Source organism: Rhizobium halophilum, assembly GCF_021648825.1.
Lineage (GTDB): Bacteria > Pseudomonadota > Alphaproteobacteria > Rhizobiales > Rhizobiaceae > Neorhizobium > Neorhizobium halophilum.
Genome location: NZ_JAKJHS010000005.1, coordinates 115344 through 230174 on the forward strand (window position 1 = coordinate 115344; position 114831 = coordinate 230174).

General features: G+C 59.4%; 105 protein-coding genes, 1 tRNA gene and 1 pseudogene (2 of these 107 running past the window's edge). 68 read left to right on the forward strand and 39 right to left on the reverse strand.

Annotated elements, in window-relative coordinates; genetic code table 11:
- From LXM96_RS11835 to LXM96_RS11995, 33 genes are all read left to right on the forward strand, one after another.
- Positions 1–478: the 3' portion of a MotE family protein gene (locus LXM96_RS11835; protein WP_239998908.1), read on the forward strand. It extends 20 nt beyond the left edge of the window; 478 of the gene's 498 nt are visible here — the last part of the coding sequence; its start codon lies off the left edge, out of view; it ends in the stop codon at positions 476–478.
- Entirely contained in the window at positions 475–1194 is a 720-nt protein-coding gene (gene flgH / locus LXM96_RS11840) for a flagellar basal body L-ring protein FlgH (protein ID WP_239998704.1), read from the forward strand. Before LXM96_RS11835 ends, flgH begins: the two co-directional genes overlap by 4 nt.
- Before the next feature lie 30 nt (positions 1195–1224).
- Positions 1225–1731 (forward strand): flagellar basal body-associated FliL family protein, encoded by a 507-nt coding sequence (locus LXM96_RS11845; protein WP_239998705.1) that lies wholly within the window; start codon positions 1225–1227, stop codon positions 1729–1731.
- 104 nt (positions 1732–1835) lie between these two features.
- On the forward strand, positions 1836–2573 hold the full coding sequence (fliP, locus tag LXM96_RS11850) for a flagellar type III secretion system pore protein FliP (RefSeq protein ID WP_239998706.1): 738 nt from the start codon (positions 1836–1838) through the stop codon (positions 2571–2573).
- Positions 2574–2804: 231 nt separating this feature from the next.
- Positions 2805–4358 carry a flagellin N-terminal helical domain-containing protein gene (locus LXM96_RS11855; RefSeq protein WP_239998707.1) on the forward strand — a complete coding sequence of 518 codons (1554 nt, stop codon included), beginning with the start codon at positions 2805–2807 and terminating at the stop codon, positions 4356–4358.
- A gap of 293 nt (positions 4359–4651) precedes the next feature.
- Positions 4652–6211, forward strand: coding sequence for a flagellin N-terminal helical domain-containing protein (locus LXM96_RS11860; RefSeq protein WP_239998708.1), 1560 nt, complete (start codon positions 4652–4654; stop codon positions 6209–6211).
- A 250-nt stretch (positions 6212–6461) separates the two neighbouring features.
- Positions 6462–8027, forward strand: a complete 1566-nt coding sequence (locus LXM96_RS11865; RefSeq protein ID WP_239998709.1) for a flagellin — start codon at positions 6462–6464, stop codon at positions 8025–8027.
- Between the two features lie 295 nt (positions 8028–8322).
- The gene (locus LXM96_RS11870; protein ID WP_239998710.1) at positions 8323–9609 is read left to right on the forward strand and encodes a flagellin N-terminal helical domain-containing protein; all 1287 of its coding nucleotides are present in this window, start codon (positions 8323–8325) and stop codon (positions 9607–9609) included.
- A gap of 175 nt (positions 9610–9784) precedes the next feature.
- Positions 9785–10429 carry a hypothetical protein gene (locus LXM96_RS11875; protein WP_239998711.1) on the forward strand — a complete coding sequence of 215 codons (645 nt, stop codon included), beginning with the start codon at positions 9785–9787 and terminating at the stop codon, positions 10427–10429.
- Complete coding sequence (locus tag LXM96_RS11880) at positions 10426–11679, forward strand: MotB family protein (RefSeq protein WP_239998712.1); 1254 nt, start codon at positions 10426–10428, stop codon at positions 11677–11679. The genes LXM96_RS11875 and LXM96_RS11880 overlap by 4 nt, the downstream gene beginning before the upstream one ends.
- Positions 11680–11687: 8 nt before the next feature.
- Complete coding sequence (motC, locus tag LXM96_RS11885; RefSeq protein WP_394801948.1) at positions 11688–12968, forward strand: chemotaxis protein MotC; 1281 nt, start codon at positions 11688–11690, stop codon at positions 12966–12968.
- Complete coding sequence (locus tag LXM96_RS11890; RefSeq protein WP_239998714.1) at positions 12965–14338, forward strand: flagellar hook-length control protein FliK; 1374 nt, start codon at positions 12965–12967, stop codon at positions 14336–14338. The genes motC and LXM96_RS11890 overlap by 4 nt, the downstream gene beginning before the upstream one ends.
- The gene (locus LXM96_RS11895) at positions 14262–14849 is read left to right on the forward strand and encodes a transglycosylase SLT domain-containing protein (protein WP_239998909.1); all 588 of its coding nucleotides are present in this window, start codon (positions 14262–14264) and stop codon (positions 14847–14849) included. Before LXM96_RS11890 ends, LXM96_RS11895 begins: the two co-directional genes overlap by 77 nt.
- A 275-nt stretch (positions 14850–15124) precedes the next feature.
- Positions 15125–15796, forward strand: a complete 672-nt coding sequence (locus LXM96_RS11900; RefSeq protein WP_239998715.1) for a response regulator transcription factor — start codon at positions 15125–15127, stop codon at positions 15794–15796.
- A gap of 103 nt (positions 15797–15899) precedes the next feature.
- Entirely contained in the window at positions 15900–17114 is a 1215-nt protein-coding gene (locus tag LXM96_RS11905; protein ID WP_239998716.1) for a flagellar hook protein FlgE, read from the forward strand.
- A 28-nt stretch (positions 17115–17142) separates the two neighbouring features.
- The gene (gene flgK, locus LXM96_RS11910) at positions 17143–18636 is read left to right on the forward strand and encodes a flagellar hook-associated protein FlgK (protein WP_239998717.1); all 1494 of its coding nucleotides are present in this window, start codon (positions 17143–17145) and stop codon (positions 18634–18636) included.
- A gap of 3 nt (positions 18637–18639) precedes the next feature.
- Positions 18640–19734 carry a flagellar hook-associated family protein gene (locus LXM96_RS11915; protein ID WP_239998718.1) on the forward strand — a complete coding sequence of 365 codons (1095 nt, stop codon included), beginning with the start codon at positions 18640–18642 and terminating at the stop codon, positions 19732–19734.
- A 33-nt stretch (positions 19735–19767) separates the two neighbouring features.
- A complete protein-coding gene (flaF, locus tag LXM96_RS11920) occupies positions 19768–20115 on the forward strand; it encodes a flagellar biosynthesis regulator FlaF (protein WP_239998719.1) in 348 nt (115 codons plus the stop codon).
- Complete coding sequence (flbT, locus tag LXM96_RS11925) at positions 20112–20561, forward strand: flagellar biosynthesis repressor FlbT (RefSeq protein WP_239998720.1); 450 nt, start codon at positions 20112–20114, stop codon at positions 20559–20561. Before flaF ends, flbT begins: the two co-directional genes overlap by 4 nt.
- On the forward strand, positions 20552–21058 hold the full coding sequence (gene flgD / locus LXM96_RS11930; protein ID WP_239998721.1) for a flagellar hook assembly protein FlgD: 507 nt from the start codon (positions 20552–20554) through the stop codon (positions 21056–21058). Before flbT ends, flgD begins: the two co-directional genes overlap by 10 nt.
- 41 nt (positions 21059–21099) lie before the next feature.
- Complete coding sequence (gene fliQ, locus LXM96_RS11935; RefSeq protein WP_239998722.1) at positions 21100–21366, forward strand: flagellar biosynthesis protein FliQ; 267 nt, start codon at positions 21100–21102, stop codon at positions 21364–21366.
- A 95-nt stretch (positions 21367–21461) separates the two neighbouring features.
- A complete protein-coding gene (gene flhA, locus LXM96_RS11940) occupies positions 21462–23549 on the forward strand; it encodes a flagellar biosynthesis protein FlhA (protein ID WP_239998723.1) in 2088 nt (695 codons plus the stop codon).
- Between the two features lie 26 nt (positions 23550–23575).
- Complete coding sequence (gene fliR, locus LXM96_RS11945) at positions 23576–24328, forward strand: flagellar biosynthetic protein FliR (RefSeq protein WP_239998724.1); 753 nt, start codon at positions 23576–23578, stop codon at positions 24326–24328.
- 7 nt (positions 24329–24335) lie between these two features.
- Positions 24336–24749 carry a hypothetical protein gene (locus tag LXM96_RS11950; RefSeq protein WP_239998725.1) on the forward strand — a complete coding sequence of 138 codons (414 nt, stop codon included), beginning with the start codon at positions 24336–24338 and terminating at the stop codon, positions 24747–24749.
- A 123-nt stretch (positions 24750–24872) separates the two neighbouring features.
- Positions 24873–25421 (forward strand): rod-binding protein, encoded by a 549-nt coding sequence (locus tag LXM96_RS11955; protein WP_239998726.1) that lies wholly within the window; start codon positions 24873–24875, stop codon positions 25419–25421.
- 33 nt (positions 25422–25454) lie between these two features.
- Complete coding sequence (locus LXM96_RS11960) at positions 25455–25820, forward strand: hypothetical protein (protein WP_239998727.1); 366 nt, start codon at positions 25455–25457, stop codon at positions 25818–25820.
- Positions 25820–26359 (forward strand): hypothetical protein, encoded by a 540-nt coding sequence (locus tag LXM96_RS11965; protein ID WP_239998728.1) that lies wholly within the window; start codon positions 25820–25822, stop codon positions 26357–26359. The genes LXM96_RS11960 and LXM96_RS11965 overlap by 1 nt, the downstream gene beginning before the upstream one ends.
- Positions 26360–26497: 138 nt before the next feature.
- Positions 26498–27397 (forward strand): bifunctional methylenetetrahydrofolate dehydrogenase/methenyltetrahydrofolate cyclohydrolase FolD, encoded by a 900-nt coding sequence (folD, locus tag LXM96_RS11970; protein ID WP_239998729.1) that lies wholly within the window; start codon positions 26498–26500, stop codon positions 27395–27397.
- A gap of 167 nt (positions 27398–27564) precedes the next feature.
- Complete coding sequence (locus LXM96_RS11975) at positions 27565–28926, forward strand: ABC transporter substrate-binding protein (protein ID WP_239998730.1); 1362 nt, start codon at positions 27565–27567, stop codon at positions 28924–28926.
- 86 nt (positions 28927–29012) lie between these two features.
- The gene (locus tag LXM96_RS11980; RefSeq protein WP_239998731.1) at positions 29013–30026 is read left to right on the forward strand and encodes a carbohydrate ABC transporter permease; all 1014 of its coding nucleotides are present in this window, start codon (positions 29013–29015) and stop codon (positions 30024–30026) included.
- A gap of 10 nt (positions 30027–30036) precedes the next feature.
- Positions 30037–31191, forward strand: a complete 1155-nt coding sequence (locus tag LXM96_RS11985) for a carbohydrate ABC transporter permease (protein WP_239998910.1) — start codon at positions 30037–30039, stop codon at positions 31189–31191.
- 125 nt (positions 31192–31316) lie between these two features.
- On the forward strand, positions 31317–32405 hold the full coding sequence (locus tag LXM96_RS11990) for an ABC transporter ATP-binding protein (protein ID WP_239998732.1): 1089 nt from the start codon (positions 31317–31319) through the stop codon (positions 32403–32405).
- Between the two features lie 153 nt (positions 32406–32558).
- Positions 32559–32915 carry a hypothetical protein gene (locus LXM96_RS11995; RefSeq protein WP_239998911.1) on the forward strand — a complete coding sequence of 119 codons (357 nt, stop codon included), beginning with the start codon at positions 32559–32561 and terminating at the stop codon, positions 32913–32915.
- Between the two features lie 51 nt (positions 32916–32966).
- On the opposite strand, the gene edd is transcribed toward LXM96_RS11995, so the two are convergent.
- From edd to LXM96_RS12020, 5 genes are all read right to left on the reverse strand, one after another.
- Positions 32967–34784, reverse strand: coding sequence for a phosphogluconate dehydratase (gene edd / locus LXM96_RS12000; RefSeq protein WP_239998733.1), 1818 nt, complete (start codon positions 34782–34784; stop codon positions 32967–32969).
- A gap of 82 nt (positions 34785–34866) precedes the next feature.
- Positions 34867–35568 carry a 6-phosphogluconolactonase gene (pgl, locus tag LXM96_RS12005; RefSeq protein ID WP_239998912.1) on the reverse strand — a complete coding sequence of 234 codons (702 nt, stop codon included), beginning with the start codon at positions 35566–35568 and terminating at the stop codon, positions 34867–34869.
- 1 nt (position 35569) lies between these two features.
- Positions 35570–37042, reverse strand: coding sequence for a glucose-6-phosphate dehydrogenase (gene zwf / locus LXM96_RS12010; protein WP_239998734.1), 1473 nt, complete (start codon positions 37040–37042; stop codon positions 35570–35572).
- 86 nt (positions 37043–37128) lie between these two features.
- Positions 37129–38418 (reverse strand): NAD(P)/FAD-dependent oxidoreductase, encoded by a 1290-nt coding sequence (locus LXM96_RS12015; protein ID WP_239998735.1) that lies wholly within the window; start codon positions 38416–38418, stop codon positions 37129–37131.
- Positions 38419–38428: 10 nt separating this feature from the next.
- Entirely contained in the window at positions 38429–39877 is a 1449-nt protein-coding gene (locus LXM96_RS12020; RefSeq protein ID WP_239998736.1) for a glutamine synthetase family protein, read from the reverse strand.
- A 173-nt stretch (positions 39878–40050) separates the two neighbouring features.
- Between LXM96_RS12020 and LXM96_RS12025 the strand changes: the two genes are divergently transcribed.
- Positions 40051–41187, forward strand: a complete 1137-nt coding sequence (locus tag LXM96_RS12025; protein WP_239998913.1) for a BaiN/RdsA family NAD(P)/FAD-dependent oxidoreductase — start codon at positions 40051–40053, stop codon at positions 41185–41187.
- A 137-nt stretch (positions 41188–41324) separates the two neighbouring features.
- Complete coding sequence (locus LXM96_RS21600) at positions 41325–41459, forward strand: hypothetical protein (protein WP_262913618.1); 135 nt, start codon at positions 41325–41327, stop codon at positions 41457–41459.
- A 213-nt stretch (positions 41460–41672) separates the two neighbouring features.
- Here the strand turns inward: LXM96_RS21600 and LXM96_RS12030 are convergent, their stop codons facing one another.
- Positions 41673–41909: an SMc00767 family acetate metabolism repressor gene (locus tag LXM96_RS12030; RefSeq protein WP_239998737.1), complete on the reverse strand. Its 237-nt coding sequence runs from the start codon at positions 41907–41909 to the stop codon at positions 41673–41675.
- A 59-nt stretch (positions 41910–41968) separates the two neighbouring features.
- The gene (gene aceA, locus LXM96_RS12035) at positions 41969–43258 is read right to left on the reverse strand and encodes an isocitrate lyase (protein ID WP_239998738.1); all 1290 of its coding nucleotides are present in this window, start codon (positions 43256–43258) and stop codon (positions 41969–41971) included.
- 220 nt (positions 43259–43478) lie between these two features.
- Here aceA and LXM96_RS12040 point away from each other — a divergent pair, with 220 nt between their 5' ends.
- The 5 genes from LXM96_RS12040 (at position 43479) to LXM96_RS12060 (ending at position 49087) form a co-directional block, all read left to right on the forward strand.
- A complete protein-coding gene (locus LXM96_RS12040) occupies positions 43479–44897 on the forward strand; it encodes a helix-turn-helix domain-containing protein (RefSeq protein WP_239998739.1) in 1419 nt (472 codons plus the stop codon).
- Between the two features lie 114 nt (positions 44898–45011).
- Positions 45012–46109, forward strand: coding sequence for a polyamine ABC transporter substrate-binding protein (locus tag LXM96_RS12045; RefSeq protein ID WP_239998740.1), 1098 nt, complete (start codon positions 45012–45014; stop codon positions 46107–46109).
- Positions 46110–46184: 75 nt separating this feature from the next.
- A complete protein-coding gene (locus LXM96_RS12050; protein WP_239998741.1) occupies positions 46185–47342 on the forward strand; it encodes an ABC transporter ATP-binding protein in 1158 nt (385 codons plus the stop codon).
- 14 nt (positions 47343–47356) lie between these two features.
- A complete protein-coding gene (locus LXM96_RS12055; protein ID WP_239998742.1) occupies positions 47357–48265 on the forward strand; it encodes an ABC transporter permease subunit in 909 nt (302 codons plus the stop codon).
- Positions 48266–48268: 3 nt separating this feature from the next.
- Complete coding sequence (locus LXM96_RS12060) at positions 48269–49087, forward strand: ABC transporter permease (RefSeq protein ID WP_239998743.1); 819 nt, start codon at positions 48269–48271, stop codon at positions 49085–49087.
- A 115-nt stretch (positions 49088–49202) separates the two neighbouring features.
- Here the strand turns inward: LXM96_RS12060 and LXM96_RS12065 are convergent, their stop codons facing one another.
- Positions 49203–50957, reverse strand: a complete 1755-nt coding sequence (locus LXM96_RS12065; protein WP_239998744.1) for an AsmA family protein — start codon at positions 50955–50957, stop codon at positions 49203–49205.
- Positions 50958–51252: 295 nt separating this feature from the next.
- Between LXM96_RS12065 and LXM96_RS12070 the strand changes: the two genes are divergently transcribed.
- The gene (locus tag LXM96_RS12070; protein WP_394801949.1) at positions 51253–53136 is read left to right on the forward strand and encodes an acetoacetate--CoA ligase; all 1884 of its coding nucleotides are present in this window, start codon (positions 51253–51255) and stop codon (positions 53134–53136) included.
- A 55-nt stretch (positions 53137–53191) separates the two neighbouring features.
- Here the strand turns inward: LXM96_RS12070 and LXM96_RS12075 are convergent, their stop codons facing one another.
- Together LXM96_RS12075 and LXM96_RS12080 are read right to left on the reverse strand one after the other, a co-directional pair.
- Positions 53192–54796: an ABC transporter permease gene (locus LXM96_RS12075; protein ID WP_394801950.1), complete on the reverse strand. Its 1605-nt coding sequence runs from the start codon at positions 54794–54796 to the stop codon at positions 53192–53194.
- A gap of 103 nt (positions 54797–54899) precedes the next feature.
- A complete protein-coding gene (locus LXM96_RS12080; protein WP_239998746.1) occupies positions 54900–58514 on the reverse strand; it encodes a sensor histidine kinase in 3615 nt (1204 codons plus the stop codon).
- Between the two features lie 208 nt (positions 58515–58722).
- Here LXM96_RS12080 and LXM96_RS12085 point away from each other — a divergent pair, with 208 nt between their 5' ends.
- From LXM96_RS12085 to LXM96_RS12095, 3 genes are all read left to right on the forward strand, one after another.
- Complete coding sequence (locus tag LXM96_RS12085) at positions 58723–59172, forward strand: phasin family protein (RefSeq protein WP_317208248.1); 450 nt, start codon at positions 58723–58725, stop codon at positions 59170–59172.
- 120 nt (positions 59173–59292) lie between these two features.
- A tRNA-His gene (locus LXM96_RS12090) sits at positions 59293–59369 on the forward strand.
- 164 nt (positions 59370–59533) lie between these two features.
- Entirely contained in the window at positions 59534–59779 is a 246-nt protein-coding gene (locus tag LXM96_RS12095) for a helix-turn-helix domain-containing protein (protein ID WP_239998748.1), read from the forward strand.
- Positions 59780–59797: 18 nt separating this feature from the next.
- On the opposite strand, the gene LXM96_RS12100 is transcribed toward LXM96_RS12095, so the two are convergent.
- Complete coding sequence (locus LXM96_RS12100) at positions 59798–60679, reverse strand: LysR family transcriptional regulator (RefSeq protein WP_239998749.1); 882 nt, start codon at positions 60677–60679, stop codon at positions 59798–59800.
- A 107-nt stretch (positions 60680–60786) separates the two neighbouring features.
- Between LXM96_RS12100 and LXM96_RS12105 the strand changes: the two genes are divergently transcribed.
- Positions 60787–62283: a CoA-acylating methylmalonate-semialdehyde dehydrogenase gene (locus LXM96_RS12105; RefSeq protein WP_239998750.1), complete on the forward strand. Its 1497-nt coding sequence runs from the start codon at positions 60787–60789 to the stop codon at positions 62281–62283.
- 298 nt (positions 62284–62581) lie between these two features.
- Here the strand turns inward: LXM96_RS12105 and LXM96_RS12110 are convergent, their stop codons facing one another.
- On the reverse strand, positions 62582–63628 hold the full coding sequence (locus LXM96_RS12110; RefSeq protein WP_239998751.1) for a Fe(3+) ABC transporter substrate-binding protein: 1047 nt from the start codon (positions 63626–63628) through the stop codon (positions 62582–62584).
- A 171-nt stretch (positions 63629–63799) separates the two neighbouring features.
- On the opposite strand from LXM96_RS12110, the gene rirA reads away from it, so the two are divergent.
- The 4 genes from rirA (at position 63800) to LXM96_RS12130 (ending at position 66833) form a co-directional block, all read left to right on the forward strand.
- Entirely contained in the window at positions 63800–64273 is a 474-nt protein-coding gene (rirA, locus tag LXM96_RS12115; protein WP_239998752.1) for an iron-responsive transcriptional regulator RirA, read from the forward strand.
- A 118-nt stretch (positions 64274–64391) separates the two neighbouring features.
- A complete protein-coding gene (locus LXM96_RS12120; RefSeq protein WP_239998753.1) occupies positions 64392–65423 on the forward strand; it encodes an AbrB family transcriptional regulator in 1032 nt (343 codons plus the stop codon).
- A gap of 88 nt (positions 65424–65511) precedes the next feature.
- Entirely contained in the window at positions 65512–66036 is a 525-nt protein-coding gene (locus LXM96_RS12125; protein WP_239998754.1) for a gluconokinase, read from the forward strand.
- A gap of 152 nt (positions 66037–66188) precedes the next feature.
- On the forward strand, positions 66189–66833 hold the full coding sequence (locus LXM96_RS12130) for a TetR/AcrR family transcriptional regulator (protein WP_239998755.1): 645 nt from the start codon (positions 66189–66191) through the stop codon (positions 66831–66833).
- A gap of 18 nt (positions 66834–66851) precedes the next feature.
- Here LXM96_RS12130 and LXM96_RS12135 read toward each other — a convergent pair whose 3' ends face one another.
- From LXM96_RS12135 to LXM96_RS12145, 3 genes are all read right to left on the reverse strand, one after another.
- The gene (locus LXM96_RS12135) at positions 66852–68150 is read right to left on the reverse strand and encodes an NAD(P)/FAD-dependent oxidoreductase (protein WP_239998756.1); all 1299 of its coding nucleotides are present in this window, start codon (positions 68148–68150) and stop codon (positions 66852–66854) included.
- A gap of 1 nt (position 68151) precedes the next feature.
- Positions 68152–69510 carry a glutamine synthetase family protein gene (locus tag LXM96_RS12140; protein WP_239998757.1) on the reverse strand — a complete coding sequence of 453 codons (1359 nt, stop codon included), beginning with the start codon at positions 69508–69510 and terminating at the stop codon, positions 68152–68154.
- A 176-nt stretch (positions 69511–69686) separates the two neighbouring features.
- Positions 69687–70934 (reverse strand): NAD(P)/FAD-dependent oxidoreductase, encoded by a 1248-nt coding sequence (locus LXM96_RS12145; RefSeq protein ID WP_239998758.1) that lies wholly within the window; start codon positions 70932–70934, stop codon positions 69687–69689.
- A 177-nt stretch (positions 70935–71111) separates the two neighbouring features.
- Between LXM96_RS12145 and LXM96_RS12150 the strand changes: the two genes are divergently transcribed.
- Complete coding sequence (locus LXM96_RS12150; protein ID WP_239998759.1) at positions 71112–72539, forward strand: phosphomannomutase; 1428 nt, start codon at positions 71112–71114, stop codon at positions 72537–72539.
- A 59-nt stretch (positions 72540–72598) separates the two neighbouring features.
- Positions 72599–72733 (forward strand): hypothetical protein, encoded by a 135-nt coding sequence (locus LXM96_RS21605; RefSeq protein WP_262913619.1) that lies wholly within the window; start codon positions 72599–72601, stop codon positions 72731–72733.
- An 18-nt stretch (positions 72734–72751) separates the two neighbouring features.
- Here the strand turns inward: LXM96_RS21605 and LXM96_RS12155 are convergent, their stop codons facing one another.
- The 4 genes from LXM96_RS12155 to LXM96_RS12170 all read right to left on the reverse strand — a co-directional run bounded on the left by LXM96_RS12155 (position 72752) and on the right by LXM96_RS12170 (position 74357).
- Positions 72752–72916 (reverse strand): hypothetical protein, encoded by a 165-nt coding sequence (locus LXM96_RS12155; RefSeq protein ID WP_239998760.1) that lies wholly within the window; start codon positions 72914–72916, stop codon positions 72752–72754.
- On the reverse strand, positions 72916–73086 hold the full coding sequence (locus LXM96_RS12160; RefSeq protein WP_239998761.1) for a hypothetical protein: 171 nt from the start codon (positions 73084–73086) through the stop codon (positions 72916–72918). Before LXM96_RS12160 ends, LXM96_RS12155 begins: the two co-directional genes overlap by 1 nt.
- A 36-nt stretch (positions 73087–73122) precedes the next feature.
- The gene (locus LXM96_RS12165) at positions 73123–74001 is read right to left on the reverse strand and encodes an MBL fold metallo-hydrolase (RefSeq protein WP_239998763.1); all 879 of its coding nucleotides are present in this window, start codon (positions 73999–74001) and stop codon (positions 73123–73125) included.
- A gap of 74 nt (positions 74002–74075) precedes the next feature.
- On the reverse strand, positions 74076–74357 hold the full coding sequence (locus LXM96_RS12170) for a hypothetical protein (protein ID WP_239998764.1): 282 nt from the start codon (positions 74355–74357) through the stop codon (positions 74076–74078).
- Here LXM96_RS12170 and malQ point away from each other — a divergent pair.
- Positions 74350–76263 carry a 4-alpha-glucanotransferase gene (gene malQ / locus LXM96_RS12175; protein WP_239998765.1) on the forward strand — a complete coding sequence of 638 codons (1914 nt, stop codon included), beginning with the start codon at positions 74350–74352 and terminating at the stop codon, positions 76261–76263. The genes LXM96_RS12170 and malQ overlap by 8 nt on opposite strands.
- Here malQ and LXM96_RS12180 read toward each other — a convergent pair.
- The 3 genes from LXM96_RS12180 to LXM96_RS12190 are packed head-to-tail and all read right to left on the reverse strand — an operon-like array spanning position 76253 to position 81009.
- On the reverse strand, positions 76253–77425 hold the full coding sequence (locus LXM96_RS12180) for an osmoprotectant NAGGN system M42 family peptidase (RefSeq protein WP_239998766.1): 1173 nt from the start codon (positions 77423–77425) through the stop codon (positions 76253–76255). The two genes, malQ and LXM96_RS12180, sit on opposite strands and share 11 nt — an antisense overlap.
- Before the next feature lie 3 nt (positions 77426–77428).
- Complete coding sequence (gene ngg, locus LXM96_RS12185; RefSeq protein ID WP_239998767.1) at positions 77429–79228, reverse strand: N-acetylglutaminylglutamine synthetase; 1800 nt, start codon at positions 79226–79228, stop codon at positions 77429–77431.
- A 5-nt stretch (positions 79229–79233) separates the two neighbouring features.
- A complete protein-coding gene (locus tag LXM96_RS12190; protein ID WP_239998768.1) occupies positions 79234–81009 on the reverse strand; it encodes an N-acetylglutaminylglutamine amidotransferase in 1776 nt (591 codons plus the stop codon).
- Between the two features lie 86 nt (positions 81010–81095).
- Between LXM96_RS12190 and LXM96_RS12195 the strand changes: the two genes are divergently transcribed.
- The 3 genes from LXM96_RS12195 to LXM96_RS12205 all read left to right on the forward strand — a co-directional run bounded on the left by LXM96_RS12195 (position 81096) and on the right by LXM96_RS12205 (position 82619).
- Positions 81096–81599 (forward strand): MarR family winged helix-turn-helix transcriptional regulator, encoded by a 504-nt coding sequence (locus LXM96_RS12195; protein ID WP_239998769.1) that lies wholly within the window; start codon positions 81096–81098, stop codon positions 81597–81599.
- A gap of 150 nt (positions 81600–81749) precedes the next feature.
- Entirely contained in the window at positions 81750–81974 is a 225-nt protein-coding gene (locus LXM96_RS12200; protein WP_239998770.1) for a hypothetical protein, read from the forward strand.
- A 369-nt stretch (positions 81975–82343) separates the two neighbouring features.
- Positions 82344–82619 (forward strand): hypothetical protein, encoded by a 276-nt coding sequence (locus LXM96_RS12205; protein WP_239998771.1) that lies wholly within the window; start codon positions 82344–82346, stop codon positions 82617–82619.
- 147 nt (positions 82620–82766) lie between these two features.
- Here the strand turns inward: LXM96_RS12205 and LXM96_RS12210 are convergent, their stop codons facing one another.
- From LXM96_RS12210 to LXM96_RS12255, 10 genes are all read right to left on the reverse strand, one after another.
- Entirely contained in the window at positions 82767–83045 is a 279-nt protein-coding gene (locus tag LXM96_RS12210) for a DUF982 domain-containing protein (RefSeq protein ID WP_239998773.1), read from the reverse strand.
- An 87-nt stretch (positions 83046–83132) separates the two neighbouring features.
- Positions 83133–83294, reverse strand: coding sequence for a hypothetical protein (locus tag LXM96_RS12215; protein ID WP_239998775.1), 162 nt, complete (start codon positions 83292–83294; stop codon positions 83133–83135).
- A gap of 173 nt (positions 83295–83467) precedes the next feature.
- Positions 83468–84775, reverse strand: a complete 1308-nt coding sequence (locus tag LXM96_RS12220; RefSeq protein ID WP_239998777.1) for a solute carrier family 23 protein — start codon at positions 84773–84775, stop codon at positions 83468–83470.
- Between the two features lie 295 nt (positions 84776–85070).
- On the reverse strand, positions 85071–86840 hold the full coding sequence (locus LXM96_RS12225; protein WP_239998778.1) for an ABC transporter ATP-binding protein: 1770 nt from the start codon (positions 86838–86840) through the stop codon (positions 85071–85073).
- Positions 86837–87796 (reverse strand): acetamidase/formamidase family protein, encoded by a 960-nt coding sequence (locus tag LXM96_RS12230; protein ID WP_239998780.1) that lies wholly within the window; start codon positions 87794–87796, stop codon positions 86837–86839. Before LXM96_RS12230 ends, LXM96_RS12225 begins: the two co-directional genes overlap by 4 nt.
- Before the next feature lie 8 nt (positions 87797–87804).
- Positions 87805–89415 (reverse strand): ABC transporter substrate-binding protein, encoded by a 1611-nt coding sequence (locus LXM96_RS12235; RefSeq protein ID WP_239998782.1) that lies wholly within the window; start codon positions 89413–89415, stop codon positions 87805–87807.
- Between the two features lie 27 nt (positions 89416–89442).
- On the reverse strand, positions 89443–90363 hold the full coding sequence (locus tag LXM96_RS12240; protein ID WP_239998784.1) for an ABC transporter permease: 921 nt from the start codon (positions 90361–90363) through the stop codon (positions 89443–89445).
- A complete protein-coding gene (locus tag LXM96_RS12245; protein WP_239998785.1) occupies positions 90363–91262 on the reverse strand; it encodes an ABC transporter permease in 900 nt (299 codons plus the stop codon). The genes LXM96_RS12240 and LXM96_RS12245 overlap by 1 nt, the downstream gene beginning before the upstream one ends.
- A complete protein-coding gene (locus LXM96_RS12250) occupies positions 91237–91848 on the reverse strand; it encodes an ANTAR domain-containing response regulator (protein ID WP_239998788.1) in 612 nt (203 codons plus the stop codon). Before LXM96_RS12250 ends, LXM96_RS12245 begins: the two co-directional genes overlap by 26 nt.
- The gene (locus LXM96_RS12255) at positions 91845–92921 is read right to left on the reverse strand and encodes a transporter substrate-binding protein (RefSeq protein ID WP_262913620.1); all 1077 of its coding nucleotides are present in this window, start codon (positions 92919–92921) and stop codon (positions 91845–91847) included. The genes LXM96_RS12250 and LXM96_RS12255 overlap by 4 nt, the downstream gene beginning before the upstream one ends.
- A gap of 489 nt (positions 92922–93410) precedes the next feature.
- On the opposite strand from LXM96_RS12255, the gene LXM96_RS12260 reads away from it, so the two are divergent.
- Complete coding sequence (locus LXM96_RS12260; RefSeq protein WP_239998793.1) at positions 93411–94661, forward strand: mechanosensitive ion channel domain-containing protein; 1251 nt, start codon at positions 93411–93413, stop codon at positions 94659–94661.
- A gap of 53 nt (positions 94662–94714) precedes the next feature.
- Here the strand turns inward: LXM96_RS12260 and LXM96_RS12265 are convergent, their stop codons facing one another.
- The 3 genes from LXM96_RS12265 to LXM96_RS12275 form a co-directional block, all read right to left on the reverse strand.
- The gene (locus LXM96_RS12265) at positions 94715–95581 is read right to left on the reverse strand and encodes a D-amino-acid transaminase (RefSeq protein ID WP_239998794.1); all 867 of its coding nucleotides are present in this window, start codon (positions 95579–95581) and stop codon (positions 94715–94717) included.
- A gap of 172 nt (positions 95582–95753) precedes the next feature.
- Positions 95754–96782 (reverse strand): fatty acid desaturase, encoded by a 1029-nt coding sequence (locus LXM96_RS12270; protein ID WP_239998795.1) that lies wholly within the window; start codon positions 96780–96782, stop codon positions 95754–95756.
- 787 nt (positions 96783–97569) lie between these two features.
- On the reverse strand, positions 97570–98652 hold the full coding sequence (locus LXM96_RS12275) for an extracellular catalytic domain type 1 short-chain-length polyhydroxyalkanoate depolymerase (protein ID WP_239998797.1): 1083 nt from the start codon (positions 98650–98652) through the stop codon (positions 97570–97572).
- 211 nt (positions 98653–98863) lie between these two features.
- Between LXM96_RS12275 and LXM96_RS12280 the strand changes: the two genes are divergently transcribed.
- The 3 genes from LXM96_RS12280 to LXM96_RS12290 are packed head-to-tail and all read left to right on the forward strand — an operon-like array spanning position 98864 to position 101575.
- Positions 98864–99727 carry a D-amino-acid transaminase gene (locus LXM96_RS12280; RefSeq protein ID WP_239998799.1) on the forward strand — a complete coding sequence of 288 codons (864 nt, stop codon included), beginning with the start codon at positions 98864–98866 and terminating at the stop codon, positions 99725–99727.
- Positions 99728–99740: 13 nt separating this feature from the next.
- On the forward strand, positions 99741–100778 hold the full coding sequence (locus tag LXM96_RS12285) for a DmpA family aminopeptidase (RefSeq protein WP_239998915.1): 1038 nt from the start codon (positions 99741–99743) through the stop codon (positions 100776–100778).
- On the forward strand, positions 100775–101575 hold the full coding sequence (locus tag LXM96_RS12290) for a M55 family metallopeptidase (protein ID WP_239998801.1): 801 nt from the start codon (positions 100775–100777) through the stop codon (positions 101573–101575). The genes LXM96_RS12285 and LXM96_RS12290 overlap by 4 nt, the downstream gene beginning before the upstream one ends.
- On the opposite strand, the gene LXM96_RS12295 is transcribed toward LXM96_RS12290, so the two are convergent.
- Entirely contained in the window at positions 101558–102517 is a 960-nt protein-coding gene (locus LXM96_RS12295) for a LysR family transcriptional regulator (protein ID WP_239998802.1), read from the reverse strand. The two genes, LXM96_RS12290 and LXM96_RS12295, sit on opposite strands and share 18 nt — an antisense overlap.
- A gap of 177 nt (positions 102518–102694) precedes the next feature.
- Here LXM96_RS12295 and LXM96_RS12300 point away from each other — a divergent pair, with 177 nt between their 5' ends.
- The 6 genes from LXM96_RS12300 (at position 102695) to LXM96_RS12325 (ending at position 109675) form a co-directional block, all read left to right on the forward strand.
- Positions 102695–104320 carry an amidohydrolase gene (locus tag LXM96_RS12300; protein WP_239998804.1) on the forward strand — a complete coding sequence of 542 codons (1626 nt, stop codon included), beginning with the start codon at positions 102695–102697 and terminating at the stop codon, positions 104318–104320.
- A 51-nt stretch (positions 104321–104371) separates the two neighbouring features.
- On the forward strand, positions 104372–105964 hold the full coding sequence (locus tag LXM96_RS12305) for an ABC transporter substrate-binding protein (RefSeq protein WP_239998805.1): 1593 nt from the start codon (positions 104372–104374) through the stop codon (positions 105962–105964).
- A gap of 81 nt (positions 105965–106045) precedes the next feature.
- Entirely contained in the window at positions 106046–106981 is a 936-nt protein-coding gene (locus tag LXM96_RS12310) for an ABC transporter permease (RefSeq protein WP_239998806.1), read from the forward strand.
- A gap of 5 nt (positions 106982–106986) precedes the next feature.
- Positions 106987–107808 (forward strand): ABC transporter permease, encoded by an 822-nt coding sequence (locus tag LXM96_RS12315; protein ID WP_239998807.1) that lies wholly within the window; start codon positions 106987–106989, stop codon positions 107806–107808.
- The gene (locus LXM96_RS12320) at positions 107805–108716 is read left to right on the forward strand and encodes an ABC transporter ATP-binding protein (RefSeq protein WP_239998809.1); all 912 of its coding nucleotides are present in this window, start codon (positions 107805–107807) and stop codon (positions 108714–108716) included. Before LXM96_RS12315 ends, LXM96_RS12320 begins: the two co-directional genes overlap by 4 nt.
- Positions 108713–109675 (forward strand): ABC transporter ATP-binding protein, encoded by a 963-nt coding sequence (locus LXM96_RS12325; RefSeq protein WP_239998812.1) that lies wholly within the window; start codon positions 108713–108715, stop codon positions 109673–109675. Before LXM96_RS12320 ends, LXM96_RS12325 begins: the two co-directional genes overlap by 4 nt.
- Positions 109676–109719: 44 nt before the next feature.
- Here LXM96_RS12325 and LXM96_RS12330 read toward each other — a convergent pair whose 3' ends face one another.
- Positions 109720–110151, reverse strand: a complete 432-nt coding sequence (locus LXM96_RS12330; protein ID WP_239998817.1) for an Lrp/AsnC family transcriptional regulator — start codon at positions 110149–110151, stop codon at positions 109720–109722.
- 124 nt (positions 110152–110275) lie between these two features.
- Here LXM96_RS12330 and LXM96_RS12335 point away from each other — a divergent pair, with 124 nt between their 5' ends.
- Positions 110276–111421: a saccharopine dehydrogenase family protein gene (locus LXM96_RS12335; RefSeq protein WP_239998819.1), complete on the forward strand. Its 1146-nt coding sequence runs from the start codon at positions 110276–110278 to the stop codon at positions 111419–111421.
- 294 nt (positions 111422–111715) lie between these two features.
- On the opposite strand, the pseudogene LXM96_RS12340 reads toward LXM96_RS12335, so the two are convergent.
- Positions 111716–111952, reverse strand: a pseudogene (locus tag LXM96_RS12340) (helix-turn-helix domain-containing protein); the annotation flags it as partial.
- On the opposite strand from LXM96_RS12340, the gene hemN reads away from it, so the two are divergent.
- Both hemN and LXM96_RS12350 read left to right on the forward strand, forming a co-directional pair.
- Positions 111947–113227, forward strand: coding sequence for an oxygen-independent coproporphyrinogen III oxidase (hemN, locus tag LXM96_RS12345; protein WP_394801951.1), 1281 nt, complete (start codon positions 111947–111949; stop codon positions 113225–113227). The pseudogene LXM96_RS12340 and the gene hemN overlap by 6 nt on opposite strands.
- A 56-nt stretch (positions 113228–113283) precedes the next feature.
- Complete coding sequence (locus LXM96_RS12350) at positions 113284–113961, forward strand: NnrU family protein (RefSeq protein WP_239998917.1); 678 nt, start codon at positions 113284–113286, stop codon at positions 113959–113961.
- 410 nt (positions 113962–114371) lie between these two features.
- Here LXM96_RS12350 and LXM96_RS12355 read toward each other — a convergent pair whose 3' ends face one another.
- Positions 114372–114831, reverse strand: partial view of an AraC family transcriptional regulator gene (locus LXM96_RS12355; RefSeq protein ID WP_239998823.1) — the end only. It continues 488 nt past the right edge of the window; the window shows 460 of its 948 coding nt (coding positions 489–948); its start codon lies beyond the right edge, outside the window — the gene reads right to left on this strand; it ends in the stop codon at positions 114372–114374.

The following is a 114831-nucleotide window of genomic DNA, read 5'->3' on the forward strand; positions in this document are numbered from 1 at the left end:
GCTGGCTGCCGTGGTCATGCTCGTACCTCAGGTAGGCGCGCAGGAGCCCGCGTCTGTTTCGGCAGCCTCACCGGAAAGCGAGATCCAGCAATTCTGCACCAATATTGCAGATGCGGCACGCGATCAGCGTTACCTGCTGCAGAAGCAGGAACTGGAAAAGCTGCAGGCGGATGTGGACGAGCGCATCGCGGTTCTGGAAGGCCGGAAGACCGAATACCAGGACTGGCTCCAGCGCCGAAACGACTTCCTGCAACGCGCGGAGGCCGGTCTCGTGGATATTTTCAAGACCATGAAGGCGGACGCAGCCGCTCCTCAGCTGGAAGAAATGAACCTAGAGATTGCCGCAGCCATCATCATGAAGCTGCCGGCCCGTCAATCGGGGCTCGTTCTCAGTGAAATGGACCCCCAGAAGGCGGGCATGATCGCCACGATCATCGCAAGCGCTTCCGATCCCAATACTTCGAAAGAACCAACATGACGAAGCGCCTCACCACCCTTGCGGCCGTTCTCCTGCTGACGGGATGCCAGAGCCAGACGATCAAGGAAATCGGCAATGCGCCGTCGATGAGCCCGATCGGCAGCGGTCTGCAGTATGCTTCCGCGCCACAGATGGCGTCCTACCCGAAGCAGCCGCGCCAACTCTCCAATGGATACTCGCTGTGGAGTGACTCGCAGGCCGCCCTGTTCAAGGATGCGCGCGCCTTGAATGTCGGCGATATCCTGACCGTCGACATTCGCATCAACGACCAGGCGTCTTTCGACAACGAGACGGAGCGTAGCCGCACCAACGGCACCAATCTGCAGTGGGGTGCGCAAGTCTCCAACTTCCTCGGCTTCAGCACGGATACCGGTACCAGCGGCGATCTCGGTACCGACTCCAGCTCCAGTTCGCAAGGGAAGGGATCAACGGAGCGCTCCGAGAAGCTGAAGCTGCTCGTCGCGGCGGTGGTGACCGGTATCCTTGAAAACGGCAACCTGTTGATCAGCGGATCGCAGGAAGTGCGGGTCAACCACGAGATCCGTATCCTGAACGTCGCCGGTATCGTCCGGCCTCAGGACGTCGACGCCTACAATACGATCTCCTATGAGCGCATCGCGGAAGCGCGCATATCCTACGGCGGACGTGGCCGTCTGACAGAGGTACAGCAGCCGCCGATCGGGCAGCAGGTCGTAGACCTCTACTCCCCCTTCTGATCGCTCCTGAAGATCGAGGCAGGATAAGCAATGGACGAAACTCAAGGCGCCGAGGGCGGGTCGAAAAAGAAGTCGCCGTTGATGCTTATTGCAGGCGTTGCCGCGTTGACTCTGATCGGCGGCGGAGGCGGCTGGTTCTTGGGAAGCATGATCGCGCCGGCTACACCGTTGGACGAGCATGCGACACCCGCTGGACACGCGAGCACGGACGAAGAAGGCAAAAGCGAGGGAATTCCGAAGATCTCCACCGAGGCCAACGGCGTTGTTCTCCTCGATCCGATCACGACGAACCTCGCCTATCCTTCGGAAAATTGGGTCCGGCTCGAAGTGGCACTGGCGTTCAAAGGACCGGCAGAGCTCTCCCTTGCTGAGGAGATCCATCAGGATATCCTTGCCTACATGCGCACGGTCTCGTTGCAGCAGATCGAGGGACCGCGCGGCTTCCAGTATCTGAGAGACGATATCCAGGAGCGTGTGAACATGCGCGCGCAAGGCAAGGTGTCGAGTGTGATGTTCCGTACCATGGTGATCGAGTAACCTGCATCCAAGCCTGCGGATAACAGGGGATGGTCTGCCGCCGCTGTTGACCGCCACCTGCAAGGGTGAGATCGAAGGTCGATGTCCAGAACCTTCGTGTCCGCATGATTCGGCTGATCTTCCTTTTTATTGCGGTCCTTGCGACCCCCGAACTGGCATTCGCACAGCAATCGCCGGCGGATCTCTTGAATCTTCCCGTCGACGGTTCCGCTGCAGCGTGGATCATCCGAACCTTCGGCCTGCTCACAGTTCTCTCGGTTGCGCCGGGCATCCTGATCATGGTGACGAGCTTTCCGCGCTTCGTTATCGCCTTTTCCATTCTCCGCTCGGGCATGGGCCTTGGAACAGCGCCTTCCAATCTTGTGCTCATTTCCATGGCCCTGTTCATGACGTTCTACGTCATGGCCCCGACCTTCGATCGCGCCTGGAACGAGGGGGTGGAGCCGCTGTTGGCCAACCAGATTGAAGAAGCGGAGGCGGTACAGCGTATTGCCGAACCCTTCCGCGCGTTCATGAGCGTCAATACGCGCGACAAGGACCTCGCGCTCTTCGTCGATCTCGCCCGCGAGCGGGGGCAGAGCGTCGGCACGGCGGAGGCCATCGATTACCGCGTGCTGATCCCGGCCTTCATGCTGTCGGAAATCCGTCGCGGGTTCGAGATCGGCTTCCTGATCATCCTGCCGTTCCTTGTGATCGACATGGTCGTCGCCGCCATCACCATGGCGATGGGCATGATGATGCTGCCGCCGACCTCGATCTCGCTGCCGTTCAAGATCCTGTTCTTCGTCCTGATCGACGGCTGGAACCTGCTCGTCGGCAGCCTTGTGCGATCGTTCAGCTGACCCCTCAGAAGGCCACCTTTAAACCTTCATTTACCATAGCTGGAGCGCTTGGAATCGCGTTCCTCGATTTAAAGAACTTGGCAAGAATTGGCGTGCGAGTTTGCCTCACACGACGGGTTTGGTAGCCAAAGATGCGGCACCGAGTGGCATGACGCCGGGCTGTCGTGACCGGAGGGGAAACCCAACCGGTATGTCCCCCACCTAGTATTTTGTCAAAGGGACAAGCAAGTTATGACGAGCATTCTCACCAACACTGCCGCTATGTCGGCTCTCTCGACCCTGCGTTCAATCAGCGGGCAGATGGACGAAACCCAGGCCCGCGTTTCCTCGGGTCTTCGCGTCGGCGGCGCATCGGACAACGCAGCCTACTGGTCCATCGCAACGACGATGCGTTCGGACAACATGGCTCTTTCCTCCGTCCAGGACGCCCTCGGCCTCGGCGCTGCCAAGGTTGATACCGCCTACGCCGGTATGAACTCCGCCATCGAAGTCGTAAAGGAAATCAAGGCCAAGCTCGTTGCCGCCACCGAAGACGGCGTCGACAAGGCGAAGATCCAGGAAGAAATCACTCAGCTCCAGGATCAGCTGAAGGGCATTTCTCAATCGGCTTCCTTCTCGGGCCAAAACTGGCTGCAGGCTGACCTGTCCGGCGGCACTGTGACCAAGGACGTGGTTGCCTCCTTCGTTCGCAACGACAGCGGCCTCGTCTCTGTCAAGAAGGTCGGCTATGACCTCAGCAGCAGCACCGTTCTGTTCGACACGGCTGCAGCTGACAAGGCCGGCATCCTGGACAAGAACGCGACCTCGGGCACGGCTTCGGCCAACCTGACGGAAGTCAAGATCGTCAAGGAAGTCATCTCCACGAAGACAGCTGACGACCTGATCGCTGAAGGCGCGACCTATAACGCCACAGGCATGAACATCGACGGTGCCGGCACGGACTACATGGCCACCTTCACCGTTGGTGGTGAGACCTACATCCGTAAGTACGACAACACGGGCGCTATTCAGACCGACGCCAACGGCAAGGAACTCTGGGCTCGCGTCGTTGCACTGGATGCTGTTGCCGACGCGGATCTGATCGCCAAGTCTGAAACGGCATACCAGACGACGGGTGCCACCTTCACCGACGGCGCCGACACCTACTACTATGCTGAAGACCAGGTAACCGAGACGAAGAAGGTAACCGGACTGACCAAGGACGCCATCCTCAGCGTCACCGGTGCTTCGGTCAGCGGTCGTGTTGCTGACGTTGCTGGCGAAACCTACATTCAGCTTGAAGAAGGCAAGGACCTGTGGGTCAAGGCTGATGTTGGTAACGCAACGGACGAACTGGTTGGCATCTCGATCAACGGCGTGAACTATGACGTCGATGAAGCCAACACGACGCTGCCTGCTGCTCTGCAGGGTGCTGATCTCGGCTTCTCGGTCTCCGATTTCGATCTGGCAGACCTTGACACGATCGGGACGGCACTTGGTGCCGCTGCCGGTCAGGAAGAAGCTGTCGCACTCGACTTCATGATCCAATACGTCGATACCGCACTCAACAACATGACGAGTGCTGCGGCGAACCTGGGTTCGATTTCGATGCGCATCGACCTCCAGTCGGAGTTCGTCTCCAAGCTCAGCGAATCGATCGATGCAGGCGTTGGCCGCCTGGTCGACGCTGACCTGAACGAAGAATCGACTCGCCTCAAGGCTCTGCAGACGCAGCAACAGCTGGCCATTCAGTCGCTGTCGATCGCCAACTCTGCATCGCAGAACGTCCTGTCGCTCTTCCGTTAAGATCGACCCATCGAGACTGAAAAGCCGCACCTGGCAGCAGGTGCGGCTTTATCTTTTTTTAAGCTTCGCCTGCTACGCGCGCGCACACGCGGAAGCTGCATACTAAAAGTTCATGGCTGCCGTTTTTTCGTGGGCTGCTTAGCGCTTCATTAACCAAACCAGCATTAGCTAGCGTCATCGAGACGGTGAGTTAACCTTGAATATTAACAGGTTAGCAAGCATGAAGCTGTGCGCCGTTACCGGTGAGACCGGAATGTCCCTTCTTTATCAGCCATTCAAGGGGCACTACACGTATGACTAGCATTCTGACAAACACTGCGGCCATGTCCGCTCTCCAGACCCTGCGTTCGATCGGGTCCAGCATGGAAGAAACCCAAGCCCGCGTTTCCTCGGGTCTCCGCGTTGGCGGCGCATCGGACAACGCAGCCTACTGGTCCATCGCAACGACGATGCGTTCGGACAACATGGCTCTGTCGGCCGTCCAGGACGCTCTCGGCCTCGGCGCCGCGAAGGTTGATACCGCCTATGCCGGTATGGAATCGGCCATCGAAGTTGTGAAGGAAATCAAGGCCAAGCTCGTTGCCGCCACCGAAGATGGCGTCGACAAGGCAAAGGTCCAGGAAGAAATCACTCAGCTCCAGGATCAGCTGAAGGGTATTACACAGTCCGCCTCCTTCTCCGGCGAAAACTGGCTGCAGGCAGATCTGTCCGGCGGCGCGATCACCAAGGATGTCGTCGCTTCTTTCGTTCGCAACGACAGCGGCCTCGTCTCCGTCAAGAAGGTGAACTACACCCTCGACGGCACGACCGTGCTCTTCGATAGCGCCGCAGCTGACAAGGCAGGCATCCTTGATAAGGTTGCTACGAACGGCACGTCTACGGCTGCGCTAACCGAAGTCAAGGTCATCAAGGAAGTCATCTCCACGAAGACAGCTGACGACCTGATCGCTGAAGGCGCGACCTATAACGCCACAGGCATGAACATCGACGGTGCCGGCACGGACTACATGGCCACCTTCACCGTTGGTGGTGAGACCTACATCCGTAAGTACGACAACACGGGCGCTATTCAGACCGACGCCAACGGCAAGGAACTCTGGGCTCGCGTCGTTGCACTGGATGCTGTTGCCGACGCGGATCTGATCGCCAAGTCTGAAACGGCATACCAGACGACGGGTGCCACCTTCACCGACGGCGCCGACACCTACTACTATGCTGAAGACCAGGTAACCGTGACTGCGAATGTCACTGGCCTGACCAAGGATGCTATCCTCAGCGTCACCGGTGCATCGGTCAGTGGCCGTGTCGCAACGGTAGGTACCGACACCTACATTCAGCTGGAAGAAGGCAAGGATGTCTGGGTCAAGGCGAACCTTGGCAACGCGACGGATGACCTTGTTGGCCTCGACATCAACGGCGTGAACTACGACGTCGATGAAGCCAACGTAACGCTGCCTGCCGCTCTGCAGGGTGCTGACCTTGGCTTCTCGGTCTCTGACCTTGACATCACCAATCTTGCTGCTGCCGGCGCACTTCTGAACCCCACGGGCACGGCCGCAGAACAGGAAGCCGCTGCTCTCGACTTCATGATCCAGTACGTCGACGATGCTCTGGAACTGATGACCAGTTCGGCTGCCGACCTCGGCTCGATCGCGATGCGCATCGACCTCCAGTCGGAGTTCGTCTCCAAGCTCAGCGAATCGATCGACTCCGGCATCGGCCGCCTGGTTGACGCCGACCTGAACGAAGAGTCGACCCGCCTGAAGGCTCTTCAGACGCAGCAGCAGCTGGCCATCCAGTCGCTGTCGATCGCCAACTCCTCGTCGGAAGTCATCCTCTCGCTCTTCCGCTAAGAGTAGATCCACTCTCACGTATGAAGGCCGCCGGGCAACCGGCGGCCTTTTTCGTGTTTCGGCACGATCTTCACTTTTTCTTAGGACGGATTAATCCTGTTTAACCTTTGTTAACCAATCCTGCCTTAACTGGGCCCATCGAAACGATGGGTTAACCAAGACGAAGAACTGGTTAACGGCATTAAGCCAAATCATCGTACCCGGCGCATCCGGGATGTCCCTCATCTAGCCAATTCAGGGGCAACTACAAATGACCAGCATTCTCACCAACGTCGCCGCAATGGCCGCGCTCCAGACCCTTCGCGGCATCGACTCGCAGATGGAAGACACTCAGGCACGGGTGTCGTCCGGACTTCGCGTCGGAACCGCATCCGACAACGCCGCATATTGGTCCATCGCCACGACCATGCGGTCCGACAACCTTGCACTTTCAACTGTACAGGATGCGCTCGGACTTGGCGCCGCCAAGGTGGACACGGCCTACTCGGCCATGGAAACCGTTGTCGAAGTGATGAAGGAGATCAAGGCAAAGCTTGTCGCCGCCACGGAAGACGGTGTCGACAAATCCAAGATACAGGAGGAGATCAGCCAGCTTCAGGATCAGCTGAAGAGCATCTCGGAATCGGCATCCTTCTCCGGTGAGAACTGGCTGCAGTCAGACCTGACCAACGGCCCCGTCGTCAAGAGTGTCGTCGGTTCCTTCGTACGGTCGGAAGACGGCAGCGTCTCCGTGAAGAAAGTCAACTACACACTCGACAGTTCGACGGTCCTTTTTGACCAAGGGACCCAGATGGGACTGCTCGACCGGGAAGCGGTCACAGGGGCGGATACGGTTTCTCTCGCTGATGTACCGGTAGCCATCTCCAAGGTCTCAACGGCGACGATCACGGACCTTACCGCGGCCGGTGGAACGCTCGGCACGACGGCGATCACCGCTCCAGTAGCCGATAACGTCGAGTCGTTTACGACCACGGGGGGCGACCTCTACGTGCGCTACTACAGCGACACTGGCGTGATCCAGCTAGACGACAACGGCAACGAACTTTGGGCCCGGGTAGTAGCGACGAACGTTGTTCCGGCAGATCTGGGCGCTGCACATCACGCAACGGGCGCGGACATGGCGAACGGCGCCAACGTGTTCTACTATCAGGAGGACATTGCCAACAAGACCGTCTCGGTCACCGCGCTGAGTGGCGCGGACGTGATAAGCCTCAACGCCTCCGGGCTGAACTACAACATCAGCGGCCGCGTTGCCACGGAAGTCTTGGATCCGACAAACGTATGGATCCAGTTGGATCCGACCACGGATGTGTGGGTCAATGCGACCACCGTAGCTCCGGCACCGACGGATCTAAGCGAGCCAACGGCGGAAGGCATCCTGATCGGCGGCGTGCCGTACTACATCAATGAGACCAATCAGACACTACCAGCCGAACTGGTGGGGGCATCTCTTGGCTTCTCCGTCAGCACCCTCGATATTACCGATCTCGATGCCGTCGCCGCGCAAATGGGAGGCATGTCTACGGAAGCCGATGCTTTGGACTTCATGGTGCAGTATCTCGACACTCAGCTTGAAGCCATTGTCAGCGCCACGTCGGCTCTCGGTTCCATCGCCATGCGGATCGGCATGCAGGAGGACTTCATTTCCAAGCTCACCGACTCCATCGACTCCGGTATCGGCCGTCTGGTCGACGCCGACATGAACGAGGAGTCGACGAGATTGAAGGCGCTGCAGACCCAGCAGCAGTTGGCCATACAGTCGCTGTCCATCGCCAACACCGCTTCCGAAAACATCCTGACTCTCTTCCGCCAGTAAGCGGAGCCCGGCTAGGGGCATCTTCGTCCCGCCCTGCGGATTGAAAGTCACGATGGAAGACCGCGCTCCACCCGGAGCGCGGTTTTTGCGTTCGCAGTACGCAACAGAACCCCCTTCACATCGCCGGGACCTCGGTTCCACCTGCTCGGCGCAAGCCTCGGCTGATACTGCCTGTTAACTCTTTCTTAACGAAGGGCAGACCGCCTCCCATGATGGGAGCAACAGGCGGAAAAGCATCATGCCCTTTGCCGGCCTTTTTCGAGGCATCGCGCATTTCTGGCAGGGGCACGATTCAATGACCAGCATTCTCACCAACGTCGCGGCCATGGCGGCACTCCAGACGCTGCGGCAGATTGATCGCGACATGGAAACGACGCAGGCACGCGTGTCCTCGGGCCTGCGGGTTGAGACGGCTGAGGACAACGCCGCCTACTGGTCCATTGCGACGACAATGCGCTCCGATAACAGCACGCTTTCCACCGTCCAGGACGCTTTGGGTCTGGGGGCGGCCAAGGTGGACACTGCCTATGAGGCGATGGAAAGTGCCATCGCGACGGTCCAGGAGATCAAATCGAAGATTGTGGCGGCCTATGGCGTCGGTGCCGACCGCGCGAAGATCCAGGAAGAGATTACCCAGCTTCAGGAGCAACTGCACAGCATCTCGGAATCGGCAAGTTTCTCCGGCGAGAACTGGATCCAGGGAAAGATCAGTGACGGTGGCGATCCAGCCACGCTCACCGCGCAAGTGAAGGAAGTGGTATCTGCATTTACGCGTGGTCCGTCAGGTGAAGTTGCGGTCACGACCGTAGACTACATCATGGACTCCACCACCGTGCTCTTCGATACCAGTGGTGGCAAGCTTGGGATCCTCGACCAGGATCTGGTCTATCTCGGACCCAGCGAGACAGTGGTCACCGCAACCATTGACGATGGGACGACCGTAACAACATCCGAGTATCCCGTTGCCTTCCTGACCGACAAGCAGATAGCCGACCTGGGGATAGCAGATGCCGACCCTTCAGCGAATGTGTTCTCTGACGGAACGACGTCCTACATGAGGGTCGCTCCCGACACCTGGGCTCAACTGACGACAACCGACCCGGCCTCAGCCGTTCCAGCAACAACGGCTTCGGTTCATAGCTATGGCGGCGATACCTTCTTCTTCGCCTTCACCGTCGCGGACGACCTTACGTCGAGAAGGATTGGTCCATCCGTTGTCACACTGGACATCACCAAACTGGCCGAGATGGGCGTCACGTTCAATGGCAAGGTACCAGGCTCCATTGCCAAGGATGAAGATGTCCTGGATGTCATGACGAGCTTCATCGATCGCCAACTGCTGGCCATGACCAGTGCCGCATCTAGCCTCGGCTCGATTCAGAGCCGCATCGATCTTCAAGAAAACTTCGTCGCTTCGCTCATCGACGTGATTGACAAGGGTATTGGCCGCTTGGTGGACGCTGAGATGAACGAGGAATCCACCCGCCTCAAGGCGCTGCAGACGCAGCAGCAGCTTGGCATTCAGTCCTTGTCTATCGCCAATACCAACGCGGAAAACATTCTCACGCTGTTTCGTCAGTAATCCGCTCCGGCGACGAAAGAGCCGCCGCGGGGGCCATCTTCACCTTCGCGCAAGTTTGATCGCCTACCGTGTTAGCCATTCCCCGGAGTGCGTGCGGCACGTAAGGGGCGGAGGCTGCCCGCTGGTTGAAGTGGCGGTCTTTCGCGTGGACGAACATTGATGACCAGGAAAAGCGATGACCGCCTCAATTGCCCGCTATCTGAAGGACTTTGGCGAGCCGACGCCGCTCCCGCTCGTCCTCGCCGATGATAAAGGCGATCCCGGCTTTGGCGAGAGCTTCCCCAGCTTGGAGGCAATCGAAGTTCCCGTCGATCTTGAGGAGGAGCGTGCAGAGGCCCGTGCTGAGGGTTATGACGCAGGCCTCACGGAGGCGCGACGAATTTGGGCAGAGGAAAAGGAGGCGGTGCTTAAAGCACATGCCGACGAGATCTCTGCTATCCGGGAGAAATACGAGGTCGAGATTGCTTCCCTCGTCGAGAGAAAGCTAGGAGAAGCAGCCGTCCTTATAGCCGAAGCGGTCAGCAATCAGACAGCGCAGGTATTGGCGCCGGTTGTGGAGGACGCACTGGTCTCCAAGGCCGTCGATGATCTCGCGGACTTATTGCGAACTGCGATCATCGAGGGCGACGCGGGGGCAGTGATCATCCGTGGCCCCGCGAGCCTCTTCCGGAAACTGAGCTCGAGCCTATCCCAAGAGCACGCAACTGTGCTTCGTCACGTTGAAGCGGTTGACTTGGATATCACGGCTGAGTTCGGGGACGCTGCTCTAGTCACTCGCCTCTCCGCCTGGAGCGCGCGCCTCAAGGAGGTGCTGGCGTGAGCGAAGGCGAAAACCACCACCACGGCAAAAACGAGATCATCATCGTCAAGCGCCATCGTGGTGATCACGACGGCGCTCATGGTGGCGCCTGGAAGATCGCCTATGCGGACTTCATGACCGCCATGATGGCTTTCTTTCTTGTGATGTGGCTGGTCAATGCTGCCAACGAAGAGACCAAGGCTTCGATGGCCAGCTACTTCAATCCGATCAAGCTGTCTGACGAAACGCCTGCGCAAAAAGGTATCGAAAAACCCGTAGATCAGGCGGAGGGTGAGGAGCAGAGGGAACGGTCGCAAGTGAAGGCCGATCAGGACACCGTCGGCTCGGCGGCAGCAACTGGCGAAGATCTCACCTCGACCTCGGGCGACGAGACCAACTATTCCGAGGCCGACTACTTCGAAAACCCCTATTCGGTCCTCGCCGAGATCGCACAGGAAGTCGGCCAGCAGGCGAACGTCAGCGCAAAGGGCGAGGGTGGCGCGGCCGATTCAGGTCCCTCAACGGGTGCAGATGGTGGAGAGGCTTACCGCGACCCGTTTGATCCGGACTTCTGGACGAAGCAGGTACAGGCAACAAGCGCGGAGGATCAGCGAGAGGTCGAGCGTGTTCAAGCTGCCGAGTTACAGTTGGAAGCAGACGAGCAGGCAGCCGCGATCGCCGCGCCGCAACCGCGCGATGATACCTCCTTGCCCGTAGCTCCAGCTGACGCTGCCAAAGCAGGGAAAGCGGCCGAGAACTTCCCCGACGCCACGTCTGCGAATCCAAGCATTGATCTTGAGAAAGCGGAGGATGTGGCAGAAGAGCTTCGCAAGCAGATAGCCTCAAAGATCCAGGGAGTGGCCGGGAAGCTCGCAGAGGGGTTGGTCGTGACGCCGGCCGAGGGGGGGCTGCTCGTAACGATTTCCGATCAAGCAACGGATCCGATGTTCAATGTGGGCTCCGCAGTTCCCCGGCGCGAGATGGTGCTGGCCATGGAACGAATTGGCCAGGTTCTGAAGGATCGAAAAGGCAGCGTTCTCATCCGCGGCCATACCGACGGACGGCAGTTCAAGGGAACCGAGAACGACAACTGGCGTCTTTCCATGTCACGAGCGCACAGCGCCTATTACATGTTGGTGCGCGGCGGGCTTGCAGAATCACGTGTGAAGCAGGTGTCTGGTTATGCCGACCGGCGTTTGCAGGTCGTTGATGATCCCTTGGCGGCCGCGAACCGACGGATCGAAATCCTCGTGCAGGCGGATGAGGGATGAGAACGGTTCTGGCGGATCTGCGAACGCTCCTTGTCTCAACCGCTGCTTTGGGACTCGCCCTTTTTTCTGCAGGGGGTCTTGCGGCGCAAGAGGATGCAGCTCTTGAACCTTACGTAATGCTGCGTTCACTGCAATTCGTCCAGGACACGGTCGTGGCCGGCGATCATTCCGCCGCCGAGATGCAGCGCTTCATGTTGAGCAAGATCGATCAGCGCCTGCGCTCCGCATCCCTTGCCGTTTACGACGATCCCCGTAACGTCGATGCTGCGCTGATATACGCCATGAGCGGCGGCAATCCGGAAACCCTTGAGTACCTAGTAGGCAGGGACATCGCAGGAAATTTCGACACCCGCGTCGCCGATGCCCTCCGAAAGTACCTGGCGGGAAAGGGTACGCTGATCGCTACGTCTTTGGGAGACATGGCAAAGGAGTATCGGGATCAGCGAATAGGCCCTTATCTCGCCCTGGTCAGCGGGAACGTCACGCTTCCGAAAGATCCAAAAGACGCGCTGTCCTTCTATGATATGGCAAGATTGTCTGCTCCCGGCACGATAGTGGAAGAGGCAGCCCTCAGGCGCTCGGTCGCCATTGCCGCCGACGCCGACATGGTCGACAAGGGCTTGGCCTATGCGCGCCAATACGCGCGACGGTTCGTCCATTCCCCTTATGCAAGCCAGTTCGCCGACTTCTTCGTGCAGTTGGTGGTCGAACACTATCCTCAGGTGAGCGAGGAAGACCTCGATGGTACGCTGGAGTTCGTGGACCTGGACCGTCGGAAAGAAGTCTTTCTCAGGATTGCCAGAAGTGCAGCGCTGAAGGGAGTGGGCGAACTCGCACGCTTGGCCTCGGCAAAGGCAGCATCGCTGTCTGGGCTGGAGAATGAACCGCCGGAGGCGATGGTGACGCTCTACAGCGGGCTCGCGAATATTCCGACACCTAACGTGGCTGCCGTCGCAGATGGGCTATTGGCGATTCCAGACGATCAGTTGTCTCCGCGGGATCAGGCGCTACGCCGAGCGGCACGGGTCGTGGCTGAAGAGGTGATACGTAGACCCGCGGGCGAAAGCCTGGGGCAAGTTGAAGCGGTCACAATTCCAGTAGCACCAGACGCGGTCACACCTTCCGTGTCGTCCGAGAATGACCTCTCCGGATCTGCTCAGGCCGCATCTATCGTCCCTGCGAGCAGTGCTGTTGAACTGGATCCCGAATTCAAAACCTTCGTCGAGACCGGACGCTCGAAACTGAGTGCTGTCGATGATCTTCTGGAGGAAGAAGGTGTGAGACCATGACGCTTGAGGTTCTTGCGAAGCCAGCCCCGAAAGAGGCGCCGTCGAAGCCTGGTGGACGGGCCGCGGCTCGATCCGAGGCTCAGTCTGAGGGGGAGGCGTTCTCCAGCGCACTGTCGAAGGCCAAGCGTGGAGTGACGTCCGGCGATACCGTCGGCAGAGCTGACCGTTCCACCTCACCTGCCCCCGCAGAGGACGCCGAACGTGCTGTGAAAGATGGAGCTCGCTTGCCCGGCTCACGTCTGAAGAGTGGGGAGGATCCTCTTGTGAAGGAAGAGGACCCTGAAACAGGCGGGGCTGCACACACGACTCCTTCGCCTGAAAAAAGCATAACGCATCGCCGCGCGTCGGCCATTGAACCATCCACTGACGAGGTGCAGAGGCCGGTGATTGCGGCTGCCACGGAAGAAACGCCCGAGGGAGGAGAAGAGGAAGCGGCTGCCCCTCAGAATGCTGCCGAGTTGCTGACCATCCTGGTGACCCCTTCTGCCGCGGTTGCTACGGGCGCCGGAGCTCGGGCGGCCAATCCGGCTGAAGGCCGCAAAGCCTCAGATCCTGCCCCCGAGCGTGCTGCGAAATCAATCTCTGGCGCCGACATCCCGAAGGCGTCCGCCGACGCTATTGATATGCCGAGTTCCGAAGGCCCGGACAACAGCGTCGACCGGAGCTTTCGCTTCATCAACGCGAAAAGCGGCGCTGTGAACTCCGAGCTGACCACGGCGGCTCAATCTCAAGATCTTCGTGCTCCGGACACTAAAGCTGCCATGCCGCAAGCGGAGAACGTGATCGTGCTCGATTCTCGCCGCTTCATAGGCTTTCAGACTGGCGCCAACAGCGCTTCCTTGATGGCAGCCATGGTGGGTGACCAGGCTTGGACGGCCGCCATGCAAGCCGACGCGAGCCTTTCCAACATTGCCACCCAAAGCAGCTCAGGCTCAGTCGTCCACATGCTGAAGCTGCAGATGACGCCTCACGATCTTGGCACAGTGACGGCTACGCTTAAGATGAACGGCGAGCAGTTGCACGTTCAGCTTACGGTGGAGACACGGGCGGCTCATCGGCAACTAAGCGAAGACAGTAGTGGCATGCTGGACGCGCTACGGTCACAGGGATTCACGGTTGATCAGGTCACCATCAGCATTGCCCCCTCCGCGGAATCAGATCCGCAGAAAGGGCAGCAGGGGGCGCAATCGGGCCAGCAACAGGCGATGGGACATGGCGAGCGCGAAGGCACCAACCGCAACCAGACTGGCGAGCGGTCTGTCGGCGTAGCTGATGACAGGAATGGCGACGATGATGCAGCTTTGGACAACGCGCCGGCAGTGGGTGCTGGCGGCGCTGGCAGCACTGGTGATGGGCAGCTCTACCTCTGAGGGTATGGCCTCGCCTGGGGCCTGTGAGCAGGAGATACAGGCGGCTGCGGCCAAATATGGTGTACCTGAAGGGATACTTTATTCTGTTGGGCTTACCGAAACCGGCCGTAAAGGCAGCCTCTACCCCTTCGCGATGAATGTCGAAGGCAAGGCCTATTACCCCCCGTCGCGCTCGCAAGCGCTCGCCGAGTTCGACGCTGCGAAGCGCGAAGGGCGCAAACTGATCGACGTGGGCTGCATGCAGATCAACCACTACTTTCACGGGGAGCATTTCTCTTCGCCCGCCGAGATGTTTGAGCCTAGGCGCAACGTGGAGTACGCGGCGAAGTTCCTTAGCAACCTACACGCGCGGCATGAAACGTGGACAATGGCTGTGGCGCGCTATCATGCTGGGCCTAACAACGACCCCGCGCAGCAGAAATACGTGTGCCGAGTGATCCGAAATCTGGTCGCAACCGGCTACGGAAACTGGACGCCAAGCGCCCAGCAATTTTGCCAGAACAGCAACTAAAGGTAGCATTCAGAGCCTACAAGACTCGCAGGCGTTTTGCGGCGGCTTTGCGGCCGGAATCAGGCATGGCAACTGTGCGGTGGAGGGCTGTTAATATTATCCACTGGAAAATTGTGCCTTAAGTTCACGTCGCATACTAGATGTAGTGCAAATCGTGGGCGCGTGGTTAATCAACTATTAATTTGTTTGGTTAACTTCCTACAGCTTGTGCCCGATTCCACCGATTCGTACCCATAGCTCCATCGAAACACCACAACTGATTCGGAGGCGGACGGATGATCGTAGTGGTTGATGAGCGTGAGCTCGTTAAGAATGGCTATACCTCCCTTTTTGGCCGAGAGGGCATCCCTTCGACGGGGTTTGATCCCGCGGAATTCTCGGAATGGGTCAATACGGCCGCAGACGGCGACATCAGTGCTGTTGAAGCCTTCCTGATCGGTCAGGGAGACTGCATGCTGGAGCTGCCGCGGACCATCCGCGACCGCTCGCAGGCCCCCGTGATCGCGGTCAGCGATCAGCCATCGTTGGATGCTACGCTCGCGCTTTTTGACAGCGGTGTGGACGACGTCGTGCGCAAGCCCGTCCACCCTCGCGAAATTCTCGCAAGGGCAGCCGCAATTCGGCGCCGACTGAAGGCGATTGCGAATTACACGGACGTTGGCCAGATCCGAGTTTTTTCCGACGGCCGCGATCCGGAGATTGCCGGCGACGTGTTCCCGCTGCCGCGCCGTGAACGTCGTATCCTGGAGTACTTGGTTGCCAATCGCGGCCGACGCGTATCCAAGACCCAGATCTTCAACGCGATCTACGGCATCTTCGACGAGGAAGTCGAAGAGAACGTGGTCGAGAGCCACATCAGCAAGCTGCGCAAGAAGCTGCGCAAGAAGCTCGGCTTTGATCCGGTCGATTCGAAGCGCTTCCTCGGCTACTGCATCGACTGGAGCTGAAGCTCTTCGATTTCCGCTCCTCCCTCAAGAAGCGGAAATCAGCCAGCCTCACGCAAGGCCCGCCACCTAGTCTCCCGGTACATAACTACAACGAGGATTTGCTATGAGCCTCTACGGAACCATGAGAACCGGCGTGTCCGGCATGAACGCCCAGGCAAACCGCCTGAGCACGGTGGGCGACAATATCGCCAATGCCTCCACCGCAGGCTACAAAAAGGCTTCGACGCAGTTTTCGTCGCTAGTCTTGCCGTCCGGGCAGGGGTCATACAACTCGGGCGGCGTCAACACCGCCGTTCGCTACTCAATTTCAGATCAAGGAACATTCAGCTACACCACGTCAGATACGGACCTTGCGATCAGCGGCCGAGGGTTCTTTATCGTCAACGGCTCCGATGGGGTTAACTACCTTACACGCGCCGGATCATTCCAGCAGCTCTCAGATGGTAGTCTCGTCAATTCAGCCGGTTTCAAGCTGATGGGCTACCCGTATAGTTCAACCGCCGATCCGACGATCGTCATCAATGGCTTTGAAGGCTTGAGTGAGATCAATCTGAAGAGCGGGGCGATGAGCACGACCCCTTCCTCTGCCGGTTACATTACCGCGAACCTCCCGGCAAATGAGGTCGTGGGATATACTAAGCCCACGTCACTCATTGCATATGATAGCCAAGGGAATAGCCGCAAGCTCGACTTCACCTACGAGAAGACCGCGGACAACACGTGGACCGTGTCAGCCTCTTACACCGATCCGGTGAGCGGAACGTCCCAGTCAGCGCTTGCGACGACCACGCTGGTGTTTGACGCAGCGGGTAAGCTGACTACCCCTGCTGGTGGCCTTGTGACCACAAGCGCCCTTACCATCGCAGGCGCAGAGCTCAACGCAATCGAAATCGACATCGCTGGAATGACGCAGCTGGGAAGTCCCTTCTCGTCAACGGGCGACATCAATGGCAGTGGCGCAAGCGCAGTTATCGGCTACGAAATCAGTAGCGATGGCATAGTAGCGCTTAAATATGAAAGTGGGGATCTTGTACCAAAGTTCAGGATTTCCATGGCTGACGTTCAGAGCCCTGATAAGCTGAAGCCGCTAGCAGGCAATGTTTACACCCAGAGCAACGACTCCGGCGTCATCGTCATGGGTTATGCCGGCAACGGCAGCTACGGCACCATCCTTTCGGGTGCGCTTGAGGACTCCAATGTCGACATCGCCGAAGAGCTGACCTCAATGATCGAGTCGCAGCGCAACTACACCGCCAACTCCAAGGTCTTTCAGACCGGTTCCGAACTTATGGAAGTTCTCGTCAACCTGAAAAGGTAACGGGTATTAGTTCCCAGAGGCAGTCAATATGACCCTTTCGTCAGCACTTTCTACGGCACAATCCATCCTCAGCAATACCGGTGTCCAGACCGGCGTCGTGTCGAAGAACATCTCCAACGCTCAGAGCCCCAACTACGTGCGGCGTTCGGCGGTGTTGACGACAGGTGGCAACGGGGCTCAGGTCGTCGCAATCAACCGTTCGCAGAACCAAGCGCTGCAGCGACAAACGATCGAGACGTCATCAATCTATAGCGGTCAGGCAGTTCTGTTGGCCGGCCTGCAGGAAATGAAGTCGTTGATGGGAGGGAACGACTACGAAACGTCTCCCTCCAACCTGATCGCGAACCTGCGCAACAGCCTTCAAACGTGGGCCAGCAAGCCCGGTGAGACAACGCTCGGGGCCACCGTTGTTTCGACCGCCCAAGATGTCGCCAATGGTCTGAATACTGCCTCTAGCGAGCTTCAGGCGATTCGCAAGCGTGCCGACGATGAGATCGCACAGAACGTCGATACGCTGAACCAACTTCTGTCGCAGTTCGAGACAGCCAACAACAAGGTGAAGCAGGAGGTGGCGGTCGGAGGCAATCCGAACGATGCCCTCGATGAGCGCGACACGCTGTTGAAACAGATCTCCGAGATCGTTGGCGTGACTTCGGTGGTGCGCGAAAACCAGGACATCGCGCTCTACACCTCTGAAGGAACGGTGCTGTTTGAGACCCTTGCTCGCACCGTAACCTTCACGCCCACAGTGGCTTATGGAGCCGCGACGGTTGGCAACGGTGTTTACATTGATGGGGTGGCCGTCAAAGCAGGGATAGGATCGGATACCAGCGCCAAAGGATCCTTGCAGGCCCTTCTTCAGATCCGCGATGAAGTTGCGCCGCTGTTCCAGAGCCAGCTCGATGAAGTCGCACGCGGGTTGATCGTGGCCTTTGCAGAGAGCGACCAGACCGTTGTTCCGCCTGCGGCACCTATCCTCGCTCCAGGACTGTTCACGTGGACTCCCTCGCCGGCGCCGGTTCCTCCTGCGCTCACCCCGATGCCTGCTGACGGGGTGGTGCAGCCTGGATTGGCCAGCCTCATCAAAGTCAACGCGGCCGTTATTCCGCCATCGGGCCAGCCCGAGCGGATTCGGGATGGGGGCATCAACGGTGCTGATTTCGTCCAGAATGCGACGGGTGCTAAGGGCTACTCCGAACTCCTCAACAAGCTCGACCAAGCCTTCGACACGAAGATCACCTTCGATGCGGAGACGGAAATCGGAGGGTCTCTTTCCCTTCAGGCCTTTGCTGCCGACTCCATGGGCTGGTTGGAGATGCGCCGGAGCACAGCAACCTCGGCAGGTGAAAACAAGCTGGCGATGCTCAGCCGGGCGACGGATGCCTATTCAAGCGAGACCGGCGTGAGCTTGGACGAAGAGCTCGCCCTGTTGCTCGACATCGAGCAGTCTTACAAGGCGGCAGCGAAGCTCATGTCGACGGTCGACACGATGATGCAGGCCCTGCTGGATGCAGCGAGATAAACGATGAAAACATCTTTCATTTCATCATTAAGTGTCCAGACGACAATGCGCTATGCCGTGGCGAAGGCGCAGAAGGACATGGTCGCGGCCCAGCAGGAGGTGACGACCGGTCGACATGCGGATGTGGGCGTCGCGCTTGGTGCGACGACGGCTCGGAGCCTGGACCTGACGCGTGACGTGCTGCGCATCAAGTCCATGCTGACCACCAACTCGCTGGCAACGCAGCGGCTTGAATCCTCGGAAGAAGCGCTTTCGAAGATGTCGGACCGGAGCCAGGATGTCATGAACGCGCTCATCACGCTCGGCGACAGCAAAGACGCGACGATGATTTCGACCTTCCAGACATCCATTCAAACGGCCTTGGAGACCGTTGTCGGCTTTGCAAATACCTCAGTGAATGGGGAGTACCTCTTCGCCGGCATCAACTCCGATGTGAAGCCTCTCGAAGATGTTTCGGAAGCCGATTCTGCTGCTCGCCAGGCGCTCGATCGCGAGCTCGACATCTTCCTCGCCGCACAGGTTCCGCCTGTCACCAAGGATCAGATGACCACGGCGCAAAGCGCTGCCTTCCTTACGAAGATGGAGAACATCTTCGCTGGGACCGAAGCGTTGACGCCAGTTCCCCCTGCGGTGGCCGGAGCGGACTTCTGGTCCACGTTTGTTTCCAACGCATCAGACACCAGCATGAAAAGCCGGGTCAGCCAGTCTGAAGTCCTCGACACATCTACGAGCGCGAACACGAAGGGGATGCGTGACTTCATGTTCACTGCCTTCGTTTCGGAGATGTTCATCAACACAGCGACTTCGGACGAAGGGCGTAGGGAAGCTGCAGCCAGAGCGATGAGTTACGTCGGCACGGCGAAGCTCGGGATCGATCAGGAGCGCACGAGGCTGGGTCTTTCGGCTGAGCGCGTCAAGAAGGCTGACGAGACGCTCCAGGCGCAGAAGAACATCATTGAGACTCACCTCAACGACCTTGAGTCCGTCGATGCCTACGAGGCTTCGACAAGGGTGAAGGGCCTCGAGGCTCTCATAGAGACGGCCTACACGCTTACATCCCGCCTGCAGCAGCTGAGCCTAGTTAACTTCCTTCGCTGAAGAAGGACGTTCGTGAAAATGAAGGATACATGAATGTACCAGTTTTCATACGCCGAGATCATGGAAGATGGCGTCGCTGACGCCAAGGACCGTGAGCGGCAGGCGCTGGATAGATCGATCGAACTGCTGACGAACGCCAGGAATGAGGGCGGCTACTCTCGATCGACGATCGAGGCAGTCTATTACACGCGGCGGGTATGGGTCAGCTTCATCGAAGATCTGAAGCAGCCAGAAAACGAGCTTGGCGCAGAGCTGCGCGCAAACCTCATCTCGATCGCCATCTGGGTTCTGAAGGAGTGCGAGCGGATCAGGAAGCGGCAGTCCAACAATTTCCAGGGCATCATCGACGTCACCACCATCATCAGGGATGGACTTAAATGAAAAGTACGTTGCGCATCTCGCTGAAGTCCGGCGAGCGAATCTTTATCAACGGCGCAGTGCTGCGCGTCGACCGCAAGGTGGCACTCGAGTTTCTCAACGACGTGACGTTCCTGCTCGAGAACCATGTTCTGCAGCCGGAGGATGCGACGACGCCGCTCCGCCAGCTCTATTTCATAGCGCAGATGATGCTGATCAATCCGGAAGGGAAGGATCAATCTCTGGCGCTCTTCCGCAAGTCGGTGAGCATGCTGCTCAACTGCTTCCAGAACGAGGAGATCCTCGCGGAGCTGAAGCGGATCGATGGCATGGTTGCCTCCGGAAGAGCCTTCGATGCGCTTAAGGCCATCCGCGGGCTGTACCCGACCGAGGATCGAATCCTGAACAATCAGGAGATGACGCCGGCGACGATCGAGCAGATCCGCAAGGAGATCGCTCCATGGCGGTAGATCCCGTATCCACCGCGGCCTCCAATCCGTGGGCGAACGCTGCTGCCACCACCAAGGACGCAGATAAGGCCGGGCTGAACTATGACAGCTTCCTGCGACTCCTTATCGCTCAGATGAAGAATCAGGATCCGACCGATCCGATGGATGCCAGCGAGCAGATGTCACAGCTGGCTTCGTTTTCTCAGGTCGAGCAGACGATCCAGACCAATTCACACCTGCGCAGCATGCTGCAGGCTGAGGCGCTGACGCGAGCCGGCGATCTTGTCGGCAAGTATGTCCAGAGCGCCGACGACAAAGTCATGGGCAAGATCAAGGAAGTCGAGGTCTATTCGGATGGCGTCATCGCTATCACGGACAAGAACGAGAAGGTCCTGCTGCAGGCTGGTGTTGTGATCTCCGACACGGAAATCACCGCAAAAACGCCGGCTAAGGATACGACGGCGGGCGACGCCGCCGGTGGCTCGACGGAAGACTCTTCCGGCGGTACAAACACCTGAACATTACCAAGGTCCGAATGATTCGGACCGGAGCAGGCGACATGAACGAAGCCGACGCCCTGGATATTATGCAGGCGGCGATCTGGACCATCCTCGTGGCATCAGGTCCCGCCGTCCTCACCGCCATGGTCGTGGGCGTGGGTATCGCCCTTCTGCAGGCACTGACGCAGGTGCAGGAAATGACCCTCACCTTCGTCCCCAAGATCGTCGCCATCATGGTGGCGATCGGGGTGACGGCGCCCTTCATCGGCGCGCAGATCAATCTCTTCGCAACACTGGTTTTTTCCAGGGTGCAGTCGGGCTTCTAGCCGCCCGGAGCCCACCCTCGCGCAAGCTTGCCGTTCTATGCAGGGGGTGAAATGGCAGATTTGTCTGCCCCATCTCATGAAGAGACGGATGTACCATGGCGCAACCACCTGCACTCGTATTACCCAAGGTCGCCCCTAACGGGCGGGACATCGGCTTTGCCGCCGGTATCATCGCCATCCTGTGCGTCCTGTTCCTGCCGATCCCGACTTTCCTGATCGACATGGGGCTGGCCTTCTCGATCGCCTTCTCCGTGCTGATCCTGATGGTGTCGCTGTGGATCCAGCGGCCACTCGACTTTTCGTCGTTCCCGACGATCCTGCTGATCTCGACGATGGTCAGGCTGTCACTCAACATCGCGACGACGCGCGTTATCCTGTCCAATGGTAACGAGGGACACGACGCCGCCGGCGGCGTCATTGCAGGGTTTGCAAGCCTCGTCATGTCCGGTGACTTCGTCATCGGCGTGATCGTCTTCATGATTCTTGTGACGGTCAACTTCATCGTTATCACGAAGGGTGCCACGCGTATTGCCGAAGTCGGCGCTCGCTTTACCCTCGATGCCATCCCTGGCAAGCAGATGTCGATCGACGCTGATCTGTCAGCCGGCATGATCGACGAGAAAGAGGCGCAGCGCCGCCGCTCCGAACTTGAGCAGGAAAGCTCCTTCTTCGGCGCCATGGACGGTGCTTCGAAATTCGTTCGTGGCGATGCCATCGCAGGCTTGATCATCACCGCGATCAATATCTTTGGTGGCATCATCATTGGCTACTTCCGCTACGGTATGGAAATCGGCGAAGCCGCAGATGTCTTCGTCAAGCTCTCGGTCGGCGATGGCATTGTTTCGCAGGTGCCCGCACTGGTCGTCTCGCTTGCAGCTGGTCTCCTCGTCTCCCGCGGGGGATCCACAGGTTCCACCGACAAGGCTGTATTGGACCAGCTTAGCGGTTATCCCCGTGCGCTGTTCATGTCGGCAGGGCTAATGGCCGTACTGGCCCTCGTCCCGGGCCTGCCGCTGCTGCCCTTCCTTGCCCTCGGTACGGTCATGGGTTTCGGTGCCTGGATCATTCCGCGTCGGCTAGAGGCCGAGAACCAGGTGCGCCGCGAGGACGAGGAAAAGAAGGTCGTCCAGACCAAGGAAGCGGAGAAGGACTCCGTCAAGAGTGCGCTTCGGACGGCGGAGATCGAGTTGGCGCTTGGGAAGCAGGTTTCAACCCGTCTGCTTGGAGCACATCAGGAACTTGCCTTCCGCGTCGGAAAAATGCGCAAGAAATTCGCGTCACAGTACGGCTTCGTCGTTCCCGAGATCAAGGTGACGGACGACATCATGATCCAGGAGAAATCCTATCAGATCCGCGTCCATGGTACGACGATCGCATCCAATACGCTGCGTGTGGGCGACGTGCTCGTCGTCACGGGGGCAGGGCGCAAGCCGAGCATCCCTGGCGACGAGATACGGGAGCCGGCTTTCGGCATGCCGGCGGTGTCGATCCTTGAGACTTTCGCTGAGGACCTGAAGCGTGAGGGCTTCCATCCGATCGACAACGTCTCTGTCGTCCTGACGCATCTGTCGGAGGTCATCCGCAACAACCTGCCGCAGTTGCTGTCCTACAAGGACGTCAAGATCCTCATCGACCGGCTGGATCCAGAATATAAGAAGCTGGCGGACGAGATTTGCTCCTCGCACATGTCCTATTCCGGCCTGCAGGCCGTGCTCAAGCTGCTGCTCGCCGAGCGCGTCTCTATTCGCAACCTGCACCTCATCCTCGAAGCGGTCGCTGAGCTTGCGCCACATGTCCGCAAGACGGAGCAGATTGTGGAGCACGTGCGAATCCGCATGTCGCAGCAGCTTTGCGGCGACCTCGCCGACAATGGGGTGCTGCGCGTGCTTCGTCTCGGCACCAAGTGGGACATGATCTTCCACCAGGCGCTCAAACGCGACGCAAAGGGTGAAGTCGTCGAGTTTGACATCGACCCGCGCAGCCTTGAAGAGTTCAGTGAGCAGGCAACGAAAGTTATCCGTGAATTCATGGACAAGGGACTGCCCTTCGTTCTTGTAACCTCGCCCGAAACCCGCTCCTATGTCCGCATGATCATCGAGCGGTTGTTTGCCACGCTTCCAGTCCTTTCCCACGTGGAGCTTGCCAAGGGTCTCGAGATCAAAATTTTGGGCGCCATCTCGTGATGACCGACCCGTAAGGGATCGTGCTGATGCTTCTCGACCCGCAAGGGACTATTCTCGCGCTGTTCCTAGCGTTCTGCCGCATGGGGGGGTGCATCATGGTGCTGCCCGGTTTCGGCAGTGCGCGAGTACCAACAAACGTGCGGCTGCTGGTAGCGGTGGCCGTTTCCATTGCGGTCTTGCCGCTGCTTTGGGACGTGATCTACCCACGCGCCTCGTCGCCTGGTCCGCTCTATGTCGGATTGGTCTTCAGCGAGACGGCCATCGGCGTTGTTTATGGCCTGATTGCGCGCCTTTATACGCTCGGAATGCAGTATGCTGGGGCGATCCTGACCATGTCGGTGGGGTTCAGCGCGCCGGGCGGCATGGACGTTCTGGAGGATACGTCCGAGAACCAGCTCACCAACCTGCTGAGCTTCAGCGCTCTCCTGATGCTGTTTATGCTCGATTTCCATCATGTGGTTTTCCGCGCGCTGGTCGAGTCATATGCTGCGACACCACTGGGCGACGTTATCGACTCGCAGAAGATGTTGATCACGTTGACCGATACGCTGCGAGCAACGACAGATCTCATGCTGCGTCTCGCTAGCCCCTTCTTGATCTATGGACTGATGTTCAATGTCGGCATCGGCCTCATCAACAAGCTTGCACCGCAGATTCCGGTCTTCTTCATCTCGACCCCCTTCCTGATTGCAGGGGGGATGTTCCTTCTTTATCTGTCGATTGCCGCATTTATTCGTCAGTTTGCTGACGGGTTTGCGACTGTCTTCCTGTCCTTCTGAGGTTGCCATGGCGGAGCAGGCCCGCTCTCAAAAATTAAAGCGTCTTGTGGCTGTTCAGCGCCATTTGGAGCAGATGGCGGAAAGCGAGCTGGCTGCGACGGCACGCCACCGCGCCGAGGTTGCGCAGTCAATGGAGGTGGTGATCGATGCCATTGGATCCATGGAGCCCGTGCATCGGCAGTTCTCGCAGCATTATGCCGAGCGGTTCGGGCGGTTGACGCTCAAGGAGCAACAACTCGAAAGCGTGCAGCAGATCCAGGAGAACAAGGTGCTCAAGGAGCGCACAAAGGCGGAGCGCCTGGAAGAGCACATGAAGGAGGCGCGGGATCTTGAAGATCGCGAAGCCGCCGACGAGGCGATTTATGATCTTCTCGAAATCACATTCTCCGCGCCAGCCTCCAGCAAGCTTCAGAGGTCATAGTCTTATCCACGGTATGACCGCTGCTCGTAGAGCGAAGGCGGAAATACGCATCAGATCAAGATGTTGTTGTGGCGCTGCAGCCAGTTTGGCTGCCGTGCTGCCTCCATTGCGAAAGGAACTGACGTGGCGATCTCACCTCCAAGTGACCTTGTCCTTGACGTGATAAGGGCGGCAGACCCTGCAGATGTGCAGGCTGCTCAGGCCAAACTGAAGGCGAACAAGGCGGCTTTCGCTGCCACCAGCCTGGCTGAGGCAGGCGCAGGATTTGGTGCCGCGGTCGACATCATCTCGCAGCCTGCAACCAAGGCAGGCCTGGCCAATGCGGTGGAGGGCCAGCAGACGGCGGGGATGCCGGACGAGTATCGTAAGTTCGAGGCTAGCATTCTGCAGAACTTCATCGGCTCTATGCTGCCGAGTGACAGCGAACAGGTATACGGCAAAGGCTCTGCCGGTGAGTTCTGGAAGAGCATGATGGCTGAGCAGATCGCCGAGAGCATGTCCAAGACAGGCGGCATTGGAATTGCCGAACAGATGTACTCGCAGGCACTCGCGAGAAGCGAAGGCAAGGTTGTGAACGCGACGACCGATGAGCAGGATCGCAGCCAGGCGATGAGGCTTATCACTGATTTTGAACGACAGGTTCTGGGCCTCTCGGCCGCCAAGGAAAGCTGAGGCCTGACAATGAACAGCACTGGGACAGGAAGCATGGAAGTCTTATCAAACGATCATCGCATCAAGACGGTGCTTGGTCGGCTTGAGATGATCGTTGACAATGAGAACCAGCGGATCGGTAGCGACCCGCAGTTCGATCTTAAGGTATCGAACGCGCACAAGAGTCGTTGCCTCTACGAGCTCACGATGCTGTTTCGCACCACCGACCCCCAGGAGCTGGCGGTCACGCACATCGACCAGATGCACACGCTGAAAGACAAGCTGGCGCTGAACGCACGGCGCGTGGAGGCGCACCTGCATGCGGTGCGTGCGGTGGCAGACCTTCTAAAGAACGCCGCCCGTGAAGCTGACGGCGACGGGACGTACACTCAGGAACAATTCCTCTACAGCGAGAACTGATGCTGAAGCTTCTGCTCACCGGCCTCTGGGTCTGCCTTGTCACGCTTGGCGCCGTATACATGTCCGTCCAGTGGTCGGCGCCGCCGCCGCCGGTCGACGAGGACGCGGCGCGCAAGGAAGCGCTTCAACTCGTCCGCGGAGAATCTCTGACCATACCTGTGATCTCCGACGGCGTGATCACAGGCTATTTCCTTGGTCGGTTCTCCTTCATGATGGACAAGGAGAAGATCAAGGGCGTCGATCTTCCGATGACGGAGTTTACAACGGACCAGTTGTATACGTTGCTGGTGGGCGACGAGATGATAGACCTGGGCAATCCAGGAGCCTTCGAGTTGGAAACCTTCCGAACCCGTCTCAAGGACGATCTCAACCGTCGGCTCGGTGAGGGGATGGTTGCCGAGGTGCTGGTGGAACAGCTGGACTTCCTCTCAAAGGAGGATATCCGGACGAATGTCGCCCGCGAGGGGAAGCGACCGGTTGCCGCAACAAAAATCGTGCAGGGCGTTGCCGTCGAAGAGGCGGCGCCAGCCGCACACTGAACGCTCATCGCGTTCCCCGCCAATCCTATTCCAGAAAACAGGCTTGAACTTGTCCGCAGAGCAACGGTAAGGCATGTCCGGGCGGGGCTGTCTCTGGCAATCTCGCCTGACCTTTGATCTGGATGAGGGGATATAGGCGTGGCGGACATCATCGACGGAAAGCTGGCCGCAGGATCGGTTATCGATACGGTCACCAAAGCCGCAAAGACGCTGGCGCAGGAAACCGGGTTGAGACCGGGTCTCGCGGTGGTTATCGTTGGCGACGATCCCGCCAGTCACTCGTACGTGAACTCTAAAAGCAAGATGGCGGAGCAATGCGGCTTCAATTCCGTTCAGCATAGCCTGCCGGAGACCACGACCCAGGAAGAGCTGGAGCGGCTTGTGGCGACGTTGAACGCCGACCCCGCGGTGCACGGGATTCTTGTACAACTACCTTTGCCGCGTCATCTGAAATCGGAGCCGGTCATCCAGTCGATTGTGCCGGAAAAGGATGTCGATGGACTGAGCGTTGTCAACGCAGGCAAGCTCGCCACCGGCGACCTTGCCTCAGGTCTCATTTCCTGCACTCCAGCAGGTGCGCTGATCCTCATCAACAAGATCCATGGCACTGATCTTTCCGGCTTGAATGCCGTCGTCATCGGCCGCTCCAATCTCTTCGGAAAGCCCATGGCGCTGCTCCTCTTGTCGGCAAATGCGACGGTTACCATGGCTCATTCGCGCAGCAAGGATCTCGCCGGAATCTGCCGCGGCGCCGACATTTTGGTCGCCGCTGTCGGACGGCCGCACATGGTGAAACGGGAATGGGTGAAGCCGGGGGCGACGGTAATAGATGTCGGCATCAATAGGGTCCCTGCGCCGGAGAAAGGGGAGGGGAAAACGAAAATCACCGGTGACGTCGCCTTTGAGGAGTGTGCGCAAGTGGCCGGGGCGATCACACCCGTTCCCGGAGGGGTCGGACCCATGACCATTGCAATGTTGATGGCGAACACCGTAGTTGCAGCTCACCGGGCCCTGGGGCGTCCTACTCCCACGTTCTAAGGGGGCAATTGGAGTCGTTGCCTCGGTATATTTTGAGCCTCTGATCGACACAGACCTCGTACGGTGAGGTCTTGACCTTCGCTCAACAAGGAACACCTTACTTCACATCAGGTGGGGGAAGTCACTGCTGTTGCGGGCTTCTCTAACGAGATGTGGGAGGTTTCGACATGAGAAGAACATTCTGGGGATGCGTTGGCGTTACAGCTCTGATCGCAGGAAGTGTCTCTGCGCAGCAATTGAAGTTCGAGCCGGGCGAGGAAGCACGCTTCAATTGGCAAAGCTTCGAGGAATTCAAAGCGGCCCATGGAGATCTTGAGGGACAAAGCCTGACACTGTTTGGCCCTTGGCGTGGTGAAGATGAAATCCTCTTCAACAGCGTTCTTGCGTATTTCAACGCGGCAACTGGCGTCGACGGTCGCTACTCATCTTCGGAGAATTATGAGCAGCAGATCGTCATCGATACGCAGGCAGGGTCTCCGCCGAATATCGCGATCATTCCTCAACCCGGACTTCTCGCCGATCTTGCCTCAAAGGGATTTTTGACGCCTCTCGGGGAAGAGAATGCAGAGTGGGTAAAGGAAAACTACGGTGCCGGCGAAAGCTGGGTCGGCTACGGGACCTATGAGGGCCAGGACGGCAGCGAGCACTTCTACGCCTTTCCCTACAAGGCGGACCTCAAGTCGCTCGTTTGGTATGTGCCGGAAAACTTCGAGGAAGCCGGCTACGAGATCCCGAAGACGATGGAGGAGCTGATCCAGCTCAGCGATCAGATCGTGGAAGATGGCGGCACCCCCTGGTGCATAGGTCTTGGCTCAGGCGGCGCGACCGGTTGGCCTGCCACGGACTGGGTGGAGGACATGATGCTACGCACTCAGTCACCGGACAACTACGACAAGTGGGTTTCCAATGAGATCAAGTTCGATGACCCGGCTGTCGTCGGCGCGATCGAAGAATTCGGTAAATTCGCAAAGAATGACGACTATGTCAGCGGCGGGGTAGCAGCAGTAACCTCCACCGACTTCCGGGACAGCCCAAAGGGGCTCTTCGACATTCCGCCGAAGTGCTATCTCCACCACCAGGCATCCTTCATTCCCTCATTCTTTCCCGAGGGGACGGAGGTTGGTGCGGATGCGGACTTCTTCTACATGCCCACTTACGCATCCAAGCCTGAACTCGGTACGCCGGTGCTGGGTGCAGGAACGTTGGTGGCCATTACAAAGGATTCACCCGCAGCACAGGCATTCATAGAGTTCCTGAAGACGCCGATTGCTCATGAAGTCTGGATGGCTCAAGCTGCCTTTCTTACGCCCTACAAGGGCGTGAACGTCGATGCCTATGCCAATGATCCGCTGAAGCGTCAGGGTGAAATCCTCACCACAGCCACTACCTTCCGTTTCGACGCATCCGACCTCATGCCCGGCAAGATCGGTGCCGGAGCCTTCTGGACCGGCATGATTGATTATGTCGGCGGCAAAGAAGCCGAGGCTGTCGCGGCCGATATCCAGCGCGCATGGGATGGCTTGAACTGAACAATTCGCGGGCCGTCGGTGCTGGCGGCCCGTTTGCGTTCAAGCAACAAAAGCAGAAACGGGTGCGGGGCTGAGGAGGGGACCACATGGCATCGCAGATGATATCGGCCATCGGCGTGGTGGTCGCTGGCGTATTCGCCTGTGCGTTGTACTACTGGTTGTCGGACAAGCTCCTCCAGGTCATTTTCCCTGTTTCGGACAGCAACATACAGGTGGCATCTCGCAACCTTAACCGAAGGAGCCTGGTTCGTCCGTGGCTATTCCTCGGTCCGGCACTGATGCTGCTTGGGGTTTATCTTATTTACCCAGTCATCGCGACCTTCATCCTGTCCTTCTACGACAGGTCGGGGGCGAATTTTGTCGGCCTCGCCAACTATCGCTGGGCGTTCTACGACGCCGGGTTCCGGCAATCCATCTTCAACAATCTCCTTTGGCTCGCGGTCGTGCCGGCAGTCTGCACCTTCTTCGGCCTTGTCATCGCGGTACTGACCGACAGGATCTGGTGGGGCAATATCGCAAAGAGCCTGATCTTCATGCCGATGGCCATCTCCTTCGTCGGCGCCTCCGTGATCTGGAAATTCATCTACGAGTATCGAGGCGGCAACGAGACCCAGATCGGCCTCCTCAACGCGATCGTCCAGTTCTTCGGCGGCGATCCGCAGGTCTGGATTGCGCTACCGTTCTGGAACAACTTCTTTCTCATGGTGATCCTGATCTGGATTCAGACGGGATTTGCCATGGTCATCCTGTCTGCGGCATTGCGCGGGATACCTGAGGAGACGATCGAGGCGGCCGTCATCGACGGCGCGAACGGGTGGCAGATCTTCTGGAAGATCATGGTGCCGCAGATCTGGGGAACGATCGCCGTAGTGTGGACGACGATCACGATCCTGGTGCTGAAGGTCTTCGACATCGTGCTGACGATGACGAACGGCCAGTGGGACACGATGGTCCTTGCCAATTTAATGTTCGACTGGATGTTCCGTGGCGGGGGAGATTCGGGACGGAGCGCGGTGATAGCGCTCGTGCTCATGGCTGCTGTCACTCCGATCATGATCTGGAACATCCGTCAGGCAAATCGTGAAACGGAAGGCCACTGACATGGCATCGATGGCAATGGGAATCCGCCGTGTAGGCCTGCCACGCCTCCTTCTCCACCTTTCCGTTCTGCTGATCGTCATCCTCTGGCTTGTCCCGACAGCCGGTATCCTCATCACCTCGATCCGTGACAGGGACCAGATTACCACCTCGGGGTGGTGGACCGCGTTCTCAAGCTCTACGCAGACGCAGGCGGCTCGTCTGGGCGCTCCGTCTGCAGCCCAGCAACAGGGCTCAAACTACGTCATATCCGGAAACGTGTTCGAAGACGGCGTGGAAGGCAAAGTCCGCGAGTTCGGCATACGGATTGCCGATCCAAGGGAGTTTGAGGCGGGGGAGACGGCGGATCTCGGCGAGGGGGAGACGCTCGTCATCAACGAGGACGGGACCTACATCCATAGCAAGACAGGTCCCTTCGACGGGGAGCGAGGGCGACGGGTTTACTTGGCCGTTGCCACACCGCCCGTTTTCACGACCGAAAACTACGAATCCGTCCTGACATCGCAGGGCATTGGGCAAGCTTTTGTCAATTCCCTGACTGTCGCAGTTCCGTCCACGATCATCCCCATTCTCATTTCTGCGTTCGCCGCCTATGCGCTTTCGTGGATGGAGTTTCCTGGACGTGCGCTCCTCATCGCGCTGGTTGTGGGGCTGATCGTTGTGCCGCTGCAAATGTCGCTGATTCCCCTTCTTCGTCTCTACAATGAGGTCGGCTCTCTGTTGGGTGTGCCGTCTCGAAGTTTTGTGGGTATCTGGCTGGCCCACGCAGCATTCGGGATGCCGCTCGCGATCTACCTGCTGCGCAACTACATCGCGGGCTTGCCAAAGGAGATTATTGAGTCCGCCCGCGTGGATGGCGCTAGTGACTTTGAGATCTTCATGAAAATCGTTCTTCCCCTGTCCTTCCCGGCGCTGGCATCGTTTGCCATTTTCCAGTTTCTCTGGACGTGGAATGACCTCTTGGTCGCCATGGTCTTCCTTGGCACGAGCCGCGACCAAGTAGTTCTGACGGGCGCTCTGAACGCCCTGCTTGGTTCGATGGGAGGAAACTGGGAGATACTGGCAGCATCCGCGTTCATCACGATCATCGTCCCGGTTCTCGTGTTCTTTGCGCTCCAGCGATATCTGGTGCGGGGTCTGCTGGCAGGCTCCGTAAAAGGAGGATGAGCAAGATCGCCATCTGAAACACAGATCTGTTGGAGCCGCAGGACGTGATTTTAGGAGACGTCGTGTAGGATTGTGGGCAGGCAAGTTCTTTCCGTTGCAGGCTACGAAAACAAGAGGGGGGTTGCATGACCGGCGTCGTCTTGAAGGACATCCGGAAGGCCTATGGGCAAATCAAGGTAATCCACGGCATCGACCTGGAAATCCAGCAGGGAGAATTCGTCGTCTTCGTGGGCCCCTCGGGCTGTGGGAAGTCCACCTTGCTGCGTATGATCGCGGGGCTTGAGACGATCACTGGCGGTGAGTTGTTCATCGACAACCAACTCGTCAATGAGGTGCCCCCATCCAAGCGTGGAATCGCGATGGTCTTTCAATCCTACGCGCTTTACCCGCACATGACCGTATACGACAATATGGCCTTCGGGATGCGGATAGCACGTGAAAGCAAGACCGAAATCGACCGACGCGTGCGCGCGGCGGCGGATATCCTGCAGCTGGCGCCTTATCTCGATCGACTACCCAAGGCCCTGTCGGGTGGCCAGCGGCAGCGTGTAGCCATCGGGCGGGCCATTTGCCGAGACCCCAAGGTTTTTCTTTTCGACGAGCCGCTGTCAAATCTCGACGCCGCCTTGCGGGTCGCTACGCGCATCGAGATTGCCAAGCTGAAGGAGTCGATGCCGGATACCACGATGATCTACGTGACCCACGACCAGGTGGAGGCGATGACCCTTGCGGACCGGATCGTCGTACTCTCCGCGGGCCGGATCGAACAGGTGGGACCACCGCTCGCACTCTACGAGCGGCCGCAGAACCTGTTTGTGGCGCGCTTCATCGGATCTCCCGCGATGAACATCATTCCGTCGCGGATAACGCAGACAGGAGACACAACGACCGTCACGCTGCCCGACGGCAAGGCGGTGAAACTGCCTGTAGCGACCCATGCGCCCGAGATGGGCAAAGCAGCGAGCTTCGGGGTGCGACCCGAGGACCTTTCCGTTGTCGAAGGCGATGACTTCCTGTTCGAAGGCAAGGTCGCAATAGTGGAAGCGCTGGGTGAGGTCACCTTACTGTACCTCGAGCCGATCGGGGACCATGAGCCGATCATCGCCAAGATGCCCGGGATCTTCGCTGCCAGAAAGGGAGATACGATCCGCTTGGATGCGGCGCAGGACAAACTTCATCTGTTCGATGCTGACGGCAGGACCTACCGAACCTAAAGGATGCGGAGGTCATTCCCGGACGACGTTGGCTTTGTCCGAAAACCCTTCGTTAAGCTTGAACGGCTAGCGTTCTTTCGCTTGATAAGGAGATAGGTCGTGGGCATCCACAGCGGCGGCAAGAACCACTTTCTGAACAAGGAACAGTCATTCATGTACGACCGTGAGCCACGGTTTCGAATGGAAGACACGATGAATGCCGCTCGCATCGAATATACCGAAAAGGGCGTGATGAACATGGCTTCGCGGCGCTGCGACGTGCTGCGAATCTCGATGAGCGGAGCAGTTCTCGGCTTACTCACCCAATACAAGCTGCCGGAGCAGTTCTACCTCGATATCCCCGATGCGCGGATCACGAAGGTAGGATGCTTGCTGATGAAGACTTACTCCAACAACACGATCGAGGTGCGCTTCCTCAAGCTTCTGACGCAGAAGGAGCTGGATAGGATCTTTGTGTTCAGCACCCACCCTGCGCATCGCGACAGGGTTCTGGATATCCGCTCCTGGTAGACGAATAAACCGTATCAGGCAAAACGGCGGCTTCCGTGGCGTCCGCCCTGTTCAGGCAAAGACGCTGGCTCCCAGGTCGGCCGGACCGGCATTGCGCCGGAAGACCGAGAACAACTCGCGGCCCATCCCGAACTCATTGCCTGCCAGTTCCGCCTTCGCAGGTTCGCGAGCCGCGAACTCTTCGGCATCGACCAGCACTTCCAGCGTACCCTGTGCCGCATCCAAGCGGATGATGTCGCCATCGAGGATGCGGGCGATGGATCCACCATCGGACGCCTCGGGTGTTACATGGATGGCTGCGGGCACCTTGCCGGACGCGCCGGACATGCGACCATCCGTAAGGAGCGCGACCTTATAGCCACGGTCCTGTAGGACTCCGAGTGGTGGCGTCAGTCGATGCAGTTCTGGCATTCCGTTCGCTTTTGGTCCTTGGAAGCGGACGACGGCGACGAAATCCCTATTGAGTTCGCCCCGCTTGAAGGCGTCCTGTAGTTCCTGCTGGTCATTGAACACGAGGGCCGGGGCTTCAACGACATGCCGCTCCGCCTTGACCGCGGAAATCTTGATCACAGCCTTACCGATATTGCCTGTTAGCATCTTCAAGCCGCCGTTCGACTGGAAGGGCTCCTCGATCCTCGCGAGAACCTTCGGGTCGCCACTCTCTTCCTGCACCGGATCCCGAACCACGATGCCATCCATGCCGAGCTTCGCTTCGACCGTATAGGCGTCAAGGCCGTGACCGACAACAGTCCGGACGTCGTCGTGCAATAGCCCACCCTTCAACAACTGCTTGATCAGGAATCCCATGCCGCCGGCGGCATGAAAATGGTTCACGTCGGCAAGTCCGTTCGGATAGACCCGGGCGATCAGCGGTACGACATCCGAGAGTTCGGATATGTCTTGCCAGGTCAGCTGAATGCCTGCCGCACGGGCCATGGCGACCAGATGTAGCGTATGGTTGGTCGACCCGCCTGTTGCGTGCAGGCCGACGACGCCATTGACGATCGAGCGCTCGTCAATCATCTCACCGGCCGGTGTGAATTCATTCCCCAAGGCAGTGATCGCGAGAGCGCGTTTTGCCGCTTCCTTTGTCAGCGCATCCCGCAGCGGTGTGCCCGGATTGACGAAGGAGGCCCCGGGCAGGTGGAATCCCATGATCTCCATCAGCATCTGGTTGGAATTTGCGGTGCCGTAGAAGGTACAGGTTCCCGGGCCATGATAGGACTTTGATTCAGCCTCCAGCAGTTCATCGCGGCCAACCTTGCCTTCGGCATAAAGCTGGCGGATGCGTGACTTCTCGTCGTTCGGCAAGCCGGACGTCATGGGGCCCGCCGGGATGAACACGGACGGTAGATGGCCGAAGGAGAGGGCGGCAATGACCAAGCCTGGGACAATCTTGTCGCAGATTCCCAAAAAGACGGCCGCATCGAACATGTTGTGCGACAGCCCGATTCCCGCTGCCATCGCGATAGCATCCCGGGAGAAGAGCGAAAGCTCCATCCCTGGTTGGCCCTGGGTCACGCCGTCACACATCGCCGGCACTCCACCGGCCACTTGCGCAACACCGCCGACTTCCCGCGCCGCCTCGCGGATGATCGGCGGGAAGGTTTCATAGGGCTGGTGTGCCGAGAGCATGTCGTTATATGCGGTGATGATTCCTAGGTTGGGAACCACGTCACCAGCGAGATCACTCTTGTCCCTGGGAGAGCAGGCGGCAAAGCCATGGGCGAGGTTGCCGCAAGAAAGGACTGCACGATGCGGCCCCCGCGAGGCTGCTGCCCGGACTCGCTCGAGATAGGCCTCGCGGTGAGGCTTTGAGCGCTCCACGATACGTGCTGTGATTGCTTCTATGCTGGAGTGAGCAGCCATGGCCATATCCTTTGTTCAGGAGCATGTCGCTTTGACGTGGCAGACGCCCCGCCGGGTGCTCCGCAAGATTTGCTTCAGATCTTCACGGGGCCCAGTAGATACCTACCGGTGAAGCGGCCCGGTTGAGTACTGCGCGTATAGGCATCTCGTTTTCGTCGGTGCCGGACTGCGCCTTCTTCAGAACGTCCTTTTTTGCCTCACCCTCGATGTGGAGCACGAGCAGGTTTGCGTCGCTCAGGCTCGAGAAGGAGAAGGTGAGGCGCAGTTCATCGGCCCCAGGTGCTTCCATTGAGATGACACAGCGCGGCGCGGACGGATCGAGCGCTTCCGCGAGATGATTTCCGCCCGGAAAAAATGATGCCGTATGTCCGTCGCCCCCCATCCCCAGAATGACGACGTCGAAGGGTCTGGAAACGTCTTCGGTCTCCTGCGTCGCACGCGCTGCGGCCTCCTCGACATCGGGGCAATCATGGAAGAGAGGTATGAAGCGGGCAGCCCGTGCTTGATGTTGCAGGAGGTTGTCACGAACGAGGGCATGATTTGAACGCGGATCGTTGACCGGCACGAAGCGCTCGTCCACCAAGGTCACGGTGACTCTATTCCAGGCGATATCGCGGGTGGACAGGGCCTGGAAGAACTTCTTCGGCGTCGACCCTCCAGACACTGCAATGCTGGCCCGGCCCTTTGCCTCGATGGCCGCAGCTAGCCGATGCGACACCTGGTCTGCAAGCTTCTCCGCCAGCGTGGACGCATCCGCAAATTCGTGCATTGAGAGTTCAACCATATCACGATTCATGCCACGTCCGCCCGTCGCGTTCGATCAGTGCTATAGCCTGACTAGGACCCCAGGTTCCTGCTGTGTAGCCTTGAACAGCCTGGCCGGTTGCTTCCCAGCCGGAAAGGATGGGGTCGATCCACTGCCAAGCGGCCTCGACCTCGTCGCGGCGCATGAAGAGGGTCTGATTGGAGCGGATGGTGTCCATCAAAAGGCGCTCATAGGCGTCGGGATGGCGCACTGAGAACGCTTCAGCAAAGCTCATGTCGAGCGAGACACACCGCAACCGCATGCCGCCTGGGCCGGGGTCCTTGATCATCAGAGACTGCTTCACGCCCTCGTCGGGCTGCAGGCGAATGATCAACTGGTTTGCGTTGACGCGGCCGGCAGCGCTGTCGAAGATGCTGTGAGGGATCGGCTTGAAGGTGATGACGATCTCCGACACGCGATCGGCAAGCCGCTTGCCGGTGCGGATGTAGAAGGGCACGCCCGCCCACCGCCAGTTGCCGATCTCGGCCTTGATCGCGACGAAGGTCTCCGTATTGGAGACGCCGCCTTCCAACTCTTCAAGATAGCCTTTGACCGGGCCGCCTGAGGATGCGCCGGCACGGTACTGCCCCCGAACGGTCAACTGCTCGACATTGGCTTCCGTAATCGGCTTCAATGCGCGAAGCACCTTGAGCTTCTCGTCGCGCACTGCTTCGGCGCTCAACGAGGAGGGGACTTCCATCGCAACGAGACAGAGCAACTGGAGTATGTGATTTTGCACCATGTCGCGTAGCGCGCCAGCAGTGTCATAGTATCCCGCTCGGCCCTCTAGACCGACCGATTCCGCGACCGTGATCTGCACATGGTCGATATGCTCAGCGTTCCAAAGCGGCTCGTAGAGTGCATTGGCGAAGCGGAGCGCCATCAGGTTCTGCACCGTCTCCTTTCCGAGATAGTGGTCGATGCGGAAGATCTGGTCTTCAGGGAAGACCCTGCCGATCGTGTCGTTCAACTGCAAAGCCGATGCGAGGTCTCGTCCGATCGGCTTTTCGACGACGATGCGTGTCTGTTCGGTAATGAGCTTGTGGTCGCGGATCTTTTCGGAGATGGCGCCAAAGATCGAGGGGGCGACCGCCAGGTAGAAGGCACGAACGCTCTCCTCGCGCTCGTCCAGCAGCGTTTTCAGTTCACCCCATCCCTGATCCGACTTGGCATCGACCGCCACATAGAAGAGCCGCTTGCAGAATGTCTCGACCTCATCTTCCTTGTACTCACCGCGCTTGAGGTGCTTCTTCAAGGCCTCGCGGGCAAAGCTGCGATAGTCGTCGTTCGAAAGCGGGCTTCGTGAAGCGCCGATGATCCGCGTCGGTTCAAGGAATTGACCCTCGATCTGACGGTGATAGAGCGCAGGAAGAAGCTTTCGTTCTGCAAGGTCGCCCGAGCCGCCGAAGACGACGCAATCAAAGGGATCGACCGGTATTATCTGGCTGCTCATGGGGCTACTCGTTCAAATCGGCATTCACCGCTCTAGTAATCTAATCGATTTAATTATTCTACCCCTCAAGTCAGTTTTTGCCGGGGCTAAAGCCTGTCGCGAAGTGCAAACCAGGTCAGGGCGAGAAACAGCAACGGGTTTCGCAAACGTTGCCCGCCGGGGAAGCGCGGAACGTCCAGTGCCTCGAGGAGGTCAAGTCCATTGGGCGCGCCGGAAATACGATCCGCATACATCTTGCCACAGAAGTTGGACAACATCACACCGTGTCCGGAATACCCGCCAATCGAGGTCACGCCGGACAAAACCTCGCGCACGAAAGGCTGTCGAGGTAGCGTGATCCCAACATTGCCGCCCCAGGCATGGGTAATTTGGATGTCCTTCAGCGCCGGGTAGGTTTCAACGATCTGCTTTCGGATATAATCGGCAGTATCAGCGGGGTTTTTGGAGGAGTAGACTTCGCGGCCGCCAAACAGCAGTCGGTTGTCCTTCGACTTGCGGAAATAGCGCACAACGAACCGGGAGTCCGCGACAGCTTCTCCACCCGACAGCACATCGGGATGATCGTCCAGTGGCTCCGTCGCCGCAATAAAAGAACCAATCGGCATGATATGAGCCGCCGTTACCGGCTCCAGATCTTCGACGTAGCCATTGGTCGCGAGCAATACGCGATCGGCCGTGATCGTACCTGTTGCAGTGAGGAGCTCTATCCTGTTGCCCTGACGCTGCACGCGCGCGACCTTTGTCATCTCATACAGTTGCGCGCCTGCGGAACCGGCTGCACGAGCCAGTCCTACAAGAAGCTTCAACGGATTGATATGGCCTGTACCGGCGTCACGTACGCCGCAGTAATAGCGGGTTGAGCCGAGTCTCTCCGCAGTCTCCGCCCTGTCCATGAAGGAGAGGTGGGGATAGTCGTAGCGGTCGGCCGCGATCTCGGCATTGGCCCTGTAGTCCCGTTCCAGTCCTCGCTTGTGAGCCACGTTTATCTGGCCCGGCATGTAGTCCATGTCGATGCCGTGCTCGTCTGCGAAATCGAGTAGGTAGCGTTTGGCTCCTTCTGCCATCTCGAAAAGTGCCTTGGAGCGCTCGAAGCCGACCTGCTTTTCGAGTTCCTCCGGCCAAGCCCGCTGCCCAGTACCGAACTGCCCGCCGTTGCGGCCCGAAGCACCGTCGCCCAACCGATGAGCTTCAAGCAAGGCTACAGAGGTGCCACGTATGGCTAGATGGTAGGCCGCCTGCAGCCCCGTGAAGCCGCCGCCGACGATTGCAACGTCCACAGCCTTGGATTCACTGAGCGTCGGATAGGTGGGGCGATCCATCGAGGCTTCCTGATACCAAGAAATACCCGGAGCGATGGGGCTCTGCCACGGCGTCATGTCGCCCTCCTCAGACGTTGAGCAGCAGGAATTCACGTTCCCAGGGGCTGATCACCTGCATGAAGGTTTCGAACTCGCCGCGTTTTACGCCTGCATAAAGGCCGATGAACTCCTTGCCGAAGACCTCTGCCAGTGCCGGCTCCGCCTCCAGTTCCGAAACGGCCTCGAGCAGGCCTCTCGGCAGGTCGATCGTGCCTTCATTGGCAGTATGTTCCGTCGGCGGCTCCGGCTCCAGTCCCTTGGTTATGCCCAGCAGGCCGCAGCCGAGAGAGGCGGCAAGAGCGAGATAGGGATTGGCGTCCGAGCTCGGTAGCCGGTTCTCTACGCGACGCGCCGCCGCGTCCGAGACGGGAACCCTAAAGGCGGTCGTACGGTTGTCGTAGCCCCACGCATTGTTCACGGGAGCCGCCATGTCGGGCGTCAGACGACGATAGGAATTGACGTAAGGGGCCATCATCACGAGTGCCTTCGGCACGTAGTTTTGCATCCCGCCGATGAAGTGAAAGAACTCTTGAGACGGGCTCCCATCCTCATTCGAGAAGATATTGCGCCCGGTCTCGACGTCAATTACGGACTGGTGGATGTGCATCGCCGAACCCGCCTGTCCCTGCATCGGCTTCGCCATGAAAGTGGCATAGATGCCATGCTTCAGCGCCGCCTCCCGGATCGTCCGCTTGAACATGAAGACCTGATCGGCCAGTTCGATCGGATCACCGTGGCGCAGGTTGATCTCAAGTTGCGCAGGTCCCTCCTCGTGGATCAGGGTGTCAATCTCAAGGCCCTGCTTCTCCGAGAAGTGATAGATGTCGTCAATCAGTTCATCGAACTCGTTTATACCTGCAATCGAATAGCCCTGGCCACCCAGGATTGCCCGTCCAGACCGGCCCCGCGGTGGATGCAGCGGATAGTCCGGATCGTCATTCTTGGCCACGAGGTAGAACTCGATCTCTGGTGCTACGACAGGTCGCCACCCCCGCTCCCGGTAGAGCTCCACAACGTTCTTCAGCACGGCTCGAGGGGTATAGGGAACGCTCTCTCCACTCGTGCCGACGACATCGCAGATCACTTGCGCAGTGGGATCCGTTTCCCAAGGCACGACGGAAATGGTGGACAGATCAGGAACCAGCTTGAGGTCGCTGTCGCGCGGCTCGTAGCGAAAGCTCCCCGTCTCGTCCGGATATTCTCCGGAGATGGTATGCCGGTAGAGGGCGGAGGGGAGCGCGAGTGACGTGTTGGATGTGAATTTGGAAGACGGCATCATCTTGCCGCGGGGCACGCCGGCAAGATCCGGGGTGATGCATTCGATGTCCTCGATACCGCGAGTCCTCAGCCAGAGCGCCGCTTCCCGCCAGTCCCCTACGCCGCGAAGCGACGTCAGTGCCGGCTGCACGGGCGTATTGCCCGTCGACTTGAGGACTGCGCCTTGGGTCGAGGTGGAAGTGGTTTCTTTACGTGCCATGGGTCACCGGGGCGAGGTTGATCGAAGGCCGCATCATAGCCGCAGATCGTCAGTTGGCGAGAGGTCACCATTGACTTTGCGGAGATGATCTAAAACAGCAGGTCGACAAAAGAAGGAGCCTTCGCTTGGCCAGGAAGTTCGACGCGGTGATCTTGGGTGCGGGCGCTGCCGGCATGATGTGCGCGATCCGGGCAGGGAGCCGCGGTAAGAAAGTGCTGCTGCTGGATCATGCCAAAGCCCCCGGCGAAAAGATCCGGATCTCTGGTGGGGGACGCTGCAACTTCACCAACATTGATGCCGGGCCGAACAACTACCTCTCGCGCAACACCCATTTCGCAAAAAGCGCCTTGGCACGCTATACGCCCCGCCAGTTTCTTGATCTTGTGGAGCGTCACCGGATCCCTTGGCACGAGAAGACGCTGGGACAGCTCTTCTGCGACAACAGCGCCAAGGACATCATTCATATGCTGCTCGCGGAGATGCAGGCTGCGGACGTCGTGATGGAGCTGCAGCAGGAAGTCGCGGCGGTAGAAAGCATGTCGGCCGGCTTCCGCATTCGTCTTAAGGCCGGTGGCGAAGTCGAGGCGGGGGCACTTGTCATCGCGACAGGGGGAAAGTCCATTCCGAAGATGGGCGCCACCGGCCTCGCCTACCGTGTGGCGGACCAGTTTGGGCTCAATGTCGTTGAGACGCGACCGGGCCTGGTGCCGCTGACCTTGGACCCGCCAACCCTGGAGCGGCTCTCACCCTTGTCCGGTATCAGCGTTCCAGCCGAAGTACGTCACGGCAAGACGAGTTTCCGCGAGGCCGTTCTCTTTACTCATCGTGGACTGAGCGGACCGGCTATTCTTCAGATCTCCTCCTACTGGCGGGAGGGCAGTGCGATTGAGTTGAAGATCGGACCGGACATCGATTTTCTCGCGCTCTTGAAGGCGGCACGAAAGCATAACGGCAAGCAGGCGCCACAGACAGTGCTGGGGGAGGTGCTGCCGAAGCGACTGGCTCAGTTCCTGACGGAAAGCTCAACCGTCGGCGGCCAACTGGCGGACTTGTCCGACAAGGCTCTCGACGCGCTTCGCCAGACCGTCCAGGCGTGGTCGCTCACTCCGGCAGGGTCTGAGGGATATCGGACGGCGGAAGTCACAATCGGTGGCGTCGACACGAGCGAACTGGATTCGCGAACAATGGCCGCAAGACGCGTTCCTGGCCTCTACTTCATCGGCGAATGTGTCGACGTAACCGGCTGGCTGGGCGGCTACAATTTCCAGTGGGCCTGGGCCTCAGGGCATGTTTGCGGGGATGCGGTATAGGGGCGAGCGATTCAGGCGTTGTTAAGGGAAGGTGGGTGATCCTGCCTTATTGCCAGCCTATTTGCGCTGTTCAATGGCTGACATGCTCCCGCCGCGACATCGTAGGGAGCAAAACGACCGACATTGGGGATAGTCTCATGCAGAAAGCCCGCCGTGCTCAAGCCGTCGCTGTCGCTCAGGCCAAGGAGAGGGCATCGACGATGCGCCTGCGCCTCCTTGCCGTGAGCATTTGCGCAATTGCGGCTCTTCTTGCACTTCCTGCCGTCTTCTGAATCTAGCCTGTCGAGCGTTCTTTCGCCGGGAGTTGTATCGCGACGATACGGCGCCTCGTGCAGGTGCGTGAAACGCAGGTCTATGTAATTCAACAAAGGTTTCCTGCCGAACGAAACGGCGCACTCGCTGACAGTCGGAAACTCCGCTATATGCCGGAAACGGCGGCCTAATGCCGCCGTTCCGTTCTTGATTCTCGTGACTGGCACGGACGTCTACTGAGCCTGCGTCACGACCACCGGGATCAGCAGGTCTCCCCAGTTCCCGCCTCCGCCATGATGGCGGGCTGAGCGAACGAGCTCGACTGAGACACCGGCCTCCACCGCCTTCATCACCGACTGGTTGAGCCTATGCAGGTCATTGGCAAGCACCCGGATTGCCGCCTGCTGGTCGGAAGACATTGCAGAGGACTGTTCCTCGGCGCGTTCCTTGACTCGGGTCTGGACATTCATGGCATTTCTCCTCTTGTTTCCGGGGTTCTTGACGTCTCTCTCAGGGAAGAGGCGCATCATCACTCGGCGGCTGGTCGGAACTGCTCCGTTTCCGTCGATTCTTTCATTGCAGTGGTCGATGACATCCCGCCGGTGATCGCTAGGGAGACCGCGTCGAAATAACCGGTGCCGACCTCACGCTGGTGCTTGGTCGCGGTGTAGCCGTTGACCTCAGACGCGAATTCCGCTTCCTGCAGCTCCGAATAGGCCGCCATCTGGCGATCCTTGTAGCTGCGGGCGAGCTCGAACATTCCGTAGTTCAACTGGTGGAAGCCAGCGAGCGTGATGAACTGGAACTTGTAGCCCATTGCACCCAGCTCCTTCTGGAACTTGGCGATCGTCGCGTCGTCGAGGTTCTTCTTCCAGTTGAACGACGGCGAGCAGTTATAGGCGAGCTTCTTGCCCGGATGAGCCTTGTGAACGGCTTCAGCGAAGCGGCGCGCCTGCTCCAGATCCGGCTTGCCCGTCTCCATCCAGATCATGTCGCAGTGCGGAGCATAGGCGATCGCCCGGGCGATACAGGGCTCGATGCCGTTCTTGACCTGATAGAAGCCTTCTGCCGTACGGCCCGCATCGTAGTCGACGAAGGGACGGTCGCGCTCGTCGATGTCCGAAGTGAGAAGCTTGGCAGCTTCCGCGTCGGTCCGGGCGATGATCAAGGTGGGAACGCCCATGACGTCGGCTGCGAGGCGTGCGGCGTTCAGGTTGCGGATGTGGGCTGCCGTCGGAATCAGGACTTTGCCGCCGAGATGGCCGCACTTCTTCTCCGACGCGAGCTGATCCTCAAAGTGAACGCCCGCAGCGCCGGCCTCGATGAATGCCTTCATGATCTCAAAGGCATTCAACGGTCCGCCAAAGCCGGCTTCCGCGTCTGCAACGATGGGTGCGAACCAGGTGTCGACGGAAAGACCCTTTCCTTCAGCGGTCTCGATCTGGTCTGCGCGCTGGAGGGTACGGTTGATACGCTTTGCGAGCTCCGGCGCCGCGTTCGCAGGGTAAAGCGACTGGTCCGGGTACATTGCGGAGGCTGTGTTGGCGTCCGCAGCGACCTGCCATCCGGAAAGATAGATCGCCTTCAGGCCTGCACGGACCATCTGCATGGCTTGGTTGCCGGACAGGGCGCCCAACGCGTTGACGAAGGGCTCCTCGTTGATGAGCTTCCAAAGCCGAGTCGCGCCCATTTCGGCCAGCGAGTGCTTGATCTCGACCGAGCCGCGCAGGCGCTTGACGTCTTCTGCGGTGTAGGGTCGCTCGATGCCGTCGTAGCGCCCCTTCGGTGCGTTGGGGATCAAGTTGTAAAAATCTGTCATTTAATGCCCTCCTTAGCATTCTAAGTTATCCGGAGAGGCGAGACCGTGTCGCCCCTGCTTGTCACTGGATTTACAGCTTTGAACGCTTAAACGCGACAGAATGCATCGTTTCCGGTCCAAGAAACGGGTTACAATGTCTGAGGATTTGACTTCCGACAATGTGAAGATGTAAATCTTGTAAAGCCTTAGTGGCGACTAGATCTTGTAAAGAAGGTGACAAATGGCGGAACGCAAGATCTTTGCTGGTGCGAGAGTGCGGCGGGTCCGCATGAGCATGGGCCTGACGCAGTCGGCCATGGCGGACGGACTCGGCATCTCACCGTCGTACCTAAATCTCATTGAGCGCAACCAGCGCCCGCTGACCGTTCAGTTGCTGCTCAAGCTGTCGGCCGCCTACAAGGTCGACCTCGACATGCTTCAGGGTGAGGGCAATGGCCTTGCCGCCCAACTGCGAGAGGTTTTCTCTGAGCCGCTCCTTTCCGGCGAAATACCCGGCGACCAGGAAATTATCGAGGTTGCGGAGGCTGCACCGAACGCTGCACTCGGCGTAGTCAAGCTTTACCGCGCCTATCGCGAGCAGGCTGCCCGGCTGACCGACCTAGCAGATATGCTCGCCCAGGAGGGGCACCAGACATCGGTCGCCGGAGCAAGGCTCCCGATGGACGAGGTTCGGGAGCAACTGGAGCGTCGCCAGAATTTCTTCGCGGGCATTGAGGATGCGGCGGAACAGTTCGTTGAGCGGCTGGGCGCGAGCGAAGACGTTGCATCCGGCCTGAGGTCTTGGCTGAAGGCCGAACACGGCATCGCCGTACGAACTCTGCCCGTGCACGCCATGCCCAATCTGCGTCGCCGCTACGACCGGCACACGATGCGGCTCTTCCTGTCGGAGCGGATGTCTCCCTTCGACCGCACACGGGAACTCGCCATGGAAGTCGCGCTCCTGGCTTTGGGCAAGGAGATCTCTATCGAACTCGACGCACTCTCGCTTTCAACGGGTGAGGCACGGCGTATCGCCCGCTTCGAACTTGCTCGTTACGCCGCGCATGCGTTGATGATGCCCTACGGCCCCTTTCTGACTGCCTCACAGCGCGTGCAGTACGACATCGATGTCCTGAGGTCCCGGTTCAACGTCTCGTTTGAGCAGGTCGCGAACCGGCTGACGAGCCTGGCGCGGCCAGGAGCTGCCGGAATCCCGTGGTTTCTTCTCGAGCTTGACCACGCGGGCAACGCGATCCGCCGGGCGGGTGCCCAGGGATATCCGAAGGCAGCGTTCGGTGGGCAGTGTCCGAAGCTCGGAATCCACTCTGCCTTCGCGCAGCCGGGACAGGTCCTGGCGGAAGCTGTGGAAATGCCGGATGGAAGCACATTCCTCACCGTCTCGCGAACGGTGGAAGCCCCGCAAGCAGCCTTTGGGGAGCGGCTGAGGCGCACGGCGATCTTGCTCGGCTGCGAACTGCCTCTGGCAGCCGACACGGTCTACGGACCTGCTGTGGCAGCGGCGTCAGCGAGAGTGCTGGCGGGGGCGGCCTGCCGTCTATGCGAGCGGCAGGGTTGTCTGGCGCGCGCCGAGCCGCCGCTCACCCGGCCCCTCGGGCTCGACGAAATGGTTGCTGGGTTGAGCGCCTTCGACTTCCAGTGACGGTCTTGTTGCACTGCCGATTTTTGGCTTGTGGTGCCCGCCTTTCCTTCTTAGTCTCACGCCAGGGAACAGAGGCGCCTCATGGGGCCAAAAGGAACTGGAACAGGAGAGACTATGAAGAACAAATTGCTCCACCTACCTGCTTTCGCTGTCAGTGCGCTTCTCGCCGCGACTGCCGCCACGGCCCAGGAACGCGTCGTCCACGTCTACAACTGGTCGGATTACATTGACGAGTCTGTGCTTGAAGACTTCACGAAGGAAACCGGCATCAAGGTCGTCTATGATGTCTTTGATTCCAACGAGATCGTCGAGACGAAACTACTGGCCGGTGGGTCGGGCTATGATGTGGTGGTGCCGACCGGACCCTTCCTGGCGCGCCAGATCCAGGCTGGCGTGTTCCAGAAGCTCGACAAGTCAAAACTGCCGAACCTCTCCAACATGTGGCCGCAGATCACCGAGCGGTTGGCAAAGTACGACCCCGGCAACGAGTATGCCGTCAACTACATGTGGGGCACCACCGGCATCGGCTATAACGTCGATAAGGTGAAGGCTGCGCTGGGCGACGTCCCTGTCGATAGCTGGGACGTTCTCTTCAAGCCTGAGAACGCGGAGAAGCTTGCCTCCTGCGGCATCAACATCCTAGACGCCTCTGACGAAACCTTCGCAATCGGGATGAACTACGTCGGCAAGGATCCGGACAGCAAGGAAACCGCGGACCTCGAAGCAGGCGCCGAGGTCTACATGAACATCCGGCCGCACGTGAAGAGCTTCAACTCTTCGGCCTACATTGACGAACTTGCCAATGGTGACACCTGCATTTCCATGGGCTGGTCGGGCGATGTGCTGCAGGCCAAGGCTCGCGCGGAGGAGGCGGGTAACGGCGTGAACGTCGAATACGTGATCCCGAAGGAAGGCACCTACATGTGGTTCGACAATCTGGCGATCCCGGCTGACGCCAAGAATGTCGACGAGGCTCATGAGTTCATCAACTACCTGATGAAGCCCGAGGTGATCGCCAAGGCGTCCAACTACGTCCAGTATGCCAACGGTAACCTAGCCTCGCAGGAGTTCCTCGACAAGGAGGTGCTGGAGAACCCAGCCGTCTATCCTCCGCAGGAAACCGTCTCCAAGCTCTTCACCATCTCCCCCTATGGGCCGCGCGAACAGCGCGTGCTGAACCGGCTCTGGACGCAGATCAAGACCGGTACCTGAGCAGTATAGGAGGGGCAGGGTGATCCTGCCCCTTTCTTCTTGTCGCGGTGATAGAAAGCTCAATTTGGGGGCGGCATGGCCAAATCTCTGGGACCCGTAAAGCGCAAGTTCGAACCTTGGAACGATCCCACCGCACAACCCTTCATCCGCTTTGAAAACATCACCAAGAAGTATGGCGACTTTATCGCCGTCAGCAATCTCAGCCTCGACATATACGAACGCGAGTTCTTTTCCCTGCTCGGCCCGTCCGGTTGCGGCAAGACGACCTTGATGCGCATGCTGGCAGGCTTCGAGGAGCCCACAGAAGGCCGGATACTGCTGCAGGGCAACGACATATCAGGGGTGCCTCCCTATCGGAGGCCGACGAACATGATGTTCCAGAGCTATGCGCTTTTTCCGCACATGACAGTGGAGAAGAACATCGCCTTCGGCCTTGAACAGGACAAGCTTTCAAAGGGGGAGATAGAGGGGCGCGTTCAGGAAATGCTGAAGCTGGTGAAACTGGAAGAGTTTGCCAAGCGCAAGCCCGGGCAACTCTCCGGCGGACAGCGTCAGCGCGTGGCGCTTGCGCGCTCGCTTGCCAAGCGACCAAAGGTCCTTCTTCTCGATGAGCCACTGGGCGCGCTTGATCGCAAGCTGCGTGAAGAGACTCAATTCGAGTTGATGGACATCCAGCATACGCTTGGCCTTACCTTCCTGATCGTCACGCATGATCAGGAAGAGGCGATGACCGTTTCCGACCGGATCGCGGTGATGGACAAGGGCGTCATCGTTCAAGTCGATACGCCGGCCGAAATCTATGAGGCGCCAAACAGCCGCTACGTCGCCGACTTCATCGGCGACATCAACATCATGGAAGGCACTGTAGTCGCGCCGTCGGGCGACGTGTCGCCCCAGCCTGTTGTAACTCTCGATTGTGATGGACTGATTGTGGCAGTCGAGCAGGACTGCGCCGCCAAGCACGGCGATCGTGTCGCTTTTGCCATCCGTCCCGAAAAGGTACGCATCAGTCCTGACCAGCCCGCCGACACTTCCGTGAATGCGGCCTATGGCGAGGTTTGGGACATCGGCTATCTCGGCGATTTCTCCGTCTTCCTCGTCAGCCTTTCCGACGGAAGGATTGTCCGCGCGGCGCAGGCGAACGTATCACGCTTGGTGGACCGGCCGATCACCTTTGGCGACATGGTGTGGTTGAGTTGGCCAAGAGACGCCGGTCTGGTGCTGACCCGATAAGAGGAGAGGCGGCAATGGCAGAGATATCGACGACCTCTCATTCCGGGCCCGCACGTTGGTTGGTCGTGGCGGTGCCTTACCTGTGGCTCCTGTTGTTCTTCGCCGCACCTTTTCTGATCATCCTGAAGATCTCGCTGTCGGACACGGCGATCGCCATGCCCCCTTACACGCCTGTCTTCGACAGTTTTGGCACCCTCGGCAATTTTGTCTCCCAACTCGACCTGGAGAACTATTTCTTTCTCGCAGAGGACGCGCTCTACATCCAGTCCTACCTGTCCTCGTTGCGGATGGCGTTCATCTCCACTTTTCTTCTGCTGGTGATCGGCTATCCGATGGCGCTTGCCATGGCCCGCGCACCCTCCCGGTGGAGGCCAACGCTGGTGATGCTGGTGATCCTGCCTTTCTGGACTTCATTTCTGATCCGTGTCTATGCCTGGATCGGCATCCTGAAGCCGGAGGGTCTCCTGACAGTGTTCCTGCAGACGATCGGCCTGATGGGCCCCGACGAGCAGGTGCAGGTCTACCGCACCGACATCGCCGTCTTCATAGGCATCGTCTATTCCTACCTGCCCTTCATGGTTTTGCCGCTCTATTCTGCGCTGGAGAAGATGGACGGCACGCTGCTGGAGGCGGCAAATGATCTGGGTTGCCCGCCGCTGAAGGCGTTCTGGAAGATCACCTTCCCACTGTCCATGCCAGGCGTGATCGCAGGCTCACTGATCTGCTTCATTCCCATCGCCGGCGAGTTCGTCATCCCGGACCTCCTGGGCGGGCCGGACACGCTCATGATCGGCAAGACGCTCTGGACGGAATTCTTCGGCAACCGCGACTGGCCACTAGCCTCGGCGGTGGCGGTTCTGCTCCTCCTGGTGCTCGTCGTGCCGATCATGATCTTCCAGAAGCAGCAGCAGAAGGTGGGGTAGACGATGAAATCGGCACGCTTCGATCCCGTCGTTCTAACGCTGGGTTTCGCCTTCCTCTACATCCCGATCATCATCTTAGTGGTCTATTCCTTCAATGCGTCTCGGCTGGTGACCGTCTGGGGCGGCTTTTCACTGCAATGGTACGCGGCGATGTGGTCAAACCAGGGGCTGATGGATGCTGCCTGGGTTACGGCCCGCGTCGCTGTGTTGAGCGCCACGATAGGGACGGTCTTCGGTACCATGGCTGCGCTTGCGCTGGTGCGCTACAGCCGGTTTCCAGGCAAGACACTCTTCTCCGGCATGATCTATGCCCCACTCGTCATGCCGGAAGTGATTACCGGACTTTCGCTGCTGCTGCTCTTCGTTGCGGTCAACGTAGACCGAGGATTCTGGACCGTGACGATCGCCCATACAACGTTTACCATGTGTTATGTAGCAATCGTCGTGCAGTCACGACTGCTGACCTTCGACCGGAGCCTGGAGGAGGCAGCGCTAGATCTGGGGTGCCCGCCGGTGAAGACGTTCTTCAAGATCACGTTGCCCCTGATCCTGCCCGCGGTTCTGGCCGGCTGGATGCTGGCGTTCACCCTGTCGCTGGATGACCTCGTTATCGCGAGCTTCACCACCGGCCCAGGTGCAACCACACTTCCGATCAAGATCTATTCGCAGGTGCGTCTTGGTGTAACGCCGGAGATCAACGCCATCTGCACGATCTTAATCGCTCTTGTGACGATTGGCGTTGTCTTTGCTTCCATCGCATCAAAACGGTCAGAACTTCGAAGAATCCGCGACGAACATGTCGCGTTGCGCGGAAGCCTCTGAAATTTGGAGGCGCGTGTTGTGCGCCTGAGCTTCCGCCTGCCTGTGCTTGATTGTCGACCAGATGCTGCAAGTCACGGGTCCCAATAGCGGTAGACACGCATTTGCCTCGGGGAAATCAAGGCACCTCTATAGCCATTGCGTCTGGCCAGTTTCCGCCAATAAAGATGCGTTTAGCAACTTGCTCAGAGGAGCGGGAGATGACGGCGGACAGGGCCAGACCGCCATTCCGGGAGGAGACGATGCCGGAAAGCGAAACGTTGGAGCTTTCGTCCTCGATCATCGCTCTTCTCACCTGCAACACGCCCTCCGCCAGGCGAACTTCAAGCTCAAGCTTCTCATACTCAAAGTCTTCGCCGTCCGGGTTGAGCAGGGGCAGATAGCTTTGCGTGCTGATCCGTTCCAGGACGACGATCGGATCAACATCGGGAAGAGCTCCGGCCCTGCTTTTGATGCGGAGGTCGCCTCGTCCTGTTGCAAGCGCTCCAAAGGATGGCCGGTCGTTGAAGGAGATGTCCGCCTCCACTGAACCCTGGCCCTCGGGCAGGGGCCCGTCTAACCCCAGGCTATGTGAAAGTTGAGCGAGATCAGCGTCGCCTACAGCGAATCGTAGATTGCCTCCTGCACCAAAATTGGCGCCATTTCCAACAATGTGCCCAGTGAGCCGGCCCCCGGCCACGGTGCCGTCCAGGATGTCGACCCGAGCCTCTTCCGCGCCACTCATGATACTGACAGCCACCTCGGTGAGGCTGAGCGGCCCGAGGGTCGCCTCCTCTCCCGATAGCCGCAGATCAAGGGCGAGTGCAGCAGGGCTTTTCGGATTTTCCTTCTCCACCGGGGCTCTAGTGATGGCTTCGATGAGCGACCTCATGTCAAGGCTTTCGAACGCAAGGGTTCCGGTGAGGCGGGCGGTTTCCGTAGGAGGAGCGTAGAAATCCACCACACCACGTCCGGAAGAGCCGTTCAGCGAAAGCTGCATATCCTCGAAACGCAATGTCCCTTCTGTCGTGAGCAATTGCGCAGTCATTTGGAACTGCGTAACGGGAGGCAGTTCGAAACGCTGTGTGCCTGTCCAGGCGGCAATTTCGGCAACATCAGGCGCGGCGACCTCCAACTCACCGGAGGCAAAGCCGTATTCTGCCAGGTTTGCGGAACCGGCAAAGCGGCCACTGAGGAGCGGGGAGGCTACGCTCCCTTCGAACGGCGCCGTATTGCCGGTCAGCAACAGCAGCGGCTGCGGCGAAGACAGATCGAGGCGCACGACCTGTCCCCCAACTTGGGCCGTTACGTGTGCACTCGCGGGGGCGGAAAGACGTGGCCACTGGATGTCACCGTTGATCCCGGTGGCTCTCCAAGTTTCCCCTGTCGAGACGTCTTGGACCTCAATGCGGCCGTTTTCGATTTCAATTTCGCCAACTTGGAGATCGAGTGCCGGGTCAAGAGCCGAGCCGGATGCCTCGACACTGCGTGCAGCGGCGCTGAGTTGGCCCCCATTGGCCCAATCCAGCCGGCCATTGCGGTCCCTGAGGACGAAGATTTCTGGATTAACCAGATGAAAATCTTCGAACTCCGCCCGCCCTTGGATTGCTTGGTACAGACCGAATCCGGCAGACAGCTTGGTCGCCCGCGACAGGAGCTGGACCTCTCCGGACGATACCTTGCTGACCGTCACGCGCTCCACCTCGATGCGCGGCTGTGGCCAGAAGCTGAGGGTTGTCTCTCCTTCAATCGCGACGTCGTGACCCGTCCATCGCGCGATGGCGCGCTCGATCCCGGCGCGCACGACGGTAGTCTGGATTACGAACGGCGCGGCCACGCGAAACAGGACCACGATCAGGATGATACACAAAACGATCAGCAGCAGCGCGCGCACGAGATGTCCAGACCACGGTGAGGCGGGACGAAGAGTGCCCGTGATGCGTCTGCTGCTGGATTTCATGATGTGAAACTGACCCGCCTTGATTGAACGGAGCGGCTAGCGCTGGGATGCCGATATAGGAAATCGCATTTGGGCGCAAATCGACAGGCTGTGCCTCCCCATTCCAATTTGTCTCGCGGTGCAGCATGCTGTACCTAGAGGAATGAGTGGAGGAGACGCCATGTATTGTGAGAAGCCGCTGTGGAGCCTTTCACGGGCCGAGCAGCAGAAGACACCGCTTTACGCATTCATGTCTTTGTGTGCAGAGCGCTACGGCAGCCCTATCAGCGGCTACAACCAATTCCATCAATGGAGCATAAGCCAACCAGAGCAGTTTTGGTCAGAGCTCTGGTCTTTCTGCAATGTGCGTGGAGATCCCGGCGATCAGGTGCTGATCAATGGCGACGACATGCTTGCTGCTCGCTTCTTTCCTCAGGCAACGCTCAATTTTGCGGAAAACCTGCTGTCGCGCCGCGGCGCGGGCGATGCCATCGTCTTCCGTGGAGAGGATAAGGCGCGGGATCGGTGGTCCTGGGACCGCTTGAGGTCTGACGTGTCCAAGCTTCAGCAAGCCTTGCGGGCCTGCGGAGTTGGCAGGGGCGACCGGGTCGCAGCGATGATGCCAAACATGCCGGAGACTGTTGCGCTGATGCTGGCTGCCGCATCGCTCGGTGCCGTCTGGTCGTCCTGTTCACCAGACTTTGGGGAGCAGGGGGTGCTGGATCGTTTCGGCCAGATCGACCCCAAGCTATTTATCAGTTGCGACGGCTACTGGTATAACGGCAAGGTTCAGGACGTTTCCGAAAAGGTGCGTGGCGTTTCGGCGGCTCTCGGCGTTCCCGTTTTGGTCGTTCCTTATGCTGGTGGCGCCGAATCTCTCGCGGCCACTCTGGCTGACGGTCGAACTTACGGCAGTTTCATCTCGGGCTTCGAAGAGAAAGACCTGGAGTTCGTCCCGCTCCCGTTTGATCATCCGCTCTATATCCTGTTCTCGTCCGGCACCACGGGAGTGCCGAAGTGCATCGTGCACTCTGCCGGCGGAACGCTTCTCCAGCACCTGAAGGAACATCGGCTACACTGCAGCGTCAGCGCCGGTGACCGGCTCTTCTACTTCACGACCTGCGGCTGGATGATGTGGAATTGGCTGGTTTCGGGTCTCGCAGTGGGCGCTACCCTCTGCTTGTTCGATGGCTCACCGTTTGCACCGGATGGTACAGTTCTGTTTGAATATGCTCAGGACGAGCAATTTACCATCTTCGGCACGTCGGCCAAATACATCGACGCTGTGCGCAAGAGCGGCCTCCGTCCAAAGGAAAGTCATGATCTCTCAGCTTTGCGGCTGATGACCTCCACCGGATCACCTCTGTCACCTGAAGGCTTCTCCTTCGTGTATGAAGGGATAAAGGGCGACGTCCAACTCGCCTCGATTTCCGGAGGAACGGACATCGTGTCCTGCTTTGTGCTGGGCAACCCGCTGGAGCCGGTATGGAAGGGGGAGATCCAGGGACCGGGTCTCGGTCTTGCGGTCGACATTTGGGACGATGACGGCAATCCTGTCCGTGGCGAGAAAGGTGAACTGGTCTGCACCAAGCCCTTTCCGTCCATGCCCATCATGTTCTGGAACGATTCTGACGGTTCCAGATATCGAGCGGCGTATTTCGAGCGCTTCGACAATGTCTGGTGTCACGGCGATTTCGCGGAATGGACGGACCATGGCGGTATCATCATTCACGGGCGCTCGGACACGACGCTGAACCCCGGCGGCGTGCGCATCGGCACTGCCGAAATCTACAATCAGGTGGAGCGGCTGCCGGAGATTGCCGAAGCTCTTTGCATCGGTCAGGATTGGGACGGCGATGTCCGTGTGATCCTGTTCGTCCGCCTCGCGCCGGAGCACGTCTTGGACGACGAACTGATCAAGAAGGTCAAGACGCATATTCGCATGGGCGCCTCACCCCGTCACGTTCCCGCTAAAATCATTGCGGTTCAAGATATCCCCCGGACGAAGTCTGGCAAGATTGTCGAACTGGCGGTCCGGGATGTGGTTCACGGGCGGCCGGTGAAGAACAAGGAAGCACTGGCCAACCCGCAGGCCCTGGAACTTTTTGAAGACCTTGCCGAATTGCGAGCTTGATGCCGGATCCCGGGTTGAAACAGTCGTCAGCGACAGTCGCTTCCGATGGTCGCTTTCAACTGCGTCGCTCGATGGAGCGGGAGACGAAAAGGATCGGGATCAGGCCAACGGCGATGATGATCATGGCCGCCACGGAGGAATCCTCGATCTTCGCGCGCGAAGCATCTTCATAGACGAGCGTCGCGAGCGTGTTGAAGTTGAAAGGCCGCAGCAGGATGGTCGCGGACAACTCCTTCATTGTCTCGATGAATACGAGTAGCGTTGCCGTCAGCATGGCAGGCTTCATGTTGGGAAGCAGGATCAACCACAGTGTTTGCCCCCGAGATCGGCCGAGGGTACGGGAGGCCATGTCCATGTGCGGCGAGAGCTTCTGGAAACCTGCATCCAGTGTTCCTTCGGCCATTGCCATGAAGCGCACGGTGCAGGCGTAAACAATGGCGAACCCGCTGCCGGACAAGAGGAGGCCGGTCGAGACGCCGAAGCTTGAGCGGAGGTAGCCGTCCAGTGCGTTGTCGAAGCTTGCGAGGGGAACGAGGACGCCGATGGCCAAGACGGTTCCCGGTATGCCGTAACCCAGCGAAGCCACGCGGCTCGCCAACATCGTTCCGGACGAGCGGTCGCAGCGGGTGGAGTAGGACAGCAAGAAACCAATTGCCGCTGCCGTGAAGGCCGCCGCAGTTGCGACCATAATGCTATTGAAAAGCGCGCTCAGAAGGCGTGGGTCGCTGTATGCTTCCAGGCGGCGCATCGCAAAGCCGCCTAGCACGATGACGGGAATAATGAATCCAGAGAGCACCGGCAGGCTACACAGAATGGTGGCCGCGGCCGCTGGTGCGCCACGCAGCCGCAGCCGCGTCATGTCGTTGACGCTCGTCGTGGTCTTGCTGCTCGAAAACCTCTGGCTTCGCCGCGCCATCCGCTCGAGCAGGATCAACAGCGCCACGAAGGCCAGCATCATCGTGGCAATCTGCGCCGCGCCTGCGAGGCTGCCACGGTTGAGCCAGGTGTAATACACGGAGAAGGTGAGCGTGTTGATGCCGAGAAACTCGACCGCCCCGATGTCGTTCATCGCTTCCATCATCACCAGGGTCAGGCCGACCATGATTGCAGGTCGTGCCATCGGGATTTGAATGCGCCAGAAGACCTTCGCAGGACCTGCGCCCAGCGTCCGGGCAACGTCTGCAGCGGCCCGCCCCTGCATCAGGAACATTGTACGGCACGCGAGGTAGACGTAGGGATAAAGAACGGAGCCCAGCACGAAAACCGCCCCGCCCATCGAGCGGATGTCTGGAAACCAGTAGTCTCGGGAGGTTTGATATCCGAAGAGGAGCCGATAGGTGCTTTGCAGCGGACCGGTGAAGTCGAAGAACTCGCCAAAGGCGTAGGCGGCGAGATAAGAGGGGACCGCGAGCGGCAGGATAAGGATGATGGAGAGTGTACGCCGTAGCGGAAACTCGAATGTCGTCACGAGCCATGCGGTAAGGGTACCGAAGACGGCCGTGAGCAAGCCCGTAAAAGACAGGAGCTCAACTGTTCGCCCCGTCGCACGAGGGACGATCGTGGTCATTACGTGGCGCCAGCTGTCATCGCCATCGGCAAACGCAATCCAGGCGACCGCGACGATAGGCATCGCAACGATCGTCGCAGTGGCTATGGCCATCCATGTCAGCAGTCGCGCAGGCTGGCGAGCCGCTAGTGGCATAGACTTCGGCAGAACGGGCAAGTGACCTCCTCTCGGCAGAGGACTGCTAATCACAGAGGTCTCAGTTCGCAAGTACCCTTTGCGGCGGGAAGGCGATCTCGACCAGCGTCCCTTCGTGCGGTTTGGACTGGATAGAGAAGTCGGCCCGATTTGCGTCGGCCATCGCCTTCGTTAGAGGCAACCCCAAGCCAGTGCCGTCGCCCCGCTTGCGCGTGCTGCCGGCAATCTGCCGGAACGGTTTCATGGCCGTTTCCAATTCCTGGCGTGTCATGCCGATGCCGGTATCCCGAACCCGCAGTACGACCCTTCCGTCGGCCTCGTAGACAGTTGAAACCACGATCTGCCCCCCCGACGGGGTGAAACGAATGGCATTGGAAAGGATGTTCAACGCGATCTGCTTTACCGATCGGTGGTCGGCCACCACCGGCGGCACTGCATAAGAGAGTGCGGTGCGGATAATCACCCGCTGCCCGTTGGCCTGAGGCTGCACGAGTGACACAGCTTCCGACACAGCTTCGTTCAAGTCCACCGCAGCAAAATCGAGGTCCATCTCGCCCGCTTCGATCTTCGAGATGTCCAGGAGGTCGTTGACGATGTCCAGGACATGCCTGCCTGACCGTACAATGTCATTCGCGTATTCGACGTATCGTGGATGTCCGATCGGCCCGAAACGTTCGCTCGACATCAAGTCTGCAAAGCCGATGATCGCGTTCAAGGGCGTGCGGACCTCATGGCTGACATGAGCCAGAAATTCGCTCTTATGGGCATTGGCAGTCTCGGCCGCACGTTTCGCGCTTCTGAGTTCCTCCTCCGTCCTTTTCCACTGTGTGATGTCTCGGATGACCGCACAGTAACCGTTCGAGGAACTAAGCCTGCCGATTGTCATGAAGAGCGGTATGAATCCTCCTGCGGCCTCACGTCCGATAACTTCCCGACCGTCGTTGAGGACACTCGCCACGCCATGGCCCGACAGTCCAGTCAGATAATCCATGATGGCTTTCTGGCTCTCATGCGCGAACAGCATGACGAAGGCTTTGCCCGCTGCTTCCTCGTTGTCGTAGTTGAAGAGGGCACTAGCGGCCCCGTTCATCGAGCGGATGTTACCTTCCGCGTCGATGACCACGACGCCGTCGGTAGCCGTTTCGAGGATGGCGCGTAGTTCGTCGACTTCCACCTGGAGGCGGAGGTTCTGATCGGGAGCCCGGGAGGTGGGAAGCGTAACCACCTGTGCCTCTGAAGCCTGCGGGTCCGCCTCTTGGAGGTATGGGACTGGCATCAACGCCAGCATCAATGCGGTCGCATTTTCAAAACGCACCGACTGTAGGCGAGCTGTCACCGGCACAACTTCGTCGTCGGCGCGAACGACAACCATACCGCCTGGTGCGTCCGTCTTCCCTTCCAGGTCGCGCCGCTGGAGGAGGGCGTCGAGGCCTCCGACTTCTGCCAGCTCCTGTAGCGTCGCATACCCCGTCAGGCGTAGGAATTCTGGATTTCCATGGATCAACTCGTCGCCGGCAATCACGAGAAGCGCAACCGGCATCTGATCCAGAACCTCGCTGGAGAGCCCGTTGCGCCCACGATGGATTGAGAGGCCGCTTTTGAGCTCCTTTGGCTGTTTGTCCGGGTCGGCCGCGGCCGGTTCCCCCTGCGCCAGATGGTCGACGTTGTACCCTTCGGCATCATCCGTCGTAGTCTCGGTCACCTCGTCTTCCAAGCTCACCAATTCTGGCGAGCTTATCACCTCATCCTCCGCATCCACTTCTACGGTCGGAGAGACAACCTCGGCATCCTCCGAGGCAGGCGCCTCTTGTTTTATCTCGGAGGTTTCCTGATCGATGGCGTCGGAGGGGGGCGGCGGCTCCGGGGTGTCCTCAAGGTCGCCTGTCGCTGACCGGCCAATGAAGCTGTCCAACTGGCGGGCGATCTCCTTGAAAGCCGCCTGCTCGACGGGCGACAGCGTCTCGCGGCGCTTTCTGCGCTGATCGAGCGGGATCACCTTTCCGGAAGCCTCACGGTCGTTTCCGACGATCCGGAGGGCCGGCCGCTCGCCGTCTGGCCATTCCAACGGCTGGTCTTCCACTGGGGGTGCCGGATCTCCTGACTCTGCCTCTGGCGCCGGATCGGCATCGGACGACAAGGACGTTTCCGTGCCGACGGCGCTGCTTCCCTCCTCAGCCCGCTCCTCGTCGTCCGACGTTTCCTCGGCTGAGGCGAGATCTTCTGAGACGTCGGGCTGGGCATCGAGGTCCTGGTCGAGAAGTTCCGCCTGCTCCTGCGCGCCAGCCGTTTCAGCCGGCGAATTCCCGAGGCCAAGACCCACAGCGTGCGGATCCTCGATAGCATCGGCGACGCGAATTATCCCGAAGCCGCGAAATCCGTCGAAAATACGAGAGCGCGTATAAGTAGGCAGTGCGGCCAGGTCTATGGGAACAGCAAGAGAAGTCCCCTCCACCGGCCACCATATCGTTTTGCCGGACCACGTATCCCGTTTGCGCAGTAGCTCAGCAATCTTCCCTTCCGGGTCGAGGTGGAACAGACCCGCGACGTCGTTGAACGGCATGCCCGTAATATCGGCTGCGTGTGGCCCCACGGTCTTTGCGAATTCCTCCGATATCTCGCAGAACCTTCCTTCGGCATCGATCTTCCAGACAAAGCGGGTAGCCCGGGCATCCCGGCGAAAGACGAAGCTTTCCATGTCGATCAGCGAAGGCTGCCGAGGGGCGAGTTCTGCCGTCGAGACATCGGCAGCGTGCTGCGGCTTCGCCTCGAGGACGGATTCGCGCTCGGTATCCAAGTCCGGCTGCGGCACTTGCTCTGCCAAGGGCGCAACTGGCTCAATCTCCAATGGATCGGTCTCGGCAAAGTCGTCGATCTCCGGCAGATCCTGAAGTTCGGCAACGTCCTCGATAGCCTCGTCAAAGGCCGGACGCGCGGGAACCTCCGGGGGGATGCCTCCAAATGTTTCGGCTTCGCGTTTGCCGTCTTCTTCGCCGGGAGGCTGGTCGGTCCCGGGCGCGGCCGCCTCGACGACGAATAGGAGGTGGAGAGCCGGATCCGCAGACACCTTGGCCATGGCTGCCGGCAGATAACCCTTCGCCGTGGGAACGGGGCGCTTCACGAGGCCACTGGCATCGGCTCCAGACATCGTCACCAGCATTCGGGCCGTCTGGGGCGTCAGCTCAAGCTCCTTATAACCGTGAGAGCAGGCGATAGCCTTTCCGTCTGCATCAACAACGGCCAGATGGGTATCCGGATCATCCAGGCCGTCGATCATGCTGTTTGCACGGTCGATGGCAGTCATGGGAGTTTGGTCGGAAGGTGCATAAAAAAGGACGCACGGCTGGCCATATACTTCTATGAGTGTACAGGATCCCGTAACGGTGATGCGGCGGAAGCCACTGGCAACACGTACGGTTACCGAAACCGTGTCGCCAAGGTTCCGCAGCTTGCGGCTCACCGCTGAAATCTGTCGCAAGAGCAGGCTGTTTGCCGGCGGCCCCTGGTCCAGTAGGTCATAAACGGAACCATATCCGAACAGAGTAGCCCCGCGACCGTTCGCCCATATGATCTCGTTCACGTCAGGGGAGAGCAGCGCGACAGCTTTGCCTGCGGCGAAATGTTCTCGGACGTTCTCCTGAACGGCAATATCGATGAACGGGTATTGGATCATTGGCATGGGCTGAGCCTAGGGTCGCGCGACATGTTAACAGACAGTTAATAGCGACAGCTGCTGTTTAGGTCCACAAGCGAGCTATGTTAAGGCGCTACAAGGTTAACGAAGTGATTTGTGCAGTGCACAATAAATGTTGCAATGCGATAGCGTATGCTCTATATGTAGGCCATGGGACCTGACATTAGTTGGGCGCAACCAAATTGAGGAAGAGATCATGGCATACCGTTCAGATGACGTTTTCTCCTTCACGGCGTTCGATCCGGCGACGCTGACGGAGAGCTACCGCGCATTCACCGAAAAGGGTGTCGCTCAGACACGTGAAACCTATTCCCGGGTCAAGACCGCAGCGGAAGAGGCAAGCAAAGCCGCCGAAGCGACGTTGCAGTCTGCTCAAGCAGGCTCCGTGGAGATTGGCCTGAAGGCAATCGAAGCCCTGCGGATTAACACGGACCTGTCGCTTTCGCACATGGAATCGCTGATGGGCGTCAAGTCGGTCTCTGAATTCCTTGAGTTGCAGACCACCTTCATCCGCAAGCAGGCGGAACTGACAGTCGAGCAGGCGAAGTCGCTCCAGGATGCCACACGCAAGATGGCTGAAGCAGTAAGCCAACCCGGTAAGGAAGCGGCCGAGAAGGCAATGTCCAACTTCAAGGCGGCCTGACCCAGGAAGGTTTTGCCCTTCGCAAGCCAGCGGAAAAACGCTGGCTTTGCCGTTTGAGGGGCTTGCAAATATCGGTCGATGCTCGTATTGGAGCCGCACGGCGCCAAGAGCGTCGATTGTGCGGTTGTAGCTCAGTTGGTTAGAGCGCAGGTTTGTGGCACCTGAGGTCGGAGGTTCAATTCCCCCCAACCGTACCACTTCCTATCTGGTTACAGCTTCATGGAGCTCACCTGCCGGTGATGGCTCCGACTTGTCATTGACACAGAACTACCTACTTTGTTGCGACGCACAGCATCGCGCTCCCATTTTATATGATTTTCAAACATCGCTTTGGCGAGACCCTGTTGAAGGAGTTGTCCTTATGTCGATTTGTATCAGCAGCTTTGAAGCCGACGCCGATAAACAAGTTATCGGCCGTCAGTTGGCAAACGCAGTCAGCGAGGCTCGTGAGGCTGTCGGCTATTCCCTCGAGCAATTGGCCGTCACAACCGGGTTGACTGTTGATGAATTGGTCGCGGTAGAAGGCGGAGAGGGGGCCGACCCGGCGCTGTTGCAGCGGATCGCAAGCGGCCTGGGACTGCCCGCCGCCGCGTTCATAGCGGCCTGATTTATGCGCGCAGATCTCTCACATGAAGATCTGCCGCTCTTCCTGAACAAGTTCGTGGAGGAAATCCACCACCACGCGCAGCCGCATCAGATCGCGGCTGCTTTCATGATAGGTGGTCCAGTATGCGCGGCGGATCACCACCTCGGGCAGGATTCGGATCAGTTCCGGATATTGCCGCCCGATGTAGTCATGCAGGATGCCAATGCCGGCACCGGAACGCACCGCTTCTGTCTGACCGATCGCGCTGGAGATCTCGAAGCTCGCATCCCAGTCGCGCATGATTTCGCCGGTGAAGTTGAGGGATGGAGAGAAGATCAGATCCTCAACATATCCCGTTCGCGAATGGCGCTTCAGCGCCTCCACGTTGTCAGGGGCTCCATGGGCTTCCACGTAGGCGCGTGAGGCATAAAGGCCAAGAGAGTAATCCACGAGTTTCGCACAAACCAGGCGGCCTTGGGTCGGTCGTTCGATCGTGATCGCGATGTCGGCCTCCCGTTGAGAAAGCGAGAAGGAGCGGGGGACGGGAACCAGTTGCAGCTTGAGTTGAGGGTGGCGCCTTGTTAACTGCCCTAAACGTGGTGCGAGGAAGGAAACACCGAAGCCGTCCGGTGCGCCAATGCGCACTGTCCCTGCGATGATGGTATCGATGCGCCCACTCGTTGCCTGGGCTTCCAGCATCTCTGCTTCCATGCGCTCTCCCGCACGAAAAAGTTTCTCCCCTTCGGGCGTCAACTCGCACCCATTGGTTCGGCGGATCAGGAGGCGGCTGCCCAAGGCTTCCTCCAGATTGGTCATCCTCCGTCCCAGCGTAGCATGATTGATGCCGAGGCGTCGGGAGGCGGCAAGCAACTGCCCCGCTCTCGCCACGGCGAGAAACAAGCGAACGTCATCCCAGTTCACCGTCGTTTCCTTATGTCATATTTTGCACAGCGGCTGCGTAAACTATGGCGTTGCCTTGTGCAAATTTGAGTGCCAGTTTCGCCGTCAAGGAAACTGGAGGCAAACCTATGTACGAAGTTGGCCATTTTATCGACGGGAAGCACGTCACCGGCTCGAGCGGACGTACCGCGAGCGTCTACAATCCTGCCACCGGAGAGGTTCAGGCGACGGTATCATTGGCCAGCGACGCCGAACTCCGCGCCGCAGTGGAAAGCGCCAAGGCGGCGCAACCGGCTTGGGCCGCCACGAATCCGCAGCGCCGCGCCCGTGTCTTCATGAAGTTTGTCGAGCTTCTGAACAAGAACATGCAGGAACTCGCGGAGCTGCTTTCGAAGGAGCATGGGAAGACCGTCGAGGATTCCAAGGGCGACATTGTCCGCGGCCTGGAAGTCTGCGAGTTCGTGATCGGCATACCGCATCTGTCCAAGAGCGAGTTCACCGAAGGCGCCGGACCCGGCATCGACATGTACTCCATTCGACAGCCCGTCGGGATTGGTGCTGGCATCACCCCCTTCAACTTCCCCGCCATGATTCCAATGTGGATGTTCGCACCTGCGATCGCCTGCGGCAACGCCTTTATTCTCAAGCCATCGGAGCGTGATCCGTCGGTGCCGATTCGCCTGGCGGAGCTGATGATCGAAGCAGGCCTGCCGGCCGGCATCCTGAACGTCGTCAATGGCGACAAGTCGGCGGTGGATGCCATCCTGAGCAATCCCGACATCAGCGCGATCTCCTTCGTTGGATCCACGCCAATTGCGCGATACGTCTATGGTACTGCGGCGATGAACGGCAAGCGCGCCCAGTGCTTCGGCGGGGCCAAGAACCACATGATCATCATGCCCGATGCCGACCTTGACCAAGCGGCAAACGCCCTGATGGGGGCCGGTTATGGCTCTGCTGGCGAGCGGTGCATGGCGATCTCCGTCGCAGTGCCGGTTGGGGAGGAGACTGCCAATCGCCTCGTCGAGAAGCTGGCCCCGATGGTCGAGAGCCTTCGGATCGGTCCATACACCGACGATAAGGCGGACATGGGCCCGGTCGTCACCAAGGAGGCGCGTGACCGCATCCTCGGCCTGATCAATCGTGGCTTGGAGGAGGGTGCTGAGCTGGTGGTCGACGGACGAGACTTCAAGCTGCAGGGCTACGAGGAAGGCTACTTCGTCGGCGGTTGCTTGTTCGATCGTGTCACGCCGGACATGGACATCTACAAGACGGAGATCTTCGGCCCCGTTCTTTCCGTGGTCCGGGCGCGCAATTACGAGGAAGCTCTCGAACTGCCGATGAAGCATGAGTACGGCAATGGTGTCGCGATCTATACCCGCGACGGAGACGCTGCGCGCGATTTCGCCAGCCGCATCAATATCGGCATGGTCGGGGTGAATGTGCCGATCCCGGTTCCGCTTGCCTACCACTCCTTTGGCGGCTGGAAGTCCTCCTCGTTCGGCGACTTGAACCAGCACGGCACCGATTCCATAAAGTTCTGGACGCGGACCAAAACCGTCACGTCGCGCTGGCCCTCGGGCATCAAGGACGGCGCCGAGTTTATCATGCCGACGATGAAGTGATGGGACATGCACAGGAAAGTCCTGCGCATCCTACGTGCTATTGATCTTAATTAGCACCGCGCTAACTTCCCCTCCGCTGATGGAGTGGGGAGTTATGGTGTACGAGTGGGATGAGAAGCGTGCTCGGCGCGCTTATTGGACACGGATCGGGCTGATGGCGGTCGTTGTCTTAGCCGCTGTTGCCGGGTCTACCTGGATCGCTTCCGCATTCGGCCTGGGCCTCTGAACAAGAATCCCGGCTCGGGACTTGGAATCAAAAAAGGCCGGCGGATCGCCGGCCTTTGCTGTTAAGGGCTGATCAGCCCTCAGGGCCTTCATTGACGCCGACCTTGTCCACCAGTTCCGAAGCCTTCTTGCGGTTGGCGGCAATCTCGGCAAGCGGAAGCGTGTCCGGCTTGATGGTCCCGAAGCCCTTCACGATCTCCGACGGTTCTGCGCCAGGCATGACGGGATACTCGAAGACCTGCTCCGCATAGATCTTCTGGGCCTCGCCCGAGGCCAGGAATTCCATCAACTTCAGGGCGTTGTCCTTGTTCGGAGCGTTCTTCGCCAGCGCCATGCCGGAAATGTTGACATGCGTGCCGCGGTCTTCTGTGTTGGGGAAGAGCACCTTGATCGCCTCAGCCCATTCCTTCTGCTCCGGCTCCTTCTCGTTGGTCTTCATCAGGCCGACATAGTAGGTGTTGCCAAGCGCGATGTCGCACTCTCCCGCAAAGATGGCCTTTGCCTGGTCGCGGTCACCGCCGTTCGGCTTGCGAGCGAGATTGTTCTTCAGACCCGTGAGCCAGGTCTCCGTGTAGTCCTCGCCGTGCGCGGCGATCATCGAAGCAATAAGCCCGATATTGTAGGAATGCTGGGCATCACGGATGCAGATCTTGCCCTTCCACTTCGGATCGGCGAGTTCCTCGTAGGTGATGGAGTCCTGCTGGACGCGATCCTTCGACGCATAAACGACACGTCCGCGTGTCGTCAGCGCAAACCATTCGCCCTCGGGATCGCGGAACTGTGACGGGATATCCTCGTTGATCGTCTCGTTGTCCGTGACCGGCTGAGTGACGTCTCCCTCCTTGGCTTCCATGATCCGCGCGATGTCGACGGTCAGAATGACGTCGGCCGGCGAGTTGGCGCCTTCCGCCTGGATGCGTTCGACCAGCCCCTTGTCGAGGAACAACACGTTGGTGTTGATGCCGGTCTCCTCGGTGAACTTGTCCAGCAGGGGCTTGATCAGGTCAGGCTGCCGATAAGAGTAGACGTTCACTTCCCCGTCGGCCGAAGCAGACTGGGCCGAAAGCAGGGAAGCGCCGGCCCAAAGTCCGGCTGCAAGGATAGTTTTTGAGATCTTCATCTGGTCCTCCGCATGTCTCAGGATACCTGATGAGCAAATTCATGATTTCACGACGGGGTCAATAGGGGAGGGTACGAGTTAAAACTTGATCACGAATTTCTTATTTTTGAATTGTTCAAAACTGGCCGGGGCATTATATGGTGTTTTCGAGAGACTCAGGGAGACATCCGCATGCGGTTGACCAAACAAACGAACTATGCGGTGCGCATGTTGATGTATTGCGCTGCCAACGAGGGACGCCTCAGCCGCATCCCGGAGATCGCCAAGGCATACGGAGTGTCGGAGCTTTTTCTGTTCAAGATCCTGCAACCGCTGACGCGCGCGGGCCTGGTAGAAACGGTGCGCGGCCGCAATGGTGGTGTACGCTTGGGGCGTTCTGCCGAGCGCATCACCTTGTTCGACGTGGTGAAGGTGACAGAAGACAGTTTCGCCATGGCGGAATGTTTCGAGGATGGCGTTGCGGAATGTCCGCTTGTGGATAGCTGTGGCCTGAATTCGGCACTGCGAAAGGCGCTCAACGCATTCTTCGATGTCCTGACCGAATACACGATCGACGACCTGGTCAAGGCTCGTCCGCAGATCAATTTCCTGTTGGGCTTGGACGACGTCCGCATGCCACGCATCGCTGCCGCTCCGGCGGCCTGAGGTATGGAGCCGGCGCTCTGCCGGCTCCGCGAGGGCTCCGAGGTTGACCAGCCTCGGAGGCAATATAAAGAAGGAGCGTGCATCCTCTAGCCGCCCTTATGCCGCCACAGGCCCCCGCATGCCCTTTCCGGAAATTCGGACCTTTATCCTGACGATGACGATCGCCTCAGCCGGCGCGATCCTTGCCTATCTTGCGGCGTTTCCCGCTCCTTTCCTCGTCGGACCGGCAGGCGCCGTCACCCTGGGGGGACTCCTGGGCCTGCGGCTAGGTATTCCTACACTTGTGCGCAATGCAAGCTTCGTCGTTATCGGGATGTCGATGGGAAGCGGGCTCACTCCAGAAGTCATCGTTGCTGCCCGTACGTGGCCGGTGAGCTTCATGCTCGTACCGGTCACGGTCGTGATCCTGCTTTACTCCGCGACGTGGGTGCTGGAGCGGATCTTCGGCTATGACCGCACCACCGCTTTGCTCGCCGCCTCGCCCGGACATCTGAGCTTCGTGCTCAGCCTCGCCGCAGATACCCGAAGCGACCTGCTCGCGGTGGGCGTGATCCAGAGCGTGCGGGTTCTCGCTTTGACGCTGACCGTTCCACTGCTGGTCGATCAGCTTGGTCTGGTGGGAACCGAGGCGTCTTCACCGGGTCGCTCGATGGAACTGCTGCCGTTGCTGCTTTCATTCGCAGCCGCGATACTGCTTGGCATCCTCTTCCAGAGGTGGCGGGTTCCGGCTGCTCTTCTGGTGGGTGGTATGGTTGCCTCCGGAACCACGCATCTGTCCGGGTTCGTGGTTGGTGAGGTGCCTGCATGGATCATGGTTCCTACCTATATCGTCCTTGGCGGCATGATCGGGTCGCGGTTCTCCGGTGCTTCCGTAAAAGCGATGCGAACTGCCTTCTTGGCCGGGGCCGTTGTAACGGTTCTCGTGGTCGTCCTCGCTGCTCTCATCGCAGCCTTCGTCTCCTGGCTCGCGGCCGTCCCTGTGGACGCAGCTCTCATCGCCTTTGCGCCAGGAGGACTTGAAACGATGGCTGCAATGGCCGTGATGCTAAATGCACAGCCTACCTATGTCGGCGCTCACCATGTGCTGCGACTTCTCATCCTGTCGGCGCTGATGCCCTGGGCATTGAGAAAGGATCTGCGGACAAGTTAGCCGCACGCCTAGATCATCCCGGCATGCTCTTGTGGAGAGAGCTGAAGATGCGCTAGCAGGCAGGTCAGGCATTAGAGGTAGGAAAGCCATGTCCAACGAACATCCAACCGCCGTCATCGTGATGGGCGTAAGCGGTGCAGGGAAATCCTCTGTCGGAGAGCGCCTGGCGGCAAAGCTGGGATGCGAATTCGTCGAAGGAGATCGGCTTCATCCGGCTTCAAACGTGGAGAAGATGGCGAAAGGCATCCCGCTCATCGACGATGACCGGTGGCCTTGGCTGGATCTTGTCGGGCAAGAGCTCGCCGCCTCCATCGAAAAGGGAGCGAGCCTTGTTCTCTCCTGTTCGGCTCTGAAGCGAGTTTACCGTGACCGCCTGCGAAAGGCTGCCGAGGGGAAACTCCGTTTCGTCTTCCTGAAGGGAACGCCGGCGCTGCTTGAAATCCGGATGGGAGAGAGGACCGGCCACTTCATGCCGCTTGCCCTTCTCCAGACGCAACTGGCGACGCTGGAAACTCCGGAAGGGGAGGAGGGCGTCGTTACAGTCGATATAGATGCTGACTTGGAGAAAATCGTCGAGGCAGCTTACGAAGGACTGAAGATGCAGCCTATGTAAAGCAGGAATTAACTACCGGCATTCGATAGTACCTTCTTAATTACGAAGATGTTGAGCAAGCTCTCTTCGGGAGGATGTAGCGGGCGCCGGTCCACAACACACCCTCAAGGCGTGAGGCTGCGGCTGTTTGTTGATGTGCTTGAGGAAAGTTGATGCCCGATTTGAATGAGTCTGCCACGCGGGGTCAGCTTCGGCGGGTTCCCAAGCAGGAACGCAGTCGAGAACGAATCGACGAGATCCTCAAAGTCTCCATGGACTTGATCGGCAGGAAGGGAATCGACGCAGTCACCATGAAGGAGATCGCCGCTTTGTCGGGCGGTCCGATTGCATCGGTCTACCAATATTTTCCGAACAAAACCGCAATCGTCGCGACGCTGTATGAGCGTTATGCCGACGAGGTGAAAAACATGATCGAGGCCGGAATGGCCGGGGTGAAAAGCGCTGACGATGCTTTCGCCGCGATCGATATGTTGATCGATGGCTATTATCTGAAGGTAAAAAACACGCCAGCTATCCAGGATCTTCTGAATGCTGCGCAGGCAGACAAGAGCTTGGCAGAGCTCGATCTAGAGCAGTCGCGAGTACATAGCCGCATCTTCGCTGGCGCGACTTATTTCCTTGTGCCTGAGAAACTGCGCGAAGAGTTTACGCGCACGGTACTGTTGACGTTCCACCTGGCGGCGGGGGCCGTCCGCCTTGCCCTCCTGGTGGGCGGCGACGAGGAAGCCTGGGTTATCCACGACTTCAAGGTCACCGCAAACGTTCAGTTCCGACACTTCATTGGTGCTCCTGACTAAGCGATGTCCCTGCTGCACTCATAGTCCAAGCCGATCCCGCAATCCGTACCACCAGGCCCCGAGCGCCGTAAGCGGGACGCGGAAGCTTCGTCCGCCGGGGAAGGGGAGGTTTGGCAGCGAAGCCCAGATGTCGAACCGCTCTGCGTGCCCGGCCACCGCCTCGCCGAGGATCTTCCCAAGCAGATGGGTGGTGGTGACCCCGTGGCCGCTGTCCCCATGGGAAAAGTAGACCTTGTCGCTCATGCGGCCGACATGGGGGATCCGTGTCAGCGTCAGCGCGAAATTGCCGCTCCAAGCGTAGTCGATCCGCACGCTCTTGAGTTGAGGGAAGGTCTTCAGCATGTTTGGACGGATGACGCTTGTCAGGTCCTTGGGGTCATGCCCGCCATAGCCGATACCGCCACCGTAAAGCAGACGATTGTCAGAGGTACGACGATAGTAATCCAGGATGTAGTTTGCATCCTCGACGCAGTAGTTCGCCGGGAGAAGGCTCTCCGCCAGACCCGGGTCCAGCGGCTCGGTTGCCATCACCTGGCTTGAGACCGGCATCATGCGGCCGTGGATCTCGGGCAGAAGGGGAGAAACATAGGCATTGCCGCAGATGAGGACGTAGTTGGCACGTACCGCACCCTGCTGCGTCCGCACCAAAGACCGTTCTCCCGGCTCGACCTGCGTTACCCGCGATTGTTCGAATATCCGCCCGCCCTGCCGCTCTACGGCAGCAGCCTCTCCGAGAACGAGATTGAGGGGATGGATATGCCCCCCGAGCCGGTCGATCATGCCGCCGGCATAGCGGTCGGTCCTGACATAGTACCCCACCTCTTCCCTGGTCACCATCTCCAGGCCGGTGTGCCCGTGCTTCTCCCAGTGAGCCTTGTGCGCCTCCATCTGGCGAAGCTGCTTCTCGGTGAATGCGGCGAAGAAACCACCGTGCACGAGGTCGCAGCCGATGCCATAGCGGGCCACGCGTTCGCGGATAATCTCGCCACCTTCGAGCGACATCTCGCCCAGCCTCCTGGCCTTGTCCTGGCCGTAGCGCGCGGCAATGGTCTCAAGATCACGGCTGTAGCCATTGACGATCTGGCCACCATTGCGGCCGGACGCGCCGAAGCCGATCCGCTCCGCTTCCAGCACGACCACTGAATAGCCCCGCTCGCAGAGTTCCAATGCGGCTGAGATGCCGGTGAACCCGGCGCCGACGATGCATACGTCCGCGTCGACCTCGTCCGCGAGCTGTGGACGGACCGACTTGTCGTTCGCTGTCGCCGCATACCAGGAGTTGGCATGTCTGGGGTTGCCGCTGATCTTGTAGGTCATGTCACACTGTCCTGATGTAGGCGTCGTACTCGACATCGGTGACGCGAAGGGAGAATTCCTGGATCTCTTGCTGTTTGCAGGCCGTATAGAGCGCGCGGTACTTCGGACCCAATGTGGCGTAGGCAAAGGTGGATTTTCCGAACTGCTGCACCGCATAATCCCAGTTCGTCGGCAGCGGCTCGTGGCTGACTGCGTGCTCGTCTCCCGTGATCGCTCCACCTGGATTGCGTTTCTCGCGGATCCCGGCCAGAGCGGCGCTTAGGATCATCGCAAGAACGAGATAGGGGTTGGTGTCTGCCCCGGCCACGCGATGTTCGATTCGCGTCGCGGGTTTGCTCGCCGTGATGACACGCACGGCGGCGGAGCGGTTGTCGAAGCCCCAGGAGGCGTAGGTCGGTGCGTGTTCGCTCGGTCGCAGGCGGCGGTAGGAATTTGCGTGCGGAGCAAAGATCGCCATGCTCTCCCCCATGTTCTCCAACAGGCCCCCTACCGAATGGAACAGTTGTTCGGTCGGACCGTCGGCACCGGCGTAGACGTTGGTACCGCTGTCGTCGAGCAGGGAGAAATGTACGTGCATCCCATTGCCGGCCTGACTGCCATAGGGCTTCGCCATGAATGTGGCGTCAAGGCCGTTGGCTCGCGCCACGCCCTTGACGATGCGCTTCAACAGGACGGCGTAGTCCGCCGCCTTCAAGGCATCCGGGACATGGTTGAGGTTGATCTCGTATTGCCCAGGCCCGTTTTCTCGCAGAGTGGTGTCAGCGGGAATGCCCTGCGCGCGCGCTGCCGAGGCGATGCCGTGGAAGACATCCTCAAAATCCTGAAGTTCGGAGACGGAGAGCACCTGCGTCTGTCCGGTGTGCCATCGCCCATCGCGAGAATTCGGCGGGCGCACCGGGTCAAGGGCTGAGCGGACCGGATCAATCAGATAGAACTCCAGTTCCGTCGCCACCACCGGAGTCAGTCCGAGCCGCTTGAACCCTTTCAACACGTTCGCCAGCACTTGGCGTGGATCGCCATAAAAGCCGCTGCCGTCGGGGTCTCGCATGCCCAGGAGGACCTGAGCGGTCGGGCGGTTCAGCCAGGTGACCCGCGAAAGCGTGCCAGGAACAGGGAAGCAAAGTCCATCCGGATCGCCGGTGCCTTCAGCGAGACCCGCCGCCGTCACGTCGCGGCCCCACACGTCGAGGGCATAGACGGAGCGCGGCATGGCCATTCCGTTCGCCAAGACGTCCAGCGCTCGTTCGCGCGGGATCCATTTGCCTCGCGGGACTCCGTTCACATCAATGACGAAGGCCTCCAGGACCTCGACGTCGGGGTTGCTTTCAAAGAAGACCTGTGCGGAACCGATATCACTCATAAAACACCAGAAATTGTTCATCCGTCGGCGCAAGGAGCACCCGAGCCGTGCGCGGCTCTGCTAGCGATCAATCGTTCTGGGGTTGTAGATCAGATATCGAACCATATTCACACTGGCCTCGATCAGGCCGTTCATTCCCTTTCCGGACAATATCCGCAATCGCTGCCAATGGCCAGTCAGGCCCCGAAACGCTCCGGTCGGTAGGCGGAGATGTCGATGAGCGGTGTCTCGCCTACGATTGCCTCGGCAAGAACCTGCCCCGTCACCGGACCAAGTGTCAGCCCGTGATGGGCGTGTCCAAAACCAAACCACAAGCCCTTGTGGCGCGGAGCCTTCCCAATCACAGGCATCATGTCAGGAGTGCAGGGTCGGGCGCCCATCCAGGGGTCGCTGTCCAATCTCTGGCCAAGGGGGAAGACGGTGCGGGCGACATCCTCGGCGCGATCCAGTTGGACCGGCGTCTTCGGCGCATCCCGCAGAGCAAACTCTGCACCCGTGGTCAACCGGATTCCCTGTTTCATCGGGGCAAGGAAGTAGCCGCGTTCCGCATCCATCGTCCAACCGTTCAGCTTGGCGCCACCTTCAGTGCCGTAGTGCATGTGGTAGCCGCGCTTGACGCCGACGAGGAAGCGATAGCCGAGCGGTTTCGTCACCGTATCCGACCACGGTCCAAGGGCGACGACGACGTCCTTCGCGTCCACAATGCCTTCACCCGCCACGATGCGCCAGCCGCTTGCCGTCTGCGAGAGGCGTTTTGCGTCGCCTCTGAGGAAGCGTCCACCAAGCTTCTCGAACAAGCGGAGATAGGCCATTGTCAGCGCATAGGGATCGCGCACAGACCATGGGTCTTCCCATTTCAAGCCACCGACAAAGTCCCGGCTGAGGCTCGGTTCCTGTTCGGCGATGTCCACGGGCGTAAGTTCGCGGAAGCTTACCCCGTATTCTTCCCTCAGGCGGAACGCCTCCTTCAACTCGCCGTCGCGTTTGGCGGAGGTGCGGAAAACCTCCGTCCACCCCTGCTTGACGATCAGGTCTTGCGCGCCGGCTTCTTCGATCAACTCGTTGTGCGTGGAAATCGAGTGTTCGATCAGAGGAGCGTAAGCCCTGGCAATCATCTGGTGCCGGCTCAGGTTCGAGTTCCACCAGTATTTGGCAAGGAAGGAGGTTACCCGAGGAATGGCTCGCCAATGGTAGTGCGCATCGATCCGGTTGTTCAGCGCGTAGCGGAATATCATGCCGAATTGCTGCGGAAAGCCATAAGGAACGACGCCTTCGCGCTGGATAAGTCCGGCATTTCCGTATGACGTCTCTTCGCCGGGGCCGCGGCGATCGACCAGCACCACCGACTTGCCCCGTCGCGCAAGCTGAAGTGCTGTGGAGACGCCGATGATGCCGGCGCCAAGAACGATCGCATCCGCTATCATCTCTGGTCTTTCCAATCTCGTTGTTGCCGGGGCGAACATGCCGAGGACGGTGCTGCGGTGCAACGGAAAAATCGTGCCGGCAACACATTCCAGCTCGACGGAGGCCGGATTGCCATCTTGATTTGCTGGGCGAGGGCCTTAAGGCTTCCACTCCAATGCTTCAGGACTGGTGGTGACATGAAATTTGGAACAAGTGGCCTGAGGGGATTGTCTTCAGACCTCAAAGGTCCGGCATCCTATCGCTATGCCGCTGCCTTCGGGCGATACCTTCTGGAAAGCGGTAAAGCAAAGCCCGGCGCCACGGTTCTTCTCGGCCGCGACTTCAGGGACTCCAGTCCTGAGATTTCGTTCCGTTGCGCGAACGCCCTGAGAGATCTGTCTTTCGACGTGGTGGACTGTGGTACCGTCCCAACGCCAGCGTTAGCTTTGCATGGGCTCGAAACCCAATCCGCATCGCTCATGGTCACGGGTTCGCACATTCCCGCCGATCGTAACGGGATCAAGTTCTATCGGCCAGATGGCGAGATCGACAAGGACGACGAGGCCGCGATCAGCGCACTTGTGGCCTCTATCGATGATAAGGAAGAGACCCGAGCCACGACCGCTGTTGGAATGACGGACGAACTGTGCACCGGCCGTTTCCTGGAGCGGAACAAGATGCTCCTGCCTGTGAATGCGCTGAGTGGCTTCAGGGTCGGGGTCTACCAACATAGTACTGTTGCCCGCGATCTGTTGGTGGAAGTCCTTGCTCATTATGGCGCTGAAGTCTTGTCCTTCGGACGCTCAGACACCTTCATCCCGGTCGACACGGAAGCGGTCGGTGACGACACGCGGAAGAAGCTCAGAGCTTGGGCCGCGGATTATGCACTAGATGCTATCGTCTCCGCAGACGGCGATGGCGACCGCCCCCTGGTTGCTGACGAAACAGGAGCTCCGATACGCGGAGACATAATTGGCCTCATCACAGCCCACGTCCTTGACGCAGACGTGGTGGTCACCCCGGTTACCTCAAATTCAGGCATCGAGGCTGCCGGGCGATTTGATGTAAGGCGGACGCGCGTCGGATCACCTTATGTCATCGCTGGTATGAACGAAGCGGTTGCCGCCGGAAAGAAGCGCGTCGTCGGCTTTGAAGCAAACGGGGGAGTCCTTCTCGGCAGCGATTTTATGATCAATGGCACCTTGCTAAAGACGCTGCCGACGCGCGATTGCTTTCTGCCGATCTTGAGCCTTCTCTCCTATGCGCGCGAAAGGCGCATGCCGTTATCTGCTGTGGTAAGTTCCTTCGATCTTCCGGTTGCCGCATCCGACCGGCTGGAGAACTTTCCCGTCGAGACCAGTGAAAAGCTCATGGCTTCTCTTCGCACAGATCATCAGGCGCTCCCCCGATTTCTGGCGCCGATCGGCGAGGTGGAGAATAGAGATGATCTGGATGGCCTTCGTGTCACCTTGAAGGGCGGGCGCATCATCCATCTGAGGCCATCGGGTAATGCCCCGGAAATGAGGTGCTATGTAGAGGCGCAGACCGAGGAGGCCGCGACGGCGCTATTGGAAGCCGGGCTTAACCGCCTTCGTCAATGGCCGAACCTTCCCCCGGAGACGTGAGGACGAACAGGAACATATCTAGCCTCTCCGTGTTCGCAATGCAGCTAGGAAAGGTTTAGATGAACATGCGCATCCTCGTGATTGCTCTCATCATCGTCGTGCTGGCGCTCCTGATGGTCGTGTGGCGACCATTCCAGCAAACAGTTATTGAGGAAGAGCCGGGCCAAGCACCGCCACACGCGATCGACCAGTGACCAATCAGGAGACGCCGCTCATCGCTCAGTCTTCTTGCTGTAGTTGATGCGCGTCTCGCGAGAAGCATTGGCCAGATTGTCTTCTTCTTGCTCGAACGCCCCTTTTGGCTTGCCGGAGCCGACAGCGCCCTCACGTTCCATCTCCTGCTGCCGTTCTAAGTCACTTCTGTCTTTCCTGCCCATCAAGGACCTCCCGCGACCGCGCCAGCGACAGCGGCGGCAAGTGCGACGATATCGATCTTGCCGCGTACCTCCAGAGCATCACCTTCACTCACTGTCAGCTTTCCCTGATCCTGAGCTGCCTGCCTTTTGAGTTCCGCACGGATCGCGTCTTCTATTTTCTCTTCGAGCATCTGATGACCTCCCTAAGTTGCTTCGCCGTCAGGCACTTATCGATACGCATTATTGCCGCTCTTTCCTGGAAAGGCCCGATCGAGGTCGTAGCGGGCCCCTTCCGGCACAGCGATCTCGCGGAAATTCGCCGCAAGTTCGCGAAGCTTGGCCGCCATGGCCGCTCCCTTGACTGGTCGACCATGTCCGGAGATGAGGATGTCCGGGTCGAGCCTCGACAGCAGTTCGGCAGAATCCTCGGACAGCTCCCAGTCCGGTGTAAGATAACGCGGAGGGCCGTGGATTTCCGGCTTCTGCATCATGACTTCATAGGCGGACTCTTGACCTGTCGTGATCACAGCGTCGCCCGCGATCAAGGTGCGATCGCTGTCGCGCCATAGCGATATGTGTCCGGGTGTGTGGCCGGGAGTATGAAGCCATTTCCAGTTTGGCATGAAGGGCAGGCTTCCGTCTTCGGGCAGGCTTTTCAGTCGCGCGCCAACATTGACAGGAGACCGCGGATACAGCGGAGACAGCAATGACATGGCACCACCTCCGACCCATGGATCAGCCGGCGGATAGGCCGCTTCACCGTTCAAGTACGGCGCTTCCAGCGGATGCGCGTATACCGGTACGTCCCAATGCCGGGAAAGCTCCTCCACCGAGCCGGCGTGGTCAAAATGCGCGTGGGTCATCACAATGGCGGCAGGACGCTTGTCTGCGAACCGTCGCTCCGCGCACTGCTGAATGGTGCTCTTGGACGTGGGCAGACCCGTGTCGATCAGGACCCACCCTTCTCGACCCGGTTGGCCGTAGAAGACAACGTTTGCGATGGATAATTTGCGGTATGAAAGGTCGTCTGCGAAAGCCTTGGTTCCGTCGTCACAATCGACAAGCGGAGCGAGATCGGCGTCCGAGAGCGCCAGTTGGTTCGTCATGGTGATCTCCTAGAAGCAAGCCCTCCCGACAGCCGCTCGGCTCCAGCGATTTCGCGGCGGTCGCTGCGGCGATCTCAGTTGCTGTCTTTTTGCTCCTTGTCCCGCTTTCTTTCGTGGTCCTCCTTGGGCTCCCTTTCCGTCAGATGCGGCCGTTGAACGTCTCGCAGGTCCAAGGCGCCGCCAGTTGTCGTCTGAGGTTTGGATTGTTCCGTCATGGTTGCATCTCCTTGCTCTGCGCCAACAGCGTGACAGGGAAATTGTTCCTCTTCTAAGAGGTTCATGATCCGGATCGGAACCTTCGTCAGCGGCGGAGGTTCAAGAGGAGATTTATCAAGGGCGGCAGTTTCAATGAGCAAGAAGAGTTCGGCAGACGTGCCGAGTGCGGATTTTGATCGATTGGCCTCAGCCTACGGCATTCCTCCAGACTATGAGGATCTTCAGGGCGAGGTGAGAGCGGTGCCGAAAGCGACGCGGCGCCGGATCCTCGACGCTTTGGACGTTCCAGATGATCTTGATGCAATGGGTGCCGAAGTAGAGAAGCTCAAGCCACCTCAGCTCAAGCTCAATGGGCAAACCTCCTGCTACTTGCCGGAGTTCCTGTCTGAAGGACCGATCTGGGGAATCTCTTTGCAGCTATACGAGCTTCGCTCCCGCCGTAACTGGGGGATCGGAGATTTTGCGGACCTCAGACAGACGTGCGGGATTGCGGCATCTGCGGGAGCCGATTTTATCGGGCTGAGCCCTCTGCACGCGCTCTTCCTTGGAGAGCCGGAACGTTGCAGTCCCTACTCCCCGTCCAGCCGCATCTTTCTGAGTCCGCTTTATATCGCTGTCGATGAGGTTGATGGTTTCGAAGCGGCCTGGCCCGATCCCCAGGAACTGGAGAGGCTTCGTGAGCAAGAGGTTGTAGATTATCGAGGCGTAACGCGTCTCAAGCTCAACGTGTTGCGACGGATCTGGAATGCCAGGGAGCCGAATAGGGACGCGATCGAGTACGAGAACTTCAAGAACGATAGAGGCGACGATCTCAGACGGCACGCTCTCTTCGAGGCTCTTTCGCTCCATCTGACGGATCTCGGCCATGGCAGCGGCTGGTCGCAGTGGCCTTCCGAATTCCGGGAATGGGACAGCCCTGCTGTCCGCCATTTTGCCGAAATGCATGCGGGGGAGGTCGAGTTTCATACCTGGTTGCAGTGGCTCGCCGCCAAGCAGCTTGCAGAGGTTACAGAAGAAGCTAGGCGCTTGGGAATGCGCGTCGGCCTCTACTTCGACCTCGCTGTTGGAGAAGCGCCGGACGGATCTTCGACATGGGGCACGCCCGATCTGGCTTTGCCCGGTCTGCGCGTTGGTGCCCCCCCCGACGTCTTCAGCACCAGCGGCCAGGACTGGGGACTTGTCGCTCTTTCCCCTATGGCGCTCCAGGCTCGGAAGATGCGCCCGTACAGGGATCTCATCGACGCATCCATGCGCTTTGCAGGCGCCCTAAGAATCGACCACGCCATGGGAATTTGGCAGCTCTTTCTTTTGCCGGAAGGAGAGACGCCAGCTGTGGGCGGATACCTCCGCTATCCATTCGCGGACATGGTTGCCGCTTTGGCTTCCGTCAGTCATGCCCGTCGCAGCATTGTCATTGGCGAGGACCTTGGCAACGTGCCAGACGGCTTCCGCGAGGTCATGGAAGAGGCGCAGATCCTCGGTTACCGCGTCCTCTACTTCGAAGAGGCTGCTCCTGAGGGTTTCGATGTAAGCGGCATCACACGCCTTTCGCTGGCCTGCCTGTCGACGCACGATCTGCCGCCTTTGATCGGCTGGTGGCGCGGCGACGACATCGATCTCGCGCTTAAATTTGGACTGACGGAGCAGGGCGCCGCGGTGGAGGCGAGGAGGGAGCGGGCGAAGCGCCGCGAGAGCCTTCTGGCGGGCCTGCAGACGGCGGGTTTGTCAGATCCGGAAGATGTAGCCGCGACCTCCGATGACACCCAATGCGAGATCTCGCAGGAGGTGATCATTGCCATGCACCGCCTTCTGGCAAGAACCCCAAGTCTCATGGTCGCCGTGCGGCTTGCAGACCTGGTGGGTGAGGATCAGCCAACGAACGTACCGGGAACTTCCGATGCTTACCCCAATTGGCGCCGGAAGCTCCGCCTGCCAGTAGAGGAGATGGCTGAAAGTTCGCTGTTCCGGCAAATCGTACAGGGAGTTGCGGCCGAGAGACCGAAACCCGATCACTCGAAGCAGGAACCGCTAGCGGTCAATCGCTGACGGTACGGGAGACAGTCTCTACAGCAGCTGGACCGGGTGCCGGCTGGTCCGCCAGCTCGGTAGGCTGATGGGTGAAGCCCTCGAGCCCTGAGAGTGCCTGCAGATCTCGTTTGATCTCCACGGGGCTGACTGCAAAGGCTCCCACTAGCTTCGCGACGGATACGAGCGCGTTTGTGTGAATGCGCTCATATCCGTGGGATGCGTCGACGCCAAAGGTGACAAGAGAGGTGCGAACGTCATGGCCGGCTTCGATTGCCGAGGCCGAATCCGAGCGGTAGTACCGGAACACATCCTTCTGGAAGGGTATCTGCTCGGCCTTGCAAAGGTCCACCAGCTTCTTCGTCAGGTGATAGTCGAAGGGCCCCGATTGATCCGCCATCGCAATCGTGACGCCGAATTCGGACGAGTTTTGGCCAGGGGCTGTGGTGCCGTTGTCTATGGTCAACATGGACGCCACGTCGCCCGTGATGACAGAAGATGCACCCACGCCGACTTCCTCGGCAATCGTGAAAAGCCAATGCGTGTCAACCGGAGTGCTCGCTCCCGCCCGCTCCAAAGCTTCAATGGCTGCAAGCGCGATCGCTACTCCGGCCTTGTCATCCAGGTGGCGGGAATTGATAAACCCGTTGTCGAGGAATTCCGGTGATGGGTCGATTGCGACAATATCGCCGATGTCGATGCCGAGATTAAGCGTCTGCTCTTTTGACTGAGTGACCGCGTCGATCCGCAACTCCAGGTATCGCCAGCCTACAGGAAGCGTATCCACCTCGTCATTGAAGGTGTGGCCTGACGCCTTCAAAGGCAGAATAGTACCTCGAAAGCTTCCTCTGCTGCTGAAAATAGTAACCCGCGCGCCTTCCGCAAATCGGGCGGACCAGTGACCGATAGGGACCAGTTCAAGGCGACCGTTGTCTTTGATGTATTTCACCTGTGCGCCCAGCGTATCCAGATGGGTCACCATCGCGCGCGCTCCGCGGCGCCGGCTACCCTGGCGGATGGCTCGTATCGCACCCCGACGGGTCAGTTCCGGGCGCAGCCCCAACCGCTCAAGTTCTCGCGAGCAGTGATGAACGATCTCGTCAGTGTAGCCGGTGGGACTGGCTATTGAGAGAAGCGCTTTCAGCTGTTCGAGGAGATAGGTCTCGTCGATATCGATGGTCATGGATTACATTTTCCCCAAAGCGAGGCTTGCGGCGCGATGGCCGGACAAGGGAAAGAGAAGGTCAAGGAACCGTTCCGCCGTCGGCTGCGGCTCATGATTGGCAAGCCCCGGCCGCTCATTTGCTTCAATGAAGACATAGTCAGGATCCGTCGGGCTGCGAACCATGAAGTCGATACCCACAACAGGAATATTGATTGCTCGAGCAGCCTTTACTGCTGCCTCGACAAGCCTGGGGTGGGCGATCTCCGTCACATCATGAATCGAGCCGCCCGTATGGAGATTCGCCGCCTTCCGGACCACCACCTCACGGCCTGCCTCCAGAACCGAATCCAGCGTCAGGTCATTCAATCGCAGGCATCGCTCCGTCTCGGCGTCCATGGGAATGCGGCTTTCCCCGCCGGTTGCAGCGGCACGGCGCCGGGACTGCGCCTCGATGAGGCTGCGAATGGTTTGGCGACCGTCGCCTGTGACGTAAGGCGGCCTGCGTACGGCTGCGGCAACCAGCTTGAAGTCGATCACCACAAGGCGCAGATCCTCGCCTTCGAAGCAGGCCTCGATAAGGACGCGGTCGCAAACTTCGCGGGCGGTACTGATTGCACGTTTCACAGCGTCGAATTCGTCAAGGCCAACTGCCACGCCGCGTCCCTGTTCGCCACGTGCGGGCTTTACCACCACCCGCCCGTGCTTCTCCAGGAACTGGGCGAGTTTGGCATCATCATCTGTCGCCGTCATCTGCTCCGGCACAACCAGGCCGGCTCCCTCAACGACGCGTCGTGTCACAGCCTTGTCGTCGCAGATGGACATGGCCACGCCCGAGGTGAGCTCGGAGAGGCTTTCGCGGCAGTGGACGGAGCGTCCCCCTTGCGATAGCCGAAAGAAGCCGCCTTCGGCATCGGTGATCTCCACATGAACGCCACGCCGGCGTGCCTCGTCGACAATAAGGCGCGCATAGGGGTTGAGCACGTCGTAAGCCTCTAGAGGTCGCGCATAAAGCCGCTCGTTGATCGAGTTTTTACGCTTGATCGCGAAGGCCTGGATGCGACGGAAGTGCAGCTTCTCGTAGAGGCGAATAGCCTGATCGTTATCGTGCAGAACGGAAAGGTCCATGCAGGCAGCGCCACGCGCCTTGAAGTGTTCCGCCAGTCGCCGAACAAGCGCCTCTCCTATGCCCGGATGGCGCGCCTGTGGATCAACCGCGAGGCACCAAAGGGAGGATCCCTGTTCAGGATCGTTGAAGGCCCGCCGGTGATCGATTCCAGTGACGGTGCCTACGATTTCCCCCGTGTTCTCGTCCTCCGCCACAAGATAGGTGATTGAACGATTGTCGCGATTTGACCAAAAGAAATCCGGGCGGACAGGGACCATATTGCGTGCCGCGTAGATGCGATTGACGGCCTCCGCATCGGCTTCGGATGAGAGGCGACGTATGAAGAAGCCGCGTGGCTGCTTGCGGCTGCTGCGATAGGTCGCCAAATCGAGGCGAAACGTATGTGACGGATCAAGAAATAGCTCTTGGGGTGCTGTGGCGAGCACAACATGCGGATCGCCGACATAGATCGCAATGTCACGATGTTCGGGAGCCTCCTGACGCAGCGCGGAGATCAACTGGGTGGGATCCTTGAAGGTCTGCGCGAACAGGAGCCGACCCCATCCGCAGTCTACCTGCGCTGCTTCCTCAGGAATGGCTCTTTCGGGCCCCCCTTGGTGGCCGTGACTTGAGTAGTCGACCCGCTGCCGCAGTCGGTGCGCCACGGATTTGGCGGATCGGAAGCGTCCCTTGTCCTCGCCTATGGTCTTTGCCATGGTGTTCATACCCCGTGGGTCTGCATCCACATTTCAAGAAGGCCGACCTGCCACAGTTCGGAGCCCCTGAGTGGCGTGATGTGATCGGAGGGGCTTTCGAACAACTGCTCGAGGTAATCCTGGCGAAAGAGCCCCCGTTCGCGCGCCGCTTGCGACTGAAGCGCGTCCCGGACCATATCGAGATAAGGTCCATCGACATACTTCAGCTGTGGAACAGGGAAGTACCCCTTCTTCCTGTCGATGACCTCCGACGGGACAACCAGCCGAGCAGCGTCCTTCAGGACGCCCTTGCCGCCTTCGCGCAGCTTTTCCTCGGGCGGAATCTTTGCTGCCAGCTCAACAAGTTCGTGGTCCAGGAAAGGAACGCGAGCTTCCAGACCCCAGGCCATGGTCATATTGTCCACTCGTTTGACCGGATCGTCGACGAGCATGACTTGGCTGTCGAGACGCAATGCCGCATCGACCGGCGTATCGGCACCGGGTGCACGAAGATGGTTGGAGACGAACTCGAAGCTCACGTCCGTTTCGGCCAGCCACTCCGGGTTGAGATGCCGCCCGAGCTTCTCGTGGGAGCGGTCAAAGAAGACCTTCGCATAGTCTGCCGCCACGTCATTGGAATTGGCCAGGGGCGGATACCAGTGATACCCCCCAAACACTTCGTCTGCACCCTGACCTGACTGAACGACGCGGATGTGCTTCGAGACTTCCTGCGAAAGCAGGTAGAAGCCAGCATTGTCATAGGAGACCATAGGCTCCGACATGGCTGCAAAAACGCCGGGGAGAGCCCCCATCAAGCGTTCGGAAGGCACGAAGATTTGATGGTGATCCGTGCCAAAGTGCTTGGCGACAAGGTCCGAGTACACAAACTCGTCCCCCTTTTCGCCATTGGCAGCCTCAAAGCCGACGGAGAAGGTCATCAGGTCCTTCTGGCCCATCTCGGCGAGCAGTCCGACGATCAAGCTTGAGTCGACGCCACCTGACAGCAGCACGCCGACCGGGACGTCCGCGACCATGCGGCGGCGCACTGCGGTTCGCAGGGCCCCGAGCACGAGGTCCCGCCAATCCTGCGAAGAAAGGCCACTCATGGATGGGTCTCGCTGGTAGGGCGGCTGCCAGTATACGGTGTCCTCTTCCCGTCCGTCGCGATCGATGACACGAATTGTCGCCGGGGGCAGTTTCTTGACACCATTGACCATTGTATGCGGCGGCGGCACCACCGCGTGGAAGGTCATGTAGTGATGGAGTGCGGTCTTGTTGATCGACGTGTCGATATCGCCGCTCTTCAGCAGCGCGGGCAGGAACGACGCGAAACGCATGGAATCGCCGGTGCGGGAGAAGTAGAGCGGTTTGATGCCGAAGCGGTCGCGGGCCATGATCATCCGGCCGGTGTCACGCTCATGGATGACGAAGGCAAACATGCCGTGAAATCGCTTCACGCACTCGGTCCCCCAGGCATGCCAAGCCTTGAGGATGACCTCGGTGTCCCCATGCGAGAAGAAGCGGTAGCCTTTCGCTTCAAGATCCTTGCGAAGCTCCGGGTAATTGTAGATGCAGCCGTTAAAGGCAATGCTCAGGCCAAGCTCGGGGTCCACCATTGGCTGGCGGGCCTTCTCCGACAGGTCGATGATGGAAAGCCGCCGGTGGCCAAGTGCCGCATTTCCATGGATCACCAATCCGGAACCATCCGGCCCGCGCGGCGCAATCACCTCCATCATCCGCGCTTGTACAAGAGGAGAAGGCTGGGCGCCGTCAAAGCGTATTTCACCACAAATTCCACACACGGTTCCGCTTGATCCTTTTTCTATTGATTGTCGGCTAAACTGTTATAGATCTGATAATTAGAAATCAAATCATCTAGGTCAAGACTATGAGCATCGGCGAAAACGGAAACGGCGGCGAAAAGTTTCAGGTTTCGCAGAGGCGGATGATCGAGAAAGCCGTCCGACGCATTGTCCGAGCACATGATCTGCAGTCGCGGGCGCTGGCCAAGCGGTGCGGTTTGACCGCGGCTCAGCTCGTTGTCATGAAAGGTGTCGCCGAACTCGGAGAAGTTACCTCCGGGGCCCTCTCGATCTATGCTGACATCAGTGCCGCAACCATTGTGACGATTCTCGACAATCTTGAGGAGCGGGGCTTGATCCAGAGGTACCGGTCCGGGAGCGATCGCCGGATCGTCCACACGCGATTGACGGAGGAGGGACGCGTGCTCATGGAGCAGGCGCCGGAGCCGATGGGCGAGCTCTTCCTCGAGCGCTTCTCAAAGCTCTCCCATCAGGACAGGCAGACGCTTGCGGAGGCGGTATCTCGACTGGGTGAACTAATGTCCGCGACCGGCGAGGCAGCTACCCATCGAGAGATTGCTCAGCGTTAGCGACGAGGGACGGAGCCGCTTCGCAGCGTTAGCGCGTCGGTAGGCAGCGTTAGCGCGTCGGTAGATTGCCGGAAATCAATCTCAAGGGTGGAAGCGCACCCTCGCATACTTATATGAACGGATGTCTTCTAGTCGCTTAAGGAGGCAGTCATGACGATCACGAGAGATGAGATTAGAGACGTCTTGGGGCCTGTCGGAGACACCCTAGCAGCAGAGATTGCGGCAACCGGCGCGAGTCATAAGGAGCTCTCCGAAGCCTGGGCCTGGGTCAACAATAACGAAGCTCTTTTAAACGACGGGCGACCACTGCCGGCGGGTCGTGTTGCGGAACTCGCCGCACTTCTTGAGCCCGAGGATGAGGAAGATCTGCCGTAGTTCTCGCCCAGGAGAGAGCGGCAGGTGATGTGGTGCCGTCCCTTTCTTCGGTTGCCGCTCTCTCGAAAAGGGAGACAGAACAGGTTCCTTAGACGCGTACCGTCAGGCGCGGCGTGTGCGCCGGAACCTCTTCCGCGTCTTCAGGTTTAACGAAGAATGTCATCAGTCCGTCTTAACGGACAGGAGAGACCTCGCCTCTTGCGCTGATCCAAAATAATCCCGGCGCTCAAGGAAGTGAGAGGTGCTCCTTGTTCAAGCAACAGACTATATTACATTATGCTTATGGAGGCTTCGCCTTCGCATTCACCAGCAGGAACATAGCCAATCTGTCGCTTGCCTTGAAACGCGAGCCAGCAAGGAGACACCTTCATGGAAGCAGCAAAGACCTTGGCGGAGATGACCGTCATAGAACGGCGTGAACTCATCGACTTTGTCGCTTCTGCTTTGGAGGGAACTTCCAAAGAAGCGAGGGTACACGGCGATCAACAGTCCGCGCTCAACTCTTACAACCTCGCCCTCGCCATTCGCGGGAGTGCCGCGGAGCTGGCAACCGGAGATCTGCGGTCGGCTGAGCTGCTGCTGCAGCAGGGCATCAGTCTTGTCGCTGCAAGTCTTTCACGCTCGCAAGGTCCGCAACTGCACTAGCAAATCCGCAGGCCGGTTCTTGCCAGCGCAGCGGCAGATGCCCATCCGCGCTGACGCCGCGGGGTGGAAGGGTTATGCTTCAAGCCAATGCGGAAACCAGCCGGAGGAGGTGGCTCCCGTTCGAAGAAACGGCAGCCAATCTAGGCATCAAGGCTCGGCGCGGATAAGGCAATCTGATGCGAGACAGGCAGCGATGAAGCAGGAGCGGGCTTCTTCGCCGCTACCTTTCCCCGAAAGCGCGGCCATGGAGGCACGTCTTGCCCTTGCAAATGCCGGACCCTTGATGCCGGGCCACCGGTTCATCAGGAACCGGTAGGCTTCTTGGGAGTCGGAGATCGTCGTTAACGAGGTGTTCTTGTCGGAAACACTGACCGGGTCGGCCCACGTCGCAACGTGGTCGCTCTTGGTCAAGTCGGGAGTGTTCATGAAAGCATTCCAGTTGTCCGTGCCGTCCCGAACGCGATCCCCTTGCTTTCGTTCCGGCCGACCCGCAACGGAACGACGCAAACTGATCTAGCCGCCGGTTGCGATCATGAAAATCAATGAGGCGCCGACCAACAGAACGGTGGCGGCAGCGGCCACGCGAATAGCGTTTTCGAAGGGTGCAGTCTTCCCGTGCACACCTTCGGGTTTGGAGCTTGCTTCCCCAATGGAGCTGCCGCTTGGCCCGATCATGGATCCTCACATGCCGTGTAGGCTTCGCTTTTGCACGAGAAGAGCGAGGATACTGCTAACGGACGCAGTTAAACCTTGGTGAGCAAAACCTGGACAAGCTGAAGTATCGGCGAAGACAAGAAGATGCGCCCAAAGAAGAAGCCCTTTCGCTGCCGCAACGCAAGCTTAGTCACTTAGTTTCTTTGAGTCGTCCAGCCGAGCATATGGTAGAGGATGATCGCCCCGATCGTGGCGGTGCCGATCCCATCGAGAGTGAAGCCTGCCACGGCGAGCTTGAAGTTCCCCGCGCCAAGAACCAGGGCCACGCCAACCGTGATGAGGTTTCGCGGCTCGGCGAAGTCCACCTTGTTTTCGACCCAGATGCGGCCCGCAGTTGCCGCAATGAGCCCGAAGACCACGATAGAAAGACCGCCGATAACCGGCCCGGGAATGGTTTGTATCAGGGCGCCGAATTTTGGCGAGAAGCCAAGGATTATGGCGACCACCGCTGCAACCAGGAAGATGAGTGTGGAGAAGATGCGGGTTACCGCCATCACGCCCATGTTTTCCGCATACGTGGTCATACCTGTACCGCCAAAAGCACCGGAGACCATGGTTGCCAAGCCATCGCCGAGGAAGGCTCGACCCAGGTAGGGATCAAGGTTCCTGCCGGTCATCGCACCGATCGCCTTGATGTGTCCGAGGTTTTCCGCAACAAGGATAACCACGACCGGGGCGATCAGTGTTATCGCCGAGACCGAAAAGGCGGGCGCGGTGAAGCTTGGAAAGCCAAACCAAGGAGCGGCGCTGACGCCGGAGAAATCCACCGGCTGGCCGAGATTGAAGCCGTTGGCAAGGCCCGTGTAGGCGAGATACGCAAAGGCACCGCCGATGAGGATTGGCAAGCGGCGTGCCATGCCGGGAGCATATACGGCAACGAGGCCTACGGCGACGAAGGTAAGGATCGCGATCCATCGCGAGATCTGGTCGCCTTCAGGGTTGTCTGCACCCACGCCCGAGGCGCTGGCAATGGCGATAGGGGCCAAGACCAAGCCGATTGCCGCGACGATCGCACCCGTCAGAACAGGCGGCATCAGCCGCTCGATCCAGCCATGGCCGGCAGCCATCACCACGAGACCGATCAGGGCGTACAGCGCACCTGCAGCTATGATGCCTCCCAGAGCAAGACCGATATCGGGGTTCGGTGCACCAGCCGTCGCCGCCGTAGCAGCGAGTACCGGACCGATGAAGGCGAAGGAGGAGCCGAGATAACTAGGGACGCGGCCGCCTACTGCGACGAAGAAGATCAGCGTCGAAATCCCTGAGAACAGGATGGAGACGTTCGGATCGAAACCCATCAAGATAGGTGCAAGTACGGTGGATCCGAACATGGCCACCACGTGTTGAAGCCCGAGCACCGCCGTTTGTGCTGCTGGAAGCCGCTCGTCCGGCAGGACCTGGCCTTGCGTCTTAAGCCGCCAACGCGGGAAGTAACCGCCCATTTCGCTTGTACCCGTCTCTTATCACTTGATCCGCGGTGCCCAAGCCCGATACGAGACCGGGTCGAATGCGGAAGGAAGGCCTCGGTTGACAGGGCGCAACTGAGGGCTCCCCTATCCTTTGGCGGATTGTCGATATCTGCATCCTGTGTTCCTGTCACCTGATCCAGCGTGTTTCCCACAGAAGTGCCACGGGGTGACCGCCGCAACGGCAACGACAATCTCCTTCAGCTCATGATCAAGATGTTGCGACTGGCCCTTTAAGACGCCACCGCCTCGAATTGCGCCTTGCTAAAACTCACTGCGCGACGAGGTGGCCCTTTCCTATATCGATCAGCCGTGCCTTTTCCGGCGCTTCGCCAACCTTCCACATAGGGCTCGGAATCTCGCCCGATAGCCGCAGGTTAGGTTTCCGCGGTCGGCGGGGGTCCGGCACAGGCACTGCCTCCAGAAGGCGCCGCGTGTACGGATGTTGTGGGTTGTCGAAGAGTTGTGCGCGCGTTCCCATCTCGACGATCTGGCCGAGATACATCACGGCCACCCGGTCGGAGATGTTTTCAACGACCGCCATGTCGTGGCTGATGAAGAGATAAGTTACCCCGCTCTCCTTCTGCAGGTCGCGCAGAAGGTCCAGCACCTTGGCCTGGATCGATACGTCGAGGGCTGCAACGCTCTCGTCGCAGATGATGAGCTTGGGCTTCAAGGCAAGAGCGCGAGCAATGCAGATGCGCTGGCGCTGGCCGCCGGAAAACTGATGCGGATAGCGGTTGTAGACACTTGCCGACATCTCGACCCGCTCCAGGAGTTCACGCACGCGCGCCTTCTGTTCTGCCGCCGTGCCGATGCCGTGGATCACTAGGGGTTCTCGGATGAGTTCGCCGACGGTCATGCGCGCGTCGAGTGCTGCCATCGGATCCTGGAATACGATCTGGAGATCGCGACGGACCGCCTTGCGTCCCTTGTTGTCGAGGTCGGCCATTACCTTGCCGTTGATCTCGATGCGTCCGGTGTGAGGTGCCAGGCCAACCAGCGCTCTCGCCATGGTCGATTTGCCGCAACCAGATTCGCCCACCAGGGAAAGCGTTTCGCCGCGGAAGATGTCGAGGGAAACGTGTTCGACAGCATGGACGCGGGCCGCTACACGGCCCAGCAGCCCCTGCCGGATCGGAAAGTTGACCGACACGTCGTCGTATCGAACGAGAACTTCTCGCGCGGCGGGTTCCGGCCGCGATGCACCTGCGCCGATGCGTGGTACGGCAGCCAGCAGGTCGCGCGTATACTCCTCCTGAGGTGCGTCGAAGAGGTCGACTGTCGACGCCGCCTCCACCATCTTGCCCTTGCGCATGACGATGACGCGGTCTGCCATCTCGGCAACGACGCCCATGTCATGGGTGATCAGGATGACGGCAGTACCCAGTTCCTTCTGCAGGTCTCGCAGGAGGTCTAGCACCTCGCGCTGCACTGTCACGTCCAACGCGGTTGTCGGCTCGTCGGCAATGAGGACGGCCGGCCGCAAAGCGATCGCCATGGCGATCATCACGCGCTGGCGCATGCCGCCCGATAGTTCGTGCGGATACTGCTCGAGCCGCTTCTCCGGCTGCGACAGGCGAACGGCCTTCACCGCTTCCAGCGCCCGCGCTCGCGCCTGCGAGATCGACAGCGGCTCATGTGCCCGGATGGCCTCCACAAGCTGACGGCCTATGCTCATAACCGGATTGAGCGCAGTCATCGGCTCCTGGAAGATCATCGCTATGCGCGCACCGCGTATCTCTTGCATCTTCTTTTCAGGCAGGTTGGTGAGTTCGGTGTCACCAAAACGGATGGACCCACCGGTCACACGAACGGCGGGTGCCGGTAAAAGCCCCATGCAGGCAAGTGAGGTAATTGACTTGCCCGAGCCACTTTCTCCCGCAATCGCCAGGGTCTCGCCCGGATGAAGATCGAAGCTCAACCCTTCCACCAGCGGAACCAGCCCCTGGTCCGACCGTGCAGAGACCTGCAGGTCGCGTACCGACAGGACCACGTCGGTTGCCGTATCGACGACGGGAGAAAGCATGGCTGCGGTCATTCGAAGACGGCCCTCGGGAAGTAGAAGCTCACCACGACATTGGGCATGTCGACAATTTCGGAGATGCGAAGATCGCCACAGGTGGAGACGAGCATGTACGCATCCACCGGATCCATCTTCTGCGTTGCCGTAAGAAGATCAATCATATTGGCGACAGCGTCCTTGGCCGCAGCCCAAAGATCTGGGCCGATGCCGGTTGTGACCTCGTAGCCCTTGGCGTCGAGATGGCGCGTGACCGGGCCAGGCGTCGTGAAGCGAGGCGTCTTCAGCGGCTGGTCCTTGATGAGGTCGAGCGTGAGCACGACGTCGAAGGGGCTTTCGACTGCGGTACCACAGACCTCGCCGTCACCCTGGGCGGCATGCGTGTCTCCGACCGAGAACAGCGCGCCGTCGACCTCGACCGGCAGGTAGAGCGTCGTGCCGGCGGCTAGATCGCGGATGTCGAGGTTGCCGCCGACCCGGCGCGGCGGGACGACCGTATGGTGGCCTTTCTCGGCCAATGCATTGCCGATGGTGCCGGCAAACGGCTTTAGCGGCACGCGACCATTCTTGCCGAACAGCGCGGGCTCCATGCTCGACGCGTCGAACTTCCAGACGTTGAGAGCCGGTTCGGTGAACTGGTCAGCGAGCAGGCCGAAGCCTGGAATGTTGGCGGTCCAGCCAAAGCCCGCGCCGTCGCGAAGCTGCGGCGTGAAGCTCTCGATGGTGACTTTGAGAACGTCCCCTGGCTTTGCACCATCGACATAGATCGGACCGGATACCGGGTTGATCTTGGCGAAATCCAGCGCCTTCACGTCCTCGACGGTGGACTGGGGACCAAGTTGGCCCCCAGAACTGTCAAGGCACTGGAACAGGATCGTTTCGCCTGGTGCAGCCGTCAGGGCAGGGGCAAACGCGTTGTCCCAGCCGAAATGGTGCTGATGGGCGTGGATCGTGTGGTTGCAGTGCTTGCACATGATGTGCCTTACTCCTTGATGAAGACGTAGTCGTAGTTGACCGGGATCGAGACCGGATCGACGTAGAGCGCGTCGTCGCCACCCATGCGCGGGGACTTCATGGTGAAGCGCTGCTCGTTGAACACGGGCGCCCAGGGCGCGTCTTCCATCACCTTCATGTAGATGTCGGACCATTTGGCGAGACGCTCGTCCACCTTCGCGGGATCGACGATGGAGTCTGCCTCAGCAGCAAGCTTGTCGAGCTCCGGATTGCAGTACTTTGCCCAGTTCCAGCCGCCTTCCACGGCGCCGCTGCAGCCGAGGATTGGACCGTAGAAGTTTGCCGGATCCGGGAAGTCGGCAATCCATGCCATGCCGCCGGACCAGATCATGGGTGCCGTGCCTGCGCCGCCGGCTTCGATTACATTGGCCTGGGCCAGCGATTTGATCGACGCGTTGATGCCGATTGCCTTCAGGTCCTGCTGGATCGCTTGTGCAATACGCGGGTTCGGATCGGTGTTCATGACGAAGAGTTCAGTGTCGAAGCCGTCCGCGTAACCTGCGTCGGCAAGCAACTTCTTAGCCCCTTCCCGGTCGAACTCGTAACCTTCGTAGCCTGCCGTGTAGCCCGGCATGGATGGCGGAAGCGGCTGGGTTGCCGGAACGGCGCGACCGTTGATGACCTGGACGATGCGGTCCTTATTGATCGCCATGTTGACGGCACGGCGCACCTCGACCTTGTCGAAAGGCGGCTGGGTAACGTTCATGGTGATATAGCCGGTATGCAACTGCCCCCCTTCGACAACCAGACTCGCCTGTGCCTCATCCTTCATGACTTCCACGAACTTCGCCGGCGGAATGCCATCGCCTGGAACGTCGACTTCGCCATTCTGCGCGCGCAGAAGTGCCACAACGGGCTCCTGGCCAACTTCCACGGTGAAGCTGTCGAGATAAGGAACGCCGGAAATCCAGTAGTCCGGATTCTTTTCGAACACGAGGCGCTGGCCGAGTGTCCATTCAGCGAGCTTGAAAGCTCCGGTGCCCACAGGCTTCTTGCCGAAATCGGCGCCAGCCTCCTCGACGGCTTCCTTTGGAACGATGAACGAGAAGTTCAGCGCCATGATGTGCAGGAAGGTCGCGTCCGGGCGCGACAGCTTGAAGACGACCGTGCTATCGTCGGGAGCGGAAACGCCGGAAACGGCGTCGGTCTTGCCCTCGGCGGCCTCGTCATAGCCCTCGATCATGGAGAAGAAGCCCTGGCCCGGCGATTGCGTGGCGGGATTGACGACGCGGTTGATGGAGTAGACCACGTCATCGGCGACCAGTTCGCGGCCATTGTGGAATTTGACGCCCGGGCGCAGCTTGAACGTGTAGGTGAGGCCGTCTTCGGAAATCTCGTGGCTTTCCGCGAGCCCCGGACGCAGCTTCGTCGTGCCCGGCTCATAATCCATGAGGCCGTCGAACACGGACTTGATCATCGACCAGTTCTGCCAATCATAGCCGATCGCCGGGTCGAGCGTCGCGACATCGTCCTTGTAGGTCACGACCATGTTGCCACCCTGCTTCGGCTCCTGCGCCGGAGCAAGTGCCGGCAGGGCCATCAAGGTTGCAAGTGCGGTAGAAAGGAAAAGCTTCTTCATAGACCTTACTCCTGTTGGTTGACGGTTTCAGCGCAGCTTGATGCGCGGATCGATGAGCGGCGAAATCAGATCGGCAATGAGATTGCCGAGAACGATCCCGCAGGCGGAGACGAGCGTGACACCCATGATGATCGGGATGTCGACCCGCTGGATGGCCTGCCACGCAAGTTGACCAATGCCGGGCCAGCCGAAGACGCTTTCCACGACCACGATGCCGGACATGAATATTCCGATGTCGATGCCGATCATCGCGATGATCGGCAGGATGGCGTTGGGCAGAGCATGGCCGAGGATCACCTTGCTGCGGCCCAGGCCCTTGGCACGTGCCGTGCGGATGAAGTCTGCGCGCAGCACGTCGACCATCGATGAGCGCATGATGCGCGAATACCAGCCCGATCCGAGGATGCCGAGGGTGAGTGCGGGCAGCACGATGTGGGCGAACGTGCCGTAGCCGCCGATCGGGAACCATCCCAGCTGCACCGCGAAGACGAAGAGCAGCAGCAGGGCGACCACGAACTGCGGCGCGGAGACGGTGATAAAGCTCGTCAGCATAAGGCCGTTGTCGATGGCCTTGCCACGGTTCAGTGCAGCGATGATGCCGAGCGGCAGGCCGATCAGGAGTTCGCAGGCGATGGCCGCCACCAGCAGCAGAAGGGTTGCCGGCAGGCGCGATGCAATGAGCTGAGCAACCTCGGTCTTTTGCAGGTAGGAGCGGCCGAAGTCGCCTTGCACGAGGTTCAGGAGGTAGTTTGCGTACTGCACGAGGAACGGCTGGTCGAGACCGAGCTGCTGGCGAATGCTTTCCACCGTGGCAGCGGTTGCGGACCGTCCGGCGATCTGACGTACCGGATCGGCTGGCAGCACGTAGAGCAAGACGAAGGTAATGAAGGAGACGCCAAGCAGGATAAGCGCGGACTGAAGGAGGCGTCGCAGAATATAGACCGCCATCAATCACGCCCCTGTTGTGTCGGATCGAGGATGTCGCGCAGAGCGTCACCCACGAGGTTGAAGGCAAGTGCGAGCAGCAGGATTGCAGCACCGGGAATGAAGACAAGCCAGGGAGCTGACTGGAAGTAGGTCTGGTTCTCGAAAATGATGTTGCCCCACGAGGGAATCGGCGGCTGAACGCCGATACCAAGAAAGGACAATGTGGCTTCGAGCAGCACCGTGGTGGAAATTCCAAGAGTACCCCAGACGATCAGCGTCGGGATCAGATGCGGCAGGATGTGCCTGAAGAGAATGCGGCCGGTTCCCGCACCTAGCGTCTTTTCGGCGGCGATGTAATCACGCTCCGCGAGCGACGACGTCTGGGTGAAGATGACGCGTGCGGTCTGCACCCAGTTCACAAAGGCGATCACCATCGCAACGATCCAGAGTGACGGCGAGAAGATGGCGGCAAGGCAGATGGCCAGAAGCAGTGCCGGAAAGGCCATCATCAGATCTGTGAACCGCATCAGCACTGCCCCGACCAGCCCACGAAAATAGCCGGCGGTGACGCCGACAAGCGTTCCGATGACAAGTGCAGCGCCATTGGCGACGAGCCCGATCAGCAGCGAGGTCTGAGCCCCGTATAGAATGCGCGAGAAGAGGTCGCGACCGAGGAGGTCGGTGCCGAACCAGAACGTCTCGTTCGGCGGCATTGGCGCACCCTCAATGGTAAGGCCATCGAAGAACTGTTCATAAGGATCGAAGGGCGCAAGCCACCTTGCGAACACGGCGCCGCCGACGCAGATCAGGATGATCAGCAATCCCAGGAGCGCCAGCTTGCGCTGCGCAAGGCGACGCAGTGCGGAAGGTCCGCTCTCCGGCGCGATCAACGGTTCAGGCGCGATCGATGTGTCTGTCATCGTCACTACCCCTCTCGCTTGAGTGGTTCGCTACCAACCGTTCGGCGGCGGCCTCCATGGTGACACGCCAGGCCATCGCGGTCTGGCGCAAAAGCTCGTAAGCCTCGGCCTCGGTCTTGCCCTTCATTACGAAGATCATCACCGCGCGCACGATCGTCTGTCGGGCGGAGAGACGGCTCTGCAGGTCGCTGATCAGCGCCTCCGACGCTTGTGCACGATTGAAATTGGCCCGCGCGACCAGAAGCGCTGCGTAGACGCCCTTGTCGCTCATGGGCTTTAGGATCTGCGCGTGGGCACCCATCTCCATCGCCCACCGCAAACGCCCCGGCGCTTCCGATCCGATCAGCGCGACCATGGGCATTGGCGACTGCCCCGATGCCCACGGAAACTGCTCGTCGTGTCCCATGTCGGCATCGTAGAAGATGAAGTCCGCGCCGATTGCCTCAGCAGGCAGTTCCGGCCAAGCCTCGCGAACGTCGAGCCCGATGACTCCGAGCTGGCGAATCAGACCTTGGACCGACGGGTGAGGTCGGTGCAGGATCCAGGCGATTGCCCCGCCAAGGTTTTCCGTTCTGATGTGCGTCATGACACCACCTTGAGCCGGAGTTCCGGCCGTGCGGTTTGACTGCGATCTGTCAGATATGGATCTGCGCGCCGCGCCGGCAGCCGCTTGATCTCCCGGAAGCGACCATTTTCCAGCCGGGCGATGATGGTGGGCTGAACCGCATGCAGATGCGCAGGATCGAGCTTCGACGTGTGCCCGGCGCGGATGGCCGTCTCCAGCAACTCAGCCAGGGGTAGCACCTCTGTTCCAGGGCGGCCGTGAAGAAGCGAGGCAAGCTCGTGGACGGACTGGCGCGCCATCTCGTGAAACGACCCTCCAACACCGCCGGCGGGTTCGAACCAAGGGCCTGCCGCTACCAATCCCTCGGCCGCGCCGCCGGCCGCCTTGATCTCGCTTTCACTGAAGTTGCACGACAGCACCGTGAGGCTGCCGGCAAACGCCGCTTCCCGCTTCAGGTCCGCAAGCCGCCCTAGAAAGGCATAGGAACTGTCGCCTACCAGCGAGTTCAGGACGAAGCTCGGCTTCAGAGCACGAATGTCATCGATGATATGATCTAGTTCGGTGTCGCCGATCGGAAGGTAGCGATCGCCCAGGACCTGGCCGCCTGCCGCTGCGATGCGTTCACGCGCGATCTGTGCCATCTCCCAGCCCCAGATGTAGTTGGAGCCGACAAGATAGGCACGGGCACCCAGCTCCGGCAGCGCCCAATCAAGAAGCGGCAGCAGATGCTGATTGGGGCAGGAGTGCGTGTAGGCTACCCGCTCTGATGCCTCGAACCCCTCGTAAGGCACGGGGTACCACAATACGCCGTCAAAACGCTCAAGTTCGGGAATGACTTCTTTGCGGCTCGCGGAGGTGATGCAGCCGAAGATGTGACGTGCTGCCGACTCCCGCAGGATCTCGCGGCACAGCGGCGCATAGCGGTCGAGACGCCCTTCCGGATCGCGTTCAACGACGCGGAATTCGACGTCAAGGGCGTGATCGGCATTGACCTCTTCAACCCCCTTCAACACTCCGAGACGAGTCGAGCGCGCCAGCGCGGCATACATACCGCTCCGTGAAAGCAGAACGCCTATCTCTAAGACCCGCTTCATAGGTTCCCAATGCGAAAAACCCCGCGCCGATTCACGCAAAAGCGCGGTCGGAGGCGGGGCTCGGATGCCAGATATTTCGGTTAGTGTAACGAGCTGCGGTGCGAATGGGAAGCTAAATTTCAAAAACTTCCCGCAGGCATTGCCACTACCTTCTCATTGCCCTGCGGACGCGCAACAAATGTACACTTCGGCTTGAATGGAAGTGCGACGCCTGACGCCGTTCTCGGGCGTGCTCCTTTGCGGAGAGGAAGCGGACCACCTGGTTGCTTATCCTGATGCCTATCTGGCAAAGTCGGCAACGGTTTGAAGGGAACGATCGCCAGAGCTGGCGCATTTCGCAAAATGCACGACTGTCGAAAAACCTTCGGCTTGAAGCCTTGTCTCGCCCTCACTTTGATGTGTGTGTTGGCGAGTGCCGCCACTCCAAGGGCACAGAGCTTCCCTTCCTCGGCGATCACCAACGAAGCAAGCGAACGTACCGACGACGGCGTGGCTGTCACTGCGGTTGTGGAGGACGCCGCTCTGGCGGATCGCCTGGCAGCCATTCTGGAGGCAACGGGGTGGTATGAATCAGTGCAAGTCAGTGTGGAGGAAGGCGTCGTCACGCTTGGAGGCATCAGCGATACAGCCGAACACCGAAGCTGGGCCGTTGAGTTGGCCGAGAGGGCGGAGGGAAGCATCGCTGTTGTGAACAAGCTCGCAGTTGCCAGCGACTTTGCCTCAACGGTCGACCGTGCGGCAGCCGAGGTGCAACAGCTTTCACGCCGAGCAGGCGAGATCATACCGCTGGTGGTTCTGGCACTTGCCATAGTGGCTGCTACGTGGGGCATAGCCGCACTGGTTGCGGCCGTGGCCAAACGTCTGTTGGAACAGCGGATACCATCGCCACTTCTGCGTGGGGTCGTGGTGAGAGCAATCTCCATCCCCGTTCTGCTCCTTGGCATTTACTTCGTGCTTCAGGTGGCTGGGCTGACCCGGTTAGCTGTCACGGTGCTCGGGGGCACCGGGCTCGTCGGTATCATCGTCGGCTTTGCTTTCCGAGACATCGCCGAGAACTTCCTTGCCAGTCTGCTCCTCAGTGTCCGCAATCCATTCAGCACCGGGGACCTGATCGAAGTGGCGGGAGAGACCGGAATCGTGCAGAACCTCAATACCCGCAGCACGGTTCTGTTGACCCTGGATGGCAATCACGTGCAGATTCCGAATGCGGCGGTGTTCAAGAACACGATAAAGAACTACTCCAGCACGCCGACCCGGCGGGCAGAGTTCCTTGTCGGCATTGGCTATGATTCCTCCGTCCCTCAGGCTCAGGCGCTGATACTGGAAATTCTAAGACGACATCCGGCCGTGCTTGCGCAACCAGAGCCCCTGGTGCTGGTGGATGAGCTAGGTGCGGCTACGGTCAACCTGTCCGTCAGCTACTGGTTCGATAGCCGGACCTACTCGCCCGCGAAGGCAAATTCGGCTCTCCTGCGCCTGTGCAAGAACACCCTGCTCGAAGCCGGGATAGAGTTGCCAGATACAGCCCGTGAAGTGGTGTTCCCCAAGGGCGTGCCATTTGTTCCAATGAGCGAAGGGCAGCCAGCTCCGCCTGTCACTGCGCCACGTGGCGTTGCAACGGTAAGCGACACCGAGGACGCTACGGCGGGAGAGGGAGAACTCACAAACGAGGCGAATGATGTTCGTGGACACTCGCACGGCCAAGTCGTTGAGGCTTCGGAGAATCTCCTGAAACGCTAAGCTGGGCCGCGCCTCTCGCACAAACCCTGTCTTTACATCGGTCGCAAATGGAATCAGCCCGCTACCGCCAATCCTTGAGCGAGCTGGTTGTTGACGTAGATGTCGAGCAGCCGCTGGCTGACAGGGCCGACGTCGCCTGTACCGATCTTCTGACCGTCAAGGCTCACCACTGGTGTAACGAAGCTGGTTGCCGACGTGACAAAAGCCTCCGCTGCCGATCTTGCTTCGTCCACGGTGAAGCGACGTTCTTCCGCAGCGAGTCCTGCTTGCCGAGCCAAGTCAAGGATGGAACTGCGCGTGATGCCGTGGAGAAGGGCATCGGACAGCTCTCGCGTGACAACGACGCCGTCAGACGTCACGATGTGGAAGTTTGCGGAGCTGGCTTCCGTGACATAGCCGTCCTCTACAAAAAGCACGTCGTCGTAACCCTTGCTGTGCGCATCCGTCTTCATCAGCGAGGAGTAAAGGAGTTGCACGGTCTTGATCTGACGCTGCGACCAGCGGCCGTCGGGCACAGTCTGCAGAGCCAGCCCTGTTTTCCACTTCGGATTGTGAAGGATCCGCTTTGACTGGGTGAAAAGGACGATGGTTGGCTCTGTATCCCGCGAAAAAAGGAAGTCCCGCTCCTGAACGCCACGGGAGATCTGTAGGTATATGAGCCCTTCGGCGATACCATTCCTCCTGGCGATCTCCTTGTGCAGTGCCAGCAACTCCTCTTCGGCAACGGGCATGGGAATGCCAAGAGCGTCCAGGGACCGGCGCAGTCGGGCCTTATGACCGGGATAGTCAATGAGCTTGCCTTCGACGACTGCCGTGACTTCGTAGATGGCGTCTGCGAACAGGAAACCGCGATCAAAGACTGAAATCTTGGCATCGGCTTCCGCGATCAAATCGCCATTGAGGTAAACGGTTCTGTTCATGATCTTTCCCACGCGGTCAGATGTGTTGCCACCAAGGTTCTCGCACCGCCAGACGATTGGTGCAACTCACTCCACCTCTTTGGGGGAGTCCTGCGGCGGTGATCTGAGCAACGATCAGCCACGGTGGTAGGCGGTGGGGGATGAACTACGCTCTTGTCTAAGATCGTCGGCGCTAAACCATCGCATCCCGGAACGAGAGCAGCTTTTTTTGCTCTTCATCCCAGAGCGCCAACCGGACACACCTGATGCTATCCCGAATCGTCACGCGTCCGATCAAAGCGAGCTCCGGATGATGGCGCAGCACTTCGGGCAGCCTGTAGTAGGGGATGCGGCTTGACAGGTGGTGTACGTGATGAATGCCGATATTGCCGGTCATCCATCTTAGCACCAGAGGCAGATCATAGTACGAGGCGCCGTGAAGGGCCGCGCCAGGAAAATGCCAATCGTCGTCCGTCGACCAATGCGTCTCCTCAAATTGATGCTGAACGTAGAAGAGCCAGACGCCCGCCGCCCCCGCCAGAAGCACGATGGGCAGATGAACCGCGAGGAAGGGGCCGAGCCCAATGGCAAATGCCATCGCGGCTGCCAGGGCTAAGACGGCGACATTGGTGGCCATCGTCGAGACCCAAGGCATAGCTCCTGAGCGCATCATTCCGATGGGCAGACGTTGCTTCAGGAGGAAGATCCACGCCGGACCGATGCCGAACATCACCAGCGGGTGCCGGTATAGCCGGTAGCGCAGTCGTCCGGCGGGCGAGAGCGCACGATATTCCAGGACGGTCAGCGTCGTGATGTCGCCGATCCCCCGCTCGTCCAGGTGTCCTGCCGAGGCATGGTGGACGGCATGTGCGCGACGCCAGTAGTCGTACGGCGTCAGCGTCAGAACCCCAAGCAGGCGGCCCGTCCAGTCGTCGAGGCTGCGGCGAGCGAAGAAAGAGCCATGCCCGCAATCATGCTGGATCATGAACAGCCTCAACAGGAAGGCTGCGGCGGCCGGCACCGCGACTACAAAACCAAGCCAGATACCATGGGAAAGGCACAGGTAGGCAAGCAGCCAAAGAACTGCGAAAGGCCCGGCCGTGACCAGCAGCTCAAATATGCTGCGGCTCGTTCGAGGCTGGCGGTATCTCGACAGGGTCTTTAGCCAAGCCGATGCGTTGAGGTCTGAAGACCCCTTCAGGTCATGAACTGCGATATTCATCGGGCGCTGATTTATTTCTGCTTCTTGCCGAGGCTAAGCCCGCTGCCGGCACTTTTGACTTGACTACCGAGAGCCGCGGGGGCAACCGCCGCGGCCTTCTCCTTCTTCGGCTTTCGAGCCTCGCGGTTGCTTCTAATCTGGCCCTTGGCCATGGGAAACCCTTTCCATTGATTAATGGTGTCATCGTGCCGATTGAGGCCACCGACAACGCATTCTGAGACGTGGATGAACCGCGGATGTCAGCCTAGGTGGCTGGTCGTGTCGGTCCGGCCGCGATGCAGCGCTGAGATATCGAGAAGACCGGTGGGGAATTCCGAAGACCCATAGGCCACAGCCGGCGTCAACAGAAGCATCCTAGACCGACCAGGCACGTTTTCCTTCGCTGGCGCAGAACCTGGCATCTTCCGGCAAAGGATGTTCTCGCGGTATCCGAACCCGCTTACGCTTACAAGATTTCGATCTAGTTGGAGGTCGGAAGACATCTACGTCCTCCTTTCTTTGGGGCCAGGGAATGTCCCTGAAGCGGCAGCGCCCTGAATCCGACTGCCGAAGATGTTACAGTAGAACAAAAGCGGATAAGCTGCAATGGACTAGACCCCGCACTAATAATGGCGCCGCTCCTTTCGTTCACCTTCAGCCGTTGATCGCGCAGGAATATCCGAAATCGTCGAGGTCTCGGAAGCACGTTTAAGCTTGAGCGCGATGCGACGTGGCAAGATGCAAGCGCACTGGCTCGCCTCCTACGGCAACCACCCGCAGCTCCGCAGAAGGTCTTGAACTATGCGACCTACTTCATCAGACCGGCTGAACGCATAGCCCGTTCAATAACCTCCTGAATACCCTCAGTGCCCGATGGACCGCGGAGATGAACGGAGGACGAAGCTGCGTGAGCCTCCATGTTTGATGCGAACTTACGCTCGAAGGACGGCGTCAAACCCCAGGAGCGCGCGATGTGCACGGTGGAAGATATTCCGACGTCGAGCATGTATGGCGCGGCTCGACCGTATCCGGTTGTCGCGTCCAGCGGCGTTCCATGGTCCATCCCTGAAATCTGATAGTGTTCAATGACGGCCCGCCCGAACCTGTCCGTCCATGCCTCGTACGCATGACCCTCCACGACGTGCGAAACGATGGGCTCTCCCGCCACCCCATGAACCCCCTGCCACTGATCAATGATTGCTCGTGCATTCGCTCTTACGACCGTCTTGTCCGCCGTGCCCTGCCAAACGGCAACGGTCGGCCAGGCGCCATCGTGGCGGGTTGCTTCGCGAATCTTGTTCTGGAGTACGACGGGCGAGGGGAGCCCATGGCCCCGCATCCGATCAAATGCTTCCGGCACCGTCGCGGCGGTTGCATAAGGAAGACCAGCAATGATCGCGCCGCCAGCGAAAACGTCAGGGTAGGCTGCGAGCAGCGCGTTGGTCATTGCGCCTCCGGCTGAAAGCCCTGTAACATATACGCGCCGGGGATCGACCCCGTGTGCCCCAATCATGGTCGCGACCATTTCGCGTATGGAGCGTACTTCGCCCGCGCCGCGTGTGATGTCTTCGGTCTGGAACCAGTTGAAACACAGGTTGGGGTTGTTCTGGCGGGTCTGCTCGGGGAACAGGACTGCGAACCCGTAATCTTCTGCAAGTCGCGACCAGCCCGATCCGTTATCGTACCCCGCTGCCGTTTGTGTGCACCCGTGCAGGACGACCACCAATGCGGGAAGCTTCACGGCGTCAGGCGTCCAGTACCATCCCAGCAACTTTCCCAGGTTCGGCCCCATGATCTGCAGTTGCGCCAGCTTGCTGACCTGGCTAGCCGCCGAAGGAGCGGGAGAAGTATAACGGGCCAGCCGTTCGATCGTGTCGGAGATGCGTCTCATCGTTGACCCTCTGGTAGCGGAAGGCCATCGACATTCCTCTCTCCAGGTAATGCTGCGCTGCACAATTTCAACCCGTCCATCGAGAAAGTGGACGGGAGAGGGAGCTAGGCAATTTTTGCATAAGCCTGCGGGTAAAAATGAATTGGCCAGCAGCGCTCCTCCTTTCCTATCATCGGCGCGTACGATGTTTGGCGCAGCAGAGGGGGGCAGAATGGGAAGGATCGTCTATGTCCATGATGGCTTTGTGCCCGACGAGGAGGCCAGCATTAGTCTCTTCGATCGGGGCTTCCTGTTCGGCGACGCCGTTTACGAGGTAACGGCTGTCATCAACGGGCGGATGATCGACAATGATCTGCACCTTGCCCGCCTTGAGCGTTCGCTGAGGGAACTTGCCATTTCCCTTCCTTATTCCGTGGACACCATCGAGGGAATTCAGCAGCAGTTGATCACTCGCAATGGCTTGGAAGAGGGAACTGTTTATCTGCAGGTGTCCCGTGGGGAAGCAGAGCGTGATTTCTTCTATTCGGATGGGCTCACTCCGCGGCTTATCGGCTTCACGCAATCTAAAAGGCTGGTTGGAACCAAAGCTCAGCAGGTCGGCATTTCGGTAGACGTTGCGGAGGATCCACGTTGGCAGCGGCGCGATATCAAGACTGCCATGCTGCTTGGCCAGGTCATGGCCAAACAGGCTTCGCGCGCCCGCGGCTTCGACGATGTCTGGCTGGTAGAAGACGGGCTTGTGACGGAAGGGGCCTCCTCGACGGCTTATATCATTACCGCTGATAGGCGGATCGTCACGCGCGCGCCGTCACAGGCGACACTCCCGGGCTGTACCCAGCGTGCCATTGCCCGCCTCTGCGCGGCACAGGGATTGGCGGTGGAAGAACGTGCTTTCTCACTGGAAGAGGCGCAGGGCGCGGTCGAAGCTTTCCAAACCTCCGCTTCCAGTCTCGTGACGCCTGTCGTGCGCATCGGCACCCAGACGATTGGCAATGGTCACGTCGGCCCGATGACGCGACAGCTGCAGGCGCTCTACCTGGAGGCCGCCGGGGTTTCGTACCGGGAGAACTCATAGAATGAGGGAGAACATGAAGGCAGCGCGAGAATGGGGACTGATGCCTGAGGGGAGGCTGCGACCAGGCCCGGGCAACGCCATCACCGACGTTCCCGGCGTCGCGGTTGGCCATCATTCTCTACGGAGTAACGAATTGTGCACGGGAGTCACAGCTATCGTCCCACATCCCGGCGACATCTTCCGTCTGAAGCCGCGGGCAGCCGTCGAAGTCATCAACGGCTTCGGAAAGTCGGCCGGGTTGATGCAGGTGGCCGAACTCGGCAGCATCGAGACGCCGATTCTGCTCACCAATACATTCGGAGTTGCCGCCTGCACGGAGGCGCTGATCCGCCGCGCAATTGCCGCCAATCCGGCCATCGGACGCAAGACCTCCACGGTCAACGCGCTTGTCTGCGAGTGCAACGACGGCAGTATCAGTGATATTCAGGCTCTTGCGGTGACGCCAGCCGACGCCGAAATGGCGTTGGATGCCGCCAGGACTGGCTCGGTGGAGCAAGGAGCGGTCGGAGCTGGCTCCGGCATGACGGCCTTCGGCTTCAAGGCCGGCATCGGCACGGCCTCACGACGTATGCCGATAGGAAAGCGCGATTTCATACTTGGCGTCCTTGTGCTGGCGAATTTTGGCGGGGCCGGCGACCTCATCCTGCCGGATGGCCGCAGGCCCGATCCGCGTGCACCAGCGGATGCCGAGCGCGGCTCCATCATCGTCGTCATGGCGACGGATCTTCCACTGGGCGACCGTCAGTTGCAGCGTGTCGCGCGGCGCGGCGGAGCGGGGCTTGCCCGCCTGGGCGCGTTTTGGGGCCATGGCAGCGGTGACGTCGTCCTTTGCTTCACGACCGCCGATCCCGTGGAGCACGATCCGGCAGAGGCCTTTGGGACCCAGGCGCGGCTTGCCGACGATCACATCGATATCGCCTTCCGCGCTGCCGCCGAAGCGACGCAGGAAGCGGTTCTGAACGCACTTTGCACGGCGCCGGCAACGCCCGGGCGCAACGGCCGACTGTATCCGTCACTGGCAGACTGGCTGAAGGAGAACCCTCTTCCATGAAAGTCTTCATTTCCGCAGATATCGAAGGTACGGCCGGGATCAGCCACTGGAACGAGGCTGAGCGAACGCATCCCGACTGGCTTGAGGTCCGTAGCCTGATGACCGCCGAAGTGCTGGCCGCCTGCGAGGGCGCGCGAGCCGCTGGCGCAACGGAAGTGGTGATCAAGGATGCCCATGACAGCGGTCGCAATCTGATCCTCGATCGGCTGCCAGACTATGCCCGCATCATACGCGGATGGTCCGGCCATCCTGACGAGATGATGTTCGGGATCGACGAGAGCTTTGCTGCTGCAATCTATACCGGCTACCATTCAAAGGCCGGTACAGAAGCAAACCCTTTGGCTCATACATCGAACATGCGCATCTCCCGACTGTTGCTCAATGGTGAGGTTGCTTCGGAATTAACGTTTAATGCGTTGTGTGCCGCGAGCTATGGCGTGCCATCTGTCTTTCTTTCTGGCGACGCTGGTATCTGCGCAGAAGCGCAAGCAATGGTGCCGGGCCTTGCCGCCGTCCAGACCTTGGAGGGCACGGGCAAAGCAACGACGTCGATTTCTCCCGCCTGGTCTCGCCGTGCCATTCGCGAAGGCGTAGCAGCGGTGCTCTCGGGAGATTTCGCACAGGCGCTTCCCGTGCCGCCGGATTACCACGAGGTCGTCATCGAGTTCAACACGCCGACAGAGGCCTATCGTGCTGGGTGGTATCCCGGTGCGAAGGCCCGCGGGCCTCGCTCGGTGGCCTTCGACCACCGTGATTTCCGGGAGATCCTGCGGGCGTTGTTATTCATGAAGCTCTGACTGGTCCGGCCGTTCCAGCATCTGCTGCGCAGTTCGCCAGAGGTCCTCCACCCTGACGTTACGGGGTGAGGCATGTCGGTAGAGACGAATTTCGAGATCGAGGTTCCAGTTTTCGCTTGCGGAAGCGGGCACGAGCCGTCCTGCCTCCATGTCCTCGCGCGCAAGACTTTCGGGAAGCCAGCACAATCCGGCACCGGTGACAGCCATGTTCATCAAGCCTGCGCTTATTGTGTTTTCGTGGGTGGTACGGCGGCGAAAGGGCGGGCGGCGGAGAAGGAGGCGCGACAAGGCGACGCCAAAGAAGGAATTGAACCCGTAACCAAGGTAGGGAATGGCAAGCCGCGGCTGCGCAACCGCGATGTCGAGGATGTTGCGCCCCTCTCGCATGACGCCGGATAGCTCGATCCGGTCCGCAACCAGCGGGATCAGCCGGTCCCGACCGACGGTCAGCGAGGCAAATTGCCCCCTGGCAAGATGAAAAGGCACCTCGGGATGGGCATACGTCAAGAAGAAATCGGCCTCGTCGTTCACGAGAGCGTCGAGATTGGCTTCGATACCGCCACGATCGGCGATGAGTGAGGTGTTGAACGCGGCGTGGCCGGAGTTGTCCAGCGCCTGCAGCCAGCCCGGAAAGAACGTAACCGTCAACGTATGCAGCGCCGCAAATCGTATCAGCCCCGGCTCGTGCGACGGTCGAAGTGCTTCCCGAGCCGCGTAAAACGTGCGAATTGCCTCCTGCGCGACCGGCAGAAAGCTGCGTCCGGCTGGCGTGAGTTCCGCGGGCATGGTTGCGCGGCTGATAAGTGTTGCGCCCAACCAGCTTTCCAACTGCTTGATGCGTCGGCTAAAGGCCGGCTGCGTCACATTGCGGGCCTCGGCGGCGCGCGAAAAGCTGGACGTGTCGGCAAGCGTGACGAAATCTTCCAGCCATTTGATTTCCACAAGTTCGCTCCCATTGTCCTGATTTACAAAAGCAACTCATGATAAGTCATTCAAGATGCAGCCCTATGCGGTTTGTGCATGGTGTTGTGCCAAAAGCGAATTGGCCAAGGCAGGCTCAAGCTTTCACCTTGCACGGGGATCGGTGCCCGGATGTATGGTGCCGGATGGGGAGCGTGAATGGCATTTGCAATGGAAGCCGATCTGATTCTGACCAACGGCAGGATCTGGCGTGGCCGCGATGAGGGTGTCTGCGAGGCGCTGGCCGTTTGGCAGGGAAGGGTGTTGGCCACTGGCACTGCCACCGAAATTCTCACCCTGCAGGGTCCTGCGACGGAGGTTATCGACCTCGACGGCCAATTTGCCTGCCCCGGTCTCATCGACAATCACCTGCACCTCATCTCTACCGGTATCACCATGGGCTGGGTCGATGCCACGCCGGCTGCCGCTCCAACCCTTGCCGCGCTGATGGGCAAGCTATCAGAGCGCGCCATGACAACGCCCAAGGGCGGCTGGATTCGGGCTCGCGGCTATGATCAGGTCAAGCTCGATGTGGGCAGGCACCCGACGCGCGAGGATCTTGACCGCGCTGTACCCGATCATCCTGTGCTGCTCGTGCGCGCCTGCGGCCATGTCTCGATCGCAAATTCTCGCGCGCTGGAGCTTGCCGGGATAGATGAATCGACCCCGGTGCCAGACGGCGGTGTCATTGGCGTCACCGATGGCCGTCTGAACGGGCTTTTAGCCGAGAACGCGCAAAATCTTGCGACAGCAGCCATCCCCGCCTTCACAACCGATGAACTGCTGGATGGCATCGAGCGGGCAGGCCGTCATCTGCTTTCTTTGGGGATCACGAGCTGTATGGATGCAGCAGTGGGACAGTTGGCAGGCTTCGCCGAAATTCAGGCCTACCAACTGGCCAAGCTTCAGGATCGGCTGCCGGTTCGGGTGTGGCTGACCCTCCTGGGTGATCCTGGTGTCTCCATTGTCGAGGATTGCTGGCGTGCTGGTTTGATCTCTGGCGTGGGTGACGACATGTTGCGCGTCGGCGGTGTTAAGATCTTTCTGGATGGTTCCGCAGGCGGGCGCACCGCATGGATGACCGAACCGTATCAGGGTGAGCCCGATAATCGCGGTGTTCAGATGCTACCTGATGACGAGGTAGACGCCTTGGTCAGATCCTGCCACGACCGCGGCTATCAGATGGTCTGCCATGCGATTGGCGATGGGGCTATTGAACAACTCATCACAGCGTACGAGAAGGCGCTTGCAGCCAATCCCGATCCCGATCGTCGTCATCGCATCGAGCATTGTGGTTTCTCAACGGCGAAACAGCATGCACGTATGAAGGAAGCCGGCATCGTGCCAGCACCGCAGTTGGTTTTCATCCATGATTTCGGCGACAGCTATGTGTCTGTTCTTGGGAAGGAACGGGGCCTGGGGTGTTATCCGATGAAGTCCTGGATGCAAATGGGTCTTAAGCCGTCGACCGGCTCTGACTCCCCGGTAAGTGCGCCCAATCCATTTCCGAACCTGCACGCGATGATTACCCGCCAGACGGGCAAGGGGACCGTGTTGGACGAGGGCCAACGATTGAGCAGCGAGGAGGCGCTCCAGGCGTACACGGAGTTTGGTGCTTATTCGCAAAAGGCCGAAGCTGTGAAGGGCCGGCTTGTCCCGGGACAATGGGCAGATATCGCGGTTTTCGACCAGGATCTGCTTAGTGCGCCGGCCGAGACGATCCTTTCAGACACGCGCTGCCTGGTGACCGTCCTGGCAGGCCGTGTCGTTCATGACGTTCGTTAGCTTGAACATCAATTCAGACGATGCCGAAAAGGCACGAAGAGGGAGAACAGAATGCTGAAGAAACTGACATTGGCCGCGGTGCTCGGCCTCGGTGTGGCGACGGGAGCCATTGCTGCAAACGAGCGGCAGGGTGGAACACTCGTCTTTACCGCTCCTTACGGTTCCAGCTTTGCCACGCTTGACGTGCAATCCAGCCCTAACACCCAGGAGGAGTTCATCACGCAGGCCATTCACCGGGCGCTTTACAGCTGGGATTCCAGTAACAACAAACCGGTCCTGGAATTGGCCACATCCGCCGACGTCTCTGATGACGGTCGCGTTTATACGTATCATCTGCGCGAAACCGCCGTCTTTCACAACGACAAGCCGCTGACTGCCGATGACATCATCTACAGCTACAAGCGGATCGCGGATGCGAAGAATGCATTCCCCGGCGCGAGCTTCATCGCCAATATCAAGGGTGCGGACGAGTTTACTGCCGGCAAGGCGGATGAGATCTCCGGACTTCGCAAGGTCGACGATCACACGCTGGAAATCACCTTCAACTCGCCGATCAACCCCGGCTTCGCGTTGATGCAGAACACCACCGCTATCTATCCGTCGAACATCGAAGATGAAGCGAGCTTTGCCAAAACGCCTGTCGGCTTGGGTGCCTTCGTGTTCAAGGAGCACGTTCCGGGCTCGCAGGTCGTGGTTGAGAAGTTCGACAAGTATTACGAGGAAGGAAAGCCCTATCTGGACCGGATCAACATCGTCCTGATGGCGGAGGACGCCGCCCGCGACGTTGCCTTCCGCAACAAGGAGATTGACGTCTCGATCTTGGGCCCGACGCAGTATCAAGCTTATCAGGGCGAGGAAGCACTAAAGGACAATCTCCTCGAAGTGGCTGAGGTCTTTACGCGCAATATAGGCTTCAACCCGAAATTCGAGCCGTTCAAGGACAAGCGCGTCCGCCAGGCCATCAATCACGCGATCAACACGCCCTTGATCATTGAACGACTTGTCAAGAACAAGGCTTATCCCGCCTCCGGCTGGCTGCCGCTCTCGTCGCCTGCCTTCGACAAGGACAAGGCCCCCTATGACTACAACCCGGAAAAGGCAAAGGAATTGCTTGCCGAGGCCGGCTATGAGGACGGTTTCGAGTTTGAGGTGACAGCGAGCCCGAACGAAAGCTGGGGCGTGCCGATTGTTGAAGCCATCCTTCCGATGCTGCAGAAGGTTGGGATCACGGTCAGACCAAAACCGGTCGAAAGCGCAGCGCTAGGCGACGCGGTGACCTCAAACAACTTCCAGGCCTTCATCTGGTCCAACCTGTCAGGTCCCGATCCGCTGAATGCTATGCGGTGCTTCTATTCTCAGACTGCGCAGTCCGCCTGCAACTATACGAGCTTTGCCAATGTGGAATTCGACAAGCTGTATGAGCAGGCTCAGGAGGAGCGCGACACGGCCAAGCAAAACGAGCTTCTGCGTCAGGCAAACAATCTGGTCCAGGATGAGGCGCCCGTGTGGTTCTTCAACTACAACAAGGCCGTAATGGCGTATCAGCCATGGGTTCACGGTCTGGTACCCAATGCGACAGAACTCGCCATCCAGCCTTATGATGAGATCTGGATAGACGAAACAGCGCCTGCTTCGCGTCAGTAAGGCGTGAGGAGACATGCGGGTTGGCCCAACGCCAACCCGCATTGAAATGTCGCGCCATCACGCGCCAAGGCGGATACCCGTATGCTTCGTTTTACCCTGCGTCGGATCTGGCAGATCATACCCACGCTGATCGTTGTGGCGCTGCTTATCTTCGTGATCTTTAGCGTAGTACCAGGCAGCTTCGCCGCAAGTCTGTTCTCCGACGGCAGGCGCGCGGCTGATCCTCAGATGATAGCGCGCCTCAATGAGGAGTTCGGACTGAACAAGCCTCTGATGGAGCGCTTCATCACCTACATCACTGATCTGGCGCAGTTTGATCTTGGGACCAGTTTCCGGACGCGCCAGCCGGTCATTGAGCTCATCGCCGACCGGATGTGGGCATCGCTACAACTCGCTATCGCCGCAATGGTCTTCGCGCTTGCTTTAGGTGTGCCGCTTGGGTTTCTTGCCGCGCTGAGGCCTGGATCGGTGCTCGATACCGTGACGATGATCGGGGCAGTCTCCGGTCTTTCCATGCCGCAGTTCTGGCTCGGTCTCTTGCTCATGTATCTGTTTGCGCTGCAACTCAACTGGCTACCCAGTTTCGGTTACGGCGACGGCTCCTTTCGCAACCTGGTCCTGCCCGCCGTGACGCTCGGGGTGACGCCACTTGCGCTTCTGGCCCGAACCACCCGAGCCGGCGTGCTTGATGTGTTGAGTGCCGATTTCATTCGCACGGCTCACTCCAAAGGGATGAGCGAAGCGAAGGTTGTGCGGTGGCATGTTGCCCGCAACGCTTTGGTGCTGATCGTCACGACCGTGGGATTGCAGTTCGGATCGCTGATCGGCCAGGCGGTCGTTATCGAGAAGCTGTTTGCCTGGCCGGGGATCGGCTCGCTGCTGGTTGACAGTGTTGCGATCCGCGACATCCCCGTGGTGCAGGGCACGATCCTTGTGATCGTGCTCTGGTTCCTCCTCATCAACACTGCGGTGGATCTGATCTATGCCGCCATCGATCCGCGAATTAAGCAGGAGTGACGGGATTGCGCCTTGGTTTCAATTTCTGGCTTGGTGCCTTGCTGACCCTCTTGGTGGTCCTTGCCGGGGTGCTCGCTCCATGGATTGCTCCGTTCGATCCGGTTTTCGACGCGGATCTGATGAACTCCGAGCTACCTCCAGATTCCACGTTCTGGTTCGGGACGGACGGGCAGGGACGCGATGTTTTCACCCGTATTCTCTATGGTGCGCAGATATCGTTGACCGTGGGCATCGTCTCACAAGTGATCAATTCACTGATCGGTGTGACACTTGGCATGACGGCCGCATACTGGGGCGGCTGGTGGGACGATCTGGTGAACGGCTTGACGAACGTCATGCTTGCTATCCCTTCGCTGATCTTCGCACTGGGGGTTATGGCCGTACTTGGTCCCGGTCTTCCTTCACTGTTGATTGCGCTGGGCCTGACCAACTGGAGCTGGACCTGCCGCATCGCCCGCTCATCGACGCTTTCGCTGAAATCCCAGGGTTACGTGCAGGCTGCCCAGACACTCGGTTACGGCGATCTACGCATCATGTTTACGCAGATCCTGCCGAACATGATGGGCCCAATCCTCGTCATGGCGACACTCGGAATGGGGTCAGCAGTCCTCTCGGAGGCTGCACTTTCCTTCCTGGGCCTTGGGATCCAGCCTCCGTTCCCGAGCTGGGGCGCGATGCTGACGGATGCACGTCAATTGATCCAGCTCGCTCCGTGGGTGGCGATCTTCCCCGGCTTGGCCATCTTCCTGTCGGTCCTTGGATTCAATCTTCTGGGAGACGGTCTGCGCGATAGTCTCGACCCCCATATGAGGACGCGCAACATATGACAGAAGCCCTTCTCGACGTCAGAGATCTTCGTCTGGGCGTGGTACAGAAACGCGCTACTCTCCATGCAATTCTCAAGGGCGTGTCGTTTCAGATCTTGCCGGGAGAGGCTTACGGACTGGTCGGGGAATCGGGGTCGGGGAAATCTGTTACCTCGCTTGCCATCATGGGATTGCTAGGCAAACCTCTCTCCGTCACCGGCGGCGCCCTTCTGTTCAAGGGCCAGAACCTGCTCGACCTGTCAAAGCGCGAGATGCGCCGCTTGCGGGGCAATCGCATCGCGATGATCTTCCAGGAACCGATGACAGCACTGAACCCGCTCGCGACCGTGGGACGGCAAATTGCGGAAATGTATATGCTCCATCAAGGGAAAGGCCGCCAAGAGGCGCAGGAGTTGGCGATCGAGGCTTTAGCGAGCGTGCGGGTGCCGAACCCTGACCGCCGGGCGAAGGACTATCCCCATCAGATGTCAGGGGGCCTGCGGCAGCGCGTGATGATTGCAATGGCACTGGCCTGCGATCCTGATCTCCTCATCGCCGACGAGCCCACGACGGCACTCGATGTGACCGTGCAGGCGGAGGTGTTGCGTCTGATCAAGGATCTGTGTGCAGAACGCGGCACTGCGGTGCTCTTCATCAGTCATGATCTGGGGGTCATTGCGAGTATCTGCCAACGCGTCGGCGTGATGTACGCTGGATGCCTCGTGGAGGAAAACGAAACCAAGGCTCTTTTTCAGGATCCCCGCCACGAATACACCCGTGGCCTGCTTGGGGCGCTGCCGCAGCTTGGCAGCCGAAGCCAGAACGGCCGGCGTCGACTGGTGGATATCGACAGCATCATTGCGGACCGATCAAAGCTCACCGAGACCAGCTTTATCGTGCCCAGGCGTCCCCAAGGAGGTCAGGCATGAGCGGTCCACTCTTGCGGGTCGACGATCTGCATGTGCGGTTTCCCGTTTCGGGGGCAGGGCTGCTCGGAAGCGGACGCCGCATGCTCCATGCGGTGAACGGCGTCAGTTTTGAACTCGCCAAGGGTGAGTGTCTCTCGATCGTTGGTGAATCCGGCTGCGGCAAGTCTACGACCGCCCTGTCGATCGTTGGTCTTCAGGAGCCGACGAAAGGTACGATCCGATATCGTGATCAGCCGCTGAACGGAGCAGATGCCCCCTCTCGATTGCAGCGTGCGAAAGCAGTGCAAATGGTCTTCCAGGACCCCTACGCGTCGCTCAATCCGCGTCAGTCGATTCACACGTCACTGGCGGCGCCCTTGCGGCTTCATGGTGTTACCTCTGCATCCGAGATTTCCGATCGCGTCGAGGTCATGCTCAACAGTGTCGGGCTGACGCCTGATCAGGCAAAGCGCTATCCTCACGAATTTTCCGGTGGTCAACGCCAGCGCATCGGCATTGCCCGCGCGCTGATCCTCGAGCCGGAAGTCGTCGTGCTTGACGAGCCGGTTTCGGCGCTTGATGTTTCCATCCGAGCGCAGATCATCAACCTGCTCCTCGATCTGCAGGAGAAGTTCTCTCTTTCCTATCTGATGATCAGCCACGACTTGAGCGTGGTCGAGCACATGAGCGATCGCGTTCTCGTCATGTATTTCGGTCAGATCGTGGAAGAGGGTGGCTGGCAGGATATCTTCGAGGCGCCCGCACATCCCTATACGAGGCGGCTCATCGCAGCCATCCCCAAGCCGGGCTTCTCTTCGGATGAAATGGCGCAGAAGACGGATCCGACTCCAGGGTTGCCTTCTGGACGGGGGTTTGTTTCCGACGGCTCGAACGCCCCGGATGTTTTTGTGGCTCCTGCGCCGTCAGAGCTCGTCGAATTCGCCCCCGGCCATCGGGTAAGATTAAGCCCTGCGGATTGATGGAAGCGCAAAAGGGCCGCATCGACCGCTTGAGAGCCACATCTTCAACGCACGATGCGGTCTGAGAGGATGATGGAGGAAAGCGTGCGCTCCACGCCAGGCAGTTCCCCGATCAGGTCAATCAGTCGGTCGAGATGGGCAATGGACGGCGATGCGATAACGGCAATCAGATCGTAGAGTCCGTTGACCGAATGCAATGATCGGATCTCCTGTATCGCTTCAAGTTCGGCGGTAACAGCAGCAAGCGCTTTCGGTGCTATCGTGATCAGCACATGCGCGCGGATCAGCCCTGCCAGGTACTCATCCGAGAGCCGTACGGCATAACCCGCAATTACGCCTTCTCTTTCCAGCCTGTCCAATCGAGCCTGCACGGTGGTGCGCGACAACCCCAGTTGCCTTGCCAGTGTTGCCACAGGCATTCGAGCATTCTCGGCCAGCAGGCCAAGAAGCTCACGATCTTTCGCTGTTACTTGCATTTCGCACAGATCTTTGCATCGATTTGTAGATCTTGATACCGTAATTCGTCTATTTCGTCGCTATGAATCGAAGGTGCCACGTAGGAGTCTTTGTCTGAAACGAATACAGGGCAAAGGATTTCAGATGAAGCAGATCGTTATTGTCGGAGCGGGAAAGATTGGTGGTGCAGTGGCTCGCATGCTGGCAGCCACGAAGGATTACGAGGTCACGTTGACCGATGCGAGTGAGGCGCAACTTGCAGCGTTCAGTCCGCTTGCCGTGATCAAAACATCTCTCGTCGATATCAAAGATCACGCCAGTCTCGTATCCCTTTTCGAGGGAACATTTGCGGTCTTGTCGGCGGCTCCTTTCCATCTGACCGGTCTCGTCGCGGAAGCTGCGGTTGAGGCGGGAACCCATTATCTCGATCTGACGGAAGACGTGGCAACCACTCGGAGGGTAGAAAGCCTTGCAGCACAGGCAAAGTCTGCACTGATCCCCCAATGTGGTCTTGCACCCGGCTTCATCGCTATCGTCGCGGCCGATCTTGCAGGTCGGTTCGATACGCTCGACACCGTTCGCATGCGTGTGGGTGCCTTGCCGCAGTATCCGTCAAACGCTCTCAATTACAATCTTACCTGGAGCACGGACGGGCTGATCAACGAGTACATCGAGCCCTGCGAGGCTATCGTTGAAGGACAATTGATCTCGGTTCCTGCAATGGAGGAACGGGAGGAGTTTTCGCTCGACGGGGTGACCTACGAAGCGTTCAACACCTCCGGTGGCCTTGGGACCCTGGCAAAGACCCTGGCGGGCAAGGTGCGTACGATGAACTACCGCACCATCCGCTATCCGGGTCATCAGGCGATCGTGAAGGCTCTTCTCAACGATCTCAATCTGCGCAACCGCCGTGACGTGCTGAAGGACCTTTTCGAGAATGCCCTCCCGGCGACGAACCAGGACGTCGTGGTGGTCTTCGTTACCGTTTGCGGCTGGAAGGACGGGCGGTATCTTCAGGAGACCTACGCGAACAAAATCTACGCAGGAATGGTTGCAGGCCACAGGATGAGCGCGATCCAGATCACCACCGCTGCCGGTATTTCCGCCGTGCTCGATTTGCTGGCTGACGGTCAACTGCCGGCCACCGGCTTTGTCCGGCAGGAGGAGATCGGGCTTGAAGCCTTCCTGTCGAACCGTTTTGGACAAATGTACGCGCACAGGCCGTCGAGCCTGGAAAACAGGAAAAACCCAGAAACCGTGCCAGAACCTCGTCTTGCCCAGGAATGCTAGGGCGTGACCTGTCTGCTGTTCTGGGTAGGTGGACCTGCAAGAAGGAGAGCGATCCCGCGAGGTGACGGAGAACTTGGCGTCGAGCAGCCTCAGCTCCTAGCCACCTCACCTGGGTCCTCTGTCGACTGTCCCCCACATCGATGGGCACAGACAGGGGTCGCCCGGTAACCTTACGGATGTCGGGCCACGGACAACCGACGTTTATTCGTCTATCCTTTTCTTCCGGCTCTACAAAGCCTCCAGGATGCCCCGGATCGCGTTCTGGAATGTGCCCGACGCCGCACCAGCGAGCTGCTAGTCCTTCACTTCCTCGGCAAGGGCAGAAAGGGCCACAACGTCTCGCACGAGCAATTTCTGGCGCCCGCCTTCTACCAGGCCCTTTCCTTCCCAAGCGCTGAGAATACGGGAGACGGTATGGAGCGTCGTCCCGGTCATCTCGGCTATATCCTGGCGCGAAATCGGGAAGTCGATGCGGATCCCCGCGTCTTCCTTCTTCCCTGCTTGCTTGGTGAGGCGAAGGACGGTGTGGGCAAACTGCGCCGGTCCTTGCCCGGAACCTATGCATCATGGTTGAAGGCAATTCCGGCGGATCGAGCGACGTCTCTTTACCTCCACATCCCCTTCTGCCGATCCATGTGCTGGTACTGCGGTTGCCACACGACGATCACCGAAAAAGACAAGCCGATCCTCGACTACCTCGAGGTTCTGCATCGGGAGATCGATCTGATCGCCGAAACCCGTGGCGCCAGCTTCAATGTGGGCGAGATCCATTTCGGTGGCGGCACGCCGACCATCATCCAGCCGGAGGAATTCATCCAGCTGATGCAGGCCCTCCGCTCGAAGCTCGGCTTCGCGCCGCAGGTGAACACGGCAGTCGAGATCGACCCGCGCCGGCTGCAGCCCGAAATGGCGGCAGCACTCGGTCAGGCCGGCGTGACCCGCGCCAGCCTCGGCGTCCAGAGCTTTGATCCGAAGGTGCAGAAGGCGATCAACCGCATCCAGACGGCGGAAACAACGCTCGCGGCCGTCGACAACCTGCGCGCCAATGGCATTCATGCCATTAACTTCGACCTCATCTACGGCCTTCCGCATCAAACTGTTGCGTCCTGCTTCGAGACGGTAGACCAGGCAGTGGCCATGCGCCCTGAGCGCTTCGCCGTGTTCGGCTACGCTCATATTCCGAGCTTCAAGAAGCACCAGCGGCTGATCGACGAGAACGCGCTTCCCAATGCGGCAGGACGCCATGCCCAGGCGCAGGCGATTGCCCACGGCTGGTGGAAGCAGGCTACCGGCAAATCGGTCTCGATCACTTCGCGCTGCCGGAAGACGAGTTGGCGGTGGCGCAGCGAAGGCAGGCTTCACCGCAATTTCCAGGGCTATACCACCGATGCCTGCGAAACCCTGGTTGGGCTCGGAGCTTCTTCGATCGGCAAGTTCCAGCAGGGGTACCACCAGAACGAAGTCCCGCCCGGGCTCTATGCAAGCCGCGTCTCGTCTGGCGAGTTGCCGACGGTGAAGACCTATCGCCTGACGGCCGAGGACCGACTGCGGGCTGAGGTCATCGAACGGCTGATGTGCGATTTTCACGTCGATGTCGCAGCAGTCGCCGCAGCGCACGGGTTCGATCCTCTTCTTCTGCTCACGCACAATGAGGCGCTGGAGGATCTTGAGCGGGACAATCTCGTTCAGCGTGAGGGAATGTCCGTACGCGTCGATGACAGACACCGCTTCGTCGTGCGCGCCGTAGCGGCAGCGTTTGACGCCTATCTGGCAACCGTCGAGCGCACCTACAGCACGGCCGCCTGACCGAACCAGCCCCTTGGAAACGTAAAAAGAGCCCGGCAGGGGGATATCCCGCCGGGCTGGCAGCGTTCACCGTCTTCGTAGGCTTGCATTCCGTCCCGGCCACGCCCTCGGTCCGGGCGCGGCTTGTGTCACGTCTTGGGCACGGGACCTATATCGCCCTCTACTCGGCCGTGTCGCTTCTGGCCCTGACATGGCTGTTCTACGCCGCATTCAACCTCGACTATGTCGAACTATGGGCTCCCGCCGCCTGGCAGGGGTGGGTCACCTTTGCGACGGCTCCCTTGGGGCTATTCTTCGTACTGGCGGGGCTGTTGAGCCGCAATCCGTTCTCGACGACCGCGCGGCGCGGTGGAGGCAAGCCGGGGGCGATTGTAGCGATCACGCGCCCCCCTGTCCTCTGGGGCTTTCTCATTTGGTCGCTCGGGCATATCCCGCCTAATGGCGACCTTCGTTCGCTGGTGCTTTTCGGTGGCTTCACTGTCTTTACGGCCGGCAGCATGGCGATGGCCGAGAAAAGAGGCCGTCAAAGGGCGGGAATAGATTGGAGGCGACGGGCACAGGGGACGTCCCTCGTTCCTTTTGCCGCTTTGGGGAAGGGTAATGCCAGCCTGCGCGTCGACTCCCCTATGTTGCTTGCCTTGGCGGTGGATGTGGTCGTGTTCACATGGCTTCTTGCTGGCGGTCATGCGGCTCTGTTTGGAGTAGATCCTATCCCGTTCCTGAAGTCAGGCTAGCCGCATCGTCTCAATGCAAAACTCCGGTGATCACAAGGGGGCTACGGGGGCTTCCTGCGCGGATGGCGTGACAGCGAGAGTTGCACGGAGCGCCTCAATAGAACGATTATGGTTTTCTATGGCATGAAGGTGGACCGCCTCTGCGGCCTCCTGAGTTGGCTCGGGACTCTGGCCAGCGCCTTCGCGACGCAGCTTCTCGATCATCGCCTCATGAACTGAAATCTGCTCTTCGATGAATGATGAGAAAGATGACATCGTGTACCTCCGTCTTTGACGCATCAGAGACGCCTTAAGGACTCGTCGCATTGATGGAGATCAGACAATCAAAAAGATCACCGGCGTTGCTCGTCCGGTGTGGAGCGTCCCCCCTTGGCGGCGCGATAGATCTGGAAAGTTGCGGCCCCTGCCACTCAAGGAGCGGAGCGCTCATTTGCCGCTACAGAGGAGACTAGCGATCTCGTGCGAATGCGGGCCGTCTTTCGGTATTCACGGGGCGTGAATCCCGTCTCCAAACGGAAGTACCGGTTGAAGTTAGACAGGTTGTTGAAGCCTGCCTCGAAGCAGATGTCGGTGATTGGAACATCCGTCTCCGCCAGCAACGTTCGTGCGCGCCAAACGCGGACAGAGCGGCTGTAGGCGGAGAAGTTCATGCCTGTGAGGCGCCGGAAGGCGCGGGAGAAGGCAGAGGATTCAAGGCCGACGAGATACGCCACCTCATGCATGGAGGCGCCAGGATTGGACTGCATGATCTGGATAGCTCGGTCGATCCGTCGGTGCCGTCGGTCGGAGACGTTGTTGTAGGTTGCGGTGAAGTGCTCGCTCGCGAGGATACGCTTGTGAGGAGCCGCCTCTACCCGCTCCAAGATCTCG

Excerpts from the sequence above, each read along its gene's own strand:
- flgH (WP_239998704.1), top strand. The coding sequence starts at position 475 with ATGACGAAGCGCCTCACCACCCTTGCGGCCGTTCTCCTGCTGACGGGA.
- LXM96_RS11845 (WP_239998705.1), top strand. The coding sequence starts at position 1,225 with ATGGACGAAACTCAAGGCGCCGAGGGCGGGTCGAAAAAGAAGTCGCCG.
- fliP (WP_239998706.1), top strand. The coding sequence starts at position 1,836 with ATGATTCGGCTGATCTTCCTTTTTATTGCGGTCCTTGCGACCCCCGAA.
- LXM96_RS11855 (WP_239998707.1), top strand. The coding sequence starts at position 2,805 with ATGACGAGCATTCTCACCAACACTGCCGCTATGTCGGCTCTCTCGACC.
- LXM96_RS11860 (WP_239998708.1), top strand. The coding sequence starts at position 4,652 with ATGACTAGCATTCTGACAAACACTGCGGCCATGTCCGCTCTCCAGACC.
- LXM96_RS11865 (WP_239998709.1), top strand. The coding sequence starts at position 6,462 with ATGACCAGCATTCTCACCAACGTCGCCGCAATGGCCGCGCTCCAGACC.
- LXM96_RS11870 (WP_239998710.1), top strand. The coding sequence starts at position 8,323 with ATGACCAGCATTCTCACCAACGTCGCGGCCATGGCGGCACTCCAGACG.
- LXM96_RS11875 (WP_239998711.1), top strand. The coding sequence starts at position 9,785 with ATGACCGCCTCAATTGCCCGCTATCTGAAGGACTTTGGCGAGCCGACG.
- LXM96_RS11890 (WP_239998714.1), top strand. The coding sequence starts at position 12,965 with ATGACGCTTGAGGTTCTTGCGAAGCCAGCCCCGAAAGAGGCGCCGTCG.
- LXM96_RS11895 (WP_239998909.1), top strand. The coding sequence starts at position 14,262 with ATGCAGCTTTGGACAACGCGCCGGCAGTGGGTGCTGGCGGCGCTGGCA.
- LXM96_RS11900 (WP_239998715.1), top strand. The coding sequence starts at position 15,125 with ATGATCGTAGTGGTTGATGAGCGTGAGCTCGTTAAGAATGGCTATACC.
- LXM96_RS11905 (WP_239998716.1), top strand. The coding sequence starts at position 15,900 with ATGAGCCTCTACGGAACCATGAGAACCGGCGTGTCCGGCATGAACGCC.
- flgK (WP_239998717.1), top strand. The coding sequence starts at position 17,143 with ATGACCCTTTCGTCAGCACTTTCTACGGCACAATCCATCCTCAGCAAT.
- LXM96_RS11915 (WP_239998718.1), top strand. The coding sequence starts at position 18,640 with ATGAAAACATCTTTCATTTCATCATTAAGTGTCCAGACGACAATGCGC.
- flaF (WP_239998719.1), top strand. The coding sequence starts at position 19,768 with ATGTACCAGTTTTCATACGCCGAGATCATGGAAGATGGCGTCGCTGAC.
- flbT (WP_239998720.1), top strand. The coding sequence starts at position 20,112 with ATGAAAAGTACGTTGCGCATCTCGCTGAAGTCCGGCGAGCGAATCTTT.
- flgD (WP_239998721.1), top strand. The coding sequence starts at position 20,552 with ATGGCGGTAGATCCCGTATCCACCGCGGCCTCCAATCCGTGGGCGAAC.
- fliQ (WP_239998722.1), top strand. The coding sequence starts at position 21,100 with ATGAACGAAGCCGACGCCCTGGATATTATGCAGGCGGCGATCTGGACC.
- flhA (WP_239998723.1), top strand. The coding sequence starts at position 21,462 with ATGGCGCAACCACCTGCACTCGTATTACCCAAGGTCGCCCCTAACGGG.
- fliR (WP_239998724.1), top strand. The coding sequence starts at position 23,576 with ATGCTTCTCGACCCGCAAGGGACTATTCTCGCGCTGTTCCTAGCGTTC.
- LXM96_RS11950 (WP_239998725.1), top strand. The coding sequence starts at position 24,336 with ATGGCGGAGCAGGCCCGCTCTCAAAAATTAAAGCGTCTTGTGGCTGTT.
- LXM96_RS11960 (WP_239998727.1), top strand. The coding sequence starts at position 25,455 with ATGGAAGTCTTATCAAACGATCATCGCATCAAGACGGTGCTTGGTCGG.
- LXM96_RS11965 (WP_239998728.1), top strand. The coding sequence starts at position 25,820 with ATGCTGAAGCTTCTGCTCACCGGCCTCTGGGTCTGCCTTGTCACGCTT.
- LXM96_RS11975 (WP_239998730.1), top strand. The coding sequence starts at position 27,565 with ATGAGAAGAACATTCTGGGGATGCGTTGGCGTTACAGCTCTGATCGCA.
- LXM96_RS11980 (WP_239998731.1), top strand. The coding sequence starts at position 29,013 with ATGGCATCGCAGATGATATCGGCCATCGGCGTGGTGGTCGCTGGCGTA.
- LXM96_RS11985 (WP_239998910.1), top strand. The coding sequence starts at position 30,037 with ATGGCAATGGGAATCCGCCGTGTAGGCCTGCCACGCCTCCTTCTCCAC.
- LXM96_RS11990 (WP_239998732.1), top strand. The coding sequence starts at position 31,317 with ATGACCGGCGTCGTCTTGAAGGACATCCGGAAGGCCTATGGGCAAATC.
- LXM96_RS11995 (WP_239998911.1), top strand. The coding sequence starts at position 32,559 with ATGTACGACCGTGAGCCACGGTTTCGAATGGAAGACACGATGAATGCC.
- edd (WP_239998733.1), bottom strand. The coding sequence starts at position 34,784 with ATGGCTGCTCACTCCAGCATAGAAGCAATCACAGCACGTATCGTGGAG.
- pgl (WP_239998912.1), bottom strand. The coding sequence starts at position 35,568 with ATGGTTGAACTCTCAATGCACGAATTTGCGGATGCGTCCACGCTGGCG.
- zwf (WP_239998734.1), bottom strand. The coding sequence starts at position 37,042 with ATGAGCAGCCAGATAATACCGGTCGATCCCTTTGATTGCGTCGTCTTC.
- LXM96_RS12015 (WP_239998735.1), bottom strand. The coding sequence starts at position 38,418 with ATGACGCCGTGGCAGAGCCCCATCGCTCCGGGTATTTCTTGGTATCAG.
- LXM96_RS12020 (WP_239998736.1), bottom strand. The coding sequence starts at position 39,877 with ATGGCACGTAAAGAAACCACTTCCACCTCGACCCAAGGCGCAGTCCTC.
- LXM96_RS12025 (WP_239998913.1), top strand. The coding sequence starts at position 40,051 with ATGATGTGCGCGATCCGGGCAGGGAGCCGCGGTAAGAAAGTGCTGCTG.
- LXM96_RS21600 (WP_262913618.1), top strand. The coding sequence starts at position 41,325 with ATGCAGAAAGCCCGCCGTGCTCAAGCCGTCGCTGTCGCTCAGGCCAAG.
- LXM96_RS12030 (WP_239998737.1), bottom strand. The coding sequence starts at position 41,909 with ATGAATGTCCAGACCCGAGTCAAGGAACGCGCCGAGGAACAGTCCTCT.
- aceA (WP_239998738.1), bottom strand. The coding sequence starts at position 43,258 with ATGACAGATTTTTACAACTTGATCCCCAACGCACCGAAGGGGCGCTAC.
- LXM96_RS12040 (WP_239998739.1), top strand. The coding sequence starts at position 43,479 with ATGGCGGAACGCAAGATCTTTGCTGGTGCGAGAGTGCGGCGGGTCCGC.
- LXM96_RS12045 (WP_239998740.1), top strand. The coding sequence starts at position 45,012 with ATGAAGAACAAATTGCTCCACCTACCTGCTTTCGCTGTCAGTGCGCTT.
- LXM96_RS12050 (WP_239998741.1), top strand. The coding sequence starts at position 46,185 with ATGGCCAAATCTCTGGGACCCGTAAAGCGCAAGTTCGAACCTTGGAAC.
- LXM96_RS12055 (WP_239998742.1), top strand. The coding sequence starts at position 47,357 with ATGGCAGAGATATCGACGACCTCTCATTCCGGGCCCGCACGTTGGTTG.
- LXM96_RS12060 (WP_239998743.1), top strand. The coding sequence starts at position 48,269 with ATGAAATCGGCACGCTTCGATCCCGTCGTTCTAACGCTGGGTTTCGCC.
- LXM96_RS12070 (WP_394801949.1), top strand. The coding sequence starts at position 51,253 with ATGTCTTTGTGTGCAGAGCGCTACGGCAGCCCTATCAGCGGCTACAAC.
- LXM96_RS12075 (WP_394801950.1), bottom strand. The coding sequence starts at position 54,796 with ATGGCCATAGCCACTGCGACGATCGTTGCGATGCCTATCGTCGCGGTC.
- LXM96_RS12080 (WP_239998746.1), bottom strand. The coding sequence starts at position 58,514 with ATGCCAATGATCCAATACCCGTTCATCGATATTGCCGTTCAGGAGAAC.
- LXM96_RS12095 (WP_239998748.1), top strand. The coding sequence starts at position 59,534 with ATGTCGATTTGTATCAGCAGCTTTGAAGCCGACGCCGATAAACAAGTT.
- LXM96_RS12105 (WP_239998750.1), top strand. The coding sequence starts at position 60,787 with ATGTACGAAGTTGGCCATTTTATCGACGGGAAGCACGTCACCGGCTCG.
- LXM96_RS12110 (WP_239998751.1), bottom strand. The coding sequence starts at position 63,628 with ATGAAGATCTCAAAAACTATCCTTGCAGCCGGACTTTGGGCCGGCGCT.
- rirA (WP_239998752.1), top strand. The coding sequence starts at position 63,800 with ATGCGGTTGACCAAACAAACGAACTATGCGGTGCGCATGTTGATGTAT.
- LXM96_RS12120 (WP_239998753.1), top strand. The coding sequence starts at position 64,392 with ATGCCCTTTCCGGAAATTCGGACCTTTATCCTGACGATGACGATCGCC.
- LXM96_RS12125 (WP_239998754.1), top strand. The coding sequence starts at position 65,512 with ATGTCCAACGAACATCCAACCGCCGTCATCGTGATGGGCGTAAGCGGT.
- LXM96_RS12130 (WP_239998755.1), top strand. The coding sequence starts at position 66,189 with ATGCCCGATTTGAATGAGTCTGCCACGCGGGGTCAGCTTCGGCGGGTT.
- LXM96_RS12135 (WP_239998756.1), bottom strand. The coding sequence starts at position 68,150 with ATGACCTACAAGATCAGCGGCAACCCCAGACATGCCAACTCCTGGTAT.
- LXM96_RS12140 (WP_239998757.1), bottom strand. The coding sequence starts at position 69,510 with ATGAGTGATATCGGTTCCGCACAGGTCTTCTTTGAAAGCAACCCCGAC.
- LXM96_RS12145 (WP_239998758.1), bottom strand. The coding sequence starts at position 70,934 with ATGATAGCGGATGCGATCGTTCTTGGCGCCGGCATCATCGGCGTCTCC.
- LXM96_RS12150 (WP_239998759.1), top strand. The coding sequence starts at position 71,112 with ATGAAATTTGGAACAAGTGGCCTGAGGGGATTGTCTTCAGACCTCAAA.
- LXM96_RS21605 (WP_262913619.1), top strand. The coding sequence starts at position 72,599 with ATGAACATGCGCATCCTCGTGATTGCTCTCATCATCGTCGTGCTGGCG.
- LXM96_RS12155 (WP_239998760.1), bottom strand. The coding sequence starts at position 72,916 with ATGGGCAGGAAAGACAGAAGTGACTTAGAACGGCAGCAGGAGATGGAA.
- LXM96_RS12160 (WP_239998761.1), bottom strand. The coding sequence starts at position 73,086 with ATGCTCGAAGAGAAAATAGAAGACGCGATCCGTGCGGAACTCAAAAGG.
- LXM96_RS12165 (WP_239998763.1), bottom strand. The coding sequence starts at position 74,001 with ATGACGAACCAACTGGCGCTCTCGGACGCCGATCTCGCTCCGCTTGTC.
- malQ (WP_239998765.1), top strand. The coding sequence starts at position 74,350 with ATGAGCAAGAAGAGTTCGGCAGACGTGCCGAGTGCGGATTTTGATCGA.
- LXM96_RS12180 (WP_239998766.1), bottom strand. The coding sequence starts at position 77,425 with ATGACCATCGATATCGACGAGACCTATCTCCTCGAACAGCTGAAAGCG.
- ngg (WP_239998767.1), bottom strand. The coding sequence starts at position 79,228 with ATGGCAAAGACCATAGGCGAGGACAAGGGACGCTTCCGATCCGCCAAA.
- LXM96_RS12195 (WP_239998769.1), top strand. The coding sequence starts at position 81,096 with ATGAGCATCGGCGAAAACGGAAACGGCGGCGAAAAGTTTCAGGTTTCG.
- LXM96_RS12200 (WP_239998770.1), top strand. The coding sequence starts at position 81,750 with ATGACGATCACGAGAGATGAGATTAGAGACGTCTTGGGGCCTGTCGGA.
- LXM96_RS12205 (WP_239998771.1), top strand. The coding sequence starts at position 82,344 with ATGGAAGCAGCAAAGACCTTGGCGGAGATGACCGTCATAGAACGGCGT.
- LXM96_RS12210 (WP_239998773.1), bottom strand. The coding sequence starts at position 83,045 with ATGAACACTCCCGACTTGACCAAGAGCGACCACGTTGCGACGTGGGCC.
- LXM96_RS12215 (WP_239998775.1), bottom strand. The coding sequence starts at position 83,294 with ATGATCGGGCCAAGCGGCAGCTCCATTGGGGAAGCAAGCTCCAAACCC.
- LXM96_RS12220 (WP_239998777.1), bottom strand. The coding sequence starts at position 84,775 with ATGGGCGGTTACTTCCCGCGTTGGCGGCTTAAGACGCAAGGCCAGGTC.
- LXM96_RS12225 (WP_239998778.1), bottom strand. The coding sequence starts at position 86,840 with ATGACCGCAGCCATGCTTTCTCCCGTCGTCGATACGGCAACCGACGTG.
- LXM96_RS12230 (WP_239998780.1), bottom strand. The coding sequence starts at position 87,796 with ATGTGCAAGCACTGCAACCACACGATCCACGCCCATCAGCACCATTTC.
- LXM96_RS12235 (WP_239998782.1), bottom strand. The coding sequence starts at position 89,415 with ATGAAGAAGCTTTTCCTTTCTACCGCACTTGCAACCTTGATGGCCCTG.
- LXM96_RS12240 (WP_239998784.1), bottom strand. The coding sequence starts at position 90,363 with ATGGCGGTCTATATTCTGCGACGCCTCCTTCAGTCCGCGCTTATCCTG.
- LXM96_RS12245 (WP_239998785.1), bottom strand. The coding sequence starts at position 91,262 with ATGACAGACACATCGATCGCGCCTGAACCGTTGATCGCGCCGGAGAGC.
- LXM96_RS12250 (WP_239998788.1), bottom strand. The coding sequence starts at position 91,848 with ATGACGCACATCAGAACGGAAAACCTTGGCGGGGCAATCGCCTGGATC.
- LXM96_RS12255 (WP_262913620.1), bottom strand. The coding sequence starts at position 92,921 with ATGAAGCGGGTCTTAGAGATAGGCGTTCTGCTTTCACGGAGCGGTATG.
- LXM96_RS12265 (WP_239998794.1), bottom strand. The coding sequence starts at position 95,581 with ATGAACAGAACCGTTTACCTCAATGGCGATTTGATCGCGGAAGCCGAT.
- LXM96_RS12270 (WP_239998795.1), bottom strand. The coding sequence starts at position 96,782 with ATGAATATCGCAGTTCATGACCTGAAGGGGTCTTCAGACCTCAACGCA.
- LXM96_RS12275 (WP_239998797.1), bottom strand. The coding sequence starts at position 98,652 with ATGAGACGCATCTCCGACACGATCGAACGGCTGGCCCGTTATACTTCT.
- LXM96_RS12280 (WP_239998799.1), top strand. The coding sequence starts at position 98,864 with ATGGGAAGGATCGTCTATGTCCATGATGGCTTTGTGCCCGACGAGGAG.
- LXM96_RS12285 (WP_239998915.1), top strand. The coding sequence starts at position 99,741 with ATGAAGGCAGCGCGAGAATGGGGACTGATGCCTGAGGGGAGGCTGCGA.
- LXM96_RS12290 (WP_239998801.1), top strand. The coding sequence starts at position 100,775 with ATGAAAGTCTTCATTTCCGCAGATATCGAAGGTACGGCCGGGATCAGC.
- LXM96_RS12300 (WP_239998804.1), top strand. The coding sequence starts at position 102,695 with ATGGCATTTGCAATGGAAGCCGATCTGATTCTGACCAACGGCAGGATC.
- LXM96_RS12305 (WP_239998805.1), top strand. The coding sequence starts at position 104,372 with ATGCTGAAGAAACTGACATTGGCCGCGGTGCTCGGCCTCGGTGTGGCG.
- LXM96_RS12310 (WP_239998806.1), top strand. The coding sequence starts at position 106,046 with ATGCTTCGTTTTACCCTGCGTCGGATCTGGCAGATCATACCCACGCTG.
- LXM96_RS12320 (WP_239998809.1), top strand. The coding sequence starts at position 107,805 with ATGACAGAAGCCCTTCTCGACGTCAGAGATCTTCGTCTGGGCGTGGTA.
- LXM96_RS12325 (WP_239998812.1), top strand. The coding sequence starts at position 108,713 with ATGAGCGGTCCACTCTTGCGGGTCGACGATCTGCATGTGCGGTTTCCC.
- LXM96_RS12330 (WP_239998817.1), bottom strand. The coding sequence starts at position 110,151 with ATGCAAGTAACAGCGAAAGATCGTGAGCTTCTTGGCCTGCTGGCCGAG.
- LXM96_RS12335 (WP_239998819.1), top strand. The coding sequence starts at position 110,276 with ATGAAGCAGATCGTTATTGTCGGAGCGGGAAAGATTGGTGGTGCAGTG.